This window comes from Paenibacillus sp. An7, from assembly GCF_009870785.1.
In the GTDB taxonomy this organism is placed as follows: Bacteria; Bacillota; Bacilli; order Paenibacillales; family Paenibacillaceae; genus Paenibacillus.
This window is the reverse complement of sequence record NZ_WTWX01000005.1, coordinates 115344-230686: the sequence shown is the minus strand read 5'-3', so window position 1 is coordinate 230686 and position 115343 is coordinate 115344. Positions and strand designations below refer to the sequence as shown.

At 42.2% G+C, this 115343-nt stretch carries 115 protein-coding genes, 1 pseudogene and 1 riboswitch (2 of these 117 cut by a window edge); of the genes and pseudogenes, 91 read left to right on the top strand and 25 right to left on the bottom strand.

The window, feature by feature from the left end; all coding sequences use genetic code 11:
- The 11 genes from priA to spoVM form a co-directional block, all read left to right on the top strand.
- A protein-coding gene (priA, locus tag GQY27_RS09470) for a primosomal protein N' (RefSeq protein WP_160033600.1) crosses the window boundary here: on the top strand, nt 1-2081 show its 3' portion. Its footprint begins 505 nt before the window's first position; 2081 of the gene's 2586 nt are visible here — the last part of the coding sequence; the start codon falls outside the window, past its left edge; it ends in the stop codon at nt 2079-2081.
- 64 nt (nt 2082-2145) lie between these two features.
- On the top strand, nt 2146-2637 hold the full coding sequence (def, locus tag GQY27_RS09465; protein ID WP_160033598.1) for a peptide deformylase: 492 nt from the start codon (nt 2146-2148) through the stop codon (nt 2635-2637).
- 4 nt (nt 2638-2641) lie between these two features.
- Nucleotides 2642-3604, top strand: a complete 963-nt coding sequence (gene fmt, locus GQY27_RS09460; RefSeq protein ID WP_160033596.1) for a methionyl-tRNA formyltransferase — start codon at nt 2642-2644, stop codon at nt 3602-3604.
- An 86-nt stretch (nt 3605-3690) separates the two neighbouring features.
- Nucleotides 3691-5016 carry a 16S rRNA (cytosine(967)-C(5))-methyltransferase RsmB gene (gene rsmB, locus GQY27_RS09455; protein ID WP_160033698.1) on the top strand — a complete coding sequence of 442 codons (1326 nt, stop codon included), beginning with the start codon at nt 3691-3693 and terminating at the stop codon, nt 5014-5016.
- Nucleotides 5017-5305: 289 nt separating this feature from the next.
- Complete coding sequence (gene rlmN, locus GQY27_RS09450; protein WP_160033594.1) at nt 5306-6346, top strand: dual-specificity RNA methyltransferase RlmN; 1041 nt, start codon at nt 5306-5308, stop codon at nt 6344-6346.
- 14 nt (nt 6347-6360) lie between these two features.
- Nucleotides 6361-7137 (top strand): Stp1/IreP family PP2C-type Ser/Thr phosphatase, encoded by a 777-nt coding sequence (locus GQY27_RS09445; protein ID WP_160033696.1) that lies wholly within the window; start codon nt 6361-6363, stop codon nt 7135-7137.
- Nucleotides 7134-9362: a Stk1 family PASTA domain-containing Ser/Thr kinase gene (gene pknB, locus GQY27_RS09440; RefSeq protein ID WP_160033592.1), complete on the top strand. Its 2229-nt coding sequence runs from the start codon at nt 7134-7136 to the stop codon at nt 9360-9362. The genes GQY27_RS09445 and pknB overlap by 4 nt, the downstream gene beginning before the upstream one ends.
- A gap of 99 nt (nt 9363-9461) precedes the next feature.
- Complete coding sequence (gene rsgA, locus GQY27_RS09435; RefSeq protein WP_160033590.1) at nt 9462-10373, top strand: ribosome small subunit-dependent GTPase A; 912 nt, start codon at nt 9462-9464, stop codon at nt 10371-10373.
- A 2-nt stretch (nt 10374-10375) separates the two neighbouring features.
- A complete protein-coding gene (rpe, locus tag GQY27_RS09430) occupies nt 10376-11038 on the top strand; it encodes a ribulose-phosphate 3-epimerase (RefSeq protein WP_160033588.1) in 663 nt (220 codons plus the stop codon).
- Between the two features lie 2 nt (nt 11039-11040).
- Nucleotides 11041-11301 (top strand): hypothetical protein, encoded by a 261-nt coding sequence (locus GQY27_RS09425; RefSeq protein WP_160033586.1) that lies wholly within the window; start codon nt 11041-11043, stop codon nt 11299-11301.
- A 167-nt stretch (nt 11302-11468) separates the two neighbouring features.
- Nucleotides 11469-11546 (top strand): stage V sporulation protein SpoVM, encoded by a 78-nt coding sequence (gene spoVM / locus GQY27_RS09420; protein WP_091159225.1) that lies wholly within the window; start codon nt 11469-11471, stop codon nt 11544-11546.
- A 136-nt stretch (nt 11547-11682) separates the two neighbouring features.
- Here spoVM and rpmB read toward each other — a convergent pair whose 3' ends face one another.
- The gene (gene rpmB, locus GQY27_RS09415; RefSeq protein ID WP_047910965.1) at nt 11683-11871 is read right to left on the bottom strand and encodes a 50S ribosomal protein L28; all 189 of its coding nucleotides are present in this window, start codon (nt 11869-11871) and stop codon (nt 11683-11685) included.
- 330 nt (nt 11872-12201) lie between these two features.
- Between rpmB and fakA the strand changes: the two genes are divergently transcribed.
- From fakA to GQY27_RS09395, 4 genes are all read left to right on the top strand, one after another.
- The gene (gene fakA, locus GQY27_RS09410) at nt 12202-13983 is read left to right on the top strand and encodes a fatty acid kinase ATP-binding subunit FakA (RefSeq protein WP_160033584.1); all 1782 of its coding nucleotides are present in this window, start codon (nt 12202-12204) and stop codon (nt 13981-13983) included.
- A 24-nt stretch (nt 13984-14007) separates the two neighbouring features.
- Complete coding sequence (fakB, locus tag GQY27_RS09405; RefSeq protein ID WP_160033582.1) at nt 14008-14868, top strand: fatty acid kinase binding subunit FakB; 861 nt, start codon at nt 14008-14010, stop codon at nt 14866-14868.
- Nucleotides 14869-14883: 15 nt separating this feature from the next.
- The gene (gene recG, locus GQY27_RS09400) at nt 14884-16929 is read left to right on the top strand and encodes an ATP-dependent DNA helicase RecG (RefSeq protein ID WP_160033580.1); all 2046 of its coding nucleotides are present in this window, start codon (nt 14884-14886) and stop codon (nt 16927-16929) included.
- 89 nt (nt 16930-17018) lie between these two features.
- Complete coding sequence (locus GQY27_RS09395) at nt 17019-17306, top strand: stage VI sporulation protein F (RefSeq protein ID WP_160033578.1); 288 nt, start codon at nt 17019-17021, stop codon at nt 17304-17306.
- 163 nt (nt 17307-17469) lie between these two features.
- Here the strand turns inward: GQY27_RS09395 and GQY27_RS09390 are convergent, their stop codons facing one another.
- From GQY27_RS09390 to GQY27_RS09380, 3 genes are all read right to left on the bottom strand, one after another.
- Entirely contained in the window at nt 17470-18144 is a 675-nt protein-coding gene (locus tag GQY27_RS09390) for an SOS response-associated peptidase (protein WP_160033576.1), read from the bottom strand.
- A gap of 75 nt (nt 18145-18219) precedes the next feature.
- Complete coding sequence (locus tag GQY27_RS09385; protein WP_160033574.1) at nt 18220-18555, bottom strand: YolD-like family protein; 336 nt, start codon at nt 18553-18555, stop codon at nt 18220-18222.
- Nucleotides 18552-19793 (bottom strand): DNA polymerase IV, encoded by a 1242-nt coding sequence (locus GQY27_RS09380; protein WP_160033572.1) that lies wholly within the window; start codon nt 19791-19793, stop codon nt 18552-18554. The genes GQY27_RS09385 and GQY27_RS09380 overlap by 4 nt, the downstream gene beginning before the upstream one ends.
- 803 nt (nt 19794-20596) lie before the next feature.
- On the opposite strand from GQY27_RS09380, the gene GQY27_RS09375 reads away from it, so the two are divergent.
- From GQY27_RS09375 to GQY27_RS09335, 9 genes are all read left to right on the top strand, one after another.
- The gene (locus GQY27_RS09375) at nt 20597-22819 is read left to right on the top strand and encodes a hypothetical protein (RefSeq protein ID WP_160033570.1); all 2223 of its coding nucleotides are present in this window, start codon (nt 20597-20599) and stop codon (nt 22817-22819) included.
- Between the two features lie 16 nt (nt 22820-22835).
- A complete protein-coding gene (locus tag GQY27_RS09370; RefSeq protein ID WP_160033568.1) occupies nt 22836-24035 on the top strand; it encodes a HEAT repeat domain-containing protein in 1200 nt (399 codons plus the stop codon).
- A 22-nt stretch (nt 24036-24057) separates the two neighbouring features.
- Entirely contained in the window at nt 24058-25452 is a 1395-nt protein-coding gene (locus GQY27_RS09365; RefSeq protein WP_201450712.1) for a glycosyltransferase family 2 protein, read from the top strand.
- A gap of 40 nt (nt 25453-25492) precedes the next feature.
- Nucleotides 25493-26299, top strand: coding sequence for a response regulator (locus tag GQY27_RS09360; protein WP_160033566.1), 807 nt, complete (start codon nt 25493-25495; stop codon nt 26297-26299).
- A 183-nt stretch (nt 26300-26482) separates the two neighbouring features.
- Nucleotides 26483-27823 carry a nucleotide sugar dehydrogenase gene (locus tag GQY27_RS09355; protein WP_442950897.1) on the top strand — a complete coding sequence of 447 codons (1341 nt, stop codon included), beginning with the start codon at nt 26483-26485 and terminating at the stop codon, nt 27821-27823.
- Nucleotides 27816-28787: a sugar phosphate isomerase/epimerase gene (locus GQY27_RS09350; protein WP_236570541.1), complete on the top strand. Its 972-nt coding sequence runs from the start codon at nt 27816-27818 to the stop codon at nt 28785-28787. Before GQY27_RS09355 ends, GQY27_RS09350 begins: the two co-directional genes overlap by 8 nt.
- A 170-nt stretch (nt 28788-28957) precedes the next feature.
- Entirely contained in the window at nt 28958-30175 is a 1218-nt protein-coding gene (niaP, locus tag GQY27_RS09345) for a niacin permease NiaP (RefSeq protein WP_160033562.1), read from the top strand.
- Between the two features lie 140 nt (nt 30176-30315).
- Nucleotides 30316-30954, top strand: coding sequence for a cell wall hydrolase (locus GQY27_RS09340; protein WP_160033560.1), 639 nt, complete (start codon nt 30316-30318; stop codon nt 30952-30954).
- 169 nt (nt 30955-31123) lie between these two features.
- Nucleotides 31124-31795 carry a cell wall hydrolase gene (locus tag GQY27_RS09335; protein WP_160033558.1) on the top strand — a complete coding sequence of 224 codons (672 nt, stop codon included), beginning with the start codon at nt 31124-31126 and terminating at the stop codon, nt 31793-31795.
- A gap of 382 nt (nt 31796-32177) precedes the next feature.
- Here the strand turns inward: GQY27_RS09335 and GQY27_RS09330 are convergent, their stop codons facing one another.
- The 3 genes from GQY27_RS09330 to modA form a co-directional block, all read right to left on the bottom strand.
- Nucleotides 32178-33035, bottom strand: coding sequence for a C40 family peptidase (locus GQY27_RS09330; RefSeq protein ID WP_160033556.1), 858 nt, complete (start codon nt 33033-33035; stop codon nt 32178-32180).
- A 4-nt stretch (nt 33036-33039) separates the two neighbouring features.
- A riboswitch (cyclic di-AMP (ydaO/yuaA leader) is annotated at nt 33040-33173 on the bottom strand.
- Between the two features lie 359 nt (nt 33174-33532).
- Nucleotides 33533-34198, bottom strand: a complete 666-nt coding sequence (modB, locus tag GQY27_RS09325; protein WP_236570540.1) for a molybdate ABC transporter permease subunit — start codon at nt 34196-34198, stop codon at nt 33533-33535.
- A gap of 12 nt (nt 34199-34210) precedes the next feature.
- On the bottom strand, nt 34211-35062 hold the full coding sequence (gene modA, locus GQY27_RS09320; RefSeq protein WP_160033690.1) for a molybdate ABC transporter substrate-binding protein: 852 nt from the start codon (nt 35060-35062) through the stop codon (nt 34211-34213).
- A 122-nt stretch (nt 35063-35184) separates the two neighbouring features.
- Here modA and GQY27_RS09315 point away from each other — a divergent pair.
- Nucleotides 35185-35669, top strand: a pseudogene (locus GQY27_RS09315) (substrate-binding domain-containing protein); the annotation flags it as partial.
- 145 nt (nt 35670-35814) lie between these two features.
- Here GQY27_RS09315 and GQY27_RS09310 read toward each other — a convergent pair.
- On the bottom strand, nt 35815-36786 hold the full coding sequence (locus tag GQY27_RS09310) for a GNAT family N-acetyltransferase (RefSeq protein WP_160033552.1): 972 nt from the start codon (nt 36784-36786) through the stop codon (nt 35815-35817).
- Between the two features lie 204 nt (nt 36787-36990).
- Here GQY27_RS09310 and GQY27_RS09305 point away from each other — a divergent pair, with 204 nt between their 5' ends.
- Nucleotides 36991-38967, top strand: coding sequence for an ATP-dependent DNA helicase (locus GQY27_RS09305; RefSeq protein ID WP_160033550.1), 1977 nt, complete (start codon nt 36991-36993; stop codon nt 38965-38967).
- Between the two features lie 144 nt (nt 38968-39111).
- Here the strand turns inward: GQY27_RS09305 and cysK are convergent, their stop codons facing one another.
- From cysK to GQY27_RS09285, 4 genes are all read right to left on the bottom strand, one after another.
- On the bottom strand, nt 39112-40065 hold the full coding sequence (cysK, locus tag GQY27_RS09300) for a cysteine synthase A (protein WP_160033548.1): 954 nt from the start codon (nt 40063-40065) through the stop codon (nt 39112-39114).
- Between the two features lie 125 nt (nt 40066-40190).
- Nucleotides 40191-40583: a YhjD family protein gene (locus GQY27_RS09295; RefSeq protein WP_160033546.1), complete on the bottom strand. Its 393-nt coding sequence runs from the start codon at nt 40581-40583 to the stop codon at nt 40191-40193.
- Between the two features lie 293 nt (nt 40584-40876).
- On the bottom strand, nt 40877-41107 hold the full coding sequence (locus GQY27_RS09290) for a hypothetical protein (protein ID WP_160033544.1): 231 nt from the start codon (nt 41105-41107) through the stop codon (nt 40877-40879).
- Nucleotides 41104-42141 (bottom strand): nucleotide-binding protein, encoded by a 1038-nt coding sequence (locus tag GQY27_RS09285; RefSeq protein WP_160033542.1) that lies wholly within the window; start codon nt 42139-42141, stop codon nt 41104-41106. The genes GQY27_RS09290 and GQY27_RS09285 overlap by 4 nt, the downstream gene beginning before the upstream one ends.
- A gap of 655 nt (nt 42142-42796) precedes the next feature.
- Here GQY27_RS09285 and GQY27_RS09280 point away from each other — a divergent pair.
- The 7 genes from GQY27_RS09280 to GQY27_RS09250 all read left to right on the top strand — a co-directional run bounded on the left by GQY27_RS09280 (nt 42797) and on the right by GQY27_RS09250 (nt 48968).
- Nucleotides 42797-43633: a YitT family protein gene (locus GQY27_RS09280; RefSeq protein ID WP_236570539.1), complete on the top strand. Its 837-nt coding sequence runs from the start codon at nt 42797-42799 to the stop codon at nt 43631-43633.
- Nucleotides 43634-43794: 161 nt separating this feature from the next.
- Nucleotides 43795-44268 carry a hypothetical protein gene (locus tag GQY27_RS09275; RefSeq protein ID WP_160033540.1) on the top strand — a complete coding sequence of 158 codons (474 nt, stop codon included), beginning with the start codon at nt 43795-43797 and terminating at the stop codon, nt 44266-44268.
- A gap of 428 nt (nt 44269-44696) precedes the next feature.
- A complete protein-coding gene (locus tag GQY27_RS09270) occupies nt 44697-44867 on the top strand; it encodes a hypothetical protein (protein ID WP_160033538.1) in 171 nt (56 codons plus the stop codon).
- A 101-nt stretch (nt 44868-44968) separates the two neighbouring features.
- Entirely contained in the window at nt 44969-45235 is a 267-nt protein-coding gene (locus tag GQY27_RS09265) for a CD3324 family protein (protein WP_160033536.1), read from the top strand.
- Between the two features lie 182 nt (nt 45236-45417).
- Entirely contained in the window at nt 45418-46833 is a 1416-nt protein-coding gene (gene pyk, locus GQY27_RS09260; protein WP_160033534.1) for a pyruvate kinase, read from the top strand.
- Nucleotides 46834-46963: 130 nt separating this feature from the next.
- Nucleotides 46964-47827 (top strand): DUF421 domain-containing protein, encoded by an 864-nt coding sequence (locus GQY27_RS09255; protein WP_160033531.1) that lies wholly within the window; start codon nt 46964-46966, stop codon nt 47825-47827.
- A 205-nt stretch (nt 47828-48032) separates the two neighbouring features.
- Nucleotides 48033-48968, top strand: a complete 936-nt coding sequence (locus GQY27_RS09250; protein ID WP_160033529.1) for an ROK family protein — start codon at nt 48033-48035, stop codon at nt 48966-48968.
- Here the strand turns inward: GQY27_RS09250 and GQY27_RS09245 are convergent.
- Entirely contained in the window at nt 48965-49411 is a 447-nt protein-coding gene (locus GQY27_RS09245) for a DUF2188 domain-containing protein (protein ID WP_160033527.1), read from the bottom strand. The two genes, GQY27_RS09250 and GQY27_RS09245, sit on opposite strands and share 4 nt — an antisense overlap.
- A gap of 147 nt (nt 49412-49558) precedes the next feature.
- On the opposite strand from GQY27_RS09245, the gene GQY27_RS09240 reads away from it, so the two are divergent.
- Nucleotides 49559-50356, top strand: a complete 798-nt coding sequence (locus GQY27_RS09240; protein WP_160033525.1) for a lipid II flippase family protein — start codon at nt 49559-49561, stop codon at nt 50354-50356.
- Between the two features lie 57 nt (nt 50357-50413).
- On the opposite strand, the gene msrA is transcribed toward GQY27_RS09240, so the two are convergent.
- Together msrA and GQY27_RS09230 are read right to left on the bottom strand one after the other, a co-directional pair.
- Nucleotides 50414-51376 carry a peptide-methionine (S)-S-oxide reductase MsrA gene (gene msrA / locus GQY27_RS09235; protein ID WP_160033523.1) on the bottom strand — a complete coding sequence of 321 codons (963 nt, stop codon included), beginning with the start codon at nt 51374-51376 and terminating at the stop codon, nt 50414-50416.
- Between the two features lie 94 nt (nt 51377-51470).
- A complete protein-coding gene (locus tag GQY27_RS09230; RefSeq protein ID WP_160033521.1) occupies nt 51471-52097 on the bottom strand; it encodes a TVP38/TMEM64 family protein in 627 nt (208 codons plus the stop codon).
- A gap of 149 nt (nt 52098-52246) precedes the next feature.
- Between GQY27_RS09230 and GQY27_RS09225 the strand changes: the two genes are divergently transcribed.
- Complete coding sequence (locus GQY27_RS09225) at nt 52247-53197, top strand: Gfo/Idh/MocA family protein (protein WP_160033519.1); 951 nt, start codon at nt 52247-52249, stop codon at nt 53195-53197.
- Nucleotides 53198-53230: 33 nt separating this feature from the next.
- Nucleotides 53231-53542, top strand: coding sequence for a protein YxiS (yxiS, locus tag GQY27_RS09220; protein WP_160033517.1), 312 nt, complete (start codon nt 53231-53233; stop codon nt 53540-53542).
- Here the strand turns inward: yxiS and GQY27_RS09215 are convergent.
- Nucleotides 53539-54360, bottom strand: coding sequence for an AraC family transcriptional regulator (locus tag GQY27_RS09215; RefSeq protein WP_160033515.1), 822 nt, complete (start codon nt 54358-54360; stop codon nt 53539-53541). The two genes, yxiS and GQY27_RS09215, sit on opposite strands and share 4 nt — an antisense overlap.
- Nucleotides 54361-54522: 162 nt before the next feature.
- Between GQY27_RS09215 and GQY27_RS09210 the strand changes: the two genes are divergently transcribed.
- The 8 genes from GQY27_RS09210 (at nt 54523) to GQY27_RS09175 (ending at nt 61957) form a co-directional block, all read left to right on the top strand.
- Nucleotides 54523-55638, top strand: coding sequence for a Gfo/Idh/MocA family protein (locus GQY27_RS09210; protein ID WP_160033686.1), 1116 nt, complete (start codon nt 54523-54525; stop codon nt 55636-55638).
- Nucleotides 55639-55678: 40 nt separating this feature from the next.
- Nucleotides 55679-56446, top strand: coding sequence for a sugar phosphate isomerase/epimerase family protein (locus GQY27_RS09205; RefSeq protein ID WP_160033513.1), 768 nt, complete (start codon nt 55679-55681; stop codon nt 56444-56446).
- A complete protein-coding gene (locus GQY27_RS09200; protein WP_160033511.1) occupies nt 56439-57521 on the top strand; it encodes a Gfo/Idh/MocA family protein in 1083 nt (360 codons plus the stop codon). The genes GQY27_RS09205 and GQY27_RS09200 overlap by 8 nt, the downstream gene beginning before the upstream one ends.
- A gap of 149 nt (nt 57522-57670) precedes the next feature.
- Nucleotides 57671-58639 (top strand): sugar phosphate isomerase/epimerase family protein, encoded by a 969-nt coding sequence (locus tag GQY27_RS09195; RefSeq protein ID WP_160033509.1) that lies wholly within the window; start codon nt 57671-57673, stop codon nt 58637-58639.
- Nucleotides 58640-58659: 20 nt separating this feature from the next.
- Nucleotides 58660-59388, top strand: a complete 729-nt coding sequence (locus GQY27_RS09190) for a ThuA domain-containing protein (RefSeq protein ID WP_160033507.1) — start codon at nt 58660-58662, stop codon at nt 59386-59388.
- A gap of 452 nt (nt 59389-59840) precedes the next feature.
- The gene (locus tag GQY27_RS09185) at nt 59841-60158 is read left to right on the top strand and encodes a winged helix-turn-helix transcriptional regulator (RefSeq protein WP_160033505.1); all 318 of its coding nucleotides are present in this window, start codon (nt 59841-59843) and stop codon (nt 60156-60158) included.
- 181 nt (nt 60159-60339) lie between these two features.
- Nucleotides 60340-61068: a hypothetical protein gene (locus GQY27_RS09180; RefSeq protein ID WP_160033503.1), complete on the top strand. Its 729-nt coding sequence runs from the start codon at nt 60340-60342 to the stop codon at nt 61066-61068.
- Nucleotides 61069-61246: 178 nt separating this feature from the next.
- A complete protein-coding gene (locus tag GQY27_RS09175) occupies nt 61247-61957 on the top strand; it encodes a hypothetical protein (RefSeq protein WP_160033501.1) in 711 nt (236 codons plus the stop codon).
- 201 nt (nt 61958-62158) lie between these two features.
- Here GQY27_RS09175 and GQY27_RS09170 read toward each other — a convergent pair whose 3' ends face one another.
- Nucleotides 62159-62878: a Crp/Fnr family transcriptional regulator gene (locus GQY27_RS09170; RefSeq protein WP_160033499.1), complete on the bottom strand. Its 720-nt coding sequence runs from the start codon at nt 62876-62878 to the stop codon at nt 62159-62161.
- A 319-nt stretch (nt 62879-63197) separates the two neighbouring features.
- Here GQY27_RS09170 and adhE point away from each other — a divergent pair, with 319 nt between their 5' ends.
- The 6 genes from adhE to yidD all read left to right on the top strand — a co-directional run bounded on the left by adhE (nt 63198) and on the right by yidD (nt 72794).
- Nucleotides 63198-65810 carry a bifunctional acetaldehyde-CoA/alcohol dehydrogenase gene (gene adhE, locus GQY27_RS09165; protein ID WP_160033497.1) on the top strand — a complete coding sequence of 871 codons (2613 nt, stop codon included), beginning with the start codon at nt 63198-63200 and terminating at the stop codon, nt 65808-65810.
- A gap of 422 nt (nt 65811-66232) precedes the next feature.
- Nucleotides 66233-68494, top strand: coding sequence for a formate C-acetyltransferase (pflB, locus tag GQY27_RS09160; RefSeq protein WP_160033495.1), 2262 nt, complete (start codon nt 66233-66235; stop codon nt 68492-68494).
- Nucleotides 68495-68541: 47 nt separating this feature from the next.
- Complete coding sequence (gene pflA / locus GQY27_RS09155; RefSeq protein ID WP_160033684.1) at nt 68542-69291, top strand: pyruvate formate-lyase-activating protein; 750 nt, start codon at nt 68542-68544, stop codon at nt 69289-69291.
- Between the two features lie 357 nt (nt 69292-69648).
- Entirely contained in the window at nt 69649-71913 is a 2265-nt protein-coding gene (locus GQY27_RS09150; RefSeq protein WP_160033493.1) for a stalk domain-containing protein, read from the top strand.
- Nucleotides 71914-72072: 159 nt separating this feature from the next.
- A complete protein-coding gene (locus GQY27_RS09145) occupies nt 72073-72540 on the top strand; it encodes a Fur family transcriptional regulator (protein WP_160033491.1) in 468 nt (155 codons plus the stop codon).
- Nucleotides 72541-72542: 2 nt separating this feature from the next.
- A complete protein-coding gene (yidD, locus tag GQY27_RS09140) occupies nt 72543-72794 on the top strand; it encodes a membrane protein insertion efficiency factor YidD (RefSeq protein ID WP_160033489.1) in 252 nt (83 codons plus the stop codon).
- 71 nt (nt 72795-72865) lie between these two features.
- Here yidD and GQY27_RS22060 read toward each other — a convergent pair whose 3' ends face one another.
- A complete protein-coding gene (locus tag GQY27_RS22060) occupies nt 72866-73048 on the bottom strand; it encodes a hypothetical protein (protein WP_442950896.1) in 183 nt (60 codons plus the stop codon).
- Between the two features lie 167 nt (nt 73049-73215).
- Here GQY27_RS22060 and metG point away from each other — a divergent pair, with 167 nt between their 5' ends.
- The 5 genes from metG to GQY27_RS09115 all read left to right on the top strand — a co-directional run bounded on the left by metG (nt 73216) and on the right by GQY27_RS09115 (nt 78865).
- Complete coding sequence (metG, locus tag GQY27_RS09135) at nt 73216-75216, top strand: methionine--tRNA ligase (protein WP_160033487.1); 2001 nt, start codon at nt 73216-73218, stop codon at nt 75214-75216.
- 231 nt (nt 75217-75447) lie between these two features.
- Nucleotides 75448-76473 carry a metal ABC transporter solute-binding protein, Zn/Mn family gene (locus tag GQY27_RS09130; RefSeq protein WP_442950895.1) on the top strand — a complete coding sequence of 342 codons (1026 nt, stop codon included), beginning with the start codon at nt 75448-75450 and terminating at the stop codon, nt 76471-76473.
- A 58-nt stretch (nt 76474-76531) separates the two neighbouring features.
- A complete protein-coding gene (locus GQY27_RS09125) occupies nt 76532-77281 on the top strand; it encodes a metal ABC transporter ATP-binding protein (RefSeq protein WP_160033485.1) in 750 nt (249 codons plus the stop codon).
- Nucleotides 77282-77302: 21 nt separating this feature from the next.
- Nucleotides 77303-78106, top strand: coding sequence for a metal ABC transporter permease (locus tag GQY27_RS09120; RefSeq protein WP_160033483.1), 804 nt, complete (start codon nt 77303-77305; stop codon nt 78104-78106).
- A gap of 45 nt (nt 78107-78151) precedes the next feature.
- The gene (locus GQY27_RS09115; protein ID WP_160033481.1) at nt 78152-78865 is read left to right on the top strand and encodes a cytochrome c biogenesis CcdA family protein; all 714 of its coding nucleotides are present in this window, start codon (nt 78152-78154) and stop codon (nt 78863-78865) included.
- A gap of 98 nt (nt 78866-78963) precedes the next feature.
- Here GQY27_RS09115 and splB read toward each other — a convergent pair whose 3' ends face one another.
- Complete coding sequence (splB, locus tag GQY27_RS09110) at nt 78964-80034, bottom strand: spore photoproduct lyase (RefSeq protein WP_160033479.1); 1071 nt, start codon at nt 80032-80034, stop codon at nt 78964-78966.
- A 199-nt stretch (nt 80035-80233) separates the two neighbouring features.
- Between splB and mntR the strand changes: the two genes are divergently transcribed.
- On the top strand, nt 80234-80659 hold the full coding sequence (gene mntR, locus GQY27_RS09105; RefSeq protein ID WP_160033477.1) for a transcriptional regulator MntR: 426 nt from the start codon (nt 80234-80236) through the stop codon (nt 80657-80659).
- A 136-nt stretch (nt 80660-80795) separates the two neighbouring features.
- Nucleotides 80796-82376: a family 10 glycosylhydrolase gene (locus tag GQY27_RS09100; RefSeq protein ID WP_160033475.1), complete on the top strand. Its 1581-nt coding sequence runs from the start codon at nt 80796-80798 to the stop codon at nt 82374-82376.
- 100 nt (nt 82377-82476) lie between these two features.
- On the opposite strand, the gene GQY27_RS09095 is transcribed toward GQY27_RS09100, so the two are convergent.
- A complete protein-coding gene (locus tag GQY27_RS09095; RefSeq protein ID WP_160033473.1) occupies nt 82477-82812 on the bottom strand; it encodes a hypothetical protein in 336 nt (111 codons plus the stop codon).
- Between the two features lie 9 nt (nt 82813-82821).
- Nucleotides 82822-83826: a DUF1385 domain-containing protein gene (locus tag GQY27_RS09090; protein ID WP_160033680.1), complete on the bottom strand. Its 1005-nt coding sequence runs from the start codon at nt 83824-83826 to the stop codon at nt 82822-82824.
- Nucleotides 83827-83977: 151 nt separating this feature from the next.
- Between GQY27_RS09090 and GQY27_RS09085 the strand changes: the two genes are divergently transcribed.
- The 4 genes from GQY27_RS09085 to GQY27_RS09070 all read left to right on the top strand — a co-directional run bounded on the left by GQY27_RS09085 (nt 83978) and on the right by GQY27_RS09070 (nt 87917).
- Complete coding sequence (locus tag GQY27_RS09085) at nt 83978-84463, top strand: YqhR family membrane protein (RefSeq protein WP_160033471.1); 486 nt, start codon at nt 83978-83980, stop codon at nt 84461-84463.
- Between the two features lie 303 nt (nt 84464-84766).
- Nucleotides 84767-85837 carry a M24 family metallopeptidase gene (locus GQY27_RS09080; protein ID WP_160033469.1) on the top strand — a complete coding sequence of 357 codons (1071 nt, stop codon included), beginning with the start codon at nt 84767-84769 and terminating at the stop codon, nt 85835-85837.
- A 23-nt stretch (nt 85838-85860) separates the two neighbouring features.
- Nucleotides 85861-86418, top strand: coding sequence for an elongation factor P (gene efp / locus GQY27_RS09075; RefSeq protein ID WP_160033467.1), 558 nt, complete (start codon nt 85861-85863; stop codon nt 86416-86418).
- Nucleotides 86419-86663: 245 nt separating this feature from the next.
- Nucleotides 86664-87917: an aspartate kinase gene (locus GQY27_RS09070; RefSeq protein WP_160033465.1), complete on the top strand. Its 1254-nt coding sequence runs from the start codon at nt 86664-86666 to the stop codon at nt 87915-87917.
- Between the two features lie 70 nt (nt 87918-87987).
- Here the strand turns inward: GQY27_RS09070 and GQY27_RS09065 are convergent, their stop codons facing one another.
- Nucleotides 87988-88716, bottom strand: a complete 729-nt coding sequence (locus GQY27_RS09065) for a 2-phosphosulfolactate phosphatase (RefSeq protein WP_160033463.1) — start codon at nt 88714-88716, stop codon at nt 87988-87990.
- A gap of 175 nt (nt 88717-88891) precedes the next feature.
- On the opposite strand from GQY27_RS09065, the gene GQY27_RS09060 reads away from it, so the two are divergent.
- From GQY27_RS09060 to GQY27_RS08930, 27 genes are all read left to right on the top strand, one after another.
- Nucleotides 88892-89155, top strand: a complete 264-nt coding sequence (locus GQY27_RS09060) for a YqhV family protein (protein WP_442950894.1) — start codon at nt 88892-88894, stop codon at nt 89153-89155.
- A gap of 120 nt (nt 89156-89275) precedes the next feature.
- Nucleotides 89276-90250 (top strand): stage III sporulation protein AA, encoded by a 975-nt coding sequence (spoIIIAA, locus tag GQY27_RS09055; RefSeq protein ID WP_201450711.1) that lies wholly within the window; start codon nt 89276-89278, stop codon nt 90248-90250.
- Nucleotides 90243-90761 carry a stage III sporulation protein SpoIIIAB gene (gene spoIIIAB / locus GQY27_RS09050; RefSeq protein WP_160033461.1) on the top strand — a complete coding sequence of 173 codons (519 nt, stop codon included), beginning with the start codon at nt 90243-90245 and terminating at the stop codon, nt 90759-90761. Before spoIIIAA ends, spoIIIAB begins: the two co-directional genes overlap by 8 nt.
- 16 nt (nt 90762-90777) lie before the next feature.
- Nucleotides 90778-90981 (top strand): stage III sporulation protein AC, encoded by a 204-nt coding sequence (gene spoIIIAC, locus GQY27_RS09045; protein WP_160033459.1) that lies wholly within the window; start codon nt 90778-90780, stop codon nt 90979-90981.
- A gap of 30 nt (nt 90982-91011) precedes the next feature.
- Nucleotides 91012-91401 carry a stage III sporulation protein AD gene (gene spoIIIAD, locus GQY27_RS09040; protein WP_160033457.1) on the top strand — a complete coding sequence of 130 codons (390 nt, stop codon included), beginning with the start codon at nt 91012-91014 and terminating at the stop codon, nt 91399-91401.
- A gap of 23 nt (nt 91402-91424) precedes the next feature.
- The gene (spoIIIAE, locus tag GQY27_RS09035) at nt 91425-92615 is read left to right on the top strand and encodes a stage III sporulation protein AE (RefSeq protein WP_160033674.1); all 1191 of its coding nucleotides are present in this window, start codon (nt 91425-91427) and stop codon (nt 92613-92615) included.
- Nucleotides 92616-92710: 95 nt separating this feature from the next.
- The gene (gene spoIIIAF / locus GQY27_RS09030) at nt 92711-93442 is read left to right on the top strand and encodes a stage III sporulation protein AF (RefSeq protein ID WP_160033455.1); all 732 of its coding nucleotides are present in this window, start codon (nt 92711-92713) and stop codon (nt 93440-93442) included.
- Between the two features lie 27 nt (nt 93443-93469).
- Nucleotides 93470-94111: a stage III sporulation protein AG gene (gene spoIIIAG / locus GQY27_RS09025; protein ID WP_160033453.1), complete on the top strand. Its 642-nt coding sequence runs from the start codon at nt 93470-93472 to the stop codon at nt 94109-94111.
- Nucleotides 94112-94175: 64 nt separating this feature from the next.
- On the top strand, nt 94176-94886 hold the full coding sequence (locus GQY27_RS09020) for a SpoIIIAH-like family protein (RefSeq protein ID WP_160033451.1): 711 nt from the start codon (nt 94176-94178) through the stop codon (nt 94884-94886).
- A gap of 139 nt (nt 94887-95025) precedes the next feature.
- Nucleotides 95026-95526, top strand: coding sequence for an acetyl-CoA carboxylase biotin carboxyl carrier protein (gene accB / locus GQY27_RS09015; protein ID WP_160033449.1), 501 nt, complete (start codon nt 95026-95028; stop codon nt 95524-95526).
- A gap of 67 nt (nt 95527-95593) precedes the next feature.
- Nucleotides 95594-96937, top strand: coding sequence for an acetyl-CoA carboxylase biotin carboxylase subunit (gene accC / locus GQY27_RS09010; protein ID WP_160033447.1), 1344 nt, complete (start codon nt 95594-95596; stop codon nt 96935-96937).
- A gap of 117 nt (nt 96938-97054) precedes the next feature.
- Entirely contained in the window at nt 97055-97468 is a 414-nt protein-coding gene (locus GQY27_RS09005) for an Asp23/Gls24 family envelope stress response protein (RefSeq protein ID WP_160033445.1), read from the top strand.
- A gap of 103 nt (nt 97469-97571) precedes the next feature.
- On the top strand, nt 97572-98111 hold the full coding sequence (gene amaP / locus GQY27_RS09000) for an alkaline shock response membrane anchor protein AmaP (RefSeq protein ID WP_160033443.1): 540 nt from the start codon (nt 97572-97574) through the stop codon (nt 98109-98111).
- Between the two features lie 13 nt (nt 98112-98124).
- On the top strand, nt 98125-98358 hold the full coding sequence (locus GQY27_RS08995; RefSeq protein WP_160033441.1) for a DUF2273 domain-containing protein: 234 nt from the start codon (nt 98125-98127) through the stop codon (nt 98356-98358).
- Between the two features lie 144 nt (nt 98359-98502).
- Nucleotides 98503-98952, top strand: a complete 450-nt coding sequence (gene nusB / locus GQY27_RS08990) for a transcription antitermination factor NusB (protein WP_160033439.1) — start codon at nt 98503-98505, stop codon at nt 98950-98952.
- A 23-nt stretch (nt 98953-98975) separates the two neighbouring features.
- Nucleotides 98976-99833, top strand: coding sequence for a bifunctional methylenetetrahydrofolate dehydrogenase/methenyltetrahydrofolate cyclohydrolase FolD (gene folD / locus GQY27_RS08985; protein WP_160033437.1), 858 nt, complete (start codon nt 98976-98978; stop codon nt 99831-99833).
- Nucleotides 99834-99847: 14 nt separating this feature from the next.
- Nucleotides 99848-101209 (top strand): exodeoxyribonuclease VII large subunit, encoded by a 1362-nt coding sequence (xseA, locus tag GQY27_RS08980; protein ID WP_160033435.1) that lies wholly within the window; start codon nt 99848-99850, stop codon nt 101207-101209.
- The gene (gene xseB, locus GQY27_RS08975; protein WP_160033433.1) at nt 101199-101453 is read left to right on the top strand and encodes an exodeoxyribonuclease VII small subunit; all 255 of its coding nucleotides are present in this window, start codon (nt 101199-101201) and stop codon (nt 101451-101453) included. The genes xseA and xseB overlap by 11 nt, the downstream gene beginning before the upstream one ends.
- Nucleotides 101450-102352 (top strand): polyprenyl synthetase family protein, encoded by a 903-nt coding sequence (locus tag GQY27_RS08970; RefSeq protein ID WP_328802975.1) that lies wholly within the window; start codon nt 101450-101452, stop codon nt 102350-102352. The genes xseB and GQY27_RS08970 overlap by 4 nt, the downstream gene beginning before the upstream one ends.
- A gap of 128 nt (nt 102353-102480) precedes the next feature.
- Nucleotides 102481-104388, top strand: a complete 1908-nt coding sequence (gene dxs, locus GQY27_RS08965) for a 1-deoxy-D-xylulose-5-phosphate synthase (protein ID WP_160033431.1) — start codon at nt 102481-102483, stop codon at nt 104386-104388.
- A gap of 36 nt (nt 104389-104424) precedes the next feature.
- Nucleotides 104425-105252, top strand: coding sequence for a TlyA family RNA methyltransferase (locus GQY27_RS08960; RefSeq protein ID WP_160033429.1), 828 nt, complete (start codon nt 104425-104427; stop codon nt 105250-105252).
- 106 nt (nt 105253-105358) lie between these two features.
- The gene (locus GQY27_RS08955; RefSeq protein ID WP_160033427.1) at nt 105359-105841 is read left to right on the top strand and encodes a hypothetical protein; all 483 of its coding nucleotides are present in this window, start codon (nt 105359-105361) and stop codon (nt 105839-105841) included.
- Between the two features lie 37 nt (nt 105842-105878).
- Entirely contained in the window at nt 105879-106328 is a 450-nt protein-coding gene (ahrC, locus tag GQY27_RS08950) for a transcriptional regulator AhrC/ArgR (RefSeq protein WP_160033425.1), read from the top strand.
- Between the two features lie 155 nt (nt 106329-106483).
- Nucleotides 106484-108223 carry a DNA repair protein RecN gene (gene recN, locus GQY27_RS08945; RefSeq protein ID WP_160033423.1) on the top strand — a complete coding sequence of 580 codons (1740 nt, stop codon included), beginning with the start codon at nt 106484-106486 and terminating at the stop codon, nt 108221-108223.
- A gap of 100 nt (nt 108224-108323) precedes the next feature.
- Nucleotides 108324-109658, top strand: a complete 1335-nt coding sequence (spoIVB, locus tag GQY27_RS08940) for a SpoIVB peptidase (RefSeq protein ID WP_160033421.1) — start codon at nt 108324-108326, stop codon at nt 109656-109658.
- Nucleotides 109659-109845: 187 nt separating this feature from the next.
- A complete protein-coding gene (gene spo0A, locus GQY27_RS08935; RefSeq protein ID WP_160033419.1) occupies nt 109846-110655 on the top strand; it encodes a sporulation transcription factor Spo0A in 810 nt (269 codons plus the stop codon).
- A gap of 519 nt (nt 110656-111174) precedes the next feature.
- A complete protein-coding gene (locus GQY27_RS08930; RefSeq protein ID WP_160033417.1) occupies nt 111175-111654 on the top strand; it encodes a hypothetical protein in 480 nt (159 codons plus the stop codon).
- Nucleotides 111655-111747: 93 nt separating this feature from the next.
- On the opposite strand, the gene GQY27_RS08925 is transcribed toward GQY27_RS08930, so the two are convergent.
- On the bottom strand, nt 111748-112344 hold the full coding sequence (locus GQY27_RS08925) for a thymidine kinase (RefSeq protein ID WP_160033415.1): 597 nt from the start codon (nt 112342-112344) through the stop codon (nt 111748-111750).
- 175 nt (nt 112345-112519) lie between these two features.
- On the opposite strand from GQY27_RS08925, the gene GQY27_RS08920 reads away from it, so the two are divergent.
- On the top strand, nt 112520-112741 hold the full coding sequence (locus tag GQY27_RS08920) for a hypothetical protein (protein ID WP_160033413.1): 222 nt from the start codon (nt 112520-112522) through the stop codon (nt 112739-112741).
- Nucleotides 112742-112789: 48 nt separating this feature from the next.
- Here GQY27_RS08920 and GQY27_RS08915 read toward each other — a convergent pair whose 3' ends face one another.
- Together GQY27_RS08915 and GQY27_RS08910 are read right to left on the bottom strand one after the other, a co-directional pair.
- Entirely contained in the window at nt 112790-113170 is a 381-nt protein-coding gene (locus GQY27_RS08915; protein ID WP_160033411.1) for a potassium channel family protein, read from the bottom strand.
- A gap of 92 nt (nt 113171-113262) precedes the next feature.
- Nucleotides 113263-113547, bottom strand: coding sequence for a DUF2627 domain-containing protein (locus GQY27_RS08910; protein ID WP_160033409.1), 285 nt, complete (start codon nt 113545-113547; stop codon nt 113263-113265).
- Nucleotides 113548-113708: 161 nt separating this feature from the next.
- Between GQY27_RS08910 and lpdA the strand changes: the two genes are divergently transcribed.
- Together lpdA and GQY27_RS08900 are read left to right on the top strand one after the other, a co-directional pair.
- Complete coding sequence (gene lpdA / locus GQY27_RS08905) at nt 113709-115130, top strand: dihydrolipoyl dehydrogenase (RefSeq protein ID WP_160033407.1); 1422 nt, start codon at nt 113709-113711, stop codon at nt 115128-115130.
- Nucleotides 115131-115331: 201 nt separating this feature from the next.
- A protein-coding gene (locus GQY27_RS08900) for a thiamine pyrophosphate-dependent dehydrogenase E1 component subunit alpha (protein WP_160033670.1) crosses the window boundary here: on the top strand, nt 115332-115343 show its start. It continues 1005 nt past the right edge of the window; the window shows 12 of its 1017 coding nt (coding positions 1-12); the start codon lies at nt 115332-115334; its stop codon lies off the right edge, out of view.

Genomic DNA, 115343 nt, shown 5'->3' with positions numbered 1-115343 from the left:
GAAGTAAGGAACAAGTTACATTAGATCATTTAGGTAAACGTTACCCTGAAGACGCTGACCTTATTAAGGAGCTGCTTCGTACAGGTGTGCTTCAAGAGAACCAGTCTATTAAAGATAAGCTGCAAAAGAAAACACTGCGTTCTATTGACCTTGCGGTCTCATTAGAGGAAGCAGAGGCTGCTCTTGCCGATTTTCCAGCAAAGGGAAAGAGACAAAAAGAAGTGCTTTCTTATTTGATAGAGATGAGCTCTTTTTTGCCTATGGCATTAAAAGAAGTGCTTTCTGGCTTACAGGTATCTGCGGGTACAGTGAAGGGTTTAGAGGATAAGGGGCTTGTTGTACTTGAAGATGTCGAAGTATTTCGCGATCCTTATAAAGGCCGGCACTTCACACCTACTCAGCGGCTCCCTCTAACTTTGGAACAGCAGGCTGTATATCAGAAGATTGTGGAGAAATTGGACGAGCGCAAACAAGGGGTATTCCTTTTGCACGGAGTAACCGGAAGCGGAAAAACAGAAGTGTATTTACAGACAATACAGCGGGCGATTGAGCAAAATCGCCAGGCGATCGTCCTCGTCCCCGAAATATCACTCACCCCTCAGATGGTAGAGCGATTTAAGGGGCGTTTTGGTGATCAAGTCGCTGTTATGCACAGCAGACTCTCTGGCGGGGAAAGATACGATGAATGGCGTAAAATTCGTGAAGGTAAGGCAAAAGTAGCCGTTGGGGCTCGCTCCGCCGTATTTGCTCCTTTTGAACACCTTGGTCTCATTATCATTGATGAAGAACACGAGACTTCTTATAAACAAGAAGAAACGCCGAAGTATCACGCAAGAGATGTAGCTGTAGAACGTGCTCGTCAGCAGGGAGCTGTCGTTATTCTTGGCTCAGCAACTCCTTCAATGGAAAGTTATTACGCTGCAAAATCCCAAAGCAATGATGAATTTGCTCCGGTTCTGCTCGAGATGCCTACGCGTGCGCTAGGTAATGAACTGCCTGTTGTTCACATTATAGATATGCGGGAAGAACTCAAAGATGGCAACCGTTCCATGTTCAGCCGGGCTCTACATAAAGGGATTGCGGAGCGAATTGAAAAGGGCGAACAGACGGTATTACTGCTAAATCGAAGAGGTTATTCTACCTTTGTGATGTGCCGAAGCTGCGGGTATGTGGCAACCTGCCCCGAATGTGATATTTCGTTAACTTATCATCAGCGGTCAAATAATATGCGCTGTCACTACTGTGGATATGCAGAAGTGGTACCAGAGGTTTGTCCTGACTGCGGGAGTGAACATATCCGTTACTTTGGAACCGGTACGCAGCGGGTAGAAGAAGAACTGGCGAAGTTATTCCCTGGCGTTCGAGTGATTCGTATGGATGTAGATACAACAACAGAAAAAGGATCACACGAAAAACTGCTGAAAGCTTTTAGGGAGAAAAAAGCCGATATTTTGCTTGGAACGCAGATGGTAGCAAAAGGGCTTGATTTTCCAGATGTTACTCTCGTCGGTGTAATTACGGCTGATTCCGCGCTGAATTTACCTGATTTCCGTGCTGCGGAGAAAACATTCCAATTGCTGACACAAGTTGCAGGCCGAGCAGGAAGGCATCAACTGCCTGGGGAAGTATTTGTTCAGTCTTACACGCCAGAACATTATTCTATCGTTCATGCAAGCAAGCATGATTTCAACCATTTTATTAGGGAAGAATTAAAGCATCGCAAGATTTTGCAGTATCCTCCTTATTGCCGTTTGATCCTCGTCACATTCTCACATGAACAGCTTCCACTGCTTGTGCGAGCTGCTGAAAACTACACGAGGATGCTCAAGGAACAGGCTGGGAAGCGAGGTCTGCTCGGAAGTCTAGATAAATTTAGTGCTGACGCCTTGGATGTACTTGGACCGGTAGCCTCTCCGATGGCGAGACTGAAAAATAGATACAGATTTCAATGTATGGTAAAATGGCGTGGTGATATCGATGCCACCGGGCTTGTTCGGGACATCGCTCGTCAAATGGAACAAGATTTTCAAGGGAAAGATTTACTGATTAGTATAGATGTTGATCCGCAAATGCTGATGTAAGCCAAGCGGTTTGATCATAGAATTAAAACATAACTTAAAAGCGTATAGGATGGTGTCCATTAAGATGTCAATTCGATTAATTGTAAAAGAACCTGATGATGTACTACGTAAAGTTGCGAAAGAAGTTACCAAAATCACGCCAAACGTGCAAAAACTGCTGGATGATATGGCGGATACAATGTATGACGCTGAAGGAGTAGGTCTTGCTGCTCCGCAAGTCGGAATTTTAAAACGTCTGATCGTTATTGATACAGGAGATGATCACGGTCTCATCAAAATGATTAATCCAGAGATTGTATCTAAGGAAGGCGAGCAATTTGGTCCCGAAGGTTGTCTGAGTATTCCTGGTTATAACGGAGATGTACGCCGTGCAGAGACGGTAACCGTTAAAGGCCTCGATCGTGAAGGTAAAGAGATCACGATTACAGGAAGCGGTCTTCTTGCACGTGCTTTTCAGCATGAAATCGATCATTTAAACGGAGTTTTGTTCACCGATCTAGCTGAAAAAATATATGAAATCGGAGCAGATTTGCCGAATCGCAGTAACAGGGGGTAAGGATATGAATATTGTTTTTATGGGGACACCTGATTTCGCCGTACCTGCACTTGAAAAGTTGCTTGCAGAAGGGTATTCCGTAAAACTCGTAGTAACTCAGCCAGATAAACCGCAAGGTCGTAAAAAAATATTAACCCCAACTCCTGTAAAAGAGGCTGCGCTGAAACATGGAATTCCTGTGTTTCAGCCTCGCCGTCTTCGTGATGAAGAATCGGTGGCAGAACTTGCAAAGTGGGAGCCGGATCTGATTGTGACGGCTGCTTTCGGTCAGATTTTACCTAAAGCTGTTCTAGATATGCCGAAGTACGGATGTGTTAATATACATGGTTCTCTATTGCCGAAATATCGCGGCGGTGCTCCAATCCAACGTTCGATTATTAACGGGGAAAAGGTTACAGGAGTTACGCTGATGTATATGGCGGAAGGTCTCGACACGGGGGATATGATCTCCAAAGTGGAAGTTCCGATTACAGATGAAGATACGTCAGGTACGATGTTCGCCAAGCTGAGCCAAGCGGGATCTGACTTGCTGATTCGTGAAATGCCTAACCTGATCAGCGGTAAAGTAACGGCTATTCCGCAAAATGATGAGGAAGCGACTTACGCGAAGAATCTGACAAGAGAAGATGAGAAGATTGATTGGAAGCGCTCTGCAAGAGAGATTTACGATCAGATCCGTGGTCTTGTTCCTTATTCAGGAGCTTTTACCCTGTGGGACGAGCAGGTATTTAAGGTGTGGTCGGCGGTAAATCCTTTGGCGCTGCCGGATGAGTATAAAAATGCATCCAGCGGACAAAAAGAAGCTGAAGCGGGAACGGTACTTTCCTTATCTAAACTTGGTATCGAAGTGAAGACTTCAGATGGCTCGCTATGGCTTCATGAAGTACAGCCTGCAGGTAAGAAAGTCATGCAAGCTTCTGATTTCGCTCGCGGCGGATCTCTCAAAGCAGGGACGGTGTTGAAGTGAAGTCATCTGAGCAGCATAAAGCGATTAAGAAACAGGCAGCTTCTTCTGCACCTAAGAAACGAAGTATAACCAGTCGTGAAGCTGCGATGAACATTTTGACCGCAGTGGAAGAAGAGGGAGCATACAGTAATCTGCTCTTGAATCAAGTATTAAAAGGTGCAAATCTAAGTCCTGCGGATGCAGGCCTAGCTACTGAACTCGTATATGGAACGATAGCTCGGCGTAATACATTGGACTATTTCCTAGAGTCCTATGTTGCAAAAGGGTTGAAAAAACTAACCCCTTGGGTTCGGAACTTGCTCCGTCTTAGTCTGTATCAAATTCTATACCTTGATCGGATTCCTGATCATGCAGCCGTCAGTGAAGCGGTAAATATTGCGAAACGGAAAGGTCATCAGGGCATTTCAGGTATGGTGAACGGGGTGCTGCGTAACATGCTTCGGAATCTTGATCAGTTACAAATTCCAGAAGACTTACCCGTAGTCAAACGTATTGCCCTTACGCACTCTCACCCGGAATGGTTGGTGAAAAGATGGGTCGCCCAGTACGGAGAGCATACAGCCGAAGCAATGTGCCGTGCCAATAATGAAGCGCCGCCAGTCAGTGTTCGTGTCAATACGACCATGATTTCCCGCGATAAATTAATGCAAGAGATGGAAGAAGCGGGTCATATCGTAATGCCGTCCATGATTAGCAAAGACGGAATTATTGTATCAAGCGGCGGTAACATGGCACTTACCTCTTGGTATAAAGATGGTATGTTGTCTGTACAGGACGAAAGTTCAATGCTTGTTGCTGAGGCGGTAGAACCGAAGCCGGGAATGACTGTGCTCGATTGCTGCGCTGCACCAGGAGGCAAAACCTCTCATATTGGTGAAAAGATGCAGGACCAAGGTTCCATTATTGCGAACGACATTCACCCTCATAAGGTCAAATTAATTCAGGACCAAGCAGATCGGCTTGGCCTTGGAAGTATTGAAACGGTTTGTCACGATGCGTTGGATTTGGATACGTATTATCCTGAGGCTTCTTTTGATCGGATTTTGCTTGATGCTCCGTGTTCAGGGTTCGGGGTCATTCGGCGCAAGCCGGATCTTCGCTGGGCGAAATCGCCGGAGGATGTGGAAGCAATTAGCAGTTTGCAGAGTGAACTTCTCAGCCGGGCGGTAAAGCTTCTTAAGCCAGGCGGTATATTAGTCTATAGCACTTGTACTACAGAGCCTAAAGAAAATGACCAGGTTGTCCGTGAATTTCTAGCTTCACACCCTGATTATGCAGCGATAGGACCTGCGGAAAGCTTGAATGAAGAGGTGAAATCCTGTGTTACCGAAGAGGGGTATGGAATTCAGATTCTTCCTCAGAAGTTTAACAGTGATGGTTTTTATATTGCCAGATTAAAACGTCTTGGATAGCTTGTGTAGATAAAAAGGATGTTGTATCCTTACCTGATGTCTGCTAAACTTTATAAGATTTTAATATGTAAAGATCAATGATTGCCGCTGTAAACCGTAAGGTTTAGGCGGCTTCTTGTTGCTTTTAAGAAGCTTGGTGCGCGGCAGATCATCTATATGTATGACAGGCTGTAACATCAGCTTTCATGGATGAATGCGGGATTATATGTTAAAATGGGTAGAATGATAAGATGACGATGTTTTGCTTTACGATACTTTATTTAAGAAGAAAGAACAGGTGTTGAAAATAATGACGAAGCCTTTTATATATGATTACACACTCGAAGAGCTGGAAGCGTGGGCTAAAGAGAACGGTGAACCTAAATTTCGTGCTGCGCAAATATACGATTGGATCTATGTTAAACGTGTAAATGATTTCTCTGAGATGACGAATCTCTCGAAAGCACTGCGTGAGAAACTTAATGATCAGTTCCAGTTTGTTACGCTGCGTGAAATCACTAAATTTGAGTCTAAAGATGGAACTGTTAAATTTCTATTCGGACTGCATGATGATCATGCAATTGAAACAGTAATTATGAAACATAATTATGGTAATAGTGTTTGTGTAACAACGCAGGTAGGCTGCCGTGTAGGTTGTACTTTCTGTGCATCCACACTCGGGGGACTAAAACGTAACCTTACAGCGGGTGAAATTATTGCTCAGGTGGTCCGTTCTCAGCAAATTTTGGATGAGCGCGGCGAACGTGTAAGCAGCATCGTTATTATGGGTACAGGAGAACCATTTGAGAACTATGACGAAACGATGAAATTCCTTAGAACGATGATTCATGAAAAAGGACTTAATATCGGACAGCGCCATATTACCGTCTCTACAAGCGGTATCGTTCCTAATATTTATCAATTCGCGGATGAAGATACGCAGATTAATCTTGCCATCTCCATTCATGCGCCAAATGATAAATTACGCTCCAAGCTCATGCCGGTTAACCGCCGTTTTCCTTTTGATGATGTGATGGAATCTTTGCGATATTATCAGGCAAAAACAGGACGAAGAATTACTTTTGAATACGCACTAATCGGCGGAGTTAATGACCAGCCTGAACATGCTGAAGAACTCGCAAGCGTAATTAAAGATATGATATGTCACGTGAATCTGATTCCAGTTAACCATGTGCCGGAACGGAAATATGTAAGAACCGCACGTAAAGACATATTCCAGTTCCAAAGAATTCTTGCCGAGCAAGGCATTAATGTAACCATTCGCAGAGAGCAAGGACACGATATAGCGGCAGCGTGCGGACAGCTGCGCGCCAAGCACATGGAAGCATGAGGTGAGTGATGAAGGTGATGAATACAGTACATGTCAGCCACGTAGGGCGGGTTCGTTCCGTGAATGAAGATTCAGCCTGGGTTCGCCAATTAGATCAAGGTTATATTCTTGGTATTGTAGCGGACGGCATGGGAGGTCATCTGGCCGGGGATACAGCGAGTCGCCTCGCTGTAGAAACCGTCTCACAGGACCTGTCCGGGCTGGAGACTGAACTGCCTTTATCGACACTGTCAGCCGCTCTAAGCGATGCAATTTTGCATGCGAATGAAGTGATTTTTCGTCAGGCTGCAGAAAACGAAAAGTTCCATAATATGGGAACCACTGTTGTTGCTGTTCTGATGAGCGATTCGGCTGGGGTTATAGGTCATATTGGAGATAGCAGAGCTTATCTGATATCGGATCGTAAAGTAGTACAGCTCACGGAGGACCATACTCTTGTAAATGAGCTGTTTAAAAACGGTCAGATCAGTGAAGAAGAAGTTCAAGTTCATCCACTTAAAAATGTCGTCACGAGAGCACTTGGTACAGATAAGGAAGTAGATGTAGATCTTTATTCTGTCCAAATGGAACCAGGAGATGTGCTGATGCTTTGCAGTGATGGCCTCAGTAATATGGTCAGCAGTGAACAGGTCCTTACGATTGCCGGACAAGCAGATCTTCCACTGTCTGAACGGGCGGAAAGACTGCTTCAGCTGGCACTGCTTGCTGGCGGGGATGATAATATAACGGTTGCCCTTTTTGAAATGCCCGAAGCGGTAGCTAGCGGCGAGGAACAGGGGGGTAACGTATGATCGGACATCAGCTTGGCGGTCGTTATGAAGTCATAGAACGCATTGGCGGGGGCGGCATGGCCTTGGTTTATAAGGCTCAAGATATTTTGCTGAACCGTAATGTTGCAATCAAAGTTCTTCGCCAACAGTTTGTACATGATGAGGAATTTATTAGACGTTTTCGTAGAGAAGCGCAGTCCGCTGCTTCTTTATCCCACCCGAATGTAGTCAGTATTTATGATGTGGGTCAAGAAGACGAGATTCATTACATTGTAATGGAATATATTGAAGGACAGAATTTAAACGAGATTATTAAAGAACGTGCGCCGCTGCAGGTAGAGGAAGCGGTTAGAATTGCTTGCCAGATTGCGGATGCACTGGATCATGCACATCATAATCAGATTATTCATCGGGATATTAAGCCGCATAATATTTTGATAGGCAGAAACGGCCGGGTAAAAGTGACAGACTTTGGAATTGCTCGGGCTGTAACGTCTACGACAATAACGCAAACCGGTTCTGTCGTAGGTTCGGTGCATTATTTTTCACCTGAACATGCTAAAGGAGTAGTGACGGGTGAGAAATCCGATCTATACTCTCTTGGTATTGTTCTATACCAAATGCTCACAGGACAGCTTCCTTTCTTAGGGGAAAGTCCGATCAGTGTGGCCCTTAAACATCTTCAAGAAGATTTTGAGGAACCGAGGCTTCTGAATCCGCTGATTCCGCAAAGTGTTGAAAATATTATTCTCAAATCGATGCGTAAAGATCCCAATGAGCGATATCAATCGGCTCTTGAGATGCAGACCGATCTTGAGACTTGTTTGTTTCCTGATCGGCTTCAGGAACCGAAGGCGATGTTTGACGATGAGTTTGATATTGATCAGACGCGAGTCATTCCTGCTATCAAACCAGAACAGTATACTGCTGTTAACACAGATACATCTAGGATTGATTCGGAACCTGCTGATCACAATGCGAAGACAAATAAGAATTCTAAGAAACGGGCAACTTTTTGGGTAACCTTAACTCTCATTGTCCTAATTGCCCTAGCTGGAGTCGTCTTTTATGTAGAGAAAGTGTTTGTTGTTCCTAATGTACCTGTTCCGAGTGTCATTTCTTTAGATGAAGAAGCGGCGAGAAAGCTTCTTACGGACAGTGGGCTTGAAGTCGATGAAGTATTTGTAGAATACAAAGAGGGAGTCGATCCTGGAATTGTATTTGAACAGAGTAAACCGGAAGGCAGTCTTGTTAAAAAAGGTTCCTTAATTGATCTGACCGTTGGTGCTGAAAAACCTCAGGAACAAATGGTGGATGTAACGGGAGAAAATTACGAAGACGCTGTTCAAAAGCTGCTGGCTCTTAATATAAAAAATGATAATCAGATCAAGAAAGAAGAAAGTTTCAGCGATGAGGTTGTAGGGACGGTCATTAGTCAGTCGATTGCGCCAGGAGTCGAATTTGATCCAGATACAGCTGAGATTGTTCTTACCGTCAGTAAGGGTCCTGAACTAATATTAATGCCTGATCTGATTAATAAATCGCGTTCTGAAGCAGTTAAACTGATTGAGGATAACAACTTAAAGCTTGCTGAAATTAAGGAAGAATCCAGTTTTCAAGTGGAAAAAGGAAAAGTTACACAGCAGTGGCCGGTTGATGCGGGGTCTTCCATAGCTCCGGGTACAGAGATTACAATCTATGTAAGTACAGGGTATTCGCCGGAGACGATTGAATATACGTTCGCATTCCTTATTGCACCTAGTGAGGAAGGGAAGAACAGCAAAGTTCGAGTTGTGTATACAGATGCTCGAGGGGAAAATCAGGAATGGGGTACCAAAACGATTAATAAAACACAGACCTTCTCCGTTCCGCTCGTGCTTGCACCTAATCGGGATGGTTATGTAACGGTTCATCGGGATGGAGAGCTTGTGGATACCTACAAGGTGGGATACTTTGACGCTAAGAACGGCAATGTAGAAATTCCTGAGATCAAATCGAATTCTGTGCCGGAAGAAGGCGGAGGAGGAGACGAAGGACCAGGTACTCCTGCAAAAGAGCCAGAAAAAAATACCGATAAAGGTAACGGCAACAGCAACAGTAACGGTAATGGTAATGAAAACAAGAACAATAGTGAGAAGAATGACAATAAGGGTAATAATGGAGAGAACGGTAAGGATAAGAACGATGATCAAGCTGACGGTCAGGGAGATGAAGATCCATCCGATAATGAGGATGGCGATGAGTGATAGATGAAATATGAGTATACACTCTTCATTTCAGGCGCCGAATAGGCGCCTGTTCTTATATTCCGCAGCAATATGAAATGTATAAAGGACGGTGGATTCATGCTCGATGGAGTTATTATTAAAGCATTAAGCGGATACTATTATGTTAAGCCACTTGGAGAGGATGGAGCTCCGATCGATTCGGAATCCTCCGTTCAATGCCGAGGGCGAGGTGTCTTCAAAAATAGAGGCATCTCTCCGCTGGTAGGCGACCGAGTAAAGTACGTTCTTACCGAGAATGGAGAAGGAACCGTTACTGAAGTTTTGCAGAGAGAGACAGAATTGATCCGGCCGCCAATGGCAAATGCGCGTCTTGCCGTACTTGTATTTTCATTAAAAGAACCAGAAATGAATGTTCAGCTGCTTGATAAATTCTTGGTACACATTGAGCAGGCGGGTCTTACCGCTATCATATGTCTAACCAAGAGTGACTTGGTGGATGAAAAAAGTGAACAAAAATACAAAGAAATTATTGAACTCTATAAGAAAATTGGCTACGAGGTCATTCGTACAAGTTCTAAGGAAGGACTTGGTTTTAACGAACTGAAGGAACATCTTGCGGGTGAAATTAGTGTTTTTTCAGGACAATCCGGTGTAGGAAAATCATCGTTGTTAAATGCAATGATGCCTGGACTTGCTCTTGAAACAAACGAGATCAGTATGAAACTTGGCCGGGGGAAACATACCACACGTCATGTGGAGCTGATCCCGCTCGATAACGGAGGTTTCGTTGCGGATACCCCAGGCTTTAGTCAACTGGATTTCCTTGAAATCGGTGTCGAAGAGCTAGGAGATTGTTTCCGTGAGTTCCGCGAGTACTCAGGCGGTTGTAAATTCCGAGGGTGTACGCACACGCATGAACCAGGCTGTGAAGTGATTCGTGCCAAAGCAGACGGCTTGATTGCAGAAAGCAGATATAAACATTACGTTCAGTTTTTAGAAGAAATGAAGGACAAGAAGCGGAGGTACTAACTATGACAATTAAAATCGCACCATCTATCCTATCCTCAGATTTTGCACGCCTTGGCGCTGAAGTAGCAGAAGCAGAAGCTTCTGGTGCGGACTGGATCCATGTTGATGTTATGGACGGACATTTTGTTCCTAATATTACGCTTGGACCCCCGATTGTAAAAGCGATTAAACCACATACAAGTCTCCTGCTGGATGTACATTTAATGATTGAAAATCCAGAGCTTTATATTGCTGATTTTGTAAAAGCAGGAGCAGGTATGATTACGGTGCATGCGGAGGCTTGTGTTCATCTGCACCGGGTAATTCATATGATTAAGGAACATGGCATCATGGCAGGCGTAGCGCTCAATCCTGGCACTCCTGCAGCTCATGTGGGGGAAGTTCTGGATGACGTAGATATGGTGCTGGTTATGACTGTGAATCCTGGTTTTGGAGGACAAGCATTTATCCCAGGCACATTACGTAAAATCCGCGAAATTCGCAGCTCATTACGTGAGAGAGGACGTGCTGACGTTCATATTGAAGTAGATGGAGGAATTACGAAGGAGACAGCTCCGCTTGTAGTGGAGGCAGGAGCCGACGTACTCGTTGCTGGCAGTGCAGTATTTGGAAGAGAAGATCGTGCAGAAGCGATTACAGAGATACGTCAAAGTCTCGGAGGATAAAAATGACCTTTAAAGAAGCAATGTGGACTTCGCTTATTAGTCTTGTTACAGGAACCTTATTAGGTTCCTTTGCATTACTCCCTTCTCCTATTAATGCAGTCGTATCGCTTCTTGGTGTTATTCTTGTGATTTGGTTTTTCCGTAAGTTTGAGCGAAAAGGGATTCGCATTACTTTTGTTATCTTTACCGCAGTATATTACTTATTATTTATCTTATTATGGTCGGCATATACCTTTATAAAAATGAATCCGCCGCAGGTTTAAGCAAAGCTAGTGGCATAGCAAGACAGTGTTCTGCATAAATATGGTTACATGAGCGCGATTCTCATGTAGCCTTTTTTCGTATAATCCTGGTTTTGATTTTAAGGCGAATAGGAAGGGCTTCTTGCACGATAAAAGGTGACACATGAGGATGATGGGGAGGGTTAAGTATGAAATTCTACACGTTTAAGCTTCCAAAGTTTCTAGGAGGTTTTGTAAAAGCGATCCTTAACACGTTCCAGAAATAAAATCGGCTTGAAGTGTGTTCATTTTACGCTGAGAAGAGCTGGCATAGGAAGGGTCGCCGAAATCCAGACATGAAAAAAGCACCTAGTCAGAAGGCAAGGTGCTTTTTGTCTTTGTATTCTATAGACGTTGCTAAGATTATACGCGAGTTACTTTACCGGCTTTCAGAGCACGGGTGCTAACATAAACGCGTTTTGGCTTACCGTCCACCAGAATGCGAACTTTTTGAACGTTTACGCCCCAGGAACGGCGGTTACGGTTGTTAGCGTGAGAAACATGGTTACCGCTACCCGGTTTTTTACCTGTCACATAACATTTGCGAGACATAGATTACACCTCCTATTCTGAAAGTAACCGTTATCCGCAAGGTCAATGGTTGTACTTCAGACCAATTTTGGCCATACTTAATCCAATACACCTGCATAAAACAATACTTAAATATAATATCATATAAGAAAAAGCTTAGTCAACATAAACAAAAACTTTATTTATTTCTCCTCATGATTATAGTACAATGAGGTATAGTCCATAATACTGCGGAAAGACCGCTGTCGCTTGAGTCACTGCTCAGCGGAACAACGGATGTTAGAGTTTTTCTCGGAGGCACGAGCCTTTTTGAACAAGCTCCCGCATCAAGCTAGGAAGGGGAATTCTCACTTGAGTAAACGTTCTTTAAATGGAACAGATTTCTACGCGATGGTTTTAGCCGGAGCGGATCAATTGCATAAGCATGCTGAACATGTCAATTCCCTCAATGTATTTCCTGTTCCAGACGGAGATACGGGTACAAATATGAATTTGACAATGAGTGCCGGTGTGGCCGAACTTAAAAGAAACAGCTCTAGTTCCATTGGAAGCTGTGCAGGGATTTTATCGAAAGGCCTGCTAATGGGCGCGCGGGGGAACTCGGGTGTGATTTTGTCGCAGTTATTCCGAGGCTTTAGTCGTTACGCTGCCCCATATGAGGAGCTGAATACAATTCAATTTGCTGCTGCCCTCCAGAGCGGTGTGGATACCGCATATAAGGCTGTAGTAAAACCAGTTGAAGGTACAATCCTCACAGTTGCCAAGGAAGCGGCAAAGCATGCGACTTATTATGCTCGTCGAACCACTGACATTACTGAACTTATGAGCGAAGTACTAAAGAAAGCAAATGAAACTCTTGCCTTAACACCGGAAATGCTTCCTGTACTTAAACAGGTAGGCGTTGTTGATTCCGGCGGTAAAGGACTTGTATATATTTATGAAGGATTTATGGAGCACTTACTAGGCGGAACTGCCGATACAGATTCTAAAGTTCAACCTGCTAAGGAAATAACTCCGCCGGCTCCTGTTGCAAAAGCAGTGCCAACTGCACCACCGATTCATCGAGAACTTCCTGACACAGCGCAAGCTAGACTGGAGACTGAGGATATTGAGTTCCTTTATGATATGGAATTTTTCATTAACCGTCAGTTAGGTGATGCGCAGGGAACGCCATTTGATGAGGAATATTTTAGGGAAGCGTTGTCAGTAAATGGAGATTCCATCATTATTATTTCAGATGATGAAATCATTAAAGTACATGTTCACTCCAAAACACCAGGTGATGTACTTAACTTAGCGCTTCAATACGGAGAAATAACACAAATTCATATCCTGAACATGCGTGAACAGCATCGTGACTTGCTGACAGCGGGTATGGATGCTGCTGCAGAGCCAGAACTCTTTGCAGATATTCCGCAAGAACAAGAGCGTACTCCAGAACTGTCCATACCGCCGGCAGATGAACTTGCTCCATTTGGCTTTATTGCTGTTTCTTCTGGTCAAGGGATCGAAGAGGTATTCAAAAGTCTTGGAGTAGATATTGTTCTGTCGGGTGGACAAACCATGAATCCGAGTACAGAAGATTTTGTGAAAGCCATTCATTCCATCGACGCAGAACATGTATTTATTCTGCCGAATAACTCTAACATTGTTCTTGCTGCTAAACAGGCAAGAGATTTGTTAGAAGGAGAGCGTCTTGTTACCGTCATTCCAAGTAAGACGATTCCACAAGGGATTTCTGCTGCTTTTGCTTTCCAGGAAGATGAAAGTGCAGAGTCCAATGAAGAGAATATGCTGGAAGCCATTGCTCGTGTTCGTTCTGGTCAAGTCACCTATGCGGTAAGAGACACGGTATTCGATGATCTTGAGATTAAAGCAGGACACTTTATTGGTATTTATGATTCCAAAATTGTGGCTACGGAGGAAGGTCTCGTTCCTACTTGTGAGCAGCTGCTGAGCAAGATGATTGAGAGCGGTGATGAAGTAATTACAATACTGTCAGGTGAAGAAGCCGATGAGGCAGATACAGAGCGTCTAGCATCATGGCTTGCTGCTGAATATCCAAATGCAGAGATTGAAGTACACGAAGGCGGTCAGCCAATCTATGCCTATCTCTTCTCGGTTGAAGCTTGATCATAAATAAGGGGGTCCTTTTTCATGAGCCAAGTTTTCATTGTTACGGATAGTACTGCGGATATTCCTGATGAACTTGTTGCGAAGTATCAGATTCATGTGGTTCCGCTTCGAGTCGTATTTGATCAGGAGACATATCTCGATGGGATTGAACTCAGTCCTGCTACGTTTTATGAGAAACTTGGGAAAGCTAAGGTACTGCCTACCACTTCTCAGCCTTCACCAGTCGAGTTTATGAATGTGTACAGCCAAATTCTGAATGATCATCCAGGCAGCCAGATTGTTTCGATTCACTTATCTTCAGGTATGAGCGGAACATATCAATCTGCACTGCTTGGTAAATCGATGCTTGAAGATGAGCAGACAGCAGAGATTACGGTTATTGATTCTAAATCTGCCAGCTATGGGTATGGACTGCTCGTTGTACATGCTGCACAGCTGGCACAGGCGGGAAAGGATGCAGAGGAGATCGAAGCCGCTGTACTGAAGCTCCATGAGCAGCGTAAACTGTATTTCTTAGTGGATACCTTAGAATATTTGCAAAAAGGCGGACGAATCGGTAAAGCTTCTGCTGTGCTTGGAACCTTGCTTAATATTAAGCCTGTTTTATCGATAGACAATGAGGGAATTATCTACGCTGTCGAGAAGATTAGAGGCCAGAAAAAAGCAATGGAACGCATCATTCAAATGTTTGAACAAGACTTTGCGGGAAAACGAATTAATATTGCTGTCGGTCATACAGCCAATCCTGCCTCGGCTGAAACTTTTATCTCACTGATCCAAACCCGGTTTGAACTCGGTGAAGTGGTTTATCCGAACATTGGTGCTGTTATTGGCAGCCACGTAGGTTTTGGAACGATTGCTATTTTTGTATGGCCGGCATAAAATGAGGGATGCTTTATGTTGTTAGAAGAAACATCGGTGAAGCAAGTTAGCGGCGTGAGTGCTCTTAAAGAAGAAGAGCTTCACGCCTTTGGCATTTATACAGTGAAAGATTTGCTTGAGTATTATCCTTTCCGTTATGAGGATTACCGTCTTCGTTCTTTAACAGAGGTGAAAGATGGGGATCGAGTAACGGTTCAGGCAAAAATCATGGGTGTACCTGTACTACAGCGGTATGGTCGCAAGTCGAGACTCACTTGCCGGATGATGGCAGAAGATTTTATGTTCTCAGCGACATGGTTTAATCGTCATTTTCTGAAAGATCAGCTAACGCCAAATCGAGAAATCACGCTGACGGGAAAATGGGATCAGAAACGAATGCAGCTTACCGTCTCGGAGTCCGAATTTCCAGACAAAGGAGCAGTGCGTACCGGGTCTGTTCAGCCTGTCTATTCTATAGGCGGGAAGATAACACAGAATTGGCTGCGGAAAATCATTAACCAAACACTTCAGCAATATGGCGACCTTGTACCTGAACTGCTTCCTGCTGAACTGCTTAGTAAATATAATCTCATGCCTCGTAAACGGGCGATCGCACTGATTCATCAGCCTGGTGATCCAGAGGCCGGTCAAGAAGCACGTAGACGTATGGTATACGAGGAACTCTTTTTATTTCAACTGAAGATGCAAGCATTTCGTGCTATCAATCGAGGAAAAAGCGATGGAGTCGTACATACTGTTTCCAATAGCACCGTTCGAGAATTTGTTCGCAGTTTACCTTTTGAGCTTACGGATGCTCAGAAACGAGTAGAACTGGAGATACTACATGATATGCGCTCTCCGTACTGCATGAACAGGCTGCTTCAAGGAGATGTTGGCTCAGGTAAAACGGTCATTGCTGCCATCGCTTTGTTCGCTGCGGTACGTTCTGGATTTCAGGGGGCATTAATGGTGCCGACTGAAATATTGGCAGAACAGCATATGCGCTCACTTGAAAAGCTGTTTACCCCTTTTGATATCCAGGTAGCTCTGCTCACAGGAAGCACACCAGGCCGTAAACGAAAAGAGATTTTAGCGGGACTGCAAATGGGTCTTATCGACGTGGTTGTAGGTACGCATGCTCTTATTCAAGATGATGTGTTTTTCCGAGATATTGGCCTTGTTGTTACGGATGAACAGCATAGGTTTGGGGTCAATCAGCGCAGTGTGCTGCGCCGTAAAGGGTACAATCCAGATGTTCTCACGATGACAGCTACCCCAATCCCAAGAACACTTGCCATCACGGCTTTTGGTGATATTGATGTATCTACTATCTCTGAACGTCCTAAAGGGAGAATCCCAATCTCTACTTACTGGGTGAAGCACGATATGATGGATCGGGTCATCGGTTTTATTACTCGAGAACTGAGTCAAGGTCGTCAAGCGTACCTGATCTGCCCTCTCATTGAGGAATCGGAGAAGCTCGACGTTCAGAACGCGATTGATCTGCATGTAGCGATGCAGCAAGCTCTTCCTCAGTATCAGGTAGGTCTTCTGCACGGGCGCATGACGCCGTCAGAGAAAGAAGAGTCGATGCGGCTTTTCTATGAAAATAAGACTCAGATGCTCGTATCCACTACCGTAGTTGAGGTGGGAGTCGATGTACCTAATGCGACGCTGATGATTATTATGGATGCAGAGCGATTCGGACTCTCCCAGCTTCATCAGCTGCGCGGGCGTGTAGGAAGGGGCTCCCATGCATCGTATTGCATACTTATTGCAGATCCTAAGTCAGAGATAGGCCAAGAGCGAATGAAGGTAATGACAGAAACGGAAGATGGATTCGAGGTATCACGGCGGGATCTGGATTTGCGAGGACCTGGAGATTTCTTTGGAACGAAGCAAAGCGGTATGCCTGACTTTAAAATTGCGGATATGGTCAGCGACTTTGAAGTGCTTGAGGTAGCTCGTGATGATGCTGCGTCACTCGTATCAAGTGAGTCATTCTGGACTTCGCCTAGCTACGAGGCGTTACGAGGTTTCTTGCAGAAGGAACAAATTTTCCAAGGCGATATCATGGATTAAATCATGTTTTATAAAATAGAGGTCAAGTGGACGGGCACCACTCGCATATAGTAATGAGGGACTACAATATGCGGGAGGTGTAACGTTCTTTGAGCTATCAAAAATATGGCATTAGTCCGCAGCTGGTGGAGCGAATCAAGACAAAAATGAAAAATCCGGCAGCGAAGGAACGAGTCAAATTGCTGGTTGATGGAGTTACAAAATCGGATCTTCAGAATAGTGCCAAAGTAAGACGACTGGTAAAATCGTCTGCTGCTATATTGAATGAGAAATTTTCGCCGGCGGATGAGGAACGGTTTGTCAAATTTGTGGTTGACCAAAAGATAGATCCGAACAATACTTTGCATCTCATTAAACTATGGGGCATGTTTCGCTGAATGGGGTGCAGGCTGGTCTTTGTTTAGATTCTTGCCGATCTAGAATGATGCCCCTGCTTTTGTGCGATTAAACTGAAAAAAGAGGGTGCTGATGTTATATCCAGCACCCTTTCTTTTTGTATTGGAAACTGTTAAAACTTAAAGTTACTCCAGGATACTTCCGCTATACCGGTGAGATCAGCTCGATACTGTCATTCGCTACCTTGCCTACAGCAGCAGATACCGGATAAGCCAGCATCTGATTCGCAGGATAGGGGCTAAGAAGCCAGGATATCTCCTCTGGGCGCTGAATGGAGCGATTCAGCCACCGATCTTCCTGTCCCGAAGGGATGACAACAGGCATACGATCATGAATGGAAGACATAAGAGAATTCGGCTTAGTGGTAACAATGGTACAGCTGCTGACTTTTTGCCCTTCCGGGCTTATCCATACATCGTATAATCCAGCGAAACTAAAAATACCCTTGTCTTCCATGGTGATTCGAAAGGGTACTTTTTTGCCATTCTCCTGCTTTTGCCATTCATAGAAACCATCGGCTGGTATAAGGCAGCGTTTACGGAGAAAGGACTCGCGAAAGGCAGGTTTCTCGAGAAGAGTCTCGCTTCGGGCATTGATTAATTTACTGCCGATGCTGATATCTTTTGCCCAGTTAGGGATCAGTCCCCAGCGGAGTGTACCCGCTTTTCGTCTAGTACCATCATGGATAACCGCAATAACCTGCTGAGTTGGAGCAATATTATAGCGGGGACGGTAATCAATATACTCTGGAATATCATCAAGCATATAACGAAGCATTAATTCTTCCATCGTAACACCTAGGGTGAATCTTCCGCACAAAGTTAGCCCACCTTCCTTTTTTGTATCAGTATAACGCCTGACTCTTTATCAAATCTCCCATCATCATTCAGCAGGTTAGTTAGCATGAACATCAATAATATGTCTCATTCGAACATCATGGAATCCGGTCAGGTCCTGTATACGAATCGATCTTCCTGCCTGATCAAATTTGACAACGGTTCCGGTAAGATGGACATCTTCCCACTCATCGAACAGGACAATCGTCACAGGTTCTTTTAACATCAGTGACTCGGCAAGCAGACGTGACATTTCTTCGAACGCTTGAGGATCAAGGATCGGCCGGGACCTTGGAGCTAATTTTTGCTGATGTTGTACATAAGCTTCGCGATGTTCGGGAAGCATCATGCGGGAGGATTCAAATAATCCGTTTTGTTGTAATTTTTTACTCATCGATAGTGACCTCCAATTTTGCGGGAACGATCATGTATTTGACCTGCATGCTCAAGAGAGGAAGCACGAATAATAGCAGTGTCTCCAAACTTGCGTTTGATCGCGTCGGTTACTTTATCAAGTTCCCGTTGTTGCTCCCGGTTATCAAACCAGGTTAATTGATATTCCGTATCAGGGACTAGTTCTGTAAGAGATACACCCACTCTTCTTACGGGCTGACCATCCCAGTAGCGCTGGAATAACTCACAGGCTGCTTTATAGACTTCTGCGGTAATTTGCGTAGGTTCCTTTATTTTCATTTGTCTGGAAAAACCGGTAGGTTTGTCAAAGTCGATTCCGCGGCAGCCTACAGATACAACCTGGCCCATAAGTCCTTTCTCCCTGGCCCTTCTTGCAACAAGTTCAGCCAGTTCTAATAAAACAACACGAATCTCTGACCATGTAGTGTAGTCTCTCGGAAGTGTCATTTGATGACCAATTCCTTTTTGCTGCTGCATAAAAGTGCCGGGTCTTACAGGCGAATCATCTATTCCGTTTGCAATACGCCATAAGACTTCCCCATTGACACCCCATCGGTCACGCAGGCGAGGGAGAGGAGTGCGAGCTAAATCCCCAATCGTATGAATACCCATCTTATAAAAATGATGAGCCATTCTCGAGCCGACCATAAACATATCTCGAATGGGCATAGACCAGAGTTTCTCGGCTATATCTTCCTTCGGAAGAATATAGATCCCGGTCTTATTTTTCTTAGCAAACAAATCACAGGCCATTTTGCTCACAACCTTGGTATCACTAATTCCAATCCGCACTCGTACTCCGGTTTCGAGCCAAACTTGCTGCTGGATCTGGCGGGCAATTGCTTCTGGTGAACCGAATAGCCTTAGACTCCCTGTTACATCAAGAAATTGTTCATCAATGCTGTAGGGCTCTACAAGATCCGTATAGGATTGGAAAATGCTTGTAATATGGAGAGAAACCCGGATATATTCTGCCATTCGAGGTTTTACTACAACGACATCAGGGCATTTGGCAATGGCATCTGACAAACGCTCGGCTGTGGTAATTCCGTAGGTCTTGGCCAGCGGACAGGCTGCAAGAATAATTCCGGACCTGCGAGCCGGATCACCTGCAACGACAAGGGGGCGACTCGTATACTCCGGATGGGCTGACTTCTCCACACTGGCATAAAAAGACTGACAGTCGGCCAGCATAATCACACGTTTTTTCCGCTCCATAAGACCATACACCTCTTCATTCGTTCCGTATTAGAACACATGTTCTTATTTTATAAGAATAACGGAGAAATATACATCCAGCAACCGGAATTTTTTTGAAAAGAAATGAGAATTTCTGAAATGCTCAGAAAGGCTTAGAAATTAGGAAAAAGGACTCGGTTTTTAACATAAAGAGCGAGTGATCTGAGACCAGGGAGTCAAAAATCAGGGGATTATAAGCAGAATGTTAAGGAAAATTAAATAAATATGTCCTGGATACAGGACCATCCGATTTTTTTGTAAAGTTTGATATTTGAAGAATGCTGGTATATCAAGGGTTTTCTAGTTTTTGATATCGGACTATAGTATCAATTTTGTAATAACTATGGTTAAAATTGTAAACAAATAGCAACTTTGGATGATTACATGCGTTACATTATATAGGCAGAAGGGAAGGAAAACAGGGCTGTAACTACTGATGATTAAGGATTTCCCTTGATAACTTAGGGAAAAGTTCAGGTATTGCTTTGATGTAGACAGAACCGTAAAAAGAAAGTTGGATTTTTAGGATGATCGGCCCCTAAACCCAGGATCAAGTTTTGAAACTGGGCAATATTATCCAATCTATCTTTGCTTCCATTTGCCTAGTTACAAAAGGGAAAGCTTGGCGATATAGTTAATAGAGAAGTTACAGACATTCGCCAAACGACAGAATCCGATTCTGCATTGCAGGCAATCTGTAAATTAAAGGGAGGCATTGCAAAACTCGTTTTTGCCTTACGATGACTAAGAATGATTTTAGAAGTGGAGCGAACCAGGTAACCATGAGCAGACGACAGAGAAAACGATTTGCTGTAGGCATCTTAATTGGCATTCTTATTTTTGGCGGTGGAGGATGGGCAGCATACTCATACTTGAAACCAGCACAAAATACTTTTACAGCAGAAGACGGAACGATACTGAAATTCAAAACAGAAGGCAATCAGTTCTTACAATACAGCCAGGAAGGAAAGTGGCAAGAACTGTTTGTGAAGGGGGTTAACCTGGGTTCAACGAAACCGGGTCATTACCCAGGTGAATTTCCGCTAGTAAAAGAAGATTATCTTAGATGGTTTCAACAGATTGAAGATCTGGGCGCTAATGTAATCCGTATCTATACGGTTCATCAGCCTGTGTTTTATTCAGCGCTCGCAGAGTATAACAAAGGCAAGGAACACCCACTGTACTTCATGCAAGGAATCTGGTCACCAGAAGAACAACTGATTGAGCAAAGGGACGCTTTTGCCGAAGGAATTGAAGAAAAATTTAAAGCAGAAATAAAAAAGGCAGTATCGGCAGTGTATGGAGATGCGGATATCCCGCATGTGAATGGAGAATCGAGCGGTAAGTACAGAGCGAATGTGGGCCAGTATCTGCTAGCATGGCATTTGGGTACCGAGTGGGACCCAGAGATGGTAGAGGATACAAATAATAAGTATTCGGATCATCCTCGTTATGAGGGAGAACACTTTTCAGGTACAAAAGAGGCGAGCCCCTTCGAGAACTGGCTTGCTGAGCTGCTGGATGAAGTAGCAAAGGAAGAACAGAAATATGGATGGGAACACCCTTTAACTTTTACCAACTGGGTTACAACCGATGTGCTTGAACATCCAGGCGAGCCTTTATTTGAAGAAGATTTGGTAAGTGTAGATGCGAGACATATTGAACCTGTGAATTGGCAAGGCGGTTATTTTGCGGCCTATCACGTCTATCCTTATTATCCAGACTTCTTCCGTACAGATAAAACGCTGCAGACGATAAAAGATGAACAAGGGGAATACAACACGTACAAAGCGTACTTACGTAAGCTTAAATCCGAGTTTACCGATCTGCCTATAATGATTACAGAATACGGAGTTCCGTCTTCTCTCGGAATATCACATTATGGTCCCGGAGGAAAAGATCAAGGCGGTCATAATGAGCAGGAGCAAGGCGAGATTAATCAGTCGCTAACCAAGGACATTTTTGACGAAGGATATGCCGGAGCTGTTCTCTTCATGTGGCAGGATGAGTGGTTTAAAAAGACGTGGAATACGATGGCATTCGAAATTCCTGCAGATCGTAAAGCTTACTGGCTGAACGTACTCACAAATGAGAAGATGTTCGGCATTCTCGCCATGGAAGCAGGCAAACAAAACCAGCTGTTAATCGATGGGAAACTGGATGAGTGGTCCAAGCTTCCGGCTGAACAAATTCAGCTTTGGCAGGGAAATACAGAAGGTATCGAGAGTATTCAATTAACTCATGATGAAGCTTACTTATACATGGGGATCACACTTGATGAACCTTTCGATCCATCTAAGACGAAGCTAAATATCGGTACAGATACACTTCCTGGAGGCAATCAGCCGCTTGAATCTCTTCCAGGAAAAACACTGAAAGGCGGAGATCTGGAAACGCTGATTACAATAGGTAGCGACAAGGAATCGGAAGTAGCGATCGCAAAAAGCTATGACTTTAATCAACGATTATACGGACCGGAAGGCTATTGGATGCTGGAAGAACAAACAAAGGATACACCGTCGTTCGTTCCTTGGAAGCTGGCCATCAGTCTGTTGATGAATCCGCCAGATACCAAATATGCCCACCCTTATATGGATGAAGTTGTAGGCCTATTAAACCGGGGCACGACCAATCCCGATGCTGCTGATTACGATTCACTAACCCTTTGGCAGTATGAAGGAAAAGAAATAGAGGTTCGCATTCCATGGATGCTACTTGGTTTTGGAGATCCTAGTTCACTACAGGTCATTGATTACAGTCCGTTAACAGAAAACAAGGAATTTCAGACGGTAACAACGGAAGGAATTCGGCTGATCCCTTGGCTGACTGATCTGAGCAGCGGCAACATATCTTGGCCTGGCGGTACAGAGGATACATTTGATATACAAGACATTCAGGCCTATACATGGGATCCATGGGAAACTGTGAATTATAGTGAACGTTTTAAAAAGAGCTACGATCTTATGAAAGAAACGTACTCAGAATTACAAACAGAGCAAAAATAAAGGAGGATACTTATCCATGTTTTCTAATTTGGCCCTGGCGTACACTTTCCTTTATTCGTGCGCAGGACTCATTGTCGTGGGGATTGGTTTGCTCATAACGATGAAAACGACACACAATTCAAAAGAACGCAAGAAAGAAGAGTATACAAGGAAACACAAGGATTACTTCGTTTATGTTCAGGCAAACCTGACGGGGAATGAGAAAATTCAGCTTCCACCAGGAAAACTGACAAAAATAGAAGAGGAAGTAATTATGGATCGGTTAATCGCCATCCATGATCAGATTAAAGGAGAGCATGCTGCAAAACTACGCGACATAGCTAGGGAAACAGGTTATATTGCGAAGCAAATGAAACAGCTTGACAGCATCTCGACCAGCAGAACCATAGAAGCTGCTTACAGGCTCGGCGGAATACGGGCTGCCGAAGCGACAACAGCTTTGCTGCAAGTCCTAAAAGAAGAGAAAAAGGTAGCACATGCTGTCATATACGCCAGAGCGGCAGCGAAATGTGCAGAACGGCCTGCTGAGCTGAAAGAGATGCTCAGATATCTCCTTAATAAAGGTAAACCAGTTTATGAACTCGCTGCTGATATTCTGATGGAAACGAGTCTTACACCGAGTAATCTGCTGCAAGAACTGCTCGAATCAGATCACTATAATGATGTAAAAGTAGGACTCGTTGCTTCCTATGCTTATGCTTCTCCAGAAGTGATGCCGGCTGTTATCCGGTTGTTCCGTTCGAAGGATGAAACGATCCGTACAGATGCGATTAAACTTTATTTAAGCAGAGGTCCCGTACTCAAGGATCAAACGATGAAAGAGTTAATGCGAGATTCAAATCCTGAGGTTAGAACAGCAATGGCAAACGCTCTTGGTTCCATCCACACGGAGGACAGTATCCAGCTGTTACAAAAAGGACTGAGCGATGCAGAACTGCTTGTGCGTAATCAAAGTGCAGAAAGTCTTGCGGGACTTGGTGTGCGCGGTTTTGAAGTGCTTTGTGAAACAGCGGCTACGGCAAGCGGTACGGCTAGAGAAGCAGCTCTTGCCTATACAGAGCGTGCGATGGCTACGGCTGACGGCCAAGAAGAAGTTGAAAAAATGATGACATTGAACAAGAAAAGACTAATCTATCAACATTATTTCGGAACTTCACCGAAAGAAAAACAAACTCGCCGTATGTCAGAGGTTATTGGAGGGGATTTCACTGCTTAGAGATATATTGCTTGGTTATGGAATGGTTATCATTTATTACGTTATTTTCGTTACTGTCTTATATTTTGGAATTTTATGTTTTTCGTATAGAGATATCTTTACAATTCGCCGCCGAGCAGAGTATTCCAGTTTTAAAAGCTTAGCGGGGTCGGATGTCGTGCCTCCAATCTCGCTTTTGGTACCTGCGTTTAACGAGGAATTGACGATTATAGAAAACGTAAAATGTCTGATGACACTTAACTACCCGACATATGAGGTCATTGTCGTCAACGATGGTTCTACAGACAAGACGATACCTGTACTCATTAAAGAATTTGGACTTAAACCCGTTCAAAATCCGACTTTCCGCGGAACGATCAGATGTGAGCAGATTCGCGGCGTATATCATAACCCGGATTATCCTTTTCTCTATCTCATTGACAAGAATAATGGCGGTAAAGCGGATTCGCTGAATGCTGGAATTAACTTCTCGCATTATCCTCTGATCTCATCGATTGATGCAGATTCATTACTTGAGAAGGATGCGCTGATTCGTATGGCCCGTATGTATCTGGAGAATCCAGAAGAGACCGTTGCGATCGGCGGAGATGTTCGTATTGCAAATGGATGCAAGATTGAAAATGGTGCTGTAAAAGATGTGTCACTTCCGCGTAAAATGTGGCCGATGTTTCAATCTATTGAATATTTAAAAGCGTTCCTTGGCGGCCGGATTGGCTGGAGTTCAATAAATGGGCTGATTATCGTCTCCGGTGCTTTTGGAGTATTTAAGAAAGAGGCTGTTATTGCAGTAGGTGGGTATCGTGATGGATATCCCGGAGAAGACATGAACATCATTATCAAGCTTCATCGCTATATGCTGGACAACAAGAAAAAGTATCGTATTGCATTCTGTCCAGAGGCAGTCTGCTGGACTCAAGCTCCAGATACGTACCAGATTATTTCGAATCAACGTAAACGCTGGGGTCGGGGAAACCTGAAAAATATGCTGGAGAACGGAAATATGATGTTCAGACCCAAGTATAAAACAATGGGAATGCTCACGATGCCGTATAACATCTTTTTCGAGGCACTGAATCCTTATTTCCGGATTACTGGACTTCTAGCTTTAGTAGGTTACGTTATGCTGGACATGACGGCATGGCCTGTACTTCTCATTTTCGGTCTTCTTAATTTCTTAAGCGGTTATCTGCTGAGTGTAGGAGCCTTGATACTCGAAGAGATTGCATTCCGCCGTTATCCAAAGCCATCTGATCTTGTGAAAATGTTAGCTTTTTCTGCTCTAAAGTTTGTTGGTTATCATCAGCTTGGCGTTCTTTGGAGAGTACAAGGGCATATTCAGTTTATGCGAAAGAATAACTCCTGGGGAACGATGACAAGACAGAGCTGGGAAGAACCAAAAGCCGAAGAGGCTGCTTAAGTAAGGTGAAAGTGAATGTTGAAAGGTGGAGATGAGTCTAATGGAAAATACAGTAACTCTTGAGCGCCAGGTGAAGGACAGTGTATATGACCTTCTGGATGAGCAGCTAAAAGGAATGGCTAATGAAAACAGCGGCGTTGTGTTTGTCCACTGCATGGATAGAGACCAGCAGCCGGATGCGGAGTTGCAGGATATTCTCACGAGGACCTGCGAAACGGAATACCAGGTCTGGAAAGATACGCAGTCAAATACGATTGCGGTCTTCCTTCCTTTTATGTCACTTAATCGTACACACTATCAGGCCCTGTTAATCAAACAGAGTCTGATGCAAGTGTTACCCGGTGTAGATCCGCGTCTGACGATTGCGAGTTTCCCTGAGATGGGGAAAGCAAGCAAACACATGCTGAAAAGTATGGCTGAATCGGCAAGACTCAGTACGGATGCAGATATCAAATTATATACACCAAATGAAACAGCGGTACGGCCAGGTAAGATTCTTATTGTAGATCAAGAAAAATCAACAAGAGAATTTCTTCAAATCCGCCTTGCTTTGCAAGGATATGACATTTATGAAGCAGTGGATGGACTGAGTGCCCTCGATATGGCTGTAAAAGTGGAACCGGATCTTATTCTGACCGAACTTAATTTGTACGGAATGAGTGGAGTTCCTTTTATCCATCAGATTCAAAACCTGAATCTAAAACAGCAGCCTAAAGTAATTGTTTTGACAGACCAGCGAGTAGAGCAGACCATCACTCAGTGTTTTGAAAAAGGGGTAGAAGATTATGTAACCAAACCTTTTTCACCTGTGGAACTCGATGCCCGTATTCGTCGCTGTTTTCAATAAGAAATCATAGAACTTACAGTAATCGTAGCTTGTAAAATAGTAGATTTCAAACTGATAAGGTAGTCCTGATTTAACACATAAAAGTATGTGAGCTGTGTATCATCGCAACCAAATGATGCAACCTGCTTACCTAAAATTCCATTTGGAGGGTGAAGTACTGTGAAAGAGCAATTCCATAATTTAATGAACGCAATTGAAAACAAGAAAGCCGTGTTGGGTGTAGTAGGACTAGGATATGTTGGACTGCCGCTCGCAGTAGAAATGGTAAAGCAAGGATTTACGGTAATTGGTATTGATTTAGACCCATCCAAAGTGGAAAGTATTTATCAAGGCGAGTCCTACATTCATGATATTTCTTCGGAAGAACTGAAAACAGTAATGCAAAGCGGTCGTTTTCAGCCAACAACAGATTACAGCATGCTGCGTGTGATTGATGCACTAAGTATCTGTGTGCCAACACCGCTCAGTGAAAACCAAGATCCAGATACATCATACATTGAAACCGTGGTAGACCAAATCAAACTTCATATGAAGGAAGGTATGCTCATCACGCTGGAGAGCACAACTTATCCTGGTACAACGGAAGAATTGATTGAGCATAAACTTGAAGCGATTGGTAAAAAAGTAGGAGAAGATTATTTCCTCTGCTTCTCTCCTGAACGCGTGGATCCGTCAAACGGTAGATATACGACTTTTAATACACCAAAAGTAATTGGTGGTACTACAAAAGAGTGCTTAAAACTTGGAGCAGCACTGTACAGCCAGTATGTAGAAACCGTAGTTCCTGTATCCAATCCAAAAATTGCAGAAATGTCCAAGCTGCTTGAAAATACATTCCGCAGTATCAATATTGCGTTTGTGAATGAAATGGCGATGATGTGTGACCGCATGGGAATTGATATTTGGGAGGTCATTGACGCAGCTGCTACAAAACCATTTGGCTTTATGCCATTCTATCCGGGCCCAGGTATCGGTGGACACTGCATTCCGCTTGATCCAATGTACTTATCTTGGAAAGCCAAAGGTTTTAGATTCTACAGCCAATTTATTGAACTTGCTCAATCCACTAATGAGAATATGCCGTACTACGTAATGAACAAAACAGCAACCATTCTGAATGAATATGCGAAATCCATTCGTAAATCGAACATTTTGCTTCTCGGTATGGCGTACAAACCAAACATTGCAGACCTTCGTGAATCTCCTGCTCTTGAAGTTTACGAGCTCTTCAAAGAAGCGGGTGCGAATGTAGAATACTTTGATCCGTATGCAGATACTTTCCGCGATAAACATGGAGAAACAGTTCATAGTGTGGAGTATAACCCAGCTGATTTTAAAGAATATGACTGCATCGTATTAATTACAAACCATAAGAATCTAGAGTATGATGAAATCGCATCGCTGGGCGTACCTATACTTGACACTCGTAATGCATTCAAAGAATACCCATTACCGCACATTTATAAAATAGGTCATTCTGTACAGCATCCGGCAGCGTCGCAGGAAGAAGTGGTATTTGCTTAAAAAAGATACGGTGAGCGCCGCGCAGAAGCCGCCGAATAAAGGAGGATATGCATGGAATTCATGGCCGGCATGGGTAAAAGGGAGCTGCTTTATAATCTTTTTTCTTTTACTTATCCTGTATTTCATGCTGAAATCACCTGAGGTGAATGAAAATAAAGCGACATGGCTATGGGATGCTTCGATCATTGAAGAGCGTACAGATGAAATTGTGAGGTTCTTAGCAGAACAAAAGGTAAATACTGTTTTTCTGCAAACGAAAGAGAGTGTGTCCCCTGAAGCATATCGACATTTCAATGCGGAAGCACAAGCTCACGACATTTCAGTCCATGCACTCAATGGTCATGCAGACTGGGCTTATACAGAAAAACGAGATGAAGGCACCGCCTGGGTGGAATGGGTAAAGAGATTTAACCAGGAAGCAGCACCAGAGGAGCAATTTGCCGGTGCACAGTTCGATGTCGAACCGTATCAATTGCGGCGCTGGGAACAAGAGGAGCAAGCCGTCATTGCAGAATGGAGCGCAAATATAGAGGAGTGGATTCAGGCAGGTTCTGAAGGGAATCTCTATATGAGCGCAGCAGTTCCTTTTTGGCTTGATAAGCGAGAAAGTCCAGATAGTAAGGGGACACTTAGTCGGTGGATGATTAATCAATTTGATGCGATTGCCATCATGGCTTATCGAGACAGCGGTCAGCAAATGTACGATCTCTCCAAGGAAGAACTTGCGGAAGCAGATGAGCTAAACAAGAAGGTATGGATCGGTGCCGAGCTTGGTCATACCGAGGAAGGCGAACATCTAACTTTTTACCGGAAAGCAGTTACGAATATGGAATCAGAAATGGAAACAGCGGCTGAACTTGGCACAAAACATCAGTCCTTTGCAGGACTGGCGGTACATCATTATGAAGTGTGGTATAAGAAAATGAAGGATGATGTATCTCTTGTTCGTAAAGAAAATAAATAGGAAAACCTAAATCTTGTTGCGGAAATAAGAGATAGTAGAAAAAAGAGAAGAGTCTGCTTACTTAAATAAGCAGACTCTTCTCTTTTTTTGTTGACAGGCTGTCTTAAATCATTATAAATAAGATGATAGGTTTTACTTCAAATATTACATAAGGGAGCAAAAGTATTAAGATGAGTAAACTCGAAGTATTACAGAATCCGAAACAACGTAAGCTGCTCTTTAGCGCTGGGCTGAGTTGGATGTTTGATGCCATGGAAGTAGGTATGATGTCCTTTATCGTAGCCGCTTTGGCGAAGGAATGGCTCCTCAGTCCAGGTGAAGTAGGGCTTATCTCAAGTTCCACTTCTATCGGGATGGTCGTTGGAGCTGCCCTCGCAGGGACACTAGCTGATAAGTATGGGAGAAAGGCTGTTTTAATGTGGACGCTGCTTATTTTCTCGGTAGCAAGCGGTTTTTCAGCTTTAGCTACAGGGTATGTGTTCCTTTGCCTCATTCGCTTTGTTGCCGGGGTTGGTCTTGGAGGAGAGCTTCCGGTTGCCTCTACGCTGGTATCAGAATCGGTATCCGCTAAGGAAAGAGGACGAGCCGTTGTTCTGCTTGAAAGTTTTTGGGCTGCAGGCTGGATTATTTCGGCTCTCATTTCTTTTTTCATTATCCCCGAGTATGGATGGCGTGTAGCTTTTCTAATCGGTGCACTACCGGCATTTTACGCACTGTACTTGCGCAAAGCTATTCAGGATCCACCTGAATTCAAGAAGAAAAAGGAACTGAAAAAAGTTACTTTTGGAGAGAAATTTAAATCGGTTTGGTCTGCAGAACATCGAAAGACCACGCTGATGTTATGGATCTTATGGTTTACGGTTGTATTTTCTTACTATGGCATGTTTTTATGGCTGCCCAGTGTCATGACGTCCAAAGGATATGAACTCGTTAAAAGTTTTCAATATGTACTTATTATGACGCTCGCACAGTTGCCTGGTTATTTTACTGCGGCTTACTTTATTGAGAAATTCGGGAGAAAATTTGTACTCGTTGTATATTTAATAATGACAGGATTTAGTGCGCTTTGGTTTGGAAATGCCAGCTCCGAATTATCCTTAATTATTGCAGGAATGTCACTTTCTTTCTTTAATCTGGGCGCATGGGGAGGCATGTACGCATACACACCGGAACTATATCCGCTAAGAGTGCGTTCTACTGGCGTGGGGTTATCTGCGTCTATTGGCCGAATCGGAGGTGTGATTGCACCGCTTCTCGTAGGTCTTTTGGTCCAAAAAGGGGTTTCTTTTAGCACAATATTCACCTTATTCTTTGTTACGGTATTAATTGGTGCAGCAGCGGTACTCGTGTTAGGGAAGGAAACAAAAGGCACCGAACTTGTAGATTAGGTCTATTGACAGATGTAACAAAATTGTAACTTATGTTATAGTACACGTTAGGTGTTACTTTTAGCGCCGCCAAATTCAGTGATGAGATTCTATTACGCAAGGCATCTGATCACGAATGAAACGGAGGATGTGTAAGACTAATGAAAAAAATACCCACACTTATCTTAACATGTGCCTGTGCTCTTTCCGTACTGGGTGCATCAACAACAGCTAGTGCTGCGACACTACAGAAGGGTAGTAGAAGTTCCGAAGTAGTTGAGGTCCAAGAAAGATTGACTAAAATAAATTATTTCTGGGCTGGCATCAGTGGTTACTATGGTGACAAAACAGTTGACGCTGTTAAAAAATTTCAGAGGGTGAACAACTTAGCTATAGATGGAAAGGTTGGTCCCCAAACAGAAGCCAAACTGAAAGCCAAAGCGCCGATTAATAACAAAGTGTTAAAACATCTGGCAGGTATTATTCAAGATGAAGCTGGCGGAGAATCATTTACTGGACAAGTTGCAGTAGGTGCGGTCATTCTTAATCGTGTTCAGCACTCGGCGTTTCCGAATGCTATTACGAACGTGATTTTTCAAAAAGGGCAATTTGCACCTGCGGCGGATGGCAAACTAAGTGAGCCGACAGCGGGTGCCTATGAGGCAGCTCGCAGAGCATTGACAGGATATGATCCTTCTAAAGGTGCTCTATACTTCTATAATCCGAAGTACACTTCCTCTTCTTGGATGAGTTCTAGGCCTGTTACACAAAGACTTGGTAATCATGTTTTCACAAAATAAATCTTTTACAAAATAAATATTGAATTTGTAAGAATGATGGTACTTAAATAACACTTTGCCGGGAGAAAGCAGGAAAATTCCCTTTCTCCCGGCTTTTTTTTTCAGGATCAGCAAAGCCAGATCCCACAATTACACTTACATCATGAATCTGGAGGTTGTCATAGGATATATGAACAAATTAGATAACAACAAAAAATGGAAAACACTCGCAGCGGGTTTACTTTTAAGCGGATCGATCGCAATAGGTACAGTAGGAGCCGCTTCCCCGGCCAGTGCATTGCTTCTTCAAAAAGGAACTCAGCACGCTGAAGTGGTAGATCTGCAAGAGAGACTCAGAACGCTAGGCTACTTATCTGCTGGAGTAACCGGATACTATGGATCACAAACAGAGAAGGCCGTTCAAACCTTCCAGAAGCGGAGTGGTCTTGCTGTTGACGGAAAGGCAGGTAAGCGAACGATAGCTGCTTTGAAGGCTAAGGCGCCTGCCTCAGGAGCTACACTGAATGCTTTGGCTAAAGCTGTAAATGGGGAAGCGAGGGGAGAATCATTAAAAGGACAGGTGGCAGTAGCTGCTGTCATCCTCAACCGGGTGCAGTCTAATCAGTTCCCGAGTTCCATAAAAGATGTTATCCTTCATCCTAGACAGTTTACTGCGGTGGATGACGGTCAGTATAACCTTACTCCGAATTCATCTGCCTATATAGCAGCAAAGCGTGCGCTGAATGGTGAAGATCCAACAGGGGGAGCACTCTATTATTACAACCCGAAGATTGCCACATCCGCTTGGAGTAAAGCACGTCCTATCATAAAAACAATAGGGAATCATGTATTCACAAAATAGGGATTCAGTTTAAAAAAAATGAATTCTTCTAAAGAGTGTCACTGATAAAAACCTTTAATAAAGACCTCTCATAAAGAAAAGGTACGGCTCCTCAAAAATAGTTGAGGGACCCTACCTTTTTTTTGTCTGTATATAGTGCATTATCATGAGAGGTAGTGATCCAGATGATTAGATAACAACAAACTCTGGTTCTGAGCCCTTAGGCGGCACTGTAGGACATTACTACACTCGCAGGAACAATATACTCCACACCATCAAATCAATGAGCTGGAAGTGAAATTGCGGTACAACTCGAAGTCACCGTAAGAAACTTCTAAGACAAAAAAGACATTCATCTCCAACACGCGGAGTGAATGTCTTCTTATCATTCTAATCTCTAATATTAAAGTACACTTTTTGCTCCTACATATTTAGGACCCCAGTAAGTGTTACTCAGGCTGTCGATTTTAATACCACTGGAAGTAGTGGCAGAAATGAAACTATTGTTTCCAACGTAGATGCCGACATGAGAGACAGAACCTGTTGTATTAAAGAAAACAAGATCGCCTTGCTTCAGATTACTCTTGGATACAGAAGTTCCTGTGTTATACATGGAAGCTGCTGTACGCGGAAGGGAGACATTGTATTTCTCAAAAATGTACTTCACAAAACCTGAGCAGTCAAATCCGCTTGGAGTAGAACCTCCATATACATAAGGTGTACCTATATATTTTGTAGCTTCTTGAACAATGCTCGTTCCTTTTACATGATCATTCCCTACAAGAATCGGGCTATATGTTTTACCTGTAGTACTTACCATAACAAGAGAATAGCTCTTTTCCCAAACAACGGCACTTCCCATGGCTTCGGATACAAAACGAAGGGGAACATATGTACGGCTATCGCGAATAAATACTTGAGTATCAAGACTTACACTTTTTCCATTGACTGTTGCTGTTGTGGAACCTGTTTTGATTTTAATTGTAGTTCCATTTTTTTTGATAGTAACCGTTGTAGTAGAACCTGATTTAGAGGAACTTACGGTATAATTCATTTCTTCTGCAAGTTTACGTAATGGAACTTGCGTTCTAGCGTTATTATCTAAAAAAGGAGAAGCATCTTCGAAATTAACAAGACGATCATTAAGCTGTACATTTACACTATTTGAACTTGAAGAAGATGCATCCACTTGCGAATTTCCAAATACTAAGCCTGCTCCAAGCAGAGTAGTTAACAACAAACATTTACCAAATTTCTTCATTATTATTTATTCCTCCATTAGCCTCCGAGGTTAGTTGACGGGTTTGAGTAGAAGGTACTCTAGGATCTTCATCATCCATTCACCCCAAGTATGTAAATCGTCCCCCGTACCAATTAGTAGATTCGGCTTTATTAATATTAATCAACTGTAACTAATATATAATAAAAAAAGCATGAAACGTTACAATTTTGTAACCAATGATTCATCTTTTGTACACTAAAACTTGGCAAAATTTTTAGTTATATACTTATACAGATAGGTTAAGTTCCTTTAAAGGGGGTAGTTTATCACTATTTGAAAGAACTGAAACACCATTTTTGGTTACAATATTGTAACCAAAATTATTAATTTTCTTATTTTTGTTACAAAATATTTATCTATTATTTCATATAATACCCTTTATTTTCTAGTTCGTTGGTAAGAATATGCCAAAAAAACAACCCGCATTTTTATAATTAACGGGTTGTTGGGTTGATCATTACAAAGATGTTATCATTTTATGTCGTTTTAGTACGGCCTGTTATTAGTAAAAGGAGGAAGGAAATGACAATAATAGAGACGGTCCACAACCAAGCCATGGTTGTATTCCCACTGTCTACAGCGATATATATAGCAGTGGGTACAGTCTGTGTTTTTCCTGGAATATTGCCTGCAATCATGAGTGTAGCCCCAAATTCCCCCAGTGACCTAGCGAATCCAAGTATATAGGCGGTCATAAGAGAAGGCCATACAAGAGGAAGTGTAATATAGCGAAAGACTTGCCATTCATTTGCACCGATGGAACGGCCGGCTGCTTCAAGCTCCCTATCAACGGACGAAAATCCAACTTTCATCGTTTGATAGACAAGAGGAAAAGAAACAACAATCGAAGCAATAACAGCTGCCCACCATGTGAATAGAAGGGGAGCATCAAATATACGCTCTATTATTGTACCCACGAAGCTGTTTCTGCCAAAAAGAACAAGTAACAAAAATCCAACCACCGTAGGAGGCAGTACAATGGGCAGCATGAATGCAGTTTCAAGAAAAAGTTTCCCTCGAAATGTTTTTCTAGACATCCATTTTGCGAGTAAGCTTCCTGCAACGATCGTTACCATGCTTGAGAGCAATGCGATCATTAGTGACAATCGGACGGGTGCCCAGAATAAATTCCAATCAATCATAGGCATTCCCATCTAAAGACCCTTAAACCCGTATTGCTGAAATATGGTCTTGGCCTCATCAGATGTAAGGAATTCATAGAATACTTTGGCCTCCTTGATGTGTTTGCTTGCGTGAATAATACCCACTGGATAATGGATGGGTGCATAAAGCTCTGAATCAACCGTATGTACAATATTTACTTTAGAAAGAACAGCATCTGTTTTATATACGAAACCAGCGTCAGCGTTACCCGTTTCAACATACTGTACTACTTGACGGACATCCTTGGCCTGTATAATCTTAGGGAGCAGTTTATCATATAACCCAAGTTTTTCTAGTGCTTCTTTGGCATAACTCCCAGCAGGAACACTCTCTGGAATACCGATGGCTACAACCTTAACTTCCGGATTCGTTAGATCAGCTTCAGATGTTATATCGAGCTCTCTGTTATTTGCAGACACAAGCACAAGTTCGTTTGTCAGCAACGTTTCAGAGTAACCTTCCAGGATCTGATGGTTATGAATCAGTGCCTGCATATTCTTCTCCGCAGCTGACAGAAAGAGATCAACGGGAGCGCCTTGTTCTATTTGCTGCTGGAGTGCGCCGGAACTGCCAAAATTAAATGTAAGCTGAATTTTTGGATAATTCATCTCAAAGATTGGCTTTATTTCTTCCAGCGCATCCGTTAAGCTCGCTGCAGCTGAAATGGTGAGCTTTGTGACCTCAGTCTGTGTAGAGGATAACTCTGAAGTAGATTGCTGCGATTGTTGCTTTGTAGATGTAGAAGTAGAGCCCGGTGTACTACCTGTACTACCGCATGCTGCTAGAAACATCATGAAGAGAAAACATAAACAAACATAACTAACCTTATTCATTTTGATCATCATATCATCCTAACATTACAATTGATTATATTTAGATATCATTAATTATATTATGAATAGAAGAGATGACAATACGGAATCGATTTCAACACAAAGAGATTATGATACAATGCGGATATAGAATGCCTTTGGGGGTATCGCAAGTGAAAGATAATATATCTTATACAACAGAGGAAATAGCAAAGCTTGCAAAGCCAGCTCATGATACGGCGAAACGGGAACTCTATGCAGACTTCCAGAATAGCGGAGTAAGACAAGTGGTTATTACGGGCCAAGATTTAAGTCTGGATATTCTGGCGAGCTATTTGGAGAAGCATTCATCCTTTTTAAGACCACTGCGTTCTCATGTGGGGAGTCTGGACAGTCTTATCTCTATGTATCAAGGGAAGTCGGATATCGTCAGCACGCATTTACTTGATGGAGATACAGGGGAATATAATGTTCCTTATATTCGTAAGCTGCTAGTTGGGTCTTCCTATCTTGTTGTAACCTGATGAGCAGATGGGCTGGGTTATATGTAGCGCCCGGTAATCCGCATCAGATACAGGGATGGACTGACCTTACTAAGCCGGGGCTTCGATTCGTAAACCGCGAGAAAGGGGCAGGGCTTTCTGGATATGATCTTTCGCAGACAGGGAAGATTATGATGAGAATGTAAATGGGCTATATATAGAAGCTTTTAAAAAGCCTGGCTTTAATAACCAGGTTTTTTTGTCTGTCAAAAAGAATTCGTCAATCCTATACACGCTGTTTTAACAAAGATCAAATTCAGTTGGCCAGATTAGATATCCTCTAGTTTTTGTCCCATTATGAATGTCTTTAAAGTAGGAAAGTAAACTGGGACGTGACGGTCCATCCATTACGAAGACCATGTATTCGGCATATGTTTTCTGTGTGATATCATAAACCCAATCCAGCTGCTTAAGAAGCGGAGATATTGAACAAATCGGAAGAAGCAGGTGGGTGTTCTGAAGCGGGTTTAGCTTCTCTTTTAAATAGGATGTTATATAGACAAAAGCTTCTCTGTCACGCGCAAGTAACATAATAATAGAATTAGGGTCTCTCTCGCGATAGCGGATATAACCTGCTAGTTCTTCACCGATCAGAATGGAAGATGCACGTACTTTGTTAGACGGGCTAATCCAGTCAAGGAGTGAATGTCCCGGAAGGATTGAAAAAGAAGATAGGCCATAAGTGGTATCCCACATCTCATATAGCTTGGGAAGATCGCTAGACTCTACACGCCGCTCCCGAAGGAGGGGGGTGGTTTCATTTACAAAGATTGCCTCGAGCGGGATTTTCACTTGTTCATCCATCCAAGCATTGCTTCTAAAGCCAAATCGGCTATAGAAATGCGGGTGGCCCAGTACAGTGGATAATTCATATCCTTTCTGCTGAGCGCGGTGTAACCCTTCTGTAATTAAAGCAGAACCAACACCATGTTTTTGATAATCAGGATGAACGGATAGAGGAGCCAGGATTAGATTTTTTACCTTGTTTCCTTCTATTCGTACTTCTTGCGGGGTAAACAGAATATGACCGATGACTTGATCGTTCTTTATGCAGACTAGGGAGAGTTCGAAATCGAAATTTTTCCGTGTACGAAGGGCACTGACAAGAGCGGCTTCTCCCATTCCAAAGCTATAGGCAAAAGCTAGGGCGTGAAGTTCCGCAATCGCATGGAAATCAGACGGAATTTCGGAACGAATGATCCAGGAAGTCATGATATACACCTCGTTTCTTTTAATAAAAAGGTGGAATCTGATAATTCTCATAAATGTAGAATGGCGTCACCATGGTTTTTTTATGCATGAGAAGGGACTGAAATAAGATAGACTTGGCAAGAAAGGAGAGGTTGCTAAAAATTTTTATTCGTGAGATAATTGGAGTTTGCCTAATAAGAATTTGATAGTGTTGGAGGCGTAACCATGGAGCGATATCCTTTCTCCTATGATCCGTCAGAACCATTCGTCAAGCAGGTCGGCGACTGGGTAGCGGACGTTTTTTATGATGTACTACCTGAACATGGATTTGATATCCGTGATGAACAAATATTTATGGCTTACCAACTGGAAAGAGCCTATGCGAATAAGAAAACCATTTTTGCTGAAGCAGGAGTAGGCACTGGGAAAACACTTGTGTATCTGCTGTATGCAGTTAACTATGCAAGGTATACACGAAAGCCAGCAGTCATTGCCTGTGCAGATGAGTCGCTCATTGAGCAGCTTGTTAAGCAAGAAGGGGATATTGCTAAGCTTGCCCGTTATTTGGACTTACAGATCGATGCAAGGCTTGGGAAATCTCCGGATCAATACCTCTGTCTCAAAAAAATAGACAGTGTTCGTCTTCAGGATGAAGATGCAGCTGTCATTGAAGACGTATATGAAACACTTCCTGATTTTGTCCATTCACCGGGCACCATGCAGTCTTTTTACCCCTATGGAGATCGTAAGGAATACCCAAATCTAAATGATGAACAGTGGAATAAGATCAACTGGGATACTTTTCAGGACTGTTTTGTATGCGATAAAAGACATCGCTGCGGCATGACGCTGTCTCGTGATTATTACCGCAAGGCGACAGACATCATTATCTGTTCCCACGATTATTACATGGAGCATGTATGGACCTATGAAGGAAGAAAAAGAGAAGGTCAGCTTCCGCTGCTTCCTGAACATAGTTCGGTTGTATTCGACGAAGGACATCTACTTGAATCTGCTGCACAGCATGCTCTTAGTTATAAGCTGAAACATAGTGCTTATGAAGAGATTGTTACTCGGCTATTAGATGGAGAGGTTCGGGAGACACTCGCACTGCGAATTGAAGATTCTATTGATCAGAGCCAGCTTGTCTTTGAACTGGTTGCAGAACAAAGTACAGCCATACCTGGTTCCGACCGAAAACGTGTCCGCATCGATGATAAATTGCTTAGTGAACTGAATCGCTGGAAGAGTACAATCGAAGCGATTGATGAAGAGCTTGTATTTGAAAGTGGACTTCATACACTAGATGAATATAAACTGCGTATTGTCGAAGAGCATTTGGAAATGATTCAAACGGCACTCCATCTGTTCCGCGACCCAGCTCATTATATTTGCTGGGCAGAAGAAAGTGAGGACGGGGCAGCCACACTTGCCATTATGCCGCAAACGGTCAAAGAAGTATTAGAGGAACGAGTATTTGGACTCCAAATGCCGATCGTATTTTCTTCAGCAACCCTTTCGGTCGATGGATCGTTTGATTATGTAGCCAGCAGCCTTGGTATCAGTGATTATTTATCTTTCTCTGTAAACTCACCATACGATTACGAGAAGCAGATGAAACTGATCGCCCCAAGTGAGCTCCTTGGAGAAGGAGATATGCGAATGGAAGTTGCTGCAGCGAAGAAACTGGCGATGGCTGCCAAACTGATCAAGCGTACCGATGGACGAGCATTATTGTTGTTTAAAACGATGAATGAACTTCGTGAATTTAAAAAAGCAGCTTCCCATCATCCTTACTTTGCATCCTATAAGATGCTTTATGAAGGAGACCGGGAGATCAGCAGCTTGATTGCGGAATTCCAGAATACCGAGGAAAGCGTACTTTGTGCGGCTAGTCTATGGGAAGGCCTGGATGTACCTGGACCATCGCTCTCCAATGTTATTATTTGGTCACTTCCTTACCCGCCGGAAGACCCAGTATTTATGGCAAAACGAGAAGCTGCTGATTCAGCATATGAAGAAGTAGATTTGCCATATATGCTGCTTCGTCTGCGCCAAGGACTCGGCAGACTCATTCGTTCTTCAACAGATGAAGGGATTGCTGCGATTCTCGATGCGGAAATTCTATCTAATTCCAATGTGAGAGAGCGAGTCGAAGCCGTCTTGCCACCTGGAGCTAAACTCTCAGTAGAATCACTGTAGTGTTATAATAAATGAAGATAGAATTACCTGAAAAAGACCTGTTTTGTACCCATTTCAAGTCATAACGTAGACTTGAAACGGATCATAACAGGTCTTTTATTATTCTTAATTTTGTGATGAATAGGAAGAGATAGAGGCGAAACGTTAGAATATGCCCATACTTAGATATCTTTCGCCCGTATCTGGAGCGATACAAAGCACTTTATGTCCAGGTCCTAGTCGTTTTGCAATCTGCAAAGCCGCCCACACCGATGCTCCGGAGGAAGGTCCAAGCAGTAACCCTTCTTGTGAGGCGAGTTGACGCATCGTGTGGAGAGCCTCCTCATCCTTCACCTGGATAATTTCATTCCAAACGTCTGTATTTACGATGGGAGGAATAAAGCCGGGACTTGTTCCAACTAACTGATGGGGGCCTGGTTTACCGCCAGATAGAACGGGAGAACCTGCGGGTTCTACCGCATAGATTTTTATACTCGGAAGATGTTCGCGCAGAACCTCACCAGTCCCTGTAATCGTTCCTCCGGTGCCAGAAGTGGCCACAAAGGCATCAAGACTTCCTTCCATTTGGGTAAGGATTTCAAGTGCAGTGGTGGTCCGGTGTGCATCAGGGTTTGCACTGTTCTCAAATTGCTGCGGAATAAAGCTGTGAGGAATGCTTTCTTTTAGCTCATGTGCTTTACGAATTGCACCAGGCATCCGTTCTGAAGCGGGAGTGAGTACGACCTCTGCGCCATATGCTCTCAAGATTTGAATGCGTTCCTTGCTCATATTATCTGGCATGACAAGAATGGCTTTGTATCCTTTGGCTGCCGCATTCATGGCTAAGCCAATCCCCGTATTTCCACTTGTCGGTTCAATAATGGTTGAGCCAGGAAGCAGCAGTCCGTCAAGCTCTGCTTGTCTGATCAGATTGAAGGCAGCGCGGTCTTTCACACTTCTACTGGGGTTAAAATACTCGAGCTTTACATAAACTTCAGCATGTTCAGAACTTAGAATACGCTGTAATTTTACAGCCGGCGTATCTCCGATAAGATCTGTAACATGCTCAGCAATTAACCGATTTTTATGTTTCGAGGGTGTTGTCTGCTTAGAATTCATGCCATAGTCCCCTTTACGGTCCAAGTTCCTATTATTATGACATGAAATTCTATAAAGTGTAATGATATGTAATAAAAAGTGAGTTCTTCGTAAAGGACATAAGAAAGGCGGATTGAGCTCTCTCTTTAACTTTTTGAACATGTAGACAGATCTATACCAAGATACGCACTCATTTCTTTTTTTACCTCTGTTTTAGCAAAGGTCCATAGAAGAAATAGGCGCCGCCGATATCCTCTGCATAAGTAGAGGGCTTCAATGCCTTCCTTTTGTTTCGACTCTTCATATACCCGGATCCCGCGGGTGCGCATATCTGAACGAAGGTTGGTCAGGGAAACTGTAACCTCAGATTGAAGCTTGGAAAGACGCAGTATGTATACCTCAGGCATATGAAGAGAAACTTGCCTTATCGAATCAATATCCTGTTCAAGAACGTCTAGCATTAATGTGTAGATGAGATACTTTTTGATTAGCAAATGGTCCGCTTCAGAGGGAGCGGGAGGGGTGGATGGCACTGTCATCCTTTTCACTTCCTAGCAATCGGTAATGTGAATAAAATTCCTTATTATTTATAATTAACGGAACATATGTTCCTATATTATACTATTCAATATAAGATGGCATTATACTTTTTGGCAAGTGGATAATCTAGGGGGAATTCTTGAGTTGTTTACGAGAGAGGATTACTTATTTCTGCATCATCTTGAAATATACGTTTTGGGTTTGGATACATAAGAAAAAAGGACGAGCATCACCTATTAGAAGAGTGAGCCGTCCTAACCTAGTTTAGATGTGATACGCAGATGTTTCATACTTAAGCCATATATTGCGGTTTGTCGTAGAGAGCTTCTTTTTCCAAAATGACCTTGTACGGACGCTCTTTGCCCTTTAGTGACGGACCTAATGTAGTAATAGGCTGTTCTGGTTTTTTGAAGCGGTCGCCGCTGTCACTTTCGGGTGCAAGTCCGGTGGAATCCGGGGTAGCGCTCAGACGCACCTTGGGGGCTCCTCTTTTCTTTGTGAGCCTTTGTCTGATCGGTTTCATCCCATTTCTCCTCCTAACAGGTCATGAATAGCACTAAATAATTGGCGATTATCATGGTCAATCTGCTGAAATAACTCGTCACCTGCCTCGAGATGTCCTACAAGATGCACGGTGAATACATAATTACTTGCTACAGGATAGCACAGCATATACTCTTTCTCAAGATAATCGTCATATAGGTTGACCTTGATTTTATTCTCCTTAAAAGCATCTACGGTAAGGATCCGGCTTGGATCATCCGGAGATTTTCCATCGTTCACATCCAGTGAATATTTCCGTCCAATCTCTCCCACATTTCCTGCCACTTGCTGAAGATATCCGGATTCTGTCGTCCGATGAACGGTAGTTCCTCGTACAAGAAAATGGGGACGGGAAACAAATGTGGTTCTCAGCGTATCACTCATTCGGTGAAGCATCTGGTCATCTGCCTTACGGGAGCGCAGCAGTTCGCGAAAGAAACGAAGCAGCTTGAGCAGTTGGATTCGTTTACTGTCTTCTTCTTGGCGGACTTTGTTTATTTCCTTTTGAACCGAAAGGTCAGTCCATGGGCCTAGCATTTCCATAACTTCTGTGATTTTATTACAGGCTACTGCTACGGCGGGGGCCCATTTCCCATCTGAGCGGATTTCATAATGTAATGACCCGAGTCCAAGCAGATCAGATGGCATTCGCATGCCTTCCACTTGTGCTGTATCTTCGAGTTCCTTTACATGCTCTGGTAATATAAAGAATATGCGCTTTCTACCCAACTTGCTCATAAAAAGACCCATCTCAAACAGGGTGTTATCCCGTACCGTTGCTACCACTTTGCCACGAATTTTCGCGACGTCATCTGGATGAAAAATGAAAATGGCGAAGTCATTATTTTGTACTTCTTTTTCGAGATCCTCAATCGTATAATTCCCCGGATTAAATACACCGGTATACCAAGGAGTCACTTCAGCCGCATATCTAAGGTTTTCATGCACCGCTGCGGCTATAGGCTTCGCTTCAAGAGAACATCCAATGAACGCTCTAGGCTTTTTAGTCATCATAGTCCGCTCCGCCTCGCTTAACGGGATTTCAGTTTTTATTTAGATCTTTTTCTATATTATACCATTTACCCTTTTTTGACGAACCCAAAAACATCACATGGCAAAGAACGAGTCATTAGTACTAGTTCACTGCGACTGAAGCAACATGAACATAAAGAGAATGTGCTACAAATTTCATATATCAATATATGAATGAAACCTTGTATCTTATGAAAAGGAAATTTGGCATCATGGTAACAAAGACAAAAATCATACATTTATGGCAATATGCCGTTCCGAGTTGCAGGAGGCCCCACATAAATTATAAGGGACAGGTGTTTTTTACTTTTTCTCTATGTTTAAAGCATGTTATAATAAGGGTAATCATATGTATTAGAACTGCTCGAGCGAGCAAAATATATGGTTAAACAAGAAAGGATCTGGATACCATGAGTCCCCGAAGGACAGAGCCCCAAAGGACGATTTGGAAACGCAACGATTCCTCCTATACTTAGCTTCCCTTACGTAAGTAGAACAAGTCACCCATAAAAGATGACGGTACTTATGCGTAAGGAGAGGTTATAAATGAAAATTCGAAGGATGAATTCCTCAATAGAGCTCCTCCCGCATAGGTACGGTCTATCGACCAAACTACTAATAATGCGAGGGAATCTGTATGAGGACAATGGAACAACTGCGAAAGAAAGAAACTGAGAGGTATGATAATAAAGCTCCTGCACTGCCTGCTTTTTTGAAAAGCACAGGTATTATGATGTTTGGAACTATGCTGATGGCATTTGCGTTTTATCATATTAATTATGTCAATCATTTATCAGAAGGTGGATTTGTAGGGCTTGCCCTGCTGGGAAGTTATATAGCTGGATGGCCGGCTGCGCTTACTTCTTTACTGCTTGATCTGCCAATTATTCTGATTGCTTGGTATTTGATGGGACGTAAATATATGTACAAAGCATTATTAGGAGCCATATCGTTCTCCTTGTTTTATGAATGGTGCGAGAGATATTCTCCGCTTGTCATTGATTTGCACGGAAGCTTGCTTGCTGCAGCCATCTTCTCTGGTATTTTAACGGGGATCGGTGCAGGACTCGTCATTCGAAGCGGCAGTGCGACCGGTGGAGACGATATTCTAGCGGTACTCATAAGTCAGCGGAGCCGGTTTAAGATAGGTACTGTATTCTTTTTGATGGATGCAGTGGTTTTGGTAGTATCTCTTGCTTTTATGCCGCTGAAAGAGACGCTGTATACTATCCTTGCTGTTTGGATATCAGGTAAATTAATTACTTTGGTGACACAAGGGTCTAATCAGTCTCATCCTAAAACAGAAACAGTGCCAAGTGTACCATATAAACAAGCAATACAAGATAAAGTGAAAATTTCATCCACCGTACCGGTTGTACAGCCTGCCCCGAAACCTGCAAAAGCTATTCTAACGAATAGCCAGCGGAGCTTAGCGGGAGTAAACGTGCATCCATCGAGTACAGGAGGTTCCTAGTTAAAGGGCTACAAGTAAATAGAAATGAAGACTAGCGTCTGGAGGAATCCAGGCGTTTTTTCGTTGCGGAAGTTTGTTAAGATAGTGATGCTAAGATCGTGATGTTAAGATAGTGTGATTTTTAGTAATAGGAGAAGTTTAGGAATTAGAAGGGGGTGGGAATGGTGAGCACTATACTATCTAACAAGAGAACGTTCGGCGGAGTCGTATTAATGTTGCTCGGAATTTTTATCTTATTAACGAAAATGATACAAATGGCAGGGACTGATCCTATGAATGAGAAGCTGCTCCTCATCAGTGGATTCGGAGAGTCTATCCCTGATCGACCTCAGCATGAAGTGACCTTATCTTATTCAGGGACCATAGAGAATCATACCCATCAGTCTCTAAGGATTCATTCGGTAGAACCGATTCTTTCCGTTGAGGCAGCAAACCTGCAAATTCACCCAGAGAAACAGATTCTTATCTATGATCGGGTTCTAAAGAAAAAAGAGAGTCTTCATGTAAAGGGAGAATTTTTACTTGATACGAGTCAGCTGACGGAAGAAGAAATGAGTAAATTACTGCCTGGTGTTATTGCCTATAAAATTACATATAACCAAGACCACAAAGTTGTGCTGAACACGGTGCCTTGAAGTTAAAATAAGATCAGTCAGGTAAAGATTAATTATAACGTTTCTTTCACTGTCTCTTCTTGGCAGAAGGGAGTTATAATGTGGTTGTCGGGCCGACGAAATTCTTTCTGAAAGGAGATGATCCATTTGATCAAAAACCGTGAGGTGACTTTCGCTTAGGCGAAAGAAGCATTGATAAGAGGGGAGGACATATGTCTCTCCTCTCTTTATAACCACTCAATTTGAAAAAAAAGGGAATTATAAAATATAATGGTTGTATATCCGAACTTCCAAAATTATAATAAATGTAGATTAATCAATTTCATAAGAGTTATGAAATTGATTTGATTACATATCTAAAAACAAAGATAGGAGGAAGCGACATGTTGACATATCAGTACATTCAAATACCACAATTTCATACGAAAAAACCAAGGTGTCATAGATGAATGATCATCTGTAATGCAGCTGAGTTACTCGGATTTGAGCAGGATATTTTAACTTCTAAGCCAAGTCAAAGCAGCACTGCACATATGTTTATAAGTAATGAACTACCTTTGGAGCAAAATAGATCCAAGGTTTTTTTGTTTTTAAGCGGCATAGCTCGCAGTGGATTCTAAAACCAACCAATCGAAAGGAGGCGTAAACATGCAAAATTTATATAGCGCATGGGAACAAAATTTGAGATCAACCATATCCGTATTCGAGGAGGACCTTTATCGTGAGGTACAAAAATGGAAGAGAAGCGCTTCCCCCTAGCCTGTTAAAAGAGATTCAAAAATATATCCAGGGTGATCTGATCTATATACCAAAAGCTACCGAAGAACGAGCAAGATGGGGTGAAAAAAGTGGAGCCCGCAAGGAGCTGGCTCAGCGTAACGCAGAAATCACTCTTCATTATTCCAAGGGATGGACCGTACCTGAGCTTGTTCAGAAATATCATCTTTCAAGTGAAAGCATTCGTAAAATTGTTGTGAAAACATGGTAGTGAATACGATTTACCGGCATGAGGGTTTCATACCTCTATGCCGGTTTTTTTATTATGTTCATACACAATAAAAGGAAGTTTACTTTTACATGATTTACTGGATGAGTACACATACTTGGTATGAATAGGATGCTTAAGTTCATAATTTGCTTGATAATCAAAACATTGTGAGGAGAAGTAAAATGTTGAAAACAAAAATCATATGTACCATGGGACCCGCCTGTGATTCCATCGACTTACTGAAACAAATGATACAGTCTGGAATGACCGTAGCTCGGATAAATATGGCTCATGGAGAGCTGGAAGAGCATGTGAATCGTATGGAACGCGTTAGATCAGCAGCGAAAGATCTCGGAACTTTTATCCCCATTATGCTGGATATTAAAGGACCGGAAATACGGATTGGTAAACTCAAAGAGGCTTCTGTCACTTTGGAAACAGGGAAAGAACTGATCTTGACGACCGAGGAGATTCTAGGAGAAGTTCACCGGATTGGTGTCAATTACGCGGAAATGAATGAGGTCGTAAATCCGGGAGATACCATTCTCATTGATGATGGACTCGTTGCCTTACATGTAAAGAAGGTAGAAGGTACGGAAATATACTGCCAAATCTTAAACGGAGGCGTTCTGAAGCCAAGAAAAGGGGTGAACCTGCCTGGGATCAAAACGACGCTTCCGGGTGTAACCGAGCGTGATAAAAAACATATTGCTTTTGGTCTCGAAAATAACATAGAGATGATTGCAGCGTCATTTGTACGTAAAGCAGCAGATGTGGAAGAGATCCGGGCCATACTGAAAAAAAATCAGGCAGAACATGTTCAGATCTATTCCAAGATTGAAAACCAAGAAGGCGTTGACAATATCAAAGAAATTATTGAAGCCTCTGATGGTGTGATGATTGCCCGTGGTGATCTTGGGGTTGAAGTTCCCATCGAAGATGTACCGATGATGCAGATTGATATTATCAAGCAGTGTAATCTGGCAGGTAAACCGGTGATTGTAGCTACTCACATGCTGGATTCAATGCAGGTCAATCCACGTCCAACCCGGGCCGAAGTAAGTGATGTATCGAACGCGGTGCTTCAGGGTGCAGACGTTGTCATGTTATCCGGTGAATCGGCAGCCGGTAAATATCCACTCGAATCAGTTAAGACCATGGCAGCTGTTGCCCTAAAAGCAGAATCCTTAATTGATTACCGCGATAATTTCTTCAAAAAGCGGGAACAACATGCAACCAATATTACAGAAGTGATCAGTCAAAGTGCCGTAAGTGCTTCCCTGGAACTAAATGCTAAAGTGATCATCGCTTCCACCGGAAGTGGATTTACGGCAAAAGTTATATCAAAATATCGTCCAAAAGCTCCGATCTTGGCCATTACTTCTAATGAAAAAGTGCTGTCTCAAATATGCCTCTTCTCAGGAGTTTTCCCGTACCTTGGGGAAAAAGTAAACTCGACGGATGAGATGTTTGAATCCATTACCCGGAATGCAGCTACCAAAGGATTTATCTCATCTGGAGATACCGTGGTTCTCTCTGCTGGTGTACCAATCGGGATTTCAGGCACAACGAATCTAATTAAAATTGTACAAGTCTAGGATTCTAAGCAAATAAATAGGACTCAGTAACGAAAGGTTTAGGGCTGAATAGCTTCTAGCTTTACCTTTCGTTACTTTCTTATTAAATCAAGATTCATTAGGGAATGAGAAAAGCAGGAGGTATTGTTACATGCCGGATTGGATTGAAGTTGCCCTCCGAACACTTTCAGCCGTTACTGTACTTTTTATTATCACCAAAATATTGGGTAAGCGCCAAATATCCCAACTGTCCCTTTTTGAGTATATTACTGGGATTACACTAGGTAACTTGGTTGGATATATCTCACTGGACTTGGACAGCTCCTGGTACTTGGGATTTGTCGCTTTGACAGTATGGATTGTAATGTCTGTTGGAGCTGAGTATTTCACTATGAAAAACAAAAAATTCCGAGATATAGTTGATGGAAAGTCAACGATCCTCATAGAAAATGGTGCACTAAATGCTGATAATTTACGCAAAGAAAAACTAACGGTTGATGAATTTTTAGAACAGCTACGTAAGAAGGATGTTTACCGCGTAGCGGATGTAGAGTTTGCTATTATGGAGCAGAGCGGTGAAATTAATGTAATGTTGAAAAAGGAATTTCAACCGCTTACCGCAGATGCACTTGGATATCGACTAGCAAAAGAAAAAGAGCCTAAAACCATCATAATTGATGGACGGATCATGTCTGATACGCTGAAAGATACAGAATTCAATGAAAGCTGGGTTCACAAGCAACTCAGAGATTTGCACATCCCCCTCAAACATGTTTTTATAGGACAAGTAGACAGTAAAGGTAAATTGACAGTCCAAACCGGGAGCAAGGCATTACCCAATGCAGCTCAGCCTCAGCCTATTGCTCAAATATCTGATCTTGTAGCACAGTTTCAAGATGAACTAACAATGCGTAAGAAATTGGCACAGAATGATAGGGATCAATTAGAGTATCAAGAAGCACTGGATACATTGAAACATGCAATGAGCTCATATCAGAGTACGACAAAACCGTAACATAGCGCTATGTTATGGTTTTTTTTCTGCCATTGTATTCTGTTATTTTATAAATTCGGTTTATCGATCTATAGGATTTTTAGAACATTTCATTCAGCATAGCTGCATTAGTACAATTCCAAGGAGTAAAATATACTCATATTAACCATAAAAAGGTATACTGTAATGCAAAAGATCTTTCTACATTTGGAGGAGGGTTTCTTGAATGCAGCAGGCAGTCATCGGTATAGACATCGGAGGAACAAACATAAAGGCGGGGGTAGTTACTCTTAAGGGTGAGCTAATTGTTGAGTGTACCCTTCCTACATACTCGAAAAATGGCAAGGAAGCCTTACTCAACAAAATAGAGGAGATAGCTAAAAATTGTTTGGAAGAGGCGATATGCAGCAATTTTCATATCCTTGCTCTTGGAATAGGAACCGCAGGGTTTATCAACCTGGAGGGTGAGATCGGAAGCGCTACAGCCAATTTACCCGACTGGAAAGGAACTCCGCTGCGAGCAGAATTAGAAAAGAGAATCGGGATCTCCGTTTATGTGGATAATGATGTCAACATGCTTGCACTAGGGGAAAGATGGCAAGGTGCAGGAAAAGATCTGGATCACTTCCTATGCGTAAGTCTTGGGACAGGGATTGGAGGATGTTTGATCTTGAACGGACTCCCTTACCGAGGAAGAAGCGGTTTTGCAGGAGCCTATGGCCACCAAGTGATTCAAATGAAAGGCGTACCTTGTACATGCGGATCAGCAGGATGCTGGGAACAATATGCATCAGTCACTGCACTGAAAAGACAAGCAGCAGAAGCAGGCGAAAAGGCCTGGGCTGAACGTCCCAGCCTCCTATTTGATGAGATGAGAGCAGATAATAAAAAAGCACAAGATCTCATACTGCAATATACAGAATATATTGCAGTCGGCCTGTCCAATCTGATCCATCATTTTAATCCGCCTGCTGTTATCATTGGCGGTGCTGTAACAGAACAGGGGGATATCTTATTCCAACCGATTCGATCCTTTGTTCAAAAGTTTACAATGGATGGTTTTGCAGATCGCCCGGATGTGCCTATCCTTCCTGCTAGGCTTGGGAATAAAGCAGGAGTAATAGGCGCAGCAAAGCTTGCGATTGCTAGAAGCAAAGCTTAATTGTACATTTTTGAGGTTTGGATCTTCCCCTGCTTATCGTGGATGATGAGACGAATGTCTTTGGATGAGACGATTTCCTTCGCGGCTTTTACCGCTTCATCTTTCACATCATAGATATGTTCGGGTTTCTCTTTTCCTTCTTTTTTCACAGCCCAACCGTCCTCACGAGGTACAACATGGATGTTTCGATGTTCACCGATGTGAGCTGGCGGATCTGATTTTTTGGAAGAAGAATGATCGGATTTGCTTTTGGTTTGAGTTTTCGTCTCTCCTTCCGGATGATTCTCATTCCATTCTTCTGCTTGTGCGGTAGCAATCGCTATCGAACGACCTTCTTCATATCCTTCGCCGAGTAGAGTATTGGCAATTTCAATCGCTTTATTGCGTACACGGGGCTCTAGGTTTTTCATGGACGGGGGATAATCTGTTTTATTCCAAGGCATATAGGTTCCTCCTGTAATCGGAATTTAGTTAGCAGTGAGATCTTACTATTACGTTGTAATGAATTACCCTTTATACAGGTAACAAAAACAGAAGAGAAATGAACTGGACTTCTGAACTACTCGTTTAAGGCAAAGGAGTAACCCTAGATGATCTATCAACTGGCATTACCCTTTTTATTTACGATGATTATTCATGCTGCAGACAGTATGTCTTATGCTCTGCGGCTCGGTGGCATGAGGACACGAAGAATAACAATAGCAATTTCATTGTCTGGCATGCTCTTATTATTATCCCGCACGTCTAATATGGCACAAGGTCCGCTGCTCGGTTCTATGATTGATTCCGCTAGAAAAAGCAGTAGCGGCTCCATTCAGATGGGACTACATATTATTATTTTGGCCGCTGCAGTAGGCACGATGATCGCTATCTTTTTCTTCCCTACAACAGTACGCTGGTCAGCCAGGATGGTTGTCCATTTAGAGAAGGCGGGCTCGATCCCGGCAATGATGAAGTCATTATTTCATTTTTCAAAATTGAAGAATGCGTGGTTTTATGTGTGTCTGCCTCGGTTATCCATGTTTAAGCAGCTCATAATAGGGAAAGTTCCTCGCAGACTTATGTTGCTTAATATGATTGTTACGGCGATCTACACTTGCGGTGTACTTGCTACTCTATATGCTGCTTATATGAATCCTGAACAAGCGGTAACTGCTTCACAATCAACCGGACTTATCAATGGGATCGCGACCATTCTTCTTGCTATGTTGATAGATCCCAAATTAGCTCTCTTAAGCGATCGTACCTTACGCGGAGAAATTCCTGTCAGTCATATGAATCAAATTTATGGTTATATGCTGGTATCTCGGCTCGCTGGAACGATGGCAGCCCAATTTCTTTTGATTCCTTTTGCTCTATGGATCAGCTGGATTGTCGGCTTTCTATAAAATCAAAAAGCGCACACTCCATAATAGGCGAGTGTGCGCTTTTTTTAGATCTACATATTATTTTTCAAACAGAGTAAGATATTCGCCATACCCTTCTTTTTCCATATCCTCTTTTGGTACAAAACGAAGTGCGGCAGAGTTAATGCAGTACCGCAGTCCATTCTCACCAGGACCATCATCGAATACATGACCAAGATGGGAGTCTGACTCCCGGCTTCTTACCTCTGTACGAATCATAAAGTGGCTGAGATCTGTTTTTTCTTTGATGCTGTAGCTGCGTAAGGGACGAGTAAAGCTTGGCCAGCCGCAGCCTGCATCATATTTATCTTGTGAGCTGAAGAGCGGCTCACCCGACACGATATCAACGTAGATACCTTCACCCTCGTGATCCCAGTACTCGTTTTGGAAAGGAGGTTCTGTTGCACTGTTTTGGGTTACTTCGTACTGAATAGGAGTCAGGCGTTCTCTCAGGTTATCTTGTTTCTTGCTCGCAGACCAGTGTTGCTCTATAAAGTCTTCACGTCCAGAACCCTTGCGATACCTTTTGTAGTGAGCAGGATTCTTTTTATGATAATCTTGATGATATTCTTCAGCTTCATAGAATGTAGATGCCGGAAGAATGGGAGTGAAGATCGGTTTATCAAAACGTCCGCTTGCCTCAAGAGCTTGCTTTGAAGCCTCTGCTTTTACTTTTTGCTCTTCTGTATGATAGAAGATAGCAGTTTGGTAAGAAGTACCGCGGTCATGGAATTGCCCCCCTGCATCCGTAGGGTCGATTTGTTGCCAGAACAGGGTTAGTAACTTTTCATAAGGAAATACTTTTGGATCAAAAGTGATTTGTACCGCTTCTACGTGACCTGTTGTATCCGAACATACTTCCTCGTAAGTTGGATTCTCTGTGTGACCGCCTGTGTACCCTGATTTAACTTGAAGGATACCTGGAAGCTCTTCAAAAGGGGACACCATGCACCAAAAACATCCTCCAGCGAATGTAGCTTTTTCTGTATATAATGGTTCCATAATATAATTCACTCCAATCTTGATGAGATCATCGAACTTAAGGTTTTGCGTAGATGTATTATATCCCAAACTTGGCCAGTAAACCAATCTTTGGTTACGAGCTGTCCTCTTGTATTTGCTTTAACCTTTTTTTGTACGACACAAACGCAAGTATCAGAAGCAGGAGATATATGATAAAAATGGTAAGCGTAGCAAGCGGATGCTCTGCAGCGTTTTTACCCGCATATGCATATAGCGCAATACTCGGCAATCTTCCGAGCCCCGAAGCAATCATATAACTCCAGAAAGGGAGAGCAGCCGTACCCGCATAAACATTCACTGCCATTTGGGGAATAATCGGAATCATTCTTGCCAAAAGCACCGCGCTGAATGTTTGCTCCTGCATCATGATCGTCAGGCCTTTAACTCCTGGAATCTTTTTTAAATAACTGTCGCCCGTATCTCTGAGCAGCCAGCGGAACATGCCATACGTAATAAGGGACGAAATCATGGTACCCAGCCAGCTTACCATACCTCCCATAACAGGACCGAACGCATAACCTAATAAAGCGATGATGAGCTTAAACGGCAGGACGGGGAATATAGCAAAAACGGTGGTAAGGATTGTGAGATTCATATAGGATGCGTTATTTTGTGACCAATCCATAATCTCATTACGATAAATAAACAATACCCCGAGTAAAGGAATATACAATAAACAAAAAAGCAGCCATTTTTTCAAACCAAATCATTCCTTACAGGTAGTATGATCTCCATTATAGTCTAACAAAGGGTGAATGGATAATCTGATTCGATATTAGATGCATTTTGATTGTTTTTTGCTTGCTTGGTACACTAGTTGCAGACTAGAGATGAAATGAGGGATACGGGATGAATGCTTCGAAACGAATTAAGGTTGCCATCATCGGACTAGGTGATATTGCAAGGAAAGTATATTTGCCTATATTATCAGTACATCCGAGCGTTGAAATTGTTGGTGTGCTGAATCGATCCTTTACCAAAGTCGAAGAAGTAATGCATCTGTACCGAATTCCGAAAGGGACATCTTCAATGAAGGAACTGCTTAGCTGGGAACTGGATGCGGTGTTTATACATAGTTCTACGGAATCGCATTTTGAGATCGTTATGGCTTGTATTGAAAAAGGAATTGCGGTTTACGTAGACAAGCCATTATCCTACCATTTGAAAGAATCAATAGAAATGGTTGCTTTTTCAGAATCCGTGAATGTACTCTTAGCTGTCGGCTTTAACCGTAGATTTGCGCCCCTTTATAGAGACGCAAGGGATTGGATTGTTGAAAAGGGAAACATCGAAAATATGTCACTAAGCAAACACCGCAGCAAACTCAGTACCGATTCTGCTCGGGTAACCGTATATGATGATTTTATTCATATGATCGATACTTTATTATGGTTTAGCGAGGAAGATGTTGAATGGATATCGCACGGGCTGCATATGAATTCAAGCGGCAGTCTGCTGCAAGGTTATGGCCATATTCGTTTTGGTAAGAACAAAGAAAATTTCGGAACGATATCTACTCATCGCTTGGCAGGAACGGATCTGGAGAGAGTGGAGCTGCACGGGCATCATCGTTCCATCGTGGTCGAACAGATGGAAACGGCAAGAAGATGGGAACCAAATTCCGGTGAAAGCATTCGGACGTTTGGAAGTTGGGATTCCATTCTTGATCGAAGAGGATTCACTTTTGCAGTGCAGCATTTCCTGGATCATATAGGTAAAGAACCAGAACAGTGCGAACTGCATGCTGCACATGTACTGGCAAGTCATGAAGTGGCTGAACAAATACTAAGCAAAACGTAACTTTATTAGTAGTAAATACAGGAGGAAACGGTTATGGAATATAAAACAAGAGAAGAACAAATCATTGAAAGCTACAGACAAGATGAGGATATGATGATCTTGGTGTTTGCACAGTGGTGTGTAAACCATGGACTAGACCCCGAGGAGTTATACCAACAAGCATATCCTGATCAAAAACATAACGAGAGACTCCAGCATGTGCTAAGACTAGTTGTTCCTAAGGAAGAAGCAGGAGAGATTCCTGATGATACACTTCTCGGAGTCTTAGCTTTATATGGTAATGAAGATCTTGCGATAGTCGTATCTGAGGTGATCGCAAATCAGGTAAATAAACAGAAAGATTAAAGCAGTTGTTCTCGGTGAATGGTGCGGAACTCTCTAGGTGCCATGCCATATTTGGACCGAAATACTCGGTGGAAATAAGTGTAACTGTTGAATCCGCAAGATTCAGCAATATGTTCAAGCGGCATAGGACTAAAGATAATGCGTTCCCGGGCCATATTCAGCCGAACATCCATCGTGTACTGCATAATGCTGGTATCAAATACTTCTTTAAATAAGTGGACGGCTCTAGACACACTAATTCCTACACTCGATGCTACATCTTCTAGTTTGAAGAGAGTAGAGGCGTTTTCTACAATATAATTTTTGATCTGAAAGGCAAGATATCCGTTTTGTGTGGATGTAGGCTGCTCTGTGAGAAGTCGATCGATTTCAAGACACAAGATACGCATATAATAACTTGGGATTTCCGGGTAAGGATTGGCGATCCGCCGCTGTTCAAGTACGATTTGTCGGAATAAAGTGAGTAAGTTTTCTGTTAAATCAACCTTAATCAGCGTCGGACGCTTTTTTTTATTCCACCATTCATCAACCCATTGCCCGCTAAAAAAAATGTGATAATCCCCACTTTCTACAAGGACCTCTCCTAATTTATTCTCTTCATTATCGATTTTTAATTCATATGGCTCGGTAGGATGATATAAAAGAAGATCCCCTGATTCGATATAGGTTAGTTCCCCATTCACTCTGGCACGGCAACGACCATCCGTTTGAAGCCGTAACAAGTAATTCTTAACTCCGTCTGATTGTGAAAAATAGTAAGGTTTACTGTGAAATGAGAAACCCGCTGTAAGAACTTGGCAGATATGATCAGCTGTCATTTTTAAGAACTCCTTGGATTAAAATTATGACCAGATTGTTCATGTTTTTATCATATACTTCATTTTAATTTAAAACCAAATCGAATACTATAGAACCAGGATTTAATGAGTTATATTTTTCCAAAGGTTACTTACGTCAGAGGAGTGACACAACTCGTGGAAATGAAAAAAATGAAAGCAGGCATTATCGGGTGTGGCAATATCAGCAGTATCTACCTTACCAACCTGAAGAATAGCCCTGTAATTGAAGTCGTGGCGTTAGCGGATCTAATTATGGAACGCGCCTCGGCGCGGGCAGCTGAATTCAGTGTAGAAAACGTTTACACAGTAGATGAAATGCTAAATAATAATGAAATAGAACTGATTTTAAATTTGACGGTACCCGGCAGTCATGCCTTAACCAATATTGCGGCTCTGCAAGCAGGAAAGCATGTTTATGGCGAGAAGCCTTTTGCGATTTCCCTTGAAGACGGTCGTAAGGTAATAGAACTTGCGGAAGAAAAGGGGCTCTATGTTGGATGTGCTCCGGATACGTTTTTGGGTTCTGGAATTCAGACCTCGATTCAAGCGATTCAAAATGGTCTGATTGGCACCCCGGTATCCGCTACTGCATTTTTTATGGGAGGCGGACCTGAATCCTGGCATCCGGATCCAGAATTTTTCTACGCTTACGGCGGTGGACCGATGCTTGATATGGGACCGTATTATTTAACGGCACTCGTCAAATTGCTTGGCCCGATTAGAAGAATCAGTGCGTCGGCAGGAATCCAGATTCCAGATCGTATTGTCGGTTCTGGGCCAAAACAAGGACAGAAGCTGCAGGTACAGACTCCAACCCATTTAGCAGGAACCATTGACTTCATGAATGGGGTCATCGGAACGATGATTGCAAGCTTTGATATTCCCGCAGGGTCCAGTTTACCGTTAATTGAAATTCACGGTACGAAAGGTACACTGCAAGTTCCAGACCCAAACTTTTTTAATGGAAAAGTCAAACTAAGAAAATATGGATCAGAGAAATGGGAGACGCTCGAACCTGTGTTTGTGAGTGAGCAGAATGAGCGCGGAGCAGGACTGAATCAAATGGTAGAGGCGATTCGAAGTCAGACACCTGCCGAAGCAAGCGGACAGCTGGGTTATCATATTCTTGAAGCAATGCATGCTTTTGAGCGATCTTCCTTAGAAGGAAGACATGTTCTTCTAGAAAGTACTTTGCCAGAATCTACAGTAGACCAGCAAGTAATGAAGTTAAACTTTGTAAATGAGAATGTCTCATAGCCTATGTAATAACTAATTCAATCAGCAGAGGTGGCTCCCTATGTTAAAACTCGGGCTTCAATTGTACACACTACGTGATTTATTGGAACAGGATTTCAAAGGAACGCTGGCTAAAGTCGCAGAACTCGGATATCAAGGAGTGGAGTTTCATCATTTTTATGGATACTCAGCGGAAGAAGTTAGGTCATTGCTTGATGAGCTTGGTCTCGAAATAGTAGGTACGCATGTACAGTACGATAGTTTGATAAACGATTTTGATCAAGTGGTTTCTTATCACAAAGCGATCGGGAACCGCAACATTATCGTACCTCACTTATCTGAAGAACAGCGCAGCGACTGGAGTAATGTCTTTGCGAATCTCAAAGAGATTAGTCATCAATTGAAACAACACGATATGGTCCTTTTATATCATAATCATGATTTTGAACTGACTGAGAAAATAAATGAAAAAACAGCACTAGATACGTTATTCTCTACCCTTCCTGAAGAGGTGTTAGCTGAGCTTGATACTTGCTGGATACACTACGCTGGTTACGATCCGGTGGAGTACATCGCTGCATACGAAGGAAGGTTGCCAATTGTTCACTGGAAAGATCTAAAACGAAACCCAGATGGAAGTCCGCTGACTGTCGAGCTTGGTCAAGGTGAAGTAGATGTAGCAGCAGTAGGTAATGCAGCGAATAAAGCAGGAGTAGAGTGGATTGTTGTCGAACAGGATTTCTGTACGAATCCCCCATTAGAAAGCATTGAAACCAGCCTGAATTGGATCAAACACTATGTGAATAACGGAGGAAAAGTAAATGTCTAAAACAGTAAAAGTAGCCATTATCGGTTGCGGAGGTATTGCAAACGGTAAACACATGCCAGCATTATTCAAACAGAAGAATGTAGAAATGATTGCATTCTGTGACATTCAAGAATCTCGTGCAGAGGAAGCAGCTGAGAAGTTTGGTGCAGAAGGTGCAAAAGTATATACAGATTATAAAGAGCTTTTAAAAGATCAATCTATTGATATTGTTCATGTTTGTACACCTAATGATTCTCATTCCGTTATTACTGTAGCAGCGCTTGAAGCAGATAAACACGTCATGTGTGAAAAGCCAATGGCGAAAACGACAGAACAAGCACAAGAAATGATTGATGCTGCAAAACGTACGGGCAAAAAGCTATCGATTGCCTATCAAAACCGCTTCCGTAATGATAGCTTGTATCTGAAAGAGCTCATAGAAGAAGGAGAGCTTGGGGATATTTACTATGGTAAAGCCATTGCTCTTCGCCGCCGTGGTGTTCCTACTTGGGGGGTATTCCTGGATGAAGAGAAACAAGGCGGTGGGCCGCTGATTGATATTGGTACACATGCACTCGACCTAACCTTATGGCTCATGGATAACTATAAGCCGAAGAGTGTGATGGGATCTGTGTTCCATAAACTAAGTAACCGTGAAAATGCGGCAAATGACTTCGGTCCTTGGGATCCAGAAGAATTTAAAGTAGAAGATTCTGCTTTTGGTTTTGTAACAATGGAGAACGGAGCAACCATTCAGGTGGAAGCAAGCTGGGCATTAAATGTCGTAGAAACAGGCGAAGCTCAAACCCTTCTTGCAGGTACAGAAGGGGGAGCAGATATGAAAAATGGTCTTCGTTTGAATGGAGAGAAACGAAGCAGATTATATAATCAAAATATTAATCTTAACGCAGGTGGAGTTGCTTTCTTCGAAGGTTCAAGTGAAACAGAGTCAGATCGTGAAGCAAGAATGTGGATCGAAGCGGTTACTGAGGACAAAGAACCACTCGTAAAACCAGAGCAAGCGCTGGTTGTTACTCAAATCCTTGAAGCCATTTACGAATCTGCACGTACAGGTAAAGCAGTGTATTTCGACTAATACAAATAAGAATATAGATGCAATCAATTATTGGGTAATAGAAAGGATCACTCGAAGTAAGCAGGTAAGAAATCTAGTTACAAGCTTGCTTCGAGTTTTCTATACCCGGCTTTAAATCTACTTATCATAGAACTAGGAGGGAATTTATTATGAAATTAGGCGTATTCGCTGTACTATTTGGTGACAGAAGTTTGGAAGAAGCACTCGACTATATCGCTTCTCAGGGACTCGGTGCAATTGAAATCGGCACAGGCGGAAACCCAGGGGACGCACATTGTAAACCAGCAGAACTTCTAGAGAATGAGACGAAATTAAAAGAATTTAAAAAGGCCGTTGAATCTCGTGGCTTAACCATTAGTGCACTAAGCTGTCATGGAAATCCACTTCATCCTCAGAAAGATATCGCTAAGAAATTTCATGATGACTTTGTAAATTCGGTAAAACTTGCTGAAAAACTCGAAGTACCCGTTGTTAATACCTTCTCTGGATTACCGGGTGATCATGAAGATGCTAAATATCCAAACTGGCCTGTAGCTCCTTGGCCAAATGATTTCCAAGAAGTATTGAAATGGCAGTGGGAGAACAAACTGATACCTTACTGGACAGAATGGGGAAAATTTGCATCCGATCATCAGGTTAAAGTGGGTCTAGAACTGCATGGCGGATTTTCAGTACACACACCAGCTACTTTGCTGCGTTTGCGTGAAGCCGCTGGAGAAGCGATCGGAGCTAACCTTGACCCATCTCACATGTGGTGGCAGGGAATTGATCCGGTAGAGGCGATCAAGATTCTTGGACGCGAGGGCGCCATTCACCACTTCCATGCGAAAGATACAACAATAGATCCAGTAAACGTAAATATGTATGGTCTGACTGATATGCAGTCTTATACGAATATGCAGACTCGTGCTTGGCAGTTCCGTACGGTTGGATACGGTCATGATATAAAAACGTGGGCAGATATTATAAGTGCCCTTAGACTTGTAGGTTACGATTATGTTGTCAGCATTGAGCATGAAGATGGCTTAATGTCTATTGAAGAAGGTTTTTCAAAAGCCGTTCACAATCTCAAACAGGTTCTAATTGAAGAGCCTGTTGGTGATATGTGGTGGGTGTAAAATTTTAGGGGGCAATAAACATGGTTAACGTCACGATTTGGAATGAATTTGTCCATGAGAAAATTCATGATGAGGCTAAAGAAGTTTATCCGGAAGGGATTCATAAAGTGCTTGCTGACGGTCTAGCGGGTGAGGGATATGCCATTCGCACGGCTACGCTCGATCAACCTGAGCATGGATTAACCGATGACGTCCTAAATACGACAGATGTACTGATCTGGTGGGGTCACATGGCACATGATCGAGTAAATGATCAGGTTGTTAGTAAAGTGGTAAAACGGGTATTAGACGGCATGGGATTTATCGTACTTCATTCGGGACACTTTTCTAAGCCTTTTAAAGCCTTGATGGGAACTTCTTGTGATCTCAAGTGGCGGGAAGCAAAAGAACAAGAAATTATTTGGTGTGTGAATCCGAATCACCCGATTGCAGAAGGAATTGACAGTCATATCCTACTGGAACATGAAGAAATGTATGGTGAGTTTTTTGATATTCCTACACCAGACGAACTTATTTTCCTGAGTAACTTTGCAGGTGGCGAAGTATTTAGAAGTGGATGTACTTTTAAGCGGGGCGAAGGTAAAATCTTTTACTTCCGTCCGGGTCATGAGACATATCCAACCTATTACAATCCGCAAGTAATGAAGGTCATCAGCAATTCTATAAGATGGGCTCATCCTACTCCGCACACCAAACCGGTGTATGGTTACAGCGAACCAGTGAGACCGTTAGGAGATATTCTTGTTTAAAACCAAATTCCGCATAATAAAGAGTAGACTGCCGGACGATCGGCAGTCTATATTTTTATCTATAAATAAACACTATAAATCGTTGTTATAAGAAGTTTATAGTGGTATAATAGCAATATCAGGAAAGGAGGTGCGTCAACATTTCAAGTACGATGTTGAACGTATCCCTTACCCGGTCCAGCAGTGTTTAACTAAAAGACACTTCTTGGAGGCGCGGGATACGATCATAAGCTTTGCAGCGCCACGGGTAGAGGGCCGTCTAAGGACGGTCCTTTTGTATTGATTAAAGCAATTAAAGAGTCAATACAACCCATTTAGGGTATTAATTGTAATAAGTTCTTTTTTGTCTATTTTTAATATTTCGTTTTCTTTCGGGTTAAAATATGTTAATATGAAATATACTAACTTATAGTAAGTTGTGTTTTCATGGAATTATTAAAGAGGTGAAAATAATGGAGAATCCACATCTTAAGATGTGTCCAAGGTTCGAAACTGCTTTTTCTTTTCTAGGTAAAAGGTGGAACGGACTAATTATTAAAACATTGTTAGACGGGCCTAAACGGTTTAAAGATATTTCCAATCTCATTCCACAGATGAGTGACAAGATGCTTTCTGAGCGAATGAAAGATTTAGAAGCAGAAGGTATATTAACACGCCATGTTTATCCTGAGACTCCAGTTCGTATTGAATATGAACTTACAGAGAAGGGAAAGGCGTTAAGTCCTGTCATGTCCCAGATTCAAAACTGGGCTGAAGAATGGATTGACTAGTGCAAAGAAGCATTATGAAGTGAAACAAAGCATTATATAGCAAGTTTTGCACCTAAGACTCTTTATTTTCCTAAACCGAAAATAAAGAGTTTTTTTCAAATAGGAGTAGTCCATGCACCTCTAGGCGGATTTTTGAGTATAATTCCGAAGAAGCCAATTATGGCGTAGGGAGGCTGATCACATGAATAAAATGTTCGTGTCCCGCAAAGTGGGTTATCCAAAACGCGAAGTTGACGTGCTCGAACGTGCATCCTTACAAGTTCAGTCAATCTATGACAGAGCAGCCACGATGGCTAAACAATACTATCTCTCTATAGACCTCAGTTATCCTACCGCTTTCCAACAGGTTCCGCCTACTTATTTTCAAAAATGGATATATACAATAAAGGGATGGAAGTTTCTTGGAAGTGAGTATACCCCAGAAAGTACAGAGAATCTCTCGACAATGACAGATGTGAAAACGAGCCTTAATCTTTCAGAGTTTCACCCTTCCAGCGATCCATCTTCTAGCACAAGTGAAGATACCATTACTCCGCTTATTAGTTTATGTTTACAAGCACTGATCTGGTCACAATATGAAGAAATAAGGTTATTGCATCCTTTTCTTGGGGAAGACAGCTTTTATTCAGAGGAAGAACTTGATATTATAGCAGCCTATTTTGTGCCTACTTACTTTTCGGAGAGACCGTTACGAACTTGTGGCAAAGCATATCGCAAACGGAATTTGTCTATTCCCATCTATCAAGAGAATTTACGCACTTCTTCGGTTGTCTATTCCGCTGAATCTGGAATGGTAGAGGAGCGCTTAACAACGGGAGTATATATATCGGATCGGCAGTTTAAAGGGCTTGGACCTTACATAAAGAACAGGTCTGGAACGCGGATCTTTATGCAAGCAGCAGTAGAATAGTCTCATGAATAATGTGTAGCCCTTCCTAGGGCTTTTTTTGTCATGAGTTGATCTCAGGCTATGGATAATAGTATGCTAGAGTTATGAGATTGACGGATATTGTCTAATTTTAGCAATCATCAAATGAACTACACAATTGCTCATAAACTGAGGCTAAAAAAAGTAAGGTGGTGATAGCATGAAAATGCGAAATCCAATTACAATTCCATCTATCATTCTGGTCGTGCTCGTTATGTTGATTTCGGGTTGCAGTGCATGGAATGAAGACGTAGGTGGAGCCGAGAAAGGAACACCAGGTGAGGTGAACATGATTGTAGAAGGTGGATTTTTTATACCGTCTATGAATCAATCCTTGCATTTACGTTATGATGAAGGGATGACGGTTTATGAAGCGCTGGACCGTGTAGCGAATTTATCGAAGGAGTCAAATCAGATACTTTCGGTCGGATCTACTGTGCTTGATGATACGTTACAGTGGAAGGTAGAGAAAAACAATAAAGTAATTAGTGCTGATATGTGGGGACAATCCCTAAAAGACAAAGATTCACTCAAACTGTCCGTAATACCTGCTACACCTATAGATATGAGCCAAACGGGTGGTTCGGGGGTTACTCTCGAGTTAAGTGGCGGATCAAACAATCCAGAATTACGTTTTACAATAGCAAGGCTATATGATCCCACGCTCACGGTTAGAGATCTACTAATGAGTACCGATTCTGTGCAGTTGTCCGATAATAAGAAGCATCTTCAATCTATAAATGGTTATGCCCCTCGAATAACGGAGAGATGGATGATGAAGGTGAATAACAAGGAACTTGCTGAACATGGACTTGATATGGTTTTAGATCCAGGTGATGAAGTGCGGATTGAAATCGTAGAGAGAATTTAGTAAAACACAAAATCGTATATAGATGAATCAATTTCATAATACCTTTAGTTGCTTTAATCAGGGGTATATATAGATCAAAATGGTTCTATTTGTCTATATATAGTTACAAATTTATCGTTTTAATGAGTTATGAAATTGATTCAGATGTGTAAAGAATGAAAGAAGCCGATTTCCTCCAGAGGAACCGGCTTCTTTCATATTTTAAATACGGCAGATTTCGATGGGGCATTGTTCACATCTGCAAATTTCACGGAGAGAATTTAGTTCTCTAATGATAATGTAGCCACCTTCATAAGCAAGAGAACCTTTTTTTCGAAGCTCCCCGAGCATTCGGTTTACGCTTTCTCTAGTAGCTCCAATCATGTTAGAGAGGTCAGTATGTGTCAATTTCTTATTAATGCGGATACTTCCATCGGCTAGTTGCTCACCGTAAGTATTGCCGAGACGAATCAGTGTAGAACATAGAGCTCCTTGTTTACCATACATCATAAGATCACGAAATTTAGTCTGTGTAATACGGTGGTAAATTCCCATCCATTTCATAAAGTCAATCGCGAAGTCACCGTATAAACCAATTAACAATTCAAGATCAGCCGTTTCTATAATACCAACTTCACTTTCCTCAAGCACTTCTGCAGAGAAGCTGTGTCTACTTGCAAAGAAGGGGTCTGCGTGACCTGTCATATCTCCATCTTGATGGATGTACATGATGAGTTCTTTTCCTTCATCTGTTGATTTAGTGACTTTGATCCGGCCCTTCTTTATATAGAAGAGTTTATCAGCTGTATCTCCTTCCCAGAAAAGATGAGACCCTTGGGGGAAAGTTCGATCCTTCATGGAGTCAAAAAGGCGGTTCAAATTTTCCTTGGAAAAACAGTTTGTATTTCCTTCAGTCTTATCTAATACATTGGTATAAGTCATGTTGATTCCCCCTAGCTTTTATCGTAAATAAGTTCGTTAACCTAAAAACAAGTCTTTATTAATGTGATGTAAGTCTTTGAATAACTCAAGTATATACTTATGAATTTGATTTTTGGGCTTTGAATAGAGGGAAACTGTGACGAAATTTTAAACTTTGTGATTCATTTCACTACCGGAAGGCGTGCTCGAAATTTTTGTGGAATCATTCATAAAATATGTGAAAATATTCACAAGCTTTAGATTTGTATTTATGATATGATGAACTTGTAGAAAAGAGAGTAACAAAATATATAGACATTTTGGTAGGAGGATGAATCACATGGCTGTTAATAAAGAAGAAGTAACAAAGGAAGTAACTGCCAAGGATTACATTAATGAAATCGTACTAAAAGGAAAAAAAGCTCTCAAATCTTTTATGGAACTTGATCAAGCTGCAGTCGACCGAATTGTTCAGGCTATGGCGCTTGCTGGGCTGGATCAACACATGCCTTTAGCTAAGATGGCGGTAGAAGAAACCGGTCGCGGTGTTTATGAAGATAAAATTATTAAAAATATTTTCGCTACAGAATATGTCTATAACGGAATTAAATATGATAAGACAGTTGGCGTCATAGAGGACAACGAATATGAAAACTGCCAAAAAATTGCTGAACCTGTTGGCGTGATTATGGGGATCACACCCGTAACCAATCCAACCTCAACAACAATGTTTAAAGCACTGATTGCCATTAAGACTCGTAACCCAATCGTTTTTGGTTTCCATCCTTCAGCCCAAAATTCGAGCCGTGAGGCTGCACGAATCCTGAGAGATGCAGCGATTAAAGAAGGTGCACCAGCAGATTGTATCCAGTGGATTGATGAACCTACCATGGAGAAGACGAATGAACTTATGAATCATCCTGACATTGCGCTGATTCTTGCTACAGGTGGAGGAGCTATGGTAAAAGCAGCATACAGCTGTGGCAAACCTGCTCTTGGCGTAGGACCTGGTAATGTTCCTTGCTTCATCGAAAAAACAGCTGACTTGAAACAAGCGGTGAATGATCTAATCCTATCTAAATCTTTTGATCATGGAATGATTTGTGCATCTGAGCAAGCGGTTATTATTGAAGAACCCATTTATAATGAAGCTAAAAAGTTGCTAATTGACAATGGATGTTATTTTGTAACGAAAGACGAAATAGCAAAACTTACAGCAGGTACAATTATCGCTGAGAAATGCGCTGTTAATCCAAAAATTGTAGGACAGTCTGCAGTCAAGATTGCTCAAATGTGCGGAATTCATGTTCCAGAAGGAACAAAAATCCTGATCGCAGAAATTGATGGTGTTGGACCGAAATTCCCGCTTTCTGCAGAAAAACTCAGCCCAGTACTTGCTTGTTACAAAGTAAAAACAGCGGATCAAGGGATTGAGCGTGCAGCTGAAATTGTTGCTTTTGGCGGAATGGGACACTCTTCGGTTATTCATTCCAATAATGATGATGTGATTAATCGTTTTGCAGATCGTCTGCCAACATGCCGTATTCTGGTAAATTCGCCTTCAACGCATGGAGCAATTGGTGATATTTATAATTCTAATATTCCTTCCCTTACCCTTGGCTGTGGATCGTATGGTCGTAACTCGACTTCTTCCAATGTGACAGCAGTTAATCTAATTAACGTGAAAAGGGTGGCGCGTAGAACGGTGAATATGCAATGGTTTAAAGTACCAAACAAAGTATACTTTGAAAAAGGCGCTACTCAGTATCTTGCCAAAATGCCGGATATTTCTCGTATTCTTATCGTAACGGATCCAATGATGGTAAAACTGGGCTATGTGGAAAAAGTAGAACATTACCTTCGTCAGCGCCGTGTGCCTGTTGCCATTGAAGTATTCTCTGATGTAGAGCCAGATCCATCGACAACAACGGTAGAACGCGGTACGGAACTTATGAAACAATTCCAACCTGACTGTATTATTGCTCTTGGCGGTGGTTCGCCAATGGATGCTGCCAAAGCAATGTGGCTGTTCTACGAGTACCCAGATACAAGTTTCCACAACTTAAAACAAAAATTCATGGATATTCGGAAACGGATTTACAAATATCCGCGTCTGGGACAAAAAGCACAGTTTGTGGCCATCCCAACTACTTCGGGTACGGGTTCTGAAGTAACTTCGTTTGCGGTTATTACTGATAAAAACAATGGCAACACGAAATATCCGCTGGCTGATTATGAGCTTACCCCTGATGTAGCCATTGTAGATCCAGAGTTCGTATACAGTTTGCCTAGAACAGCAGTTGCTGATACAGGGATGGATGTACTTACCCACGCAATTGAAGCATATGTATCAGTAATGGCAAATGATTATACAGATGGTCTTGCCATTAAGGCAATTCAGCTTGTATTTGAATATCTCGAAGCATCTGCACTCACAGGAGATAAATTGGCCAGAGAAAAAATGCACAATGCATCGACGATTGCAGGTATGGCTTTTGCGAATGCATTTCTTGGAATTAACCATTCCCTTGCTCATAAATGGGGAGGACAGTACCACACGGCCCATGGACGTACGAATGCAATCTTGTTACCTCACGTTATTCGTTATAATGCGAAGAAACCAACGAAATTTGCATCTTTCCCTAAATACTCGCACTTTATAGCTGATCAGCGTTATGCTGAAATTGCAAGAATTTTGGGATTGCCTGCAAGCACAACAGAAGAAGGGGTAAACAGCTTGATTCAAGCTATTCGAGATCTAAATAGAAAACTCGGTATCCCTGAATCTTTCCAAGCACTTGGTTTTGATGCTAAAGATTTCGAATCACGTGTAGATTATTTGGCGGATCGTGCATTTGAAGACCAATGTACAACCGCTAATCCGAAGTTACCTCTGGTGACTGAACTTGCTGATGTGTACCGTAACGCCTTCTATGGTAATTTTGATAAATAAGTAATGATAAAAATAGCCAAGCTGAGAGGGGATAATCCTGGTTAGCTCGGCTTTTTTATAAAAGGGAGGAAGGAGATGAATTTTATGTTTATTACCGATCTACCGACCGACTATAACAGAGAAATAAAAATAGAATAACAGTTTAAACTATGTGATTTATGTCACAGAGTAGGTGTGAGATATGTTCTATAATTCAAGGTGTAAAGCAGTTCCATGAAACAGTCGCTTCCCTTGAAAAGTGAAGAGAAGGGGTTATAACTAACAAGGAAGTGAAAATAGTCACATAGTGTGACAGCTGTAGAAACAGTTTTACAGTTAGTAGGAGTACAGCTTTCATGGATTTTGTTCGGACCAGGCCCTTCCTTCACGCCTTGTCCTCTCAATGAGTCCAGATTAAACCAAAAGTTATTGGAGGGATTACCATGGCGGTAACCGAAAAAGAAGTGCAAAGTGTACAGTCCGGTTGGAGAAACTTTCAAAAAGGCAAATGGACAAAAGAAGTAAATGTAAATGACTTTCTACAAAAAAACTTGAAACCTTATGAAGGAAATGAAAGTTTCCTGGCAGGGGCAACTGAAAATACAAAAGCACTTTGGGAGATCGTAATGGATCTTACCAAAAAAGAAAGAGAAAATGGTGGAGTTCTCGATGTAGATGTTAATACACCTTCTACTATCGTTTCTCACAAACCAGGCTATCTTGATAAAGAGAAAGAACAAATTGTAGGGGTTCAAACGGATGCTCCATTCAAACGTTCTATCCAACCTTTCGGCGGCATTCGCATGATGGTAGACGCTTGTAAAGCATACGGCTTTGAACTTCCGCAAGAAATTATTGATATGTTTACGACCATCCGTAAAACACATAACCAAGGGGTATTTGATGCTTATACGCAAGATATGAGAAATGCGCGTAAAGCAGGGATTATCACAGGTTTGCCAGATGCTTATGGCCGCGGTCGTATCATTGGTGACTACCGCAGAGCAGCACTTTACGGTGTGGATTTCCTGATTCAAGATAAAAAGAGAGAACTGAATGAACTTGAAGTTGATGTGATTGATGAAGATATCATCCGTCTTCGTGAAGAACTTTCAGAACAAATTCGCGCACTGCAAGAACTAAAACAACTGGGTGACATGCACGGTTTTGATATCTCCGGCCCAGCACGTAATGCGAAAGAAGCTTTCCAATGGGTATACTTCGCTTACCTTGCAGCAATTAAAGAACAAAATGGTGCGGCAATGTCTCTTGGTCGTGTATCTTCCTTCCTTGATATCTACATTGAGCGTGACCTGGAAGAAGGAACTCTTACTGAGCAAGAAGCTCAAGAGCTTGTAGACCATTTTGTAATGAAACTCAGAATTGTTAAATTCCTGCGTACACCAGACTACAACGAACTGTTCAGTGGAGACCCAACATGGGTTACTGAATCCATCGGCGGTATGGGTATGGACGGAAAAACTCGTGTAACGAAAAACAGCTTCCGCTTCCTTCATACGTTGTATAACCTTGGTGCAGCTCCAGAGCCAAACTTAACTGTACTTTGGTCTGAACAATTACCAGAAGGATTTAAAAAGTACTGTGCGAAAGTTTCGATTGAAACAAGTTCCATTCAATATGAAAATGATGATCTGATGCGTCCAATCTACGGGGACGATTATGGTATTGCATGCTGCGTATCCGCAATGCGTATCGGTAAACAAATGCAGTTCTTCGGCGCACGTGCAAACTTAGCAAAAGCACTTCTGTATGCAATCAACGGCGGTGTGGATGAAAAACTGGGTATGCAAGTTGGCCCTGAGTATCCTGCTATTACATCTGAAGTATTGAACTATGACGAAGTCATGAAACGCTTCAAACCAATGATGGAATGGCTGGCAAAACTTTACATGAACACACTAAATGTGATTCACTATATGCATGATAAATACAGCTACGAGCGTATTGAAATGGCACTGCATGATCGCGACATTCTGCGCACGATGGCTTGCGGTATCGCTGGACTTTCGGTTGCTGCTGACTCCCTCAGCGCAATTAAGTACGCTAAAGTTCGTCCAATCCGTGACGAGCGCGGTATTGCTGTTGATTTTGAAATCGAAGGCGACTTCCCTTGCTACGGTAACAACGATGATCGTGTAGACCAAATCGCTGTTGAACTGGTTGAATCGTTCATGACGATGATTCGTAAGCACAAAGCTTATCGTAATGCGATGCCTACGCAATCCATTCTTACCATTACTTCTAACGTTGTATACGGTAAGAAAACAGGAACTACACCAGATGGACGTAAAGCAGGCGAACCGTTTGCACCTGGTGCAAACCCAATGCATGGACGTGATAAAAAAGGTGCGCTGGCAAGTCTTAGCTCCGTAGCGAAACTGCCATATGAGCACAGCTTAGATGGAATCTCTAACACGTTCTCTATTGTTCCAAAAGCACTGGGTAAAGAAGAAGAAATCCAAAAAACAAACCTGACTTCCATGATGGACGGTTACTTTGGAAGTGGCGCGCATCACTTGAACGTTAACGTATTTAACCGCGAACAATTGATTGACGCAATGGAACATCCAGAAGATTATCCGCAGCTTACAGTTCGTGTATCCGGTTATGCGGTTAACTTCATCAAACTGACGAAAGAGCAGCAACTTGATGTTATTAACCGTACGTTCCACGGCAGTATGTAAGTAAAAATATGAACGCACAAGCGGGTGCGTGGAAGGATGATGAAATGATGATAAAAGGACATATTCATTCATTGGAAACTTTCGGCACTGTCGATGGGCCAGGCATCCGCTTTGTGCTCTTTATGCAAGGCTGTCATCTTAAATGTCAGTATTGTCATAACCCGGATACGTGGGCACTTGACGGCGGGAAGACAATGACACTGGAAGAAGTTCTAAGTGAAATTGAGCCTTACTTGAATTACTATAAAAGTTCTGGTGGCGGTCTGACGGTCTCTGGTGGTGAACCAACACTTCAAGCTGGCTTTGTAGCAAGCCTTTTTCAAGAAGTGAAAAAACGTTGGAACCTTCATACCACACTTGATAGCAATGGATTCAATGATATGAACCGTATAGAAGAATTAATTAATGCAACGGATTTAGTTCTTCTTGATTTAAAACATTTCAATGATGAAAAGCATAAAGTGCTGACTGGAAAATCCAATGAACGGATGCTGGAGACAGCTCGCTGGTTATCAGATCATGGTAAGAAGATGTGGATTAGACATGTATATGTACCTGGTATTCATGATGATGAAGAAGATCTACGTAACTTGGGACGATTTATCGGGACACTGGAAGGCGTTGAAAAGTTCGAGATTCTGCCTTATCACCAAATGGGTATTTATAAATGGGAACTTCTAGGCAAAGAGTACCCGCTCGAAGGCGTACCATCTCCAACACAGGAAGAAGTAGACCGTGCATACCGCATTATTGAAGAAGGACGTACGGAATCACAGAATCTTCGTTTTTCTTACTAACACTTGAAATTTAGTTAAAGAGATCTCTCTACCATTAGAGTAGGGAGGTCTCTTTTTGTTAATCGAAGATTTTATTTCTCAAGTTGTAAACCTCATCTTTAGTATATTTCAACCTTAACAAAAAGGGATGGACTATCTGCTGCTTCCCCGAATTTCTGCACATCAAGCTTCCGTACTGACTAGGAAATCGTAACTAAAAGTGTATAAACAGCATTTCTTTGATGCCAGTTAACTGTCAAAGAATGCTGTTTTTTGTTGTTTCCCTTAAAGTAAAGAGCAACTTTTCAGGACTAGGTGCGTCTAATAGAATGACATGATAAGGAATATATACAAAATAGATACAGAGGGAGTCGGAGAATGAAATTCAAGAAATTAACGCTGCTCACCATATTAGCTCTATTTTCACAAGTGGTACCAGCATACACGGCAAGCGCAGAAATGAGCATGGATGAACCTGTTTCAAGTTCGATTATTCAGGAAGAATCACAGCTTGAAGCAACAGCTAACAAAGAAGTGAAAGCGGAAGGGAAAACGGATGGGTCAAGTGTAACAGAACAAAAAGAAGATACGATCAGTGGAACAAAAGAAGCAGCCACAGAAGAGGCCGGCACAGAAACTACGGTTATCACAGAAGGAACGGTTACAGGAACTGTAGAAGAGGTTACATCAAATCCAGAGGATCAGAAGACTCCTGTTCAAACAGAAGAAAATCCAGTGGTTCCAGAAGTTCCTGAAATTCCAGAGGTACAGCCGCTAAGCAACAGCAGTCAGTTGATCCTCTATTATAATAGTAAAAAAATGGTCCAAGATGGTGTTACTTATTATGCGCCGCAGCCGATGCAAGTGAAAAGCGGTGTATCTTATGTACCGATTCGTGCGTTGGTTGACCGGGTCGGATTCCGGGTTTCATATAACAACACCACAAAAGAAACGAGTATCATTCAAGGGGATAATGAACTGAAGTTCAAAACGAACAGCAATAAATATAAGGTCAACGGAGTTTCAAAAACAATGAAAGGAACCTCCTATCAGACTCAAAATACCTTTATGGTGCCTCTAACAGCGATCACAGCAGCACTTGGGATCAAGTATAGTGTAGTTAATAAAAGCATTGTTATGAATTTATCTACAAAACCAATTGCGAGCTTCAGCATATCACCTTCTGAAGTGTATGCAGGACAAGCTGTTACATACAAGGCAGATGGGTTTTCTCCAAAAGGTCTGTCCATCATAAATGAACGTTGGGAAGGAAAAAAAGACGTATTTGATGCTCCAGGAAGATATACGATCAAATACTATGTACAAGACTCTAGTGGTTCTTGGAGTGACCCCTATTCACTTACAGTCAATGTCCTGCGTCCTAATCAGCCGCCAGTAGCTTTGTTTGTAACGGATAAAGAAGAATATAAAATGGGCGAACTCATTACGTACACGGATCAAAGTTCAGATGATGAAGCTATTGTGAAAACAGAATGGAATAATAATGCTCTTGCCTTTTTCACACCAGGTCCAAAAACAATCAGCCTGACAGTGAAGGATAATAAAGGATTAACTAATACCTACCAAAAAACGATTATCATTACGAATGAAACGCTCTATTCGTTAACCGAGTTTAATCAGTTATTTACGCCCATCGGAGAGAAATTCTCCTTTGATGGATCTACTGTGCCTACGTGGGCAAAAGTGAATTATTCGTATACGGACTATCCAAGCACATTACTTCGCAGTAACAGCCCGGAAACGGTGTATAAGGAAGGAATCGTATATAGAGATATAGCGGTAGGTAATACTCGGTTCTTAATTCACCATAAGAATAATACAGGAAAAAAAGTAAAAATGTACGTTGTAGCGACAAACCATAATTCTGCAACAGCGATTCTGCGTACAGAAAATCTAGGATCTGCTGGACCAAGCACAATCGCACAAGCAGCTGGGAAAAAAGCGGTTGAGCGATACTTTACCACGATGCAGGATGATTCAAAACGTACAGCGACTACATTAAAACCAGGCGAAAGCAAGCTAATCTTGACAGATATGAGCAAAACAAGCATGAAGCAACATGAGATCATTTCATTACTATCGGATGTGTATTGTGATTATCCGATTGAGTATAACGTTGTTATTATTGACGAAAATCTTGATCCGCTTAAGGTACTTTATAGACTTCCTATTCTTGATCGGGATGGAGTGCATAATCGGGGCACCTATCCAAATGCAACCCGGGAGATTACTTACAGCGATCGCCTTGGAGAAAAGCCAGAGCGGCTCGTGATTGGGGATAATAACGATGATCCGAATCTGTCAGGGATAGATCCGATGGTCGGTGTGGAAGCTTCTAATTCCGGTAACTTTGGAGTACTCTATAAAATAACACTGGAGCGCGTTGCACCTAATACACTCATTTCCTTTAATCCAAGAGGAGGCACGTATACGGGTTACGCCATGGTAAATGGAGAGATAACTCCTCTTTATACAGATGGCGCAGTGAGAGCTCCTAATGAACAGGCCGTATTATATCGTACGGGAGAATATGAACGGAAAGTAGAAATTTTACTCACAGCAGCACCGGCAAGCAGCCTTCCCGTTAACCTGTTGATAGCACCATTACCAAGTAAGAATTAAGGATTAGATACAATAGCAGGATGAAAAAGGACTCTTTAGATCATAAAGAGTTCTTTTTTCTGCAGAGATAAAAGAGGGTTCTATGTTCGTTGACGTGGTACACCATTTCAGGCATTATAGAGATATAGACAGATTTGGTATGACGGGAGGGTAAAAGTCATGCTGTCAACGAATCAGATTATAGAAGCCATGTCTAGCCAAGGACTTCGTATTACGGATCAACGAAAGACGCTCGCTAGACTTTTTGCTGAAACAGAAGGTTATTTGTCACCAAAGGATGTATACGAATATATGGGCCGGACATACAGCGGGCTCAGTTTTGATACGGTTTATCGAAATCTCAGGGTCATGCAGGAACTAGGTGTACTTGAACAAGTCATCTTTGAAGATGGAGTGAAATTCAAGGCTTCTTGCAGCTCGGGACATCACCATCATCATCTGATCTGCCTTCAGTGTCAAAAGACGCTTCCGATTGAGTTTTGTCCAATGCAGCTTACGGATACACCCGATCAATTTCAAGTGGTGGAGCATAAGTTTGAAATCTTTGGTTATTGTAAAGACTGTCAAGCATCTGGCAAAGTGTCGCCTAAGACAGATCAGACTCAAGCTACATCAAAGGGTCAGTAAAAATGAAGGTTACTCGTACAATTGCAAAAGCACCTGTAACATTTTATCGAAAATTTATATCGCCGCTGAAACCTCCGAGTTGTCGGTTTTATCCGACTTGTTCGGCTTATGCACTAGAAGCGATCGAAGTTCATGGTGCGGTTAAAGGTTCATTGCTCTCTGCTAAACGGATTATGAAATGTCATCCCTTTCATCCAGGAGGCGTGGATTTGGTTCCACCAAAAAAAGGAAGTGAGGATTCTTCCACATCATAGCCTAATAGGCATTGATAACCTTGACATGGATTGTGTGCGTTTAGTATTATTTTGATAAATTCATATGTTTCTTATGAAGGGATAAGTACAGTTAACATCTGCAGTACAGAGAGCCGGGGAAGCTGCAAACCGGTCTGTAGATCACTGGAAAATGGTCCTGGAGGAACCACTTTCGAGCTGTCTTCTGTATTCAAAGGAAGAGGTAAGGGAGTGGCGTGTTCCAGCGTTAATGGGTCCGGTTGATGACACAACATAACCGGTTGAGCCTGTGATCTGTGAGGATCCAGGGAATTTGGGTGGTACCACGTGAGAATAACAGACTCTCGTCCCATAGGGGATGAGGGTCTTTTTGTATTGTCTTCTGGTATTTTTTGCCGAATGACAGGGCACCAGCACCAATTATTATATAGGAGGTATACGAATGACAGAGAAAAAAACATTTTACATCACAACACCAATCTATTACCCTAGTGACAAGCTGCATATTGGGCATGCTTACACAACGGTAGCAGGAGATGCGATTTCAAGGTACAAAAGACTAAGAGGTTATGACGTTCGTTATTTGACAGGTACGGATGAACATGGACAGAAAATCGAACAAAAAGCGCAAGCAGCAGGTAAAACGCCGATTGAATTCGTCGACGAAATTGTTGCAGGTATCCAGGATCTATGGAAGAAACTCGATATTTCTAATGATGACTTTATTCGTACAAGTGAAAAAAGACATACAAAGGTTGTTCAAGATGTATTTGAGCGTCTGGTAGCGCAAGGTGATATTTATAAAGGGGAATATGAAGGGTGGTATAGTATTCCAGATGAGACCTACTACACAGAAACCCAACTTGCGGATCCAGTCAAAGATGACCAAGGTAATATCATTGGGGGAAAAAGCCCAGATAGCGGACATCCTGTAGAACTTGTAAAAGAAGAATGTTATTTCTTCAAAATGAGCAAATATACAGATCGCCTTTTAGCGTTCTACGAGCAAAACCCAGAATTTATTCAGCCGAAGTCTCGTAAAAATGAGATGATAAACAACTTTATCAAACCAGGACTTGAAGATTTGGCTGTCTCTCGTACAAGTTACGATTGGGGAGTGAAAGTAAAAAGCGATCCGAAACACGTCGTATATGTGTGGATTGATGCGCTGCTTAACTATATTACTGCACTCGGGTATGGTACTGATGATACAACCCTATATGATAAATTCTGGCCGGCTGATGTTCATCTCATGAGTAAAGAGATTGTACGCTTCCATACGATTTATTGGCCGATTATGCTGATGGCTCTGGATCTTCCACTGCCGAAAAAAGTATTTGCACATGGCTGGCTGCTTATGAAAGACGGTAAAATGTCCAAATCTAAAGGGAACGTAGTAGATCCCGTTACTTTGATTGATCGTTATGGTCTGGATTCCTTGCGTTACTATCTGCTTCGCGAAGTTCCATTTGGTTCAGATGGTACTTTTACGCCTGAAAGTTTTGTAGAACGTGTGAACTCCGACTTGGCGAATGATCTAGGTAACCTATTGAATCGAACTGTAGCGATGGTTCATAAATATTTTGATGGAAAAACACCGGCATACCGCTCAGGAGTGACGCCATTTGATGCAACATTGGAAGAATTGGCACTTACGACGGTACAAAAAGTAGAAGAATCGATGGAGAATTTAGAATTCTCTGTAGCACTTACTTCTATTGGACAATTTATTAGCCGCTGCAATAAATATATTGATGAGACTCAGCCTTGGGTTCTGGCGAAAGACGAAGCGAAAAGAGAGGAACTGGCTTCCGTTATGGCTCACCTTGTGGAATCTCTACGTGTGGCGTCCATTTTACTTCAGCCGTTCTTAACGCAAGCACCGCGTAAAATTTGGGAACAGCTAAATATCGAAGAGGGCGAACTGACTGCTTGGGACAGCACAAAACAAGCAGGGATTATACCGGAAGGTAATGAGCTTCGTAAAGGAGAGCCGATCTTCCCTAGACTGGATGTGGAGCAGGAAGTAGCATATATTGCGAATGCGATGACAGGCGGATCCAAACCAGAGGCTGCGAAAGAAACCGAAGCGAAGGAAAACCCTGCTCCTGAGGGCTTACCTGAGATCGGAATTGAAGATTTTGCTAAAGTAGAACTTCGCGTGGCACAGGTTATTGCTTGTGAGCCGGTGAAAAAAGCGGATAAACTGCTGAAACTGCAGCTTGATCTTGGCTACGAACAACGCCAGGTTGTATCTGGTATTGCTAAATTCTATACTCCGGAAGAAATGGTAGGTCGTAAAGTAATCTGTGTAACGAACCTAAAACCAGTTAAACTTCGGGGTGAATTATCCCAAGGGATGATTTTGGCTGCGTCTCATGGGGATCAGCTGACCCTTGCTACCGTTCCAGAAAATATGCCGAACGGTGCTATTGTGAAGTAAGCTTTTTATACAGGCTTATAAAACAATTGAAAAAGAGCATACTCGTAGGATGAAGGGCTTATGTCATTTCAAAAGTACGATATGTGGATGAGGCGCTCTTTCGGGGGCGCTTTTTTCCATTTGAAAAAGTGTTGACAACCATAAGGCGGATACCTATACTACTATTTAGTAGTAATCGTTACGATTACGATTAAACATAGAATAAAACAATGTAAATATGGAGTGGATGAAATGAAAAACAGGCCTACGAATTCAGCAAAAAGGTCACGGCTTTTTATGACGGTTGCTTTATGTAGTATCATGATGTTGATTGTATCCGCATGCGGCAGCAATTCGGGTAGTTCTTCCCAAGGAAAAATTTCAGAGGACAAGTTTAATGTAGTCACTAGTTTTTATCCGATTTATGAGTTTACGAAGGCAATCGGCGGGGATGATGTTAATGTAATTAATCTGCTGCCAACGGGTGTTGAACCGCATGACTGGACACCACGAAGTCAAGATATTGTGAATACATCCAAAGCTGGTTTGTTCTTATATAATGGTGCGGGCCTCGAAGCATGGGTTCCTAATTTTCTGAAAGGCCTAGATAAAGACTCCAATGTAAAAGCAGTGGAAGTAAGTGCAGGCATTCATCTAATCGATTCAGAAGAAGAAGAGCATTCACATGAAGGCGAAGAACATGATGACCATGCACACGAAAACGAACATCCTGAAGACGATGGACATAATCATGGTTCCATTGATCCTCATACATGGGTAAGTCCAAAGTCCGCGCTTGTTATGGCAGAGAATATTAAGAATAGTCTTGTCGAAGCCGATCCAGAACATAAGACGGGATATGAAGAGCGTTATGGTGAAATTAAACAACAACTAGAAGATTTGGATGCGAAGTTTACAGAACAACTTTCTAACGTATCTCAAAAAGAAATTGTGGTATCTCACCAGGCATTTGGATATTTAACACGTGACTATGGACTCACACAACATTCCATTATGGGACTGTCCCCTGATGCAGAACCAACAGGACAAGATATTGTGAAACTTGCTAAGCTGGTGAAAGAAGAAGGAATTCGCTATATTTTCTTTGAAGAGTTAGTCTCTGATAAACTGGCAAAAACTCTTGCATCTGAGGCTGGTGTAGAAACCATGGTTCTTAACCCGGTAGAGGGACTTACAAAAGAACAGTTGGAGAATGGAGATAATTATTTCACGCTAATGGAGAAAAATTTGCAAAATCTCGTAACAGCTTTACAATAGAATGTGATCAACCTTGACCACTGTATCAAGGTTAGCTTAAAAAGAAGGAAGGAAGACCATGCAAAAGGCTGATAATATATGTCATGATCCGGTTCTTGAGATAAAGAATCTCTGTTTTTCATACGGTGAGCAGCAGGTCATTAATAATCTGAACTTTACGGTGAAGGAAAGAGATTTTGTTGGTGTCATTGGATCAAACGGAGCGGGAAAAACGACGCTCATGCGCATGCTGGTCGGGTTGTTACCTCCAGGCGATGGAGAGATCCGTTTGTTCGGTCAATCTATCGCTAAATTTAAGGACTGGGAACGCATCGGATATGTACCGCAGAAGAATGCTTTTAATCCGCTCTTTCCGGCAACGGTTCGGGAAGTTGTTCTTTCCGGGCTTTATAATAACAAACATATTTTCCGCAAAATGACGAAAAAGCATAAGCAGCAATGTGATGATGCTCTTGAAGTGATGCGGATCCAGGATTTGGCGGATAAAAGAATAGGACAGCTGTCCGGAGGTCAGCAGCAGCGTGCATTTTTGGCTAGGGCGCTGATCAATCACCCTGACCTGCTAATTTTAGATGAACCTACAGTAGGAATCGATGCTGAGACACAGGCAAGTTTCTTTGAACTGATTACTCACATGCACAAACATCATCATATGACATTCCTGATGGTATCGCATGATATTGAAATGATCAAAGGATACCTTGGAAACGAACCTCAGCAAGTGAACGGTAAAATCAATTTTTATGTTCGTCATTCCCATGACCTGGAGAACTGTGTTCAGACAGATTTGCAACATTCGGTGTTATAGGTGTCAAAGGAGTCGTGAAGATTGGAAATATTAACGAGTGATTTTTTTCAGCGGGCATTAGTCGGGGGAATTCTTATTGGAGTCACCGCACCGCTGATTGGTTTGTTCTTAGTACTGCGCAGACTCTCCATGATTGGAGATACGTTGTCTCATGTTACGATTGCAGGTGTGGCTTTTGGTTTCTTGATCGGGGTCTATCCGATTGCAGCAGGGCTTGTCTTTGCTGTAATTGCATCATTTGGAATTGAGAAATTACGAAAAGCTTATAAAAGTTACGCGGAATTATCCATTGCAATCATTATGTCAGGCGGGGTAGCACTAGCTTCCTTGTTTTTTACACTAGGCAGGGGTTACAACGCGGATGTAATGAGTTATTTATTCGGCAGCATATACACACTCGATCGTACAGATCTTATGGTTGTTGGTGTCGTGACTGCGATCGTCATTTTGGTGGTTGCTTTATTTCACAAGGAGTTTTTTCTACTCAGTTTTGAAGAAGATGCAGCAGCCGTTACCGGCCTTCCTGTAAAAATTCTAAACATGCTGCTTACCATTATGACGGCACTTGTTATCAGTACAGCAATTAAAATTGTTGGGGCGCTCCTCGTATCTGCTCTCTTAACAATTCCGGTAGCTATTAGTTTACTTCTAGCAAGAAGCTTCCGGACTTCGATTATTTTATCGGTTATCATCTCGGAGATTGCTGTAATCGCAGGGCTTGTGATCGCAGGGATATGGAATCTGGCACCAGGAGCAACCATTGTATTATTGCTAATTGGATTGCTTGTTGTCATTATGCTTGGGAAAAAAGGGGTTCGGGCTTAAGATTATTTTGTTCGAGTCCCCAACTCATGAGGAGGCGTTCCTTCAATGCCTGATGTAAACGTGTGGCTTGCTTTTGGGGCAGGTATAGCTTCGTTTCTGTCCCCATGCAGCTTGCCGCTGTATCCTTCGTATTTGTCATACATAACCGGTTTGTCTGTACAGCAGCTGAAGAATGAACAAAATAAGAGAGAAGTACGTTTACGAACCTTAAGTCACACCCTTGCTTTTATCCTTGGTTTCTCCGTTGTGTTCTATACTTTGGGGTTTGGAGCAGGAGTGTTTGGAGAGTTTTTTCATGAGTATAAAGATTTGATTCGAATGTTATCGGCTGTACTCATCATCGTCATGGGACTGATGTTAATTGGGCTTTTTCAGCCTCAGTTTCTGATGAGGGAACGTAAGATGGAGATGAAGTGGAAACCGGCGGGATATCTCGGATCTTTTATTTTTGGTATTGGGTTCTCTGCTGGTTGGTCTCCTTGCATCGGACCTATACTCACCGCTATTATCGCTATGGCAGCAACGGAGCCAGGTGCCTGGATCGGTTTGATTACAGGTTACACAGCAGGATTTGCAGTCCCATTTTTCGTTCTTGCTTTCTTTGTAGGTACGACAAGATGGATTACGAAATACTCGGGTATTTTAATGAAAGTCGGAGGCAGTATCATGATCTTGATGGGAATTTTACTCTTTACGGATCGAATGACCCAGATTACCATTTGGCTGCAGCGAATTACTCCCGATTGGATGATCATTTAGAAAAATTTGTACTGAATGTATAGAGGTGCTTCCCTATAGCCGTCTACTTGACGGAGTATAGGAAAGCATCTTTTTTATTATACATAAACGATAATTGCTTACGTGAAGTACTCGATTTTTGATTCAGGGAAATATTCAAAAATTCGTTCTGTAATAAATTCGCGTAACGCTTGTTGTTGGTCTTTTGGATATACATATTTATATTGCCCATATTTGCCCCATTTAGTTTCTCGTTTGGCAATATCCATCTCAAGCTTCGATTTTGGATAACGTTGTTCAATTAGGTTTTTCGCTGTCTTTGTAAAACGATGCTGGATCATTTCGAAAGTTAAATCTTTGGTAGCATCTTTCGGCAGGGTGTTCGCTAATCGTTTTAAAAGATCGCCGTATCCTTCTTCCCATCCCTCATGCCAGATAATTGGAGCGATAATAAACCCTAATGGATACCCTGCATGGGCAATTTTACCGGCTGCTTCAATTCTCTCCTCAAAACGAGAGGTACCTGGTTCAAAATTTTTAATGACATAATCTGCGTTAACACTAAATCGAATACGAGTATTTCCACCATGCTTCAAGTTGAGCAGAGGTTCTACATGGTGGTATTTGGTTACAAACCGTAATCTGCCGAACTCTTCGTTTGCCATAAAGGTAATCAAATCGGCTAGATTCCCTGTAATATGCTCTAGACCTACGGGATCTGAAGTACAGGCTGCTTCAAATCGGGTAATCTCTGGCTTGCGTTCTTCAATATAGTCCTTAGCCGCTAGAAGAATATCATCCGTATTCACATACACACGCACATAGGGTTTTGCGCCGAGTGTAGTTTGTAAGTAACAATAATGACAATGACCCATACAGCCAGTAGAGATCGGGATTGCATATTCAGCAGATGGCTTGGATTGATCAAACTTTAAGGTTCTGCGAATGCCGACAACGAGTGTACGCTTGGCGATTCGATATTTCTCCAGGTCTGTTTCACCAGGCAAGTTTGTAATACGGTTGTGTGAAGTCGTCATATGATATTCGATGTTTTTTTCTTTTACCCATTCCAGGATGCGCTGTCCTTTTGGATAGTCGAGGGAACTGGGTTCAAAATAAACAAGATCAGGGACAAAAGCTTTAGTGGGCCTAACTTTGCGTTCAGGTCTTTCTAAGACTTGAGTCGGCATGAAAAAGCTCCTCTCACATTGTAATTCACTATGTATTTTGGCTTGACGACGGTATTCTTAAGCATGGTAACATTACGTATTAAAGAAGACGCTATGTCCTTCAGGACTTGCAAATCGTATTGGATAACATGTATCATAACAAGAGCAAACTTACTCGGCCGCAAGGACGCTAGTTCATTAATGAAATGAGGTTAGGCACATGCCAACGCCCAGTATGGAAGATTATTTGGAGCGAATTTATAAGTTAATCGATGAAAAAGGGTATGCGCGTGTATCCGATATTGCGGAAGGACTCGAAGTGCATCCGTCCTCAGTAACGAAAATGATACAGAAGCTGGATAAAGATGAGTATTTAATCTATGAGAAGTATCGAGGCCTCATCCTTACCCCGAAAGGAAAAAAAATCGGAAAAAGACTGATGGACCGCCATGAGCTTCTTGAAGAGTTTTTGACGATTATAGGGGTACAGGACGAGAATATATACAGAGACGTGGAAGGGATTGAGCATCACCTTAGTTGGGATTCCATAACTTGTATTGAGACTCTCGTGGAGTATTTTCGCCGTGACGATGCAAGGCTGCAGGACCTTCGAAACGTCCATAAGGAACTAACAAACGAATCTTAAAGAAAGAAACACCATCCTAGGTTATCACAGGATGGTGTTTTTATATTCATTCGCAACTTTCAGCATATAAAAACGTCTATAACTATAACAAATGGGTTATTTTTCTAAATTTATTATGCTTGGAGGACAATGTTTTATGAGGAAAGTTAAAGAATGCCTTGCTTTGTTACTAGTTGTATTTCTTGTACTGCAGGGAGCCTCGATCTCTGCGGCAAGTTCGAGTGAGATTACGATTTATTTGGATGGAAGTCAGCTTAAGACAGATGTAGCCCCTTATCTGAAGCCAAAAGATAATGTAACGATGGTTCCGCTGCGAGTAATTAGTGAGGGAATTGGTGCTTCGGCAAAATGGAACCAGGCTGCAAAAACGGTAAACATTCAAGGACTCTATACTTCTATTTCCTTAACGAATGGGAAGACAACCGGGATTGTTGATGGGAAGACCGTAAATTTAACAACATCAGTAGAAATTATTAAGGGACGAGTTATGGTACCTCTACGGTTTGTAAGCGAGCATCTAGGCCTGCAAGTGACCTGGAATCAATCAGCCAAAACGATTAAACTGACTACAACCAATTTATGGCCTGCAGACCCGGAGATTCCAAGTGTACCAGGTGAACCAAGTTCGGAAATAAGAGGGGCATGGATATCAACGATTAATGGAGACTGGCCTAAATCTGGCTCTACTAAAAATATCGCAAAACAAAAGCAAGATTTTATCAAAGAGTTAGATTCTCTTGAGTCGATGGGGATCAACAGCGTATATGTTCAGCTTCGCGGAGCATCTGATGCTATATATCCATCGGCTCTGGTTCCATGGAATAAAGTACTGACCGGGACACAAGGGCTTGATCCGGGATATGATCCCGTTGCGTTCATGGTTGAGGAAGTACATAAACGAGGAATGGAATTCCATGCTTGGTTTAATCCGTTTCGTGCAAATACAACAACGAATACAAGTGCGCTGGCAGCAAACCATGTCATAAAACAGCACCCGGAATGGATCGTAACTGCTAAAAACCAAATGTATATTAACCCAGGTATTCCTGAGGCAAGGCAGCATATTATTGATGCAATTATGGAAGTGGTAAATAACTACGACATTGATGGAGTTCATCTAGATGATTACTTCTACCCATCAAACACGACGTTTAATGACAGTGCTGCTTATAAGAAATATAACGCAGGAACATTCAAGAATATAGATGACTGGAGAAGAGATAACATCAATCGTTTTGTTCAAAGCTTGGGACAAAGCGTGAAACAGTCTAAACCGTCAGCGGAATATGGTATCAGCCCTTTTGGTGTGTGGAGAAACATAGCGAAAGACCCTACCGGGTCTAACACGAAAGCGGGCGTAACAGCATATGACGATATGTATGCTGATGTTAGAACATGGATAAAAGAAGGCTGGGTCGATTATGTGGCTCCGCAAATCTATTGGAGTATGTCATTTACCGCTGCAAGATATGATGTGCTGGTAGACTGGTGGGCTAATGAAGTGAAGGGAACAGACGTAGATCTTATTATCGGTCATTCTCCTTATAAGCTCGGAACGGCAGAAGTTGGCTGGCAGACATCTGAGGAGATTATGAGTCAGCTCAAATACAATGAACAGTATGAAGATATTACAGGATCTATATTTTTCAGCAGCCAATATCTCACCAAAAATCCACTGGGACTCGTTCAAGCGTTAACTTCATATTATACAAATTAGAAAAATGAAATCGATCAGAATATATTCCTAAGAACCTCGAATAAAACAGGATACAAAAGAACCCCGCAGACTTAAGTTCTGCGGGGTTTCTTTGTAATCTTTAATGATATTTAGGAAGATCGGAATCATCCTTATCTCTTTTATTTCCTTCGATTACATGAAAAGGATAATCTTTTCTTTTTTTGGTTGTTGTTGATTTTGCTCCATTTTTAGATTGACCAAGCTTTGCCATGGTTGCCGCTGACGGTTTGACTTTCGGGTGTTTCTTCCTGCTGTTAGCATAACCAGCCGGCGGCTTCAGATAAAACCAAAACATCAAACCGGCTAGAATGATAGGAAATATGAGTTGACTCCAAGCGCCGTTCGCTGCAAATACAATGAACTGAAAAATGGCTAAAGCCATGACTGAGAAGAAAATCACACCGTGTTTCAACATCTTCCAACCTCATCCTTTCACAGGATCCAAATTTCCGCTTGCGTAAGATATGTTTACCGTAGCATTCTCAAGTTCTGCATCGAGTTCACGCATCCGATTGAAGGAGGCAATGGACACTTCCACCTGATCATCTGTTGGTTCTTTTGTAGTTAGCAGCTGAAGCCATAGACCAGGGTATCCAAGATAACGGAGGATAGGAACATCACGAACTGCATTCGTAAACTTCAGAACTTCAAAAGACAACCCTAGTACGACCGGTAAGAGAATCAGACGCTGACCTACACGTTCCCACACATTATCATATGGGAAAGGAATGGAGAATAAAGAGTAAACCAGTACCCCGACAATAACACTCAGAACAAGAAAACTACTGCCGCAGCGATAGTGAAGACGGCTGAATTTCTGTACATTGGCAGGTGTAAGTTCTACCCCTGCTTCATAAGCACTGATTACTTTATGCTCTGCTCCATGATATTGGAACAGTCTCTTGATCGTTGGTGTAAGCGATATGACATACAAGTATAAAAATACTAGCAATATTTTAATAATACCTTCAATAAAGGTGTGACTAAATTTACTCAACCCCGTGTTACCAAACAGAAAATCTTCAATAAATACAGGTACAGCGGTGAGAACGACCTTGCCAAATACAAAGGACAGTACCCCCACAGCGGCTACGCCAATGACCATGGACAGACTCCAACCCGTATTTTCATTATCCTTCTGTTCTTGTCGTTCTTCTTCTGTTAACTCGTCATCTGCGTAAGCATCAGCAGAAAAGTTAAGATGTTTGGTTCCTTTGGCACTCGAGTCAATTAGACTAACAATCCCGCGTAAAAAGGGGATTTTTCTAAGTTTCTTAACCCAGGATTTATCTTGTTTGGGGACTTCTAAAAAAGCAATTTCCTGGTTTTTTCGTCTTACTGCTGTAACATTTACATGCTTCCCGCCAAACATTACGCCTTCAATGACTGCTTGGCCGCCGTAAGCTACTGGTTTTGATTCTTGAGGCAAAAGTTTCACCTTCCTATTCTCTTCATTATCTCTATTGTATCTTTTTTAGCCAGCAATTTCTAGTTTTGAGTAACGATGTGGAATTTGCACATACTACATACTATAGGATGAATTTACATTACGATATTTTTAATAAGGAGAGGATCTTAGGGTGAACCATCAGCAGAAAAGAACAAAACGAACCAACCCGCTGCTTTTCGGTTTGGAAATTGGATTTTTTGCCGGATTATTCTGGGGAGGAATTCAGTGGGTTTTTTATATTTTTCATTTCACGGTGATCCCCACCGGGTTTATAGCAGAACCCTTTTTTAAACATTCTTTTATTTACTCACTACCCGGACAATGGTTAGGATGGTTGTTTTTTATCGGATTTTCAATCCTTGCATCCTTTCTGTACATCATCATTTTTCGTAAACTTAGAGGACCGCTTCCTGGATTGCTGTACGGTATCTTATGGTGGTTTCTTATTTTCGTCTGGCCGGGTCCAGTCTTAGGTATGGTAAAGCCGATTACAGAGGTAACTTGGAATACGATTTACGCAGAATTTTGTTTGTTTTTATTATGGGGATTATTTATCGGTTATTCTATAGCCGTCGAGTATACGAATGAAAGGAAACGAGAGCCAGAAATGGCATAAGGCTGCGATCAAAAAAACTTCTCAATCCCTTACTCATTGTGTTAAAATAGCAAATGGTTATCGGCAGGGAAGGTAGCGCGCAAGAATGAAGCTTTCTTCAGTTTGTGAGCTACATGTACTGCAGGCTTTCATGAAGGTACTATCGTTTTTTGCGCACGTTAGTGTTGGCACCAGAACTATAGCCCTATTTGCTGGATTCAGTCTACAGCTTTACATCGGACCTACAGGCCATGATATAACGATCTGGAGATTCATAGAGTGAGATAAGGAACTGGCTTGAAGGCGAAGAAAGAAGGTATAATCATGGAGAACAACCGCGTGATGAAACTACGTAAGGCTATGAAAGAACAGGGACTTGAAGCCATTTTGGTGACAAGCCCGATTAACAGACGGTATATTACCGGCTTCACTGGTTCAGCAGGTTACGTACTCGTAACGCTCCAAAAAGCGTATTTGCTTACTGATTTCCGTTATATGACACAGGCTCCGCAGCAAGCGAAAGCATTTACTGTTCTTGAACACGCTGCGAAACCGATGGAAACAGTAAAGGAATTACTGATTGAAGAAGGAATTCAGTCTCTGGGATTTGAGAAGGATCTCATCACGTTCGCAACGTATGAGGCGTACACAGATCAACTAAAACCAGTGAAACTGGTTCCGGTGAGCGGACTTGTTGAAAAACTTCGGTTATATAAAGATGAGAACGAGATTGCGATCATGCAGCGTGCTGCAGATTTGGCGGATGCTGCTTTTGCTCATATCCTGACAGTCGTAAAACCTGGTATGACAGAACGCGAAGCAGACCTTGAACTTGAATTCTTTATGCGCAAGCATGGTGCAACATCTTCTTCCTTTGATACGATTGTAGCTTCTGGAATACGTTCAGCCATGCCCCACGGCGTTGCCAGCAATAAGGTAATTGAAAAAGGCGACTTTATTACTTTTGATTTTGGTGCACTATTAGATGGGTATTGTTCAGATCTGACCCGAACAATCGCAGTCGGTACACCGGCATCGAAATTAGTTGAGATTTACGATATTGTGCTGGAAGCTCAATTACATACTTTGGAGCATATCAAGCCGGGTATGACAGGTCGGGAAGCAGATGCGCTAGCACGAGATATAATTACGAAATATGGATATGGCGACTACTTCGGACACAGTACAGGGCATGGCCTTGGGATGGAAGTTCATGAGTCTCCTCGTTTATCCAAACTTAGTGATGATATTCTTGAACCAGGAATGGTTGTTACCGTTGAGCCAGGGATTTATCTTGCTGACATCGGAGGCGTACGGATTGAAGATGACGTCGTACTGACTGAATCTGGAATTTCAATTTTGACGCACTCTAAGAAAGAATTAATAACATTGTAATTATAATTAGGAGGGGTTTTTTAGTGATCTCAGTTAACGATTTTAAAACAGGTTTGACCGTTGAGGTTGACGGTGATATTTTTACAGTTCTTGATTTCCAACACGTTAAGCCAGGTAAAGGAGCGGCATTTGTTCGTTCTAAACTTAAAAATCTTCGTAATGGTAACACCGTAGAAAAAACATTCCGCGCTGGTGAAACCATCGGCCGTGCACAAATTGACAACCGTGGTGTTTCTTATCTGTATGCAAGTGGAGATGAGCATACGTTCATGGATAACGAAACTTACGATCAGTTCACACTTACTAGTGACCAACTGGAATGGGAACTGAACTTCCTTAAAGAAAACATGAATGTAAACATCATCAGCTACAAAGGTGAGATTCTGGGAATTAACTTACCAAACTCTGTAGAACTCAAAGTTATTGAGACAGAGCCAGGTATTAAAGGTAACACGGCAACAGGTGCTACTAAAAATGCAAAAGTAGAAACAGGTCTAAATGTACAAGTACCTTTGTTTATTAATGAAGGCGATGTTCTGATCATTGATACTCGCGAAGGAAAATATAGCTCTCGCGCATAATAAGATAACGTTCTGTCTACAAGAGATACGCTATTTACAAAGTCCTCTGCTAATCAGCAGGGGACTTTTTGTATTTTAAAGAGGAAAAAGGAGGTTATCATGCCTTATTCAATGATTTACAGTAAAAAAGGGTTACCAGTTTCCAAATTTCGTATTATACTGTTTAAAAGTAAGGTAAGCGTAATCCAGCTTATCGCCTATATATAAAGATGTTTATACTTGTAAGGGTAGGGAGTGAGATTGGTTTGTCTTTGTTTGTAATGAAATTCGGAGGAAGTTCTGTAGGTGATACAGAACGAATGCAGCGAGTAGCAAGACGCGTAGCCCAGAAACAAGATGAAGGACATCAATGTGTCGTTGTCGTCTCCGCTATGGGGGATACAACAGACGAACTCATTGACCAGGCAAAAATATTGAACGATAAGCTTCCTGCACGGGAAATGGATATGCTGCTCACAACGGGGGAGCAAATTTCAATCGCTTTACTATCGATGGCCATCCAAAGCTTAGGACGTGAGACCGTCTCCTATACAGGATGGCAAGCGGGATTCCGGACTGAACCGGTTCATGGAAAAGCACGAATAACGGATATACAGCCAGAACGAGTATTACGATCCTTAGAAGAAGGCAAAATTGTCATCGTTGCCGGATTCCAAGGTATATCCGAAGAAGGAGAAATTACGACACTCGGACGCGGAGGATCGGATACGACAGCAGTTGCACTTGCAGCTGCGATCAAAGCCGACGCTTGCGAAATATATACAGACGTTGACGGGGTTTATTCTACTGACCCGCGAATCGTCAAGGTTGCTCGTAAATTGAGTGAAATCTCGTATGATGAGATGCTGGAGCTTGCTCATTTGGGTACAGCTGTATTGCATCCGCGTGCAGTTGAATATGCGAAACATTCGAAAGTACCTTTAGTGGTTCGATCCAGCTTTACTTATAATGAAGGAACGGTAGTGAAGGAGGAAGCAGCATTGGAACAAGGCGTAGTGGTAAGCGGTATAGCCTACGATAAAAATGTAGCGCGTATCAGTATTTTGGGAGTTGAAGATATTCCGGGCGTGCTTGCAGGTATGTTTGGCGCGTTAGCAAGAGAACAAATTGATGTTGATATTATTGTCCAAAGCGGTATTAGTGATGGCAAAGCTGACTTCTCCTTTACGGTAACTCTAGATGATCGAGAGCGTGCTATTGATGTGATTCAAGGAATGGAAAGCATTCTGCCATTTCGTGAAATTACATCAGAGGATGGTCTTGTAAAAATATCCATTGTTGGGGCAGGTATGGTCAGTCATCCAGGGGTTGCTGCTCAAATGTTTGAAGTCATTTCAAGCCAAGGTGTTAATATCAAAATGGTAAGTACATCAGAGATTAAAGTCTCCTGTGTAGTGGAAGGTTCAAAACTGAATGAAGTCATTCGTGCACTGCATACAGCTTATAAACTCGATGCAGAAGTTCAAGCTTTTGTAGGCGGACCACAAGATCGAAGATAAATGGCGGTAGTACATCGCAAAAGAGACTTACACGGTGAATAACGTGTAAGTCTCTTTTTTATTCTTATATTTATTTTTTCTCTTTTGACTGCCAGGGGACTAAAAAGTGTTCTTCCATAACAGGAACAAGGGTAAAAGCATTCTCCGTTAAACAATAATCCACATCTTTTTCATGACCCTGCTTAGTTAACCTCTTCGCCTCGTTGCTCTCTTTCAGCTTATTTCGAAGGTCTGCCTCACAGCCAAGATAGGCTTGATGGACAACCAACCCTAAATCATTAAGACGTACGGGCTGCACAGCTGATTGCTTTATATAATGAATGAGCATTCCAGCGCAAAGTGAATCCTCCATAGTTAACCTGTCCTGTTGACCTGCACAAAGAATAGCGATATCTAGATCCACCTCCGCTAGTACCTCTGCACAAGCTTTTGCATTTAAAAAGGCTGCTGTGAATATATAGGAAGCTTTTCCAGCTTTAATCAAAGCTCTAGTACCGCTTGTGGTGGTCATAATTCCTTTTCTTCCTTCTACTAATTCTTTTGTATATTCCAAAGGCGAGTTCCCCGCATCAAATCCAGCTATTTTTTTACAGAATCGTTCACCGCCTAAAAACATACCTTCAAGCCCAAGCTGCTTGGCTTGTGGGACCGTTTCTACGGGCGTAATACAGATTGCCCCATGTGCTAGTGCAGTAACAATGGTACTCGTTGTTCGAAATACATCGATAACCACTGCGCTGCGGTGAATCACATCTTCTGTGCGTATTTCACTGGCACTGGCAACAACATCGATACGCATAGGTGTACCTCCCTAACTTGTTTTTGCACTGTTTCTCTACATCATCCATCCTATCTATTCTTACTATATGCAGCGGGAGAAGGGCAGGTGCCTACCTCTTTTTTTTCTGTGGATATAAATAGAGTAGTTTCTGCATATGTTCTAAGACAAACTTGCTTCAGGGAGGAACGCTGTATTGGATAAATATGTATTGTCGATGGCTATTTTACGTATCTTCTCAGGGTCAGCAGAATTGATTGCCGCTTTGCTTATGCTGAGATTTAATCAGGTCGAGAAAGCTCTTGCCGTAAATTCCGCCCTTGCTTTTGTTGGTCCGATGATCCTTATTTTAACCACATCTATTGGACTGGTAGGGATGGCAGACAAGCTTTCATTTGGTAAATTGGCGTGGGTATTTATGGGAGTTACTTTTCTCTTAATTGGTATTTTAAAAAAATGATAGATTCCCGTCATAAAAAACGTGTACAGGCATAAATATGGGGTATGACCAACAAAAACGGGGCCCCGGAAAGGGCCTTGGAAAAAGCCCTGATCTTCTAGGGAATGGGGGTGCCTGATCTTGAAATGGCTTGAGTTATTTCCTGAGTCGCTAAAAACACTGCTGATGCATCTTCCTAGACCGCTTCTAGAATCTTTGGAGGAAGTTCGAATTCGTGAGGGAAGGCCTCTCGAAATTAACACAAATGGGGAGCACTATTTTGTAACCCGGCTTTCTAAGCCCTCAAAAATACAGTCAGAAGCTTATTGTCCATCTAGGGAGGATACTCACCGATTTCTAGAAGTCATCAGTAATCATTCGCTCTACACGATGGAAGAAGAACTTCGCAAAGGTTTTATCACGATTCCAGGCGGACACCGGATTGGACTAGCTGGAAGAACGGTACTTAAAAATGGGAGAGTAGAACATTTAAGAGATATCAGTGGATTTAATGTTCGGATCGCCAAAGAGATTAACGGTGCAGCGGATCAGATTATTCCGCATCTTGTAGACTACCGAACTTCTCGAATTAAACATACGCTCATCGTTTCTTCTCCGCAGCAAGGGAAAACGACATTGCTTCGAGATATAGCCAGACAGATCAGCCATGGAAGCGAGAAAAGAAGAAGTTATAAAGTGAGTATTGTAGACGAGCGTTCCGAAATTGCTGGCAGTTATAAAGGCGTTCCTACTTTCGATGTTGGACCAAGGACAGACGTGATGGACGCTTGTCCGAAAGCCGAAGGAATGATGATGCTGCTGAGATCCATGTCACCCGAAGTGCTGATTGTCGATGAGATTGGCAGAGAAGAAGATGCAGAAGCGATAAAAGAGGCGCTGAATGCCGGTATTTCCGTCATTGCAAGCGCACATGCAAGGGATATGGCTGATCTTAGCAAACGACCATTTATTAAGGACTTAATCCAGGAAGAATTGTTTCAGATGTACGTTATGATTGATCGTTTCGGTAAAAAAGTGACATACAGACTTGCAGATAGTAAAAACAGAACCTTACAGCAGCAAGGCATTACAAACGCAGGTGGCGCTCATGCTTAAACTGATAGGTGCTTTGATGATCTTGCTTTCGGGAACTTTTCTAGGCATGTATAAGGCTAATCTTTTTGCTTCCAGACCCAAGCAGATTAGAGAGCTTGTTCTTATCTTCCAGCGTCTGCTGACAGAAATTAATTATAGTTATAGCCCGCTTGCCGATGCACTTCATAAGATAGGATCGCAAGCGAGTAAACCACTTGGACGTCTTTTCATAGCGGCTGCAGAGCATATGAACTCTCCTAAAGGGCATTCGGCAAGCGAAAGCTTTCACTATGCGGTAGACAGATACTGGAGCCAAACGGCTATGAAACAACCAGAGAAAGACGTGATCCTTCAGCTGAGTTTAAGTCTTGGAACAAGCGACAGAGAGGAACAGAACAAACACATTACGCTTGCCATCCAGCAATTAAATCATGAAGAAATCACGGCTCGGGAAGATCAACTGAAATACGAAAAGATGAGCCGCAGTCTTGGTCTTCTGGTCGGGGCGCTGATCGTCATTCTGATCTTATAGTGAGGTGCCAAAGTAAATGAATTTAGAAGTGAATGCGATCTTTCAAATCGCAGGTATCGGCATTATCATCGCCATGATTCATACGGTACTAAAGCAAATGGGAAAAGAAGATATGGCGCACTGGGTCACGTTAATTGGCTTTGTGGTGGTCTTGTTCATGGTAGTGCGAATGCTCGACAATTTGCTCCAGGAGATTAAATCTATTTTCCTTTTTCATTAAATAGAGCCTTATCTAAACAGGTGATTAGAAATGGAAATCATTCAAATCGTAGGACTTGGACTCATAGCGACCATCCTGATTCTTATAGTCAAAGAACAAAAGCCGCTGTTTGCGTTTTTAATTGCAACAACAGCAGGAATCCTAATCTTCATGTTTGTTATCGGCAAAATTGGTGCTGTGCTCCAGGTACTCGAGAGGATGGCCCAATCCTCCGGAATGGATGAGATCCATCTAAAAACAATACTGAAAATTATCGGTATTGCCTACATTGCAGAGTTTGGCGCACAAATTGTAAGGGATGCGGGACAAGAAAGCATTGCATCCAAAATTGAACTTGCCGGCAAAGTGCTGATTCTGGTACTGGCTGTACCTATTATCAGCATTATTATTGAAACGGTGATGAAGCTGCTGCCGGTATAAAGAGGTGGAGGAAGTAAGATGTGATGAGAAATTCCAGTGGATCCCGCAATCAGATCGTGATTGTCACACTGATGTTGTGTTTTTTCTTTGCACTTGCAAACCAGGTTTTTGCGGACTCCCCTGTAACCGACTGGGCCAATAAGCAAGTTGAACAACTGCCGACAGAGCAGGTGGAAAGGTACTGGCAGTCTCTCATCGATGAATACGGAGGTTTTTTTCCTGAAGGCAAGCTGCCCTCATTTATGGACATGCTGATGCCCGGTGGAGAATCACTAAGTATAAAAAATATGTTTGGAGCAATAGGCCAGTATTTGTTACATGAAGTTCTATTCAATGCAAAGCTGCTCGTTACGATCATTATGCTGAACATCTTAAGTATGATTTTAGAGACTCTTCAAACGGCCTTCGAAAAAAGTACGATAAGTAAAGTGGCTTACGCCATTTGTTATATGGTGATTATCGTCATTTCGATTAACAGCTTTAGTGTCGCCATTGGTTATGCCGAAGAAGCGATCGATCGGATGATTAATTTTATGCTCGCTATGATTCCTCTGTTGTTTGCCTTACTTGCATCTATGGGGAACATCGTAACCGTCAGTGTTACACATCCACTTATCGTATTTATGATTCACACGATCGGCGTACTGATCTATAAGATCGTATTTCCGCTTTTATTTTTCTCAGCTGTTCTGCATTTAGTCAGTTCTTTAACGGACAAGTACAAGCTGACACAACTTGCAAACCTGCTTAGGCTCATTGGAATTGGAGTACTGGGGGTCGTTCTAACGATTTTTCTAGGCGTTATCTCTGTACAAGGGGCGACAAGTTCGGTTACCGATGGAGTTACGATTCGGGCAGCAAAGTATGTATCAGGCAATTTTGTTCCCGTCGTCGGCAAAGTTCTTGCAGATGCAACTGATACGGTGATAACCGCATCCTTGTTAGTTAAAAACTCGATTGGACTTGCGGGAGTCATTATTATTTTGTTCTTATGTGCATTCCCGGCTCTCAAGATTTTGACTCTCGCTTTTATATATAATCTCGCAGCAGCCTTGATGCAGCCCCTCGGCGATACACCGATTGTGGGATGTCTGCAGGCGATCGGCAAAAGTTTAATTTATGTCTTCGCTGCGCTCGCAGCGGTCAGTCTCATGTTCTTTCTTGCGATAACGATCATGCTGACAGCTGGAAATATGACGGTAATGTTGAGGTGATCGTAATAAGGGGAATGACGAATCAGAGGTACCCTTAGGTCAGAGCAACGCAATAAAAAGAGGATGTAAAAACGTACAACACGGAGGTGGATACAGTGGAATGGCTGAGCGGATGGTTGCGAGAACTGATACTGGTCGTTTTACTGGCTACCTTTGTGGATATGCTGCTTCCAAATCGCTCTATGGAGCGGTATGTCAAGCTTGTACTGAGTTTGCTAATACTCCTGACATTAATCACCCCCTTAATCAATCTGCTAAGCAGTGAACCCGATGCAAGGCTTAAGGAAGCGCTTAGGGACTGGACGAAAGACGGGGGACAGATCCAGGCGATGACACTGGACGACATCCTGGACCAAGGGGAAAAGCTCCATAAGCAACAAGATTTGAAAGCCAGAGAGTGGGCGGCTAAAGAAGTAGCAGATCAAATTAAAGAGCAGATCGAAAGAGAAACGGAGCTTCCGGTTGAATCGGTCAGCGTTATCCTTGGAACCGAGAAAAAAACGGACAAGAGTGCTGAACTAACCTCAATCACCAGTGTGAAAGTCACGATGGGACAAAGTAATGAAGATAGACAAATAACGATGAGTTCAGAGAACGGGCCGATAGAAATTACTCCTGTTGATCAGAATCCCATTTCAGTCCGAATATCTGATCTTACGAACGAAGAGGATGCACCGGAAGAGAGGCCATATGATTCAGGAGAGGAAGCTGTCTCTGTTATGACAGGAACAGAAGCAGATCAGATCACGTCTTTGATCGAAGGACAGTGGCAGGTTGATGCCAAACACATTGTTATTTTGAAACCTGAAAGAAACACGGAACTGTAACGACGTAAACCGAAAGGAGCAGCTGAAATGGGAAAACTGAGAAACAGCTTAAATAAATGGATCGGGTCTTCTGATGAAGGAACAACGAAACGAACGCAAACCTTCCGGTGGTTAATAATTGTCGGCTTGATCGGTGTAGCTATTATCATCATTAGTTCTTTCATTAATGTGAAAGAGATCGATACAGAGAATGTGGGGAGAGAGCCTCCGCTGGATAATAGTGTACAATCTGCTTTTGGTGTTGCAGAAGGTGAGATGACCCCTTTTGATACTACTGAGCATGCATTTGAATCCAAAATTAAAGGGATACTCGAACAAATTGTAGGCGTTGGAACAGTGGATGTCATGGTTACCATTGATTCTACAGAAGAAATTGTGGTCGAGAGAAACCGGCAGGATACACAGCAAAATACGGAGGAAACAGACGCAAATGGCGGGAAGCGCAGTATAACTCAGTACTCAAGAGATGGGGAAATTGTAACTTATGATATTTCAGGAGACCAATCGCCCATTATTACCAAGAAGATCAAACCTCAAATCCGCGGTGTACTCGTCGTTGCAAAAGGGGCCGAGAATAAAATTGTCAAAGATCTCATTACAGAAGCTGTCGAAAAAGGACTAAACGTTGAATCCTATCGAATATCGGTTGTACCAAGGAAACAAGAGTAGATGCATTCCTCACCTGTAGGTGGGAGATGTAATAAACTTAAATCATTTTGGGAGGAATAAAACAATGACTAATAAAAGACAAACGATATGGCTCGTATCGATGCTGAGTCTAATGGTCGTACTTTCTGCTTACTATCTGTTCACAGAAGATACGGGGACATCTAACCAGGTCGCAGAAACACAACAAATTAAAGGCACGCCTAGTGATGCACTGGAAGCTTCCGCAACGAATCCGCTGGATGGACTTGTTGTGAACGAAGTCGTTACAGAAGGTCTGGTAACAGGGGAACAAACAGATGAGACAGGAGCTCCCGCTGCACCTGATGCAGTAGTCGAAGAAGAAGTATCCTCGGAAAAAACGGATGCGGCAAAAACCGATGAAGAAGTACTGAAAGAAATGGAAACTCAAAATACCTCCGCTTCTGCTGCTAATATATTTGAGAACTACCAATGGGAGCGTACTGCTGAGAATTCCAGAATAGAGAGTGAACTGCTTGCAGCAGCAGGCGATAACAGTAAAACACCAGAAGAGAATGCAAAAGCAGTGGAGCAACTGCGCATACTAGAAGAGAAAAATTCGAAAATTACAGGAATTGAAGAGCAACTTTCTCAGCAATACGCAAATGCGATTGTAGAAGAGGATAACGACCAATATAAAGTGGTTGTAATCAGCGAAAAACTGGAAGCAAAAGATGCGGTTACAATCGTTGATATGGTCATTAATGAGCTTGATGTAACACAAGATAAAGTTCGAGTACAGTATGTAAAAGAATAAACAGCGTACTCACTTTTAGGGAAGATACCCGGGGACAACGTTTCCGGGCTCTTTCCATTTCTAATGATTGTGATATAATACATAACGTTATCACTGTCCGAGTGAAGATGGCAGTATGCCGAAGGAGTGACTATAATTCATGTTTAAATTAAATGAAATTAAAGAATTAATAAAGCTGATTGATGAAACTTCTGTACAAGAGGTTGAGATTGAAAACGAAGGTTCCAAACTGACAATACGCAAGCCAGGTCCGACTGAATATGTACAAGCACCAGTAAACGTAAGCGCATATCCGCCTGTAACTCAGATGATGCAGCCTAGCCATACACCATTTGTAAGTAACGCGCCTGGAAATCAAGCAGCGCCTGTTCAGGAAACATCTGAGAAGACAGAATCCAATTTACATAAGATTGTTTCGCCTATGGTGGGTACATTTTATTCCTCACCGTCGCCTGAAGCAGCAGCCTTTGTAAGTCCAGGCAGCAAAGTGACGGAGAAAACAACCGTATGTATTGTAGAAGCAATGAAACTCATGAACGAGATTGAAGCTGACGTTAAAGGCGAGATCGTTGAGATCCTCGTACAGAATGGTCAACTCGTTGAGTACGGTCAACCGTTGTTCTTGGTTAAATCGGAGTAATCTCCTATTGGTGAACCACTCTGTAGTACGGTTTCATTAGAGTAAAGCTCCAAAGGAGGATATATAAATGAATTTTCAAAAAATATTGATTGCCAACCGTGGCGAGATTGCTGTTCGGATTATTCGCGCTTGTAAAGAACTAGGCATCTCAACGGTAGCTGTCTATTCAGAGGCAGACCGAGATGCGCTGCATGTACGTCTTGCAGATGAAGCATACTGCATCGGTCCTGTTCTTTCTAAAGAGAGTTATCTTAATATTACAAATATAATGAGTGTTGCAACTCTTACAGAATGCGATGCCATTCATCCCGGCTATGGTTTTTTAGCTGAAAATGCTGATTTTGCAGAAATCTGTGAGTCTTGCAACATTTCTTTTATTGGCCCATCAGCGGATGCTATTACCAAAATGGGAGACAAAGCGGTTGCAAAACAGACGATGAGAGATGCAGGTGTGCCTGTTATTCCTGGCTCTGATGGACTGGTTGAGAATTTAGATGAGGCAGTTATGATTGCTCGCGATATCGGCTATCCTATTATTATTAAAGCCACTGCCGGCGGCGGAGGGAAAGGGATTCGCATCGCAGAGGATGAAGAATCTCTGATCAAACAAATCACTGCGGCCCAGCAGGAAGCACAAAAAGCATTCGGTAATGCTGGCGTTTATCTCGAAAAATTCTTAACAGGTATGAAACACGTAGAAATTCAGATCATTGCTGACAAGCATGGTAACGCGGTTCACTTAGGAGAAAGAGACTGCTCCATTCAGCGCAGAAGACAAAAGCTGATTGAAGAAGCACCTTGTCCGATCATAAGCGAAGAAACGCGGAAAAGTATGGGGGATGCTGCGGTACGTGCTGCACTGGCTGTAAACTATGCTGGAGCAGGAACTCTTGAATTTTTGCTCAGCCCTAACGGGGATTTCTACTTCATGGAAATGAATACCCGTATTCAGGTAGAACATCCTGTTACAGAAATGGTTACAGGCGTGGATCTCATCAAAGAAATGATTTCTGTAATTGAAGGAAATCCGTTGTCCTTTACTCAGGAAGATATTACGATTAACGGCTGGTCCATGGAATGCCGAATTAACGCAGAGGACCCTAGCCGTAATTTTATGCCTGCTCCAGGCAAAATTAATTTCTATCTGCCTCCTGGAGGTCCGGGAGTAAGGGTAGACAGCGCTGCCTACCAAGGTTATAACATTCCGCCGTATTATGACTCTATGATTGCGAAACTAATTGTATGGGCTCCTACACGGGATGAGGCAGTTAGCAAGATGAAACGCGCGCTTTCTGAGTTTGCGGTAGAAGGTATTCCTACTACGATCCCATTCCATATGAGATTGCTTGAGCATCCGGTGTTTGGCAAAGGCGATTTTGATATTAAATTTTTGGAAGAAAACGAAATTTAATTGTCATAATAAGCTTGTTTGTCATAATGTCCAGCGAATGCTATAGTATGAATAATAAGTACGCGTGTCTTCTTGTAGACGTAAGGAAACTTAAACTTTGAGAGGTGTGTTGATATCATGAGCACATTGCCGACGGAATTTGAAAGAACTGAGATTGGTGAGATTCAGATTGCACCAGAAGTGATTGAAGTAATCGCGGGTCTAGCAACCGTTGAAGTCAGCGGTGTAGCAGGAATGAGCGGTGGCTTTGCTGGCGGCTTTGCTGAACTGCTTGGTCGTAAAAATTTGTCCAAGGGTGTAAAAGTCGAGGTTGGTCAACGCGAGGCTGCTGTTGACGTCTCTGTAATCATCGAATATGGAAATCGTATTCCTGATGTTGCTTCTTCCATCCAACAAAATGTGAAACGCTCCATTGAGAACATGACAGGATTAACGGTTGTGGAAGTCAATGTGCAGGTACATGATGTTCAGTTCAAAACGGCTGAAATTGTGAATGACCCGGCTGAGCTGACTCCACAGCGTGTGAAATAAAATAGTTGACCTAAACCCCCGGTGATTGCACCAGGGGTTTAGTCCTTCCTTTTTGATTGGATGTAAGGTTTTTTATTTGTTGATTGAGGAGGTTATTCTGTTCGTGGCTAAAATACTGGACAGGCTTTTGCTGTTTATTTACAGTTTAAGTGTTGGCATTATATCTGTACTGATAATCCTCCTTTTAAGCGGTCTTATTCCTGATCTTGTTCAGATTCAGTATGATGAAATGACAAAGATTATTGTTATTTCAGTTGCCGCTGTTCTGTTCTTACTTAGTATGCGGTTCTTCTATATTTCTGTTCGCAGAGATCAAGGTTCGCTTCCCTCTGTTGATCAGCGGACGGAGTATGGTGATGTCCAGATTTCGATGGAAACGATTGAAAATCTGTGTCTGAAGGCCTCATCTAAATTCCGAAGTGTTCGTGATGTGAAGTCTCGTATCCATGTTACGGAAGCGGGCCTTGAGATTACAATTCGTGCGATCGTTGATGGAGAAAGTTCAATTCCTCAGCTGACAACAGAATTACAAAAAGCAATTCATGACTATGTACAAGAAATTACAGGAATCCCGGTATCACATGTATCGGTATATATTGCTAATCTTGTGCAATCACCGAACTATAAGAGCCGAGTAGAATAGAGGTGACTCACGGATGCCGTGGAAAGAAATCTGGGAGAGTCATAGAGGTCGGATTATTGGAATTGCCGGAGGGTTATTTTTCGGTATTGTTTATTTAATGTTTGGATTTTGGGATATGTTGTTCTTTGCACTCGTGGTATTTATCGGATATACGCTTGGCAGAAGGAGAGATGAGAGCTTACCCCTTGTTGTTCCTTGGAGGAACTGGGTGGGTTATCTATCTGAACGCTGGCGTCCATTCAAATAAGACCTGTGATATGCTATTTTTGCCAAAAAGAGCTGCAGTTTCTTCATGTCCATTTTTGGGAAAAGATTAGCATAACGCAGGTTTTTTTGTGTGAAGAATAAGGATAATAGGTTATGTATATGAGAAAGAAGCAGGAGGCAGGAAATGAAAAGACGTTTGGCGAGGGAATTTGTAGTACAAAGTTTGTATTCTATGGAAATGAACGCTGTGGAGGCTGAGCAAGCTGTAAATATGCTGTTTAATGAAGCAGCGGAAGATAATGAAGGAGAAGTTGAGGTTAAGAGTGAAGAGGCATTGCGTGCATACGTACTTGAGCATGTTCGCGGGGTATGGGAAACGAAAGATGCACTCGACAAACTTCTTGTCGATTATCTGAAAGGCTGGCAAGTGAGCCGTTTATCCAGAGTCGATCGTCAAATTTTGAGATTGGCAGCTTATGAGATGTTGTATCGTGAAGATGTACCAGCAAAAGTATCCGTTAACGAGGCGATTGAGTTGTCCAAACATTTTGGTACAATTGAATCTGGTAAATTTGTTAATGGAGTACTCGGAAAAATGATCCAAGATATTGATACTTTAAAATCAAACCTCTAGTCAAATCAAGGGAGAGAAGAGACATGACGGCAACGATTATTAGCGGAAAACAGGTATCTGAAGAGATTCGTAAAGGAATAACAGAAGAAGTGGCACAGCTAAAAGGACAAGGTATTGTTCCAGGGCTTGCTGTAGTTCTTGTTGGAGAAGACCCGGCTTCACAAGTTTATGTACGCAATAAGGAGAAAGCGTGTCATGATCTTGGTTTCTATTCTGAAGTACATCGCCTTTCTGCAGATACGTCTGAAGAAGAGCTTCTAGCATTAGTTGATCGATTGAACCGTCAGATGAGTATTAATGGAATTCTGGTGCAATTGCCTTTACCAGGGCATATTGACGAGAAAAAAGTGATAAATGCAATTTCGGTGGATAAAGATGTAGATGGATTCCACCCTGTAAATGTTGGTAATTTGGTGATTGGAGACGACAGTCTACTTCCTTGTACACCAGCAGGAGTTATTGAACTGATTAAGCGTACGGGGCTCGAAATTAGCGGGAAACATGCAGTTGTTATTGGTCGCAGTAACATTGTAGGTAAACCGGTATCTCTGCTTCTACAGCGCGAAAATGCTACAGTGACCATGTGTCATTCACGTACAGCAAATATGCAGGAACTTGCAAAGCAAGCAGACATCCTGGTTGTGGCTATTGGCCGTGCTAACTTCATTGATGCGAGTTATATTAAAGAAGGTGCGGTTGTCATCGACGTAGGCATGAATCGTCTAGATTCTGGTAAACTTGCAGGCGACGTTGATTTTGAAAGTGCAAAAGAAGTATCGGGTGCAATTACTCCTGTTCCTGGCGGAGTGGGACCGATGACAATTACGATGCTCATGCAAAATACGCTGCTTTCTGCAAAACGTGCTCATGGTCTGAATTAAAAAGGGGTGTTCTGATGGCAGAACAGCGAATTTATTCTATAAAAGATATCAATCGTTATATCCGGATGAAGATGGATTCAGATAACCTGTTGTCCAGTGTATGGATTCGCGGGGAGATTTCGAATTTTACTCATCATTCGAGCGGTCATATGTACTTCACCCTGAAAGATGAAGGAAGCAAAATTAAGTCGATTATGTTTGCAACACATAATCGACGTCTTCCTTTCATTCCGAAGGAAGGAGCGAGAGTCATCGCTCAAGGGAATATCACCGTATTTGAAAGAGATGGACAATATCAATTTTATGCAACCCAAATGCAGCCTGACGGGATCGGCAGTCTGTATTTGGCCTATGAACAATTAAAAAAGAAATTAGAACAGGAAGGTTTGTTTGCTGCTCAGCGCAAACGTCCTTTGCCACGATATCCAAAAACGATAGGCGTAATCACCTCACCGACTGGTGCAGCAGTGAGAGATATTATTACCACCATCACTCGCCGCTATCCACTTGCTGAGGTTATTTTATATCCTGTCGTTGTACAAGGGAAGACTGCTGCGCCATCGATCGTTAGAGCGCTTCGAGCAGTGAATCAAATGGCAGAAGCAGATGTGGTTATTGTAGGCCGCGGAGGCGGATCGTTAGAGGAACTGTGGGCATTTAATGAGGAGATCGTCGCAAGAGCGATTACAGAGTCTGAAATCCCGGTTATCTCTGCGGTAGGTCATGAAACCGATTTTACAATTGCTGATTTTGCTGCAGATGTTCGTGCAGCTACCCCAACAGCGGCAGCAGAACTTGCCGTTCCGCACCAGTTGGATCTTAAGGACCAAGTTGACGTAATGAAGCGCAGACTGAAGCAAAGTTTGATGATGAGAGCAAGACATGGAAGAGAACGACTAAATCAGTTATCCCGTTCATCCGTGCTTGTGAACCCAAGCCGGTCTCTGATTCAGCACACAGAACGATTAGATCAGCTGACCATGAGACTTTCGCGATCTACAGATTCTAAGCTGCGCTTTGCACGTGAGAAACAAGAACGGATGAAGATCTCTTTGTCCAGATTTAATCCTTCAGACCAAGTTGCCGCTGCTCAGAAGCAGGTTATACAAAACCGGAGACAGCTCGAAGCAGCAATGCGAATTCAAATAAAAGAAACACGTCAGAAGCTAGGTTCAAATCTTAGACATCTAGACGCGTTAAGTCCATTGAAGGTAATGTCGAGAGGCTATAGCCTTGTCTATAATGAAGACGAAAAACAGCTTGTGAAATCTACCAATGATGTAATGCCAGGTGATGTAATTAAGATCAAGCTGAGTGATGGTGGACTCTCCTGTGAAGTGCGGGAAATAAAGGAGGATGATAAGAATGACAAATGAAGCGGAACTCAGTTTTGAAGCAGCAATGGCTGAACTTGAAGAAGTGGTTAACCAGCTCGAACGAGGGGATGTTCCTTTGGAACAAGCAATTGAGCTGTTCCAGCGTGGAATGAAGCTGTCTCAGCTCTGTAACCATAAGCTTGAGCAAGTAGAACGTAAAATAGAGATTATAGTAGAAGAAGATGGAGCTTACCGCAAACAAGCATTTGGCGGCATGGAAGAAGAGGGCGGTGTCTCTCTGTGACGAGACCTTCCATAGAGCTCTATATCCAGAACATCGCTGACCTGCTCATGAATGAACTTGAGCAGGTTATACCGGCGGACTGGGATGTACCAACCCATCTAAAAGAATCGATGATGTACTCGCTCATGGCGGGTGGAAAAAGGCTGCGCCCTGTCCTCGTGCTTGCAGCTACAGAAGCCTTTGGAGTAGACCAAAAAGCGGCCTTACCGGTAGCGGCTGCTGTAGAAATGGTGCATACGTATTCACTCATTCATGATGATCTTCCTGCAATGGATAATGATGATTATCGCAGAGGAAGACTCACGAATCATAAAGTGTACGGAGAAGCCATGGCAATTCTTGCAGGGGATGCACTGCTAACGCATGCTTTTTACAGTATCATTCAGTCGGGTAGAAAGTATGGTATCCCTGCAGATCGTCTGCTTGATATTGTTGAAGATCTATCTGAGTATGCGGGTGCACGCGGAATGGTCGGCGGTCAAGTTGCAGATATGGAAGGTGAGCAAGGAATGACCTCTATGTCTCAATTAGAATATATTCATCTTCACAAAACCGGAGATTTGATGATTTTCTCACTTGTAGCGGGAGGTCGCATCGCCGGAGCAAACGAAGAACAACTTGATGCTTTACGTATTTTTGGACGAGATTTGGGTCTTGCGTTCCAGATACAGGACGATATTCTTGATCTAATCGGTGATGAACAGAAACTCGGCAAGAAAACACAGAGTGATATTGCTCAGCAGAAGGTAACCTATCCATACTTCATCGGGATGGAAGAATCCGTAGCTGAAGTGAAACGTCTCACAGAGTCGGCTAAGGATGCACTTATCCAAGGGGGAATTCCTGACCCAGCGCGTCTATTTGAAATAGCAGATTATCTCATGAAACGAGATCATTAATCGAAAAAAACGCCTAAATTCAAGATCGGAAAATGACGAAATTTATGATTTAGGTTGTGATGTGATATAATGGGGACTATGTTTGGAGATACTTATCAAAAATTTATGAAGGAAAGCGGGGATTTCACGTGCTGCTTCCACAAATTAAGGAACCTAACGATCTGAAATCATTGTCTGTGGATGAACTAGTCTCTCTATCTGAAGAAATACGTCAATTTCTCATTGAGAAGCTATCGTACACAGGGGGGCATCTGGCGCCGAATTTGGGAGTGGTAGAGCTCACGGTTGCCCTGCATTACTGCTATAACAGTCCAAAAGATAAAATGATATATGATGTTGGTCATCAGTCCTATGTTCATAAGGTACTTACAGGCCGTATGGATCGTTTTGATACGCTTCGCAAATATAAGGGAATGTCCGGATTTGTGAAACGAAACGAAAGTGAGCATGACGTCTGGGAAGCCGGTCACAGCAGTACTTCGTTGTCAGCTGCCATGGGAATGGCATATGCCAGAGATCTAAAAGGCGAAGACAATAAAGTGATTGCGATTATTGGTGACGGGGCACTAACAGGTGGTATGGCTTTTGAAGCGCTGAATCACATTGGTCATGAACAGAAGAAAATGATGGTTATTCTAAATGATAATGAAATGTCTATAGCACCTAATGTCGGGGCTATGCATAATTATTTGAGTAAAATTCGCTCGGATCGCCATTATTTGAAAGCTAAAGATGAAGTTGAGTATCTTTTAAATAAAATTCCTGCCATTGGCGGCAGATTAGCTAAATCTGCTGGATGGCTCAAAGACAGTTTTAAATATATGATGGTACCCGGTGTTCTCTTTGAAGAACTTGGTTTTACTTATCTTGGACCTGTGGATGGTCATGATCTGCCGAAACTTATAGAGTCATTCAAACAAGCAGATAATGTAAATGGGCCGGTTCTTGTCCATGTAGTAACCACCAAAGGTAAAGGTTATAAACCGGCGGAAGCCGATTCTGTTAAATGGCATGGTATTTCCCCATATAAGATTGAATCAGGACAAGTACTAAAATCAGTAGGAAATCCGATGTATACTGATATTTTTGGTCAAACTCTAATTGAACTTGCAAAACAGGATGACCGGATTGTTGCTGTCACTCCTGCCATGCCGGGCGGTTCAGGTCTCATTCCATTTAGTAAAGAGTTCCCTGACCGGATGGTCGATGTAGGTATTGCAGAACAACATGCGGCAACGATGTGTGCATCGCTTGCAATGGAAGGTCTGAAACCTGTATTTGCTGTTTATTCAACCTTTATGCAAAGAGCATATGATCAAATCGTACATGATATCTGTCGGCATAATGCCAACGTCATGTTTGCTATTGACCGTGCCGGTTTTGTAGGTCCAGATGGGGAGACACACCAAGGTGTTTATGATGTGGCGTTCATGCGTCATATACCGAATATTGTAATCATGATGCCTAAGGATGAGAATGAGCTTAGACATATGATGAAGACGGCTCTTGAATATAATGATGGACCGATTGCTTACCGTTATCCTAGACTTAATGTTGTCGGTGTTCCGATGGATCAGGAACTGAAGACAATTCCAATTGGTTCATGGGAGACAGTAAGACAAGGTGAGAAATATAGCATTATTTCTGCTGGTCCTATGATTCAAGTGGCGGAAGAAGCTGCGGAAATGCTGAAACGCGACGGCATGCAGGTAAGTGTAATTAATGCCCGATTCTTCAAACCACTGGATCATGAACTCTTAATGGAGCTTGCTCAGAATGATACGAAGATGATTGTACTTGAAGAAGCTTGTGAAGCAGGCAGCCTTGGAAGCAGCATACTTGAATTTTTCTCTGAAAAAGGGATGTACGAAGCAAAGGTTCACCTTATGGGGATTCCAGATTTGTTTGTTGAACACGGCAGTGTGAAGGAACAGCGGGAAGAGGTTGGTCTTACGGCAGAATCCGTGTGTGAGGAAATGCGCAAGCTGAAGTTACAATATGCTTATGATCTTCCAAAAACAAGTCTGCCTTCCTGAGCCCATCACTTAAATATTTTGGAACAGGAGAAACTCATGTCAGTCCCTAAAGAACGAATAGATATATTACTAGTAGAACAAGGTTTTTATGCAAGCCGTGAAAAAGCAAAAGCCGCAATTATGGCCGGGCTTGTTCTGGCTGATGAAGAGCGGATTGAGAAACCAGGAATGAAAGTTCCCAGGGAGTCCGTCATAAAAGTGAAGGGTGCAGTTCATCCTTATGTGGGTCGCGGAGGTTTGAAGCTGGAAAAAGCAATCAAACATTTCCATCTGGACATGGAAGGAAGAACAATGCTCGATATTGGTTCGTCCACTGGAGGATTTACCGATTGTGCATTGCAGCATGGCGCTGCTCATGTGTATGCAATTGATGTAGGTTATAATCAGCTGGATTGGTCATTACGTAATGATCCGCGCGTAACGGTCATGGAAAGAACCAATTTCAGATATGTAACTCCTGAAGACCTTACAGGACCAGTACCGGATGTAGCGAGTATTGATGTATCTTTTATATCTTTAAAAATCATTCTTCCTCCGCTTGTGAACCTGCTTAAACAACCAGCAGATATTGCTGCACTGATCAAGCCACAGTTTGAGGCTGGTCGTGAGAAGGTTCCTAAAACAGGTGTTATACGAGAGCCTAAAGTGCATGCAGAAGTGCTGCATTCCATTATCGCCTATGGGAAGGAACTTGGCCTTGAACTCCAGGATCTCACCTTCTCTCCAATTACAGGAGGCGAAGGGAATATTGAGTTTCTTGCACACTGGAGATTAAATCCTCCTGAGTTGAGGACAGAATCATCCATGGATACAGATGCTTTGATACAGTCTACTGTGAAACAAGCATCGAATACGTTTACCTGAAACTCATCTTCGGATGAGTTTCTTTTACTGATAAGGGATACGAACCGGTTACCCCATACAGGAAATTGAACATAAGTTCGCGAATATTTTCTGTAGAGGTGGTTGCATGGAAGGCCAATATGACAAAGTGGTTATCGCTTTTTTTGGTTTAATCGTGTTGATCTGGATAGTATATGGTGTACGTAAATGGCTTCAAGACCCTGCACCTGAACATATGCCCGAACTTTTGTTAAACGAAGAAATTCAGGAACATCCGGCTCTATATATTTTAGAGAGAGAAGGATATGAAGTTATTGGGGGGAAATTAAAGGTTCCGCTTTCTTTTCAGGTGAATCAAAATACGCTTTACAGCAGATTATTTATTGATTATGTAGCCGAAAAGGAAGACGAGGTTTATATTGTTAAAATATCCAGGAGCCGCATGAAGGTAGAATGGACAGGATCAGGGGTTAGAGATCGAATGCTTCTGTATCTTTTGCTCTATCCAGGATGTGATGGACTGCTCTATGTGGATACAGAAGAGGAAACAATTAAGCGTATATCCTTACTGGATGATGATGATTATTTGTATGATCCAGGGGATGAGTAAACAGGAATAATATTGAGCACGACAATTGGAGGCATGTATGAAAGGGCAACGACATATAAAAATTCGTGAAATTATCAGTCAAAATGATATTGAAACACAGGATGAACTGGTGGAAGCACTGCGTAAGTCTGGATATCAAGTAACCCAAGCTACGGTCTCAAGAGATATCAAAGAACTTCTTCTTATTAAGGTACCTACAGAAGATGGCAGGTATAAATACTCTTTACCGACAGATCAAAGATATAATCCGGGACAAAAATTAAAACGTGCTTTAGTCGATAACTTCCTCAGTATCGATCACACTACGAATCTTGTGGTTATGAAGTTCCTTCCCGGTACAGCAAATTCCGTAGCAGCGCTTCTTGATAACATTGAATGGCCGGAAATCATGGGAACCATCAGCGGAGATGATACCATTCTTGTGATTTGCCGAACGGAAGAAAACAGTAAGTCATTTATTAATCAAATCATGGGATATATTTCGTAAAATATAATAAAAAAGTGAGCGAACATACGTTTCTTTTTCGAAGAAAATAGTGTAAAGTATAAACGAAGATGAAAAAAGCAAACGGACGTTCCCTGTATATTTTTCGGGGGAATGTAATTACACGTAATTAACGTGATCATCGGAGGTGCAATGCTGTGCTTTCTACACTATCTATTCGAAATTTAGCAGTTGTTGAAGCGGTGGATGTCCATTTCCATGCGGGGTTTCACGTACTTACTGGGGAAACGGGCGCAGGTAAATCGATTATTATAGATGCACTTGGTCTTATTGCGGGAGGCAGAGGCTCAGCTGATCTCATACGATATGGCTGTGATAAAGCAGAGATGGAAGCCATGTTTGAACTTCCAGGCTCTCATCCCGTGTGGCAGACATTGTCGGGGCTCGGTATCCAGGCAAAACCAGACGAGCATTTAATTATACGCCGTGAACTCATTTCAACAGGCAAAAGTGTATCTCGTATTAATGGACAACTAGTTAACTTGACCATGTTACGTGAGGTTGGAGAACAGCTCATTAATATCCACGGACAACATGAACATCAAAGTTTATTGCGGGCAGAGAAGCACTTAGGTCTGCTCGATACATATGGAGAAAGTATCATTGGTCCGATAAAGCTGAAATATATAGAGCAGTATAAAGCATTTGTGAAAGTAGAAAAACAAGTTCGTCAGCTACAGGAGTCAAGTCAAAAAGCTTATCAATTACTTGATATGTATCGGTTTCAGTTAGAAGAGATCTCAGCCGCTAAACTCGTACCGGGCGAGGATGAATTACTGCATGAAGAAAAGGTCAAACTATCCCATAGCGAAAAAATGATGGATTCTGTTGCAGGAGCTTACGATATTCTTCAAGGCTCTCAGGGGCTTGAGGCGGTTAGTTACGCGATTTCAAAGCTTGAAGATATAAGCGGTTATGATCAAAAAGGAATTAAGCCAATATTAGACCAGCTTCAGTCTGCTTTTTACCAGTTGGAAGATGCTGCGTTTCAGCTTCGCGGATATCGTGATGATATCGAATTTAACCCGGCAAGACTTGGGGAAGTGGAAGAACGACTCAATATGATTACGGGTCTAAAGCGTAAATACGGGGATAACGTAGAAACCATTCTCGAGTATTATGCCCAAATTGAGCGGGAAACAGATCAGCTTGAGAATAAAGATGAGCGCATGGAAAAATTACTCGCCGAACGTGATCGTTACTTGGCAGAATTACTGATTACAGCAGAGAAAATGAGCATGGCTCGTAAGAAATGTGCAGAAGAGTTATCCGAAAAAGTGGAACGAGAACTAAAGGATTTACAGATGGAACGAACATCCATGAAGGCACAGATTTCTGTCGTAGAAGACCTTCGCGGTGTTGAATGGAATGGTCAGCGGATTCGGATTACGAAACAGGGAATTGACAGTGTGGAATTTCTAATATCAGCAAACCCAGGTGAACCACTAAGGCCCTTAGGCAAGATCGCTTCGGGTGGGGAGATGTCGCGGATTATGCTTGCCCTTAAAAGTATTTTCGCAAGACACGACCAAATCCCTGTACTGATCTTTGACGAAGTAGATACCGGAGTAAGCGGAAGAGCAGCTCAGTCCATTGCAGAAAAATTGTTCCTTCTTTCTTCCACTTGTCAGGTCTTCTCTATTACACATTTACCCCAAGTGGCTTGTATGGCCGATCATCAGTATCTAATTGAGAAAAAAGTGCATCAGGAACGGACGATGACACAGGTCGATGAACTTTCTGAAGAAGGACGAATCATGGAACTCGCGAGGATGCTTGGCGGTGTTGAAATTACAGAAAAAACAAGACACCATGCACAGGAAATGCTTAAACTTGCGGAAGCCAAAAAAGGGGCTGAAGTACTTACGGAGCAATGATTGACAGTAATAAAAGACCAAGTCCAAGGTTATGTTATAGTTACGCAATTGGCGACCACCTTTCGTCAAGCGAACGAAGCAAAGGGAGTGTGACAGCCACTTGAAGCTTAACCTTGGAAAGAAACTTATTGGCCTTATTGTTGTCTTATCTATCTGTCTGTTCGGACAGACCCTATTGCCCGTGTTCAGTTATGCCTCATTGCCAGATGAGCTACGTTTGTTAGCCGGACGGGAAACACACCTCGAAGTATCTGCGCCCGTGGATGCGACCGTCTCTGATCAATCAGAGGTGCTGCAAGTAAAGAAAGAAACCTCCCCTAAACTTTCGGTTTCTGCCAGGCAACATTCCATCCAATTGAATCCTCAACAAGAGGGGACGACAAAACTTACTTGGAAGCTGTTTGGTAAAATCCCGCTAAAAACGACAGATGTGCTTGTCGTGCCTGATTTGAAGGTAGTACCAGGGGGACAAACCATCGGTGTTAAGGTAAAGTCTGCCGGTATACTGGTTGTAGGTCATCATTTGGTACATGTAACGAGTAAGGACCCTGTTTCACCAGGGGAAGAGGCAGGTATCAAACTGGGTGACTTATTGACTCATATGAATGGCAAAGCGATCACAGGGGTGAACGCGGTTGCTGATACCGTTCTTGAGTCAGGAAAGACGAAGAAACCCATTGATATTACCTTATCTCGTCAAGGAAAAGTCATCAAGACAAAGTTAACCCCTGTGTTTGATGAAGAAGATCAGGTTTGGCGTCTTGGCCTCTATATCCGGGACTCAGCCGCTGGTGTGGGTACTTTGACTTTCTATGCACCAGATCAAGGTGTGTATGGAGCTTTAGGTCATGTGATCACTGACATGAACACGCAAACGCCAATTGTGGTTGGCAGTGGTGAGATTGTCCAATCTAATGTTACTTCTATTGCGAAGAGCGAAACTGGTGATCCAGGTGAGAAACGAGCGATTTTTACGAAAGAAAGCAGAATTCTTGGAAATATCGAAAGAAATACTCCCTTTGGAATTTTTGGAAAGATGCCTGTAAATCCAGAACACAGTTTATATCAAAAGCCTATCCCTGTCGCATTTGCACATGAAGTGAAAGAAGGACCTGCTGAAATTTTAACGGTTCTCGAAGGACAAAAGGTGGAGCGATTCACGGTTGATGTCGTTCATGTCTCACCTCAAGATCATGCGGCTACAAAAGGACTTGTTATTCGTATTACCGATAAACGTCTAATTGATAAGACAGGTGGTATTGTACAGGGGATGAGCGGCAGTCCAATTATTCAGAATGGCAAACTTATTGGAGCTGTAACGCATGTTTTTGTGAATGACCCTAAATCGGGTTATGGATGTTTCATTGAATGGATGTTAGAAGATGCTGGCGTAGTAATCCCTAATAAGCAAACAATGAATCTTAAGGCGAGTTAAGCCTTAAGATTTTTTGTCGAATACATAAGAAGAAAATCATAAAATGAAATAAAATACAATATTATAAATCAATGGCTAAAAAAAATAAAGAAAATATTTTTCGACAGAAGGATTTTCCTTTTGTATGTCGAAAATCTTAAGCTGTAAGGGAATGAGCATCAACAATTGTCTAAGGGAGGAAAAACATTTGCAAAATATTGAAATATTATTGGCTGATGATAACCGGGAGTTTACTAATTTACTAGCTGAATATATATCTAATCAAGAGGACATGGAAGTAACGGGCATCGCGTATAACGGTGAGGAGGTACTTCAGATCATTCAAGAAGCAAAGTCTGTACCTGATGTATTAATCCTTGATATTATTATGCCTCATCTCGATGGTCTAGGAGTGCTTGAACGCTTGCGCGAAATGAATTTATCTCCGCAGCCTAAGGTAATCATGCTTACTGCTTTTGGGCAAGAGAACATTACTCAGCGTGCTGTACAATTAGGAGCTTCTTATTATATTTTGAAGCCCTTTGATATGGAAGTCCTTGCAAATCGAGTAAGGCAGCTATTTGGTGCTCAAGCAATTGCAAGTAATGGTTCACAAATGATATCCTCCTCCCAAAAATCAAATGTTGTTCCTATCGGAAAATCAAGAAATTTGGATGCGAGTATTACTTCCATTATTCATGAGATCGGTGTGCCTGCTCATATTAAGGGATATCAATATTTGCGGGAAGCAATCACTATGGTGTACAACAATATCGAAATTCTCGGAGCGATTACCAAAACATTATATCCTGCAATCGCTGAGAAATTCAAAACAACTCCTTCCAGGGTTGAACGTGCGATTCGTCATGCGATTGAAGTGGCTTGGACACGGGGGAACATCGACTCGATCAGTCATTTGTTTGGTTATACGATTAACATCAGTAAATCCAAACCGACGAACAGTGAATTTATTGCCATGGTAGCTGATAAACTTAGAATTGAGAATAAAGTATCTTAATAAAGTATCTTAAAGATGACTTGAATTGTTTATTTTTGGAACAACGCCCTTCGAACCTTATGATAAAATGCGCTTACCCGAAGAGAAGGTAGGCGCTTTTTCGGGAATTATGAAAGGGGAAGAGACCCATGTTATGGTTGTCGATCATAGGTATTGTTGTTTTATGCTTCACTTGGATCACTTATAGACGATATCACGTAAGCAAGGTAAAGAAATCTTCCAATGTAGTCTATTTGGATCATTATCGCAAAAATGATCATAATAAAAAGATGCAGAAAGTCCAAAAATGTGAAAAATGCAATAAGTATAAAAGACTTCACTTTTATGCAAGCCCCTCTGGAAAAGTTACAGGTTTATGCAAAGAATGTGAATATAATGATAAAAGTAATAAGATGCTTAGAATATAATCAAAATCCATAGTTTACGACAAGTCCCACATTTGGTGATAATTACATGGAGAATAGCCTTTGCTTTCGTAAAAGAGTTGTAGTACATTAGCAGAGAATAAGGAGGTTTCTAATGTACTCAAGCAAACAAGACGACACACTATATATCATGACATACACACTGAACAGCGGTGTTAAGGGGACAGTTCCATTGTCCAATAAACAGATTCAGGAATGGATTCATTGTTACAGAAACGATACGAAGTTTATTGCTGAGATCGGTAAAGAATTCTTTGGATTAAATCCTTCACTTGTCTCTGACTTTAAAGTTCAGAATCAGTTCTCTGACTATCAGAATGTAATCGTGCCTGTTCAACAACAAGATAATATGGATCGTCTATCAACCGCATATCGAGCCAATGAGATTTTAATGAAAATTGATTGCAAATGTGGAACTGCTTATGTAACCGAGTCTCCGTACAAACGAACAAAGTGGTATTGTACGAAGTGTAAGGAAATTGTATTCTTGGACCCGAAAAAAGGTATGGTAGAGACATCCCGCGGTGATGCTTACTATATGACTAATAAGTACTTTGTTACACGGGAACAATAATGAGGAAATGGATTTGCACAGCTACCGCTTTGTCGACAGCTGAAAAGTAAAGGAGTGCCGGGTGTATACCGGACACTCCTTTATTTAATTTCTTTAATCACATTTCACTTTATGAGGCGGGACAAAACAATTGCGGCATCTCGGTTCGTATGCTTCGGAGTCTCCGATCATGACGACAGGACCAAGGGTAACCGGCTCCCCATTAACGATACGTTGGGTAAATGCTGCATCAGGGCTTCCACATACGGCGCAGAAGGCTGATAGTTTTTCAATATCATCGGACATGGCGAGTAATCCGCCAACATATCCGAATTCTTTACCGCGATAATCCATATTTAAACCATCCACGATGACGTGTTTTCCGCAATAAGCGAGTTCTTCGGCAATATCCATGATTTCTCTGCTAAAGAACTGTACCTCATCAAAAGCAACAACATCTGCATCTTTTGTTTGTTCTAGAATTTGTTCCACGATTTGCGGAGTAAGTTGTTTTGGAATGGGGATTGCAGGTAATTTGTATCCGATCCGACTTACGATTTCGTCGATTTCAAATCGGTCATCTTCAACAGGTTTATAGGCAACGACCTTCTGGCGTCCATATTTCATTAGTTTCTGACAGCGTCTGATCAGTTCCCCTGACTTTTCACTGAACATGGGTCCGGTAATAACAGTAATACGACCTTTTGACACAGCGATATCTTCCTCTCTTTAGCACAATCCGCTCTAAAGCTTTTGGTTTTTCCAAAAGAGCCATTATAGAGTAACATAAATAAAAGCACAGAAGCCACTTTTTTGTTAGATCATGGAGTGTAAAATTATGCACAATTTCTTCTAACATGATATGGTTGATAAGGATGAGGTGAATATGATGAAAATTGATGAAAAATATAATGCTTGGCAAGAAAACTTTGAGATACTGCAAGAAAAGGAGACAATTTCTCCTGATACTAAAAAATTCATTTCTGATTTACTAGCTGAATTCTCTGCTGTACAAGCACAGAATCAACGGTTAAAAAAACAAATATTGCAAAAAGCAACAGGTGGTTCGAATATGTCTACGAAACTTAGAGATGCATTGTATGAATAATTAGATAACCCAAAAGCCTTCTTACTTGGTAAGAAGGCCTGACATAAATTACTGTTCAGATTGATCTTGATATAAAGATATTTCTTCTTTAGATATTCCATCGCCTAACTTTTCTGGAAAAACAATTCCGAGCATAATTCGAGCGATCATGGCAATTGTAATACCGATTCCTGCAAACATGTAAATGATCGTAAACAACTTGCCAAAAGTCGTAACCGGCGTGAGTGTTGGGTGACCAACGGTTGTTAGAGTAACTGCAGAGAAGTAGAGTGCATCTATATAACTCATATTCTCTACACTGGAATAAAAAAGTGTTCCTGAGAGCAGGGTAGCTAAGGTCAAGGTTAAAAGAGCAAGAAATCTCTTATCTTTAAAACCATGAAATAATCCTTTGAGTAATCTTTTGAGTGTAAGTAAAAATGAAATCATGGTCAGATGCCCCTATCTTCGAAAAAGATATATAAGAGTAACATTATATTGAATCCAACCGTAAAGGTAAAGTTTTCATGGGATTCACCGGGCTATGTATCCATATCTTGTTTTTGTTTGAAACGAGGTCCGACATAATTACGTTTACGATCACGAAAAAGAATCCAGCCGCCAAGAAAAGCCATGCACGTGGCAAATAGAAGAATGCCTAAGCTGAAGTGAAGCCATTCAAAGCGCGGGACGGTTATAAGATCATCACCATGATCAGCATAATAATGAAACAACGAATCTTTGATCATTAAGAAACCTTTCATGGCTCCAAGACCAGGAATAACGAGGATGACAATGGCAAGAAAGCGGGAAAGCATAAGCTTCATCGTGCAAAAACCCCTTCTCATACGCATGTAGTATTTCTATATGATACCTTGTCTTCTAGTTACTGTCTATTAGATGGGCTTGTTTTGTGATTCCAGAGAAGTGAGAGTACAATAGAACATAAATTAACGACTAAGCGGAAGAATTGGGGGAATGATTTTTTATGGCAATAGAATGTGATGTGGCAATTTTGGGCGGGGGAACAGGTGGCTATGTGGCTGCGATCCGGGCTGCTCAGTTAGGTAAATCTGTCGTTATTGTAGAAAAAGATAAACTAGGAGGAACGTGTCTTCACCGAGGGTGCATTCCAAGCAAGGCACTACTTCGAAGTGCAGAAGTATATGCAGATATTAAAGACAGTGCAAGTTATGGTATTGAAACCTCGGGGGCAACTTTAGTATTTCCTAAAGTTCAAGAAAGAAAAGAAGCCATTGTGAAGCAGCTCCATCAGGGTGTCGAGTATCTCATGCGTAAAAATAAGATAACTGTTTTGCATGGAAAAGGAAGAGTCATTGGTCCTTCGATTTTTTCTCCAAAAAGCGGTGCTCTTGCCGTCGAACTTGATAATGGAGAGATGGAAAATGTGGTACCCGCAAATCTGATTATTGCTACGGGAACTCGTCCTAGAACGCTGCCAGGACTTGAACCTGAGGGCGATAAGATTATGACAAGCGACGAGGCTCTTCGAATGGATGACCTGCCGGGTTCCATCATTATCGTTGGCGGCGGAGTTATTGGAGTAGAATGGGCATCCATGCTATCTGATTTTAATGTAAAAGTGACGCTTGTTGAGGCAGCAGATCACATTCTTCCCCAAGAAGATCAAGAGATTGCTGCGGAAATGAAACGACTGCTTGTCAAACGAGGAGTAGAGGTAAGAACAGGTTGCCAGGTCATGACGAATACATACACAGACCATGGTGATTCCATTTCGATTGATATACAGTCAAGTGCGGGAAACGAAACTTTATCAGCTGCAAAAATATTAATCTCGGTTGGACGAGTAGCAAATGTCGAGAATATTGGAATTGAGAACACGGATATCAAATTATCTAATGGATTCATTGAGGTGAATAAACAGTTACAGACGGCTGTTCCTCATATTTATGCGATCGGCGATTGTATCGGAGGCCTCCAGCTTGCTCATGTTGCTTCCCACGAAGGAATTCGTGCCGTACATCATATGTCAGGCGAAACCGTGCATGCGACTCCGGATCAATTTATTCCAAGAGCCATCTATTCTAGACCTGAGGCAGCGAGTGTTGGATATACAGAAAAACAAGCTAGAGATCTTGGTTACAAGGTCAAGATTGGTAAGTTTCCTTTTCAGGCGATTGGCAAAGCTTTGGTACACGGACATCAAGAAGGCTTTGTTAAAGTAATTGCCGATGAGAACACCAATGATATTTTGGGAGTTCATATGATTGGAACTCATGTTACAGACCTAATCAGTGAAGCGGCGCTTGCTCAGCTATTAGATGCAACCCCTTGGGAAATAGGACAGCTTGTCCATCCACATCCTTCTTTATCGGAGATTATGGGTGAAGCAATGCTTGCCGTAGACGGCAATGCAATCGGAATGTAAACACCTGTTTTACTAGTGATTCCATAGCGGAAATGAAACATGACACTTGTCATCAATGTGTTTTATCTCTTTTCTTTTTGCAAACAAAACGAGTATAATGTGCTTAAGCCAAGTCTTAGTACCAGGTTATAAGACAAGATAATACCTAAGACACTTGAGCTACTCTAAAAGGAGGGTTCGCTAGTTTTGAACTTAAATAATATGACTTCTAAA

Excerpts from the sequence above, each read along its gene's own strand:
- GQY27_RS08995 (WP_160033441.1), top strand. The coding sequence starts at position 98,125 with ATGCCGTGGAAAGAAATCTGGGAGAGTCATAGAGGTCGGATTATTGGA.
- fakB (WP_160033582.1), top strand. The coding sequence starts at position 14,008 with ATGAGCCAAGTTTTCATTGTTACGGATAGTACTGCGGATATTCCTGAT.
- GQY27_RS09270 (WP_160033538.1), top strand. The coding sequence starts at position 44,697 with ATGATCATCTGTAATGCAGCTGAGTTACTCGGATTTGAGCAGGATATT.
- rsmB (WP_160033698.1), top strand. The coding sequence starts at position 3,691 with ATGAACATTTTGACCGCAGTGGAAGAAGAGGGAGCATACAGTAATCTG.
- pflA (WP_160033684.1), top strand. The coding sequence starts at position 68,542 with ATGATAAAAGGACATATTCATTCATTGGAAACTTTCGGCACTGTCGAT.
- GQY27_RS09385 (WP_160033574.1), bottom strand. The coding sequence starts at position 18,555 with ATGAGTAAAAAATTACAACAAAACGGATTATTTGAATCCTCCCGCATG.
- GQY27_RS09255 (WP_160033531.1), top strand. The coding sequence starts at position 46,964 with ATGCCGGATTGGATTGAAGTTGCCCTCCGAACACTTTCAGCCGTTACT.
- GQY27_RS08960 (WP_160033429.1), top strand. The coding sequence starts at position 104,425 with ATGTCAGTCCCTAAAGAACGAATAGATATATTACTAGTAGAACAAGGT.
- spoIIIAD (WP_160033457.1), top strand. The coding sequence starts at position 91,012 with ATGGAAATCATTCAAATCGTAGGACTTGGACTCATAGCGACCATCCTG.
- GQY27_RS09200 (WP_160033511.1), top strand. The coding sequence starts at position 56,439 with ATGTCTAAAACAGTAAAAGTAGCCATTATCGGTTGCGGAGGTATTGCA.
- xseA (WP_160033435.1), top strand. The coding sequence starts at position 99,848 with ATGGCAGAACAGCGAATTTATTCTATAAAAGATATCAATCGTTATATC.
- GQY27_RS08920 (WP_160033413.1), top strand. The coding sequence starts at position 112,520 with ATGATGAAAATTGATGAAAAATATAATGCTTGGCAAGAAAACTTTGAG.
- spoIIIAG (WP_160033453.1), top strand. The coding sequence starts at position 93,470 with ATGGGAAAACTGAGAAACAGCTTAAATAAATGGATCGGGTCTTCTGAT.
- GQY27_RS08915 (WP_160033411.1), bottom strand. The coding sequence starts at position 113,170 with ATGATTTCATTTTTACTTACACTCAAAAGATTACTCAAAGGATTATTT.
- msrA (WP_160033523.1), bottom strand. The coding sequence starts at position 51,376 with ATGGAACCATTATATACAGAAAAAGCTACATTCGCTGGAGGATGTTTT.
- GQY27_RS09005 (WP_160033445.1), top strand. The coding sequence starts at position 97,055 with ATGAGCACATTGCCGACGGAATTTGAAAGAACTGAGATTGGTGAGATT.
- rsgA (WP_160033590.1), top strand. The coding sequence starts at position 9,462 with ATGCTCGATGGAGTTATTATTAAAGCATTAAGCGGATACTATTATGTT.
- GQY27_RS09145 (WP_160033491.1), top strand. The coding sequence starts at position 72,073 with ATGCTGTCAACGAATCAGATTATAGAAGCCATGTCTAGCCAAGGACTT.
- GQY27_RS09205 (WP_160033513.1), top strand. The coding sequence starts at position 55,679 with ATGTTAAAACTCGGGCTTCAATTGTACACACTACGTGATTTATTGGAA.
- niaP (WP_160033562.1), top strand. The coding sequence starts at position 28,958 with ATGAGTAAACTCGAAGTATTACAGAATCCGAAACAACGTAAGCTGCTC.
- def (WP_160033598.1), top strand. The coding sequence starts at position 2,146 with ATGTCAATTCGATTAATTGTAAAAGAACCTGATGATGTACTACGTAAA.
- lpdA (WP_160033407.1), top strand. The coding sequence starts at position 113,709 with ATGGCAATAGAATGTGATGTGGCAATTTTGGGCGGGGGAACAGGTGGC.
- cysK (WP_160033548.1), bottom strand. The coding sequence starts at position 40,065 with ATGAATTCTAAGCAGACAACACCCTCGAAACATAAAAATCGGTTAATT.
- GQY27_RS09125 (WP_160033485.1), top strand. The coding sequence starts at position 76,532 with ATGCAAAAGGCTGATAATATATGTCATGATCCGGTTCTTGAGATAAAG.
- GQY27_RS08955 (WP_160033427.1), top strand. The coding sequence starts at position 105,359 with ATGGAAGGCCAATATGACAAAGTGGTTATCGCTTTTTTTGGTTTAATC.
- GQY27_RS09195 (WP_160033509.1), top strand. The coding sequence starts at position 57,671 with ATGAAATTAGGCGTATTCGCTGTACTATTTGGTGACAGAAGTTTGGAA.
- GQY27_RS09130 (WP_442950895.1), top strand. The coding sequence starts at position 75,448 with ATGAAAAACAGGCCTACGAATTCAGCAAAAAGGTCACGGCTTTTTATG.
- GQY27_RS09330 (WP_160033556.1), bottom strand. The coding sequence starts at position 33,035 with ATGAAGAAATTTGGTAAATGTTTGTTGTTAACTACTCTGCTTGGAGCA.
- spoIIIAB (WP_160033461.1), top strand. The coding sequence starts at position 90,243 with ATGCTTAAACTGATAGGTGCTTTGATGATCTTGCTTTCGGGAACTTTT.
- GQY27_RS09095 (WP_160033473.1), bottom strand. The coding sequence starts at position 82,812 with ATGTTGAAACACGGTGTGATTTTCTTCTCAGTCATGGCTTTAGCCATT.
- spoVM (WP_091159225.1), top strand. The coding sequence starts at position 11,469 with ATGAAATTCTACACGTTTAAGCTTCCAAAGTTTCTAGGAGGTTTTGTA.
- GQY27_RS09340 (WP_160033560.1), top strand. The coding sequence starts at position 30,316 with ATGAAAAAAATACCCACACTTATCTTAACATGTGCCTGTGCTCTTTCC.
- pflB (WP_160033495.1), top strand. The coding sequence starts at position 66,233 with ATGGCGGTAACCGAAAAAGAAGTGCAAAGTGTACAGTCCGGTTGGAGA.
- GQY27_RS22060 (WP_442950896.1), bottom strand. The coding sequence starts at position 73,048 with ATGTTGTGTCATCAACCGGACCCATTAACGCTGGAACACGCCACTCCC.
- rpe (WP_160033588.1), top strand. The coding sequence starts at position 10,376 with ATGACAATTAAAATCGCACCATCTATCCTATCCTCAGATTTTGCACGC.
- pyk (WP_160033534.1), top strand. The coding sequence starts at position 45,418 with ATGTTGAAAACAAAAATCATATGTACCATGGGACCCGCCTGTGATTCC.
- GQY27_RS09100 (WP_160033475.1), top strand. The coding sequence starts at position 80,796 with ATGAGGAAAGTTAAAGAATGCCTTGCTTTGTTACTAGTTGTATTTCTT.
- GQY27_RS09305 (WP_160033550.1), top strand. The coding sequence starts at position 36,991 with ATGGAGCGATATCCTTTCTCCTATGATCCGTCAGAACCATTCGTCAAG.
- GQY27_RS09365 (WP_201450712.1), top strand. The coding sequence starts at position 24,058 with ATGGTTATCATTTATTACGTTATTTTCGTTACTGTCTTATATTTTGGA.
- spoIIIAE (WP_160033674.1), top strand. The coding sequence starts at position 91,425 with ATGAGAAATTCCAGTGGATCCCGCAATCAGATCGTGATTGTCACACTG.
- GQY27_RS09375 (WP_160033570.1), top strand. The coding sequence starts at position 20,597 with ATGAGCAGACGACAGAGAAAACGATTTGCTGTAGGCATCTTAATTGGC.
- GQY27_RS09115 (WP_160033481.1), top strand. The coding sequence starts at position 78,152 with ATGCCTGATGTAAACGTGTGGCTTGCTTTTGGGGCAGGTATAGCTTCG.
- GQY27_RS09170 (WP_160033499.1), bottom strand. The coding sequence starts at position 62,878 with ATGACTTATACCAATGTATTAGATAAGACTGAAGGAAATACAAACTGT.
- GQY27_RS09020 (WP_160033451.1), top strand. The coding sequence starts at position 94,176 with ATGACTAATAAAAGACAAACGATATGGCTCGTATCGATGCTGAGTCTA.
- GQY27_RS09355 (WP_442950897.1), top strand. The coding sequence starts at position 26,483 with ATGAACGCAATTGAAAACAAGAAAGCCGTGTTGGGTGTAGTAGGACTA.
- GQY27_RS09280 (WP_236570539.1), top strand. The coding sequence starts at position 42,797 with ATGAGGACAATGGAACAACTGCGAAAGAAAGAAACTGAGAGGTATGAT.
- fmt (WP_160033596.1), top strand. The coding sequence starts at position 2,642 with ATGAATATTGTTTTTATGGGGACACCTGATTTCGCCGTACCTGCACTT.
- metG (WP_160033487.1), top strand. The coding sequence starts at position 73,216 with ATGACAGAGAAAAAAACATTTTACATCACAACACCAATCTATTACCCT.
- GQY27_RS09215 (WP_160033515.1), bottom strand. The coding sequence starts at position 54,360 with ATGACAGCTGATCATATCTGCCAAGTTCTTACAGCGGGTTTCTCATTT.
- mntR (WP_160033477.1), top strand. The coding sequence starts at position 80,234 with ATGCCAACGCCCAGTATGGAAGATTATTTGGAGCGAATTTATAAGTTA.
- GQY27_RS09335 (WP_160033558.1), top strand. The coding sequence starts at position 31,124 with ATGAACAAATTAGATAACAACAAAAAATGGAAAACACTCGCAGCGGGT.
- GQY27_RS09370 (WP_160033568.1), top strand. The coding sequence starts at position 22,836 with ATGTTTTCTAATTTGGCCCTGGCGTACACTTTCCTTTATTCGTGCGCA.
- folD (WP_160033437.1), top strand. The coding sequence starts at position 98,976 with ATGACGGCAACGATTATTAGCGGAAAACAGGTATCTGAAGAGATTCGT.
- GQY27_RS09250 (WP_160033529.1), top strand. The coding sequence starts at position 48,033 with ATGCAGCAGGCAGTCATCGGTATAGACATCGGAGGAACAAACATAAAG.
- GQY27_RS09245 (WP_160033527.1), bottom strand. The coding sequence starts at position 49,411 with ATGCCTTGGAATAAAACAGATTATCCCCCGTCCATGAAAAACCTAGAG.
- pknB (WP_160033592.1), top strand. The coding sequence starts at position 7,134 with ATGATCGGACATCAGCTTGGCGGTCGTTATGAAGTCATAGAACGCATT.
- accB (WP_160033449.1), top strand. The coding sequence starts at position 95,026 with ATGTTTAAATTAAATGAAATTAAAGAATTAATAAAGCTGATTGATGAA.
- spoIIIAC (WP_160033459.1), top strand. The coding sequence starts at position 90,778 with ATGAATTTAGAAGTGAATGCGATCTTTCAAATCGCAGGTATCGGCATT.
- GQY27_RS09080 (WP_160033469.1), top strand. The coding sequence starts at position 84,767 with ATGGAGAACAACCGCGTGATGAAACTACGTAAGGCTATGAAAGAACAG.
- rpmB (WP_047910965.1), bottom strand. The coding sequence starts at position 11,871 with ATGTCTCGCAAATGTTATGTGACAGGTAAAAAACCGGGTAGCGGTAAC.
- GQY27_RS09295 (WP_160033546.1), bottom strand. The coding sequence starts at position 40,583 with ATGACAGTGCCATCCACCCCTCCCGCTCCCTCTGAAGCGGACCATTTG.
- GQY27_RS09240 (WP_160033525.1), top strand. The coding sequence starts at position 49,559 with ATGATCTATCAACTGGCATTACCCTTTTTATTTACGATGATTATTCAT.
- GQY27_RS09380 (WP_160033572.1), bottom strand. The coding sequence starts at position 19,793 with ATGGAGCGGAAAAAACGTGTGATTATGCTGGCCGACTGTCAGTCTTTT.
- GQY27_RS09290 (WP_160033544.1), bottom strand. The coding sequence starts at position 41,107 with ATGAAACCGATCAGACAAAGGCTCACAAAGAAAAGAGGAGCCCCCAAG.
- GQY27_RS09275 (WP_160033540.1), top strand. The coding sequence starts at position 43,795 with ATGGTGAGCACTATACTATCTAACAAGAGAACGTTCGGCGGAGTCGTA.
- GQY27_RS09180 (WP_160033503.1), top strand. The coding sequence starts at position 60,340 with ATGAATAAAATGTTCGTGTCCCGCAAAGTGGGTTATCCAAAACGCGAA.
- yidD (WP_160033489.1), top strand. The coding sequence starts at position 72,543 with ATGAAGGTTACTCGTACAATTGCAAAAGCACCTGTAACATTTTATCGA.
- GQY27_RS09310 (WP_160033552.1), bottom strand. The coding sequence starts at position 36,786 with ATGACTTCCTGGATCATTCGTTCCGAAATTCCGTCTGATTTCCATGCG.
- GQY27_RS09225 (WP_160033519.1), top strand. The coding sequence starts at position 52,247 with ATGAATGCTTCGAAACGAATTAAGGTTGCCATCATCGGACTAGGTGAT.
- accC (WP_160033447.1), top strand. The coding sequence starts at position 95,594 with ATGAATTTTCAAAAAATATTGATTGCCAACCGTGGCGAGATTGCTGTT.
- rlmN (WP_160033594.1), top strand. The coding sequence starts at position 5,306 with ATGACGAAGCCTTTTATATATGATTACACACTCGAAGAGCTGGAAGCG.
- GQY27_RS09185 (WP_160033505.1), top strand. The coding sequence starts at position 59,841 with ATGGAGAATCCACATCTTAAGATGTGTCCAAGGTTCGAAACTGCTTTT.
- modB (WP_236570540.1), bottom strand. The coding sequence starts at position 34,198 with ATGATTGATTGGAATTTATTCTGGGCACCCGTCCGATTGTCACTAATG.
- GQY27_RS09065 (WP_160033463.1), bottom strand. The coding sequence starts at position 88,716 with ATGCGTATCGATGTTGTTGCCAGTGCCAGTGAAATACGCACAGAAGAT.
- recG (WP_160033580.1), top strand. The coding sequence starts at position 14,884 with ATGTTGTTAGAAGAAACATCGGTGAAGCAAGTTAGCGGCGTGAGTGCT.
- GQY27_RS08910 (WP_160033409.1), bottom strand. The coding sequence starts at position 113,547 with ATGAAGCTTATGCTTTCCCGCTTTCTTGCCATTGTCATCCTCGTTATT.
- GQY27_RS09150 (WP_160033493.1), top strand. The coding sequence starts at position 69,649 with ATGAAATTCAAGAAATTAACGCTGCTCACCATATTAGCTCTATTTTCA.
- adhE (WP_160033497.1), top strand. The coding sequence starts at position 63,198 with ATGGCTGTTAATAAAGAAGAAGTAACAAAGGAAGTAACTGCCAAGGAT.
- GQY27_RS09360 (WP_160033566.1), top strand. The coding sequence starts at position 25,493 with ATGGAAAATACAGTAACTCTTGAGCGCCAGGTGAAGGACAGTGTATAT.
- nusB (WP_160033439.1), top strand. The coding sequence starts at position 98,503 with ATGAAAAGACGTTTGGCGAGGGAATTTGTAGTACAAAGTTTGTATTCT.
- GQY27_RS09190 (WP_160033507.1), top strand. The coding sequence starts at position 58,660 with ATGGTTAACGTCACGATTTGGAATGAATTTGTCCATGAGAAAATTCAT.
- xseB (WP_160033433.1), top strand. The coding sequence starts at position 101,199 with ATGACAAATGAAGCGGAACTCAGTTTTGAAGCAGCAATGGCTGAACTT.
- GQY27_RS09175 (WP_160033501.1), top strand. The coding sequence starts at position 61,247 with ATGAAAATGCGAAATCCAATTACAATTCCATCTATCATTCTGGTCGTG.
- GQY27_RS09210 (WP_160033686.1), top strand. The coding sequence starts at position 54,523 with ATGAAAAAAATGAAAGCAGGCATTATCGGGTGTGGCAATATCAGCAGT.
- GQY27_RS09425 (WP_160033586.1), top strand. The coding sequence starts at position 11,041 with ATGACCTTTAAAGAAGCAATGTGGACTTCGCTTATTAGTCTTGTTACA.
- GQY27_RS09285 (WP_160033542.1), bottom strand. The coding sequence starts at position 42,141 with ATGATGACTAAAAAGCCTAGAGCGTTCATTGGATGTTCTCTTGAAGCG.
- ahrC (WP_160033425.1), top strand. The coding sequence starts at position 105,879 with ATGAAAGGGCAACGACATATAAAAATTCGTGAAATTATCAGTCAAAAT.
- modA (WP_160033690.1), bottom strand. The coding sequence starts at position 35,062 with ATGATCAAAATGAATAAGGTTAGTTATGTTTGTTTATGTTTTCTCTTC.
- yxiS (WP_160033517.1), top strand. The coding sequence starts at position 53,231 with ATGGAATATAAAACAAGAGAAGAACAAATCATTGAAAGCTACAGACAA.
- splB (WP_160033479.1), bottom strand. The coding sequence starts at position 80,034 with ATGCCGACTCAAGTCTTAGAAAGACCTGAACGCAAAGTTAGGCCCACT.
- GQY27_RS08930 (WP_160033417.1), top strand. The coding sequence starts at position 111,175 with ATGTACTCAAGCAAACAAGACGACACACTATATATCATGACATACACA.